This is a genomic window from Nocardioides pollutisoli (assembly GCF_040045055.1).
GTDB classification, from domain to species: Bacteria; Actinomycetota; Actinomycetes; order Propionibacteriales; family Nocardioidaceae; genus Nocardioides; species Nocardioides tweenelious.
The window spans coordinates 3217376-3330956 of sequence record NZ_JBDZDU010000001.1; the positions used below are offsets into that span (position 1 = coordinate 3217376).

The 113581-nt window shown below is 71.0% G+C and carries 109 protein-coding genes and 2 pseudogenes (2 of these 111 cut by a window edge); 76 read left to right on the plus strand and 35 right to left on the minus strand.

From position 1 onward, the window contains the following. Positions 1-328, plus strand: the 3' portion of a protein-coding gene (locus ABLE68_RS15815; RefSeq protein ID WP_348872602.1) for an MFS transporter. The gene continues 905 nt to the left of window position 1, outside the view; the window shows 328 of its 1233 coding nt (coding positions 906-1233); the start codon falls outside the window, past its left edge; the stop codon is at positions 326-328. 1 nt (position 329) lies between these two features. On the opposite strand, the gene ABLE68_RS15820 is transcribed toward ABLE68_RS15815, so the two are convergent. Beyond that, positions 330-1766 (minus strand): MFS transporter, encoded by a 1437-nt coding sequence (locus tag ABLE68_RS15820; protein ID WP_348872603.1) that lies wholly within the window; start codon positions 1764-1766, stop codon positions 330-332. 85 nt (positions 1767-1851) lie between these two features. Between ABLE68_RS15820 and ABLE68_RS15825 the strand changes: the two genes are divergently transcribed. The 15 genes from ABLE68_RS15825 (at position 1852) to ABLE68_RS15895 (ending at position 17157) form a co-directional block, all read left to right on the plus strand. After that, positions 1852-2604 (plus strand): TetR/AcrR family transcriptional regulator, encoded by a 753-nt coding sequence (locus ABLE68_RS15825; RefSeq protein WP_348872604.1) that lies wholly within the window; start codon positions 1852-1854, stop codon positions 2602-2604. 142 nt (positions 2605-2746) lie between these two features. Then, complete coding sequence (smc, locus tag ABLE68_RS15830; protein WP_348872605.1) at positions 2747-6295, plus strand: chromosome segregation protein SMC; 3549 nt, start codon at positions 2747-2749, stop codon at positions 6293-6295. Then, positions 6295-6732, plus strand: coding sequence for an acyl-CoA thioesterase (locus ABLE68_RS15835; protein WP_348872606.1), 438 nt, complete (start codon positions 6295-6297; stop codon positions 6730-6732). The genes smc and ABLE68_RS15835 overlap by 1 nt, the downstream gene beginning before the upstream one ends. 76 nt (positions 6733-6808) lie before the next feature. Next, on the plus strand, positions 6809-6997 hold the full coding sequence (locus ABLE68_RS15840; RefSeq protein ID WP_348872607.1) for a hypothetical protein: 189 nt from the start codon (positions 6809-6811) through the stop codon (positions 6995-6997). Between the two features lie 37 nt (positions 6998-7034). Next, positions 7035-8153 carry a signal recognition particle-docking protein FtsY gene (ftsY, locus tag ABLE68_RS15845; RefSeq protein WP_348872608.1) on the plus strand — a complete coding sequence of 373 codons (1119 nt, stop codon included), beginning with the start codon at positions 7035-7037 and terminating at the stop codon, positions 8151-8153. Between the two features lie 205 nt (positions 8154-8358). Continuing rightward, positions 8359-9678 (plus strand): ammonium transporter, encoded by a 1320-nt coding sequence (locus tag ABLE68_RS15850; protein ID WP_348872609.1) that lies wholly within the window; start codon positions 8359-8361, stop codon positions 9676-9678. Continuing rightward, the gene (locus ABLE68_RS15855; protein WP_348872610.1) at positions 9675-10013 is read left to right on the plus strand and encodes a P-II family nitrogen regulator; all 339 of its coding nucleotides are present in this window, start codon (positions 9675-9677) and stop codon (positions 10011-10013) included. The genes ABLE68_RS15850 and ABLE68_RS15855 overlap by 4 nt, the downstream gene beginning before the upstream one ends. A 128-nt stretch (positions 10014-10141) precedes the next feature. Beyond that, positions 10142-10480 carry a P-II family nitrogen regulator gene (locus ABLE68_RS15860; protein ID WP_348872611.1) on the plus strand — a complete coding sequence of 113 codons (339 nt, stop codon included), beginning with the start codon at positions 10142-10144 and terminating at the stop codon, positions 10478-10480. Further along, positions 10477-12705, plus strand: a complete 2229-nt coding sequence (locus ABLE68_RS15865) for a [protein-PII] uridylyltransferase (RefSeq protein WP_348873295.1) — start codon at positions 10477-10479, stop codon at positions 12703-12705. Before ABLE68_RS15860 ends, ABLE68_RS15865 begins: the two co-directional genes overlap by 4 nt. A gap of 63 nt (positions 12706-12768) precedes the next feature. After that, positions 12769-14337, plus strand: a complete 1569-nt coding sequence (gene ffh, locus ABLE68_RS15870; protein ID WP_348872612.1) for a signal recognition particle protein — start codon at positions 12769-12771, stop codon at positions 14335-14337. Positions 14338-14463: 126 nt separating this feature from the next. Then, positions 14464-14832, plus strand: a complete 369-nt coding sequence (locus ABLE68_RS15875) for an NYN domain-containing protein (RefSeq protein ID WP_348872613.1) — start codon at positions 14464-14466, stop codon at positions 14830-14832. A gap of 106 nt (positions 14833-14938) precedes the next feature. After that, on the plus strand, positions 14939-15271 hold the full coding sequence (locus tag ABLE68_RS15880) for a PadR family transcriptional regulator (RefSeq protein WP_348872615.1): 333 nt from the start codon (positions 14939-14941) through the stop codon (positions 15269-15271). A gap of 2 nt (positions 15272-15273) precedes the next feature. After that, positions 15274-15618 carry a DUF1048 domain-containing protein gene (locus tag ABLE68_RS15885; RefSeq protein ID WP_348872617.1) on the plus strand — a complete coding sequence of 115 codons (345 nt, stop codon included), beginning with the start codon at positions 15274-15276 and terminating at the stop codon, positions 15616-15618. Beyond that, positions 15615-16370, plus strand: coding sequence for an ABC transporter ATP-binding protein (locus tag ABLE68_RS15890; protein WP_348872619.1), 756 nt, complete (start codon positions 15615-15617; stop codon positions 16368-16370). The genes ABLE68_RS15885 and ABLE68_RS15890 overlap by 4 nt, the downstream gene beginning before the upstream one ends. 22 nt (positions 16371-16392) lie before the next feature. Next, complete coding sequence (locus ABLE68_RS15895; protein WP_348872620.1) at positions 16393-17157, plus strand: ABC transporter permease; 765 nt, start codon at positions 16393-16395, stop codon at positions 17155-17157. Between the two features lies 1 nt (position 17158). On the opposite strand, the gene ABLE68_RS15900 is transcribed toward ABLE68_RS15895, so the two are convergent. Further along, positions 17159-18322, minus strand: coding sequence for an ROK family transcriptional regulator (locus tag ABLE68_RS15900; RefSeq protein WP_348872621.1), 1164 nt, complete (start codon positions 18320-18322; stop codon positions 17159-17161). A 142-nt stretch (positions 18323-18464) separates the two neighbouring features. On the opposite strand from ABLE68_RS15900, the gene ABLE68_RS15905 reads away from it, so the two are divergent. Together ABLE68_RS15905 and ABLE68_RS15910 are read left to right on the plus strand one after the other, a co-directional pair. Continuing rightward, positions 18465-20465: a glycoside hydrolase family 3 protein gene (locus ABLE68_RS15905; RefSeq protein WP_348872622.1), complete on the plus strand. Its 2001-nt coding sequence runs from the start codon at positions 18465-18467 to the stop codon at positions 20463-20465. An 11-nt stretch (positions 20466-20476) separates the two neighbouring features. Beyond that, positions 20477-21547, plus strand: a complete 1071-nt coding sequence (locus ABLE68_RS15910) for an amidohydrolase family protein (protein ID WP_348872624.1) — start codon at positions 20477-20479, stop codon at positions 21545-21547. On the opposite strand, the gene ABLE68_RS15915 is transcribed toward ABLE68_RS15910, so the two are convergent. Both ABLE68_RS15915 and ABLE68_RS15920 read right to left on the minus strand, forming a co-directional pair. Further along, positions 21544-22437, minus strand: coding sequence for a response regulator (locus tag ABLE68_RS15915; protein ID WP_348872625.1), 894 nt, complete (start codon positions 22435-22437; stop codon positions 21544-21546). The two genes, ABLE68_RS15910 and ABLE68_RS15915, sit on opposite strands and share 4 nt — an antisense overlap. A gap of 1 nt (position 22438) precedes the next feature. After that, positions 22439-23014, minus strand: a complete 576-nt coding sequence (locus ABLE68_RS15920) for a hypothetical protein (RefSeq protein WP_348872626.1) — start codon at positions 23012-23014, stop codon at positions 22439-22441. Positions 23015-23198: 184 nt separating this feature from the next. Between ABLE68_RS15920 and rpsP the strand changes: the two genes are divergently transcribed. The 8 genes and pseudogenes from rpsP (at position 23199) to ABLE68_RS15960 (ending at position 28051) form a co-directional block, all read left to right on the plus strand. Continuing rightward, positions 23199-23738 (plus strand): 30S ribosomal protein S16, encoded by a 540-nt coding sequence (rpsP, locus tag ABLE68_RS15925; RefSeq protein WP_348872627.1) that lies wholly within the window; start codon positions 23199-23201, stop codon positions 23736-23738. Between the two features lie 5 nt (positions 23739-23743). Continuing rightward, on the plus strand, positions 23744-23986 hold the full coding sequence (locus ABLE68_RS15930; RefSeq protein ID WP_348872628.1) for an RNA-binding protein: 243 nt from the start codon (positions 23744-23746) through the stop codon (positions 23984-23986). 172 nt (positions 23987-24158) lie between these two features. Beyond that, positions 24159-24707, plus strand: coding sequence for a ribosome maturation factor RimM (rimM, locus tag ABLE68_RS15935; protein WP_348872629.1), 549 nt, complete (start codon positions 24159-24161; stop codon positions 24705-24707). A 3-nt stretch (positions 24708-24710) separates the two neighbouring features. After that, positions 24711-25382, plus strand: a pseudogene (gene trmD / locus ABLE68_RS15940) (tRNA (guanosine(37)-N1)-methyltransferase TrmD); the annotation flags it as partial. A 120-nt stretch (positions 25383-25502) separates the two neighbouring features. Beyond that, positions 25503-25865: a GNAT family N-acetyltransferase gene (locus ABLE68_RS15945; protein ID WP_348873296.1), complete on the plus strand. Its 363-nt coding sequence runs from the start codon at positions 25503-25505 to the stop codon at positions 25863-25865. 190 nt (positions 25866-26055) lie between these two features. Further along, a complete protein-coding gene (gene rplS, locus ABLE68_RS15950) occupies positions 26056-26406 on the plus strand; it encodes a 50S ribosomal protein L19 (protein ID WP_348872630.1) in 351 nt (116 codons plus the stop codon). A 145-nt stretch (positions 26407-26551) separates the two neighbouring features. Then, entirely contained in the window at positions 26552-27313 is a 762-nt protein-coding gene (gene lepB / locus ABLE68_RS15955; RefSeq protein ID WP_348872632.1) for a signal peptidase I, read from the plus strand. 9 nt (positions 27314-27322) lie between these two features. Then, entirely contained in the window at positions 27323-28051 is a 729-nt protein-coding gene (locus ABLE68_RS15960; protein WP_348872634.1) for a ribonuclease HII, read from the plus strand. Here ABLE68_RS15960 and ABLE68_RS15965 read toward each other — a convergent pair. Next, positions 27983-28717, minus strand: a complete 735-nt coding sequence (locus ABLE68_RS15965; RefSeq protein WP_348872635.1) for a YqjF family protein — start codon at positions 28715-28717, stop codon at positions 27983-27985. The two genes, ABLE68_RS15960 and ABLE68_RS15965, sit on opposite strands and share 69 nt — an antisense overlap. Further along, positions 28714-29943, minus strand: coding sequence for an NAD(P)/FAD-dependent oxidoreductase (locus ABLE68_RS15970; RefSeq protein WP_348872636.1), 1230 nt, complete (start codon positions 29941-29943; stop codon positions 28714-28716). The genes ABLE68_RS15965 and ABLE68_RS15970 overlap by 4 nt, the downstream gene beginning before the upstream one ends. Before the next feature lie 98 nt (positions 29944-30041). Between ABLE68_RS15970 and ABLE68_RS15975 the strand changes: the two genes are divergently transcribed. The 5 genes from ABLE68_RS15975 (at position 30042) to ABLE68_RS15995 (ending at position 34504) form a co-directional block, all read left to right on the plus strand. After that, entirely contained in the window at positions 30042-30350 is a 309-nt protein-coding gene (locus ABLE68_RS15975; protein ID WP_224121397.1) for a DUF2469 domain-containing protein, read from the plus strand. A gap of 111 nt (positions 30351-30461) precedes the next feature. Beyond that, positions 30462-30836 (plus strand): YraN family protein, encoded by a 375-nt coding sequence (locus ABLE68_RS15980; RefSeq protein WP_348872637.1) that lies wholly within the window; start codon positions 30462-30464, stop codon positions 30834-30836. Next, a complete protein-coding gene (locus ABLE68_RS15985) occupies positions 30836-32422 on the plus strand; it encodes a YifB family Mg chelatase-like AAA ATPase (RefSeq protein ID WP_348872639.1) in 1587 nt (528 codons plus the stop codon). Before ABLE68_RS15980 ends, ABLE68_RS15985 begins: the two co-directional genes overlap by 1 nt. Next, positions 32422-33525: a DNA-processing protein DprA gene (gene dprA, locus ABLE68_RS15990; protein WP_348872640.1), complete on the plus strand. Its 1104-nt coding sequence runs from the start codon at positions 32422-32424 to the stop codon at positions 33523-33525. Before ABLE68_RS15985 ends, dprA begins: the two co-directional genes overlap by 1 nt. Positions 33526-33604: 79 nt before the next feature. After that, a complete protein-coding gene (locus ABLE68_RS15995) occupies positions 33605-34504 on the plus strand; it encodes a tyrosine recombinase XerC (RefSeq protein WP_348873297.1) in 900 nt (299 codons plus the stop codon). On the opposite strand, the gene ABLE68_RS16000 is transcribed toward ABLE68_RS15995, so the two are convergent. After that, entirely contained in the window at positions 34452-35045 is a 594-nt protein-coding gene (locus ABLE68_RS16000; RefSeq protein ID WP_348872641.1) for a M23 family metallopeptidase, read from the minus strand. The two genes, ABLE68_RS15995 and ABLE68_RS16000, sit on opposite strands and share 53 nt — an antisense overlap. Before the next feature lie 385 nt (positions 35046-35430). Here ABLE68_RS16000 and rpsB point away from each other — a divergent pair, with 385 nt between their 5' ends. From rpsB to rlmN, 7 genes are all read left to right on the plus strand, one after another. Further along, a complete protein-coding gene (gene rpsB / locus ABLE68_RS16005) occupies positions 35431-36405 on the plus strand; it encodes a 30S ribosomal protein S2 (RefSeq protein WP_348872643.1) in 975 nt (324 codons plus the stop codon). Between the two features lie 37 nt (positions 36406-36442). Continuing rightward, positions 36443-37255 carry a translation elongation factor Ts gene (tsf, locus tag ABLE68_RS16010; protein WP_348872645.1) on the plus strand — a complete coding sequence of 271 codons (813 nt, stop codon included), beginning with the start codon at positions 36443-36445 and terminating at the stop codon, positions 37253-37255. Positions 37256-37369: 114 nt separating this feature from the next. Further along, complete coding sequence (gene pyrH / locus ABLE68_RS16015; protein WP_348872646.1) at positions 37370-38083, plus strand: UMP kinase; 714 nt, start codon at positions 37370-37372, stop codon at positions 38081-38083. A 50-nt stretch (positions 38084-38133) separates the two neighbouring features. Then, the gene (frr, locus tag ABLE68_RS16020; protein ID WP_348873298.1) at positions 38134-38688 is read left to right on the plus strand and encodes a ribosome recycling factor; all 555 of its coding nucleotides are present in this window, start codon (positions 38134-38136) and stop codon (positions 38686-38688) included. A gap of 15 nt (positions 38689-38703) precedes the next feature. Beyond that, the gene (locus tag ABLE68_RS16025; protein WP_348872647.1) at positions 38704-39573 is read left to right on the plus strand and encodes a phosphatidate cytidylyltransferase; all 870 of its coding nucleotides are present in this window, start codon (positions 38704-38706) and stop codon (positions 39571-39573) included. A gap of 64 nt (positions 39574-39637) precedes the next feature. Further along, positions 39638-39997: a hypothetical protein gene (locus ABLE68_RS16030; RefSeq protein WP_348872648.1), complete on the plus strand. Its 360-nt coding sequence runs from the start codon at positions 39638-39640 to the stop codon at positions 39995-39997. A 52-nt stretch (positions 39998-40049) separates the two neighbouring features. Next, positions 40050-41177 carry a dual-specificity RNA methyltransferase RlmN gene (gene rlmN, locus ABLE68_RS16035; protein WP_348872649.1) on the plus strand — a complete coding sequence of 376 codons (1128 nt, stop codon included), beginning with the start codon at positions 40050-40052 and terminating at the stop codon, positions 41175-41177. A gap of 25 nt (positions 41178-41202) precedes the next feature. On the opposite strand, the gene ABLE68_RS16040 is transcribed toward rlmN, so the two are convergent. The 7 genes from ABLE68_RS16040 to ABLE68_RS16070 all read right to left on the minus strand — a co-directional run bounded on the left by ABLE68_RS16040 (position 41203) and on the right by ABLE68_RS16070 (position 51046). Next, positions 41203-42822: a metallophosphoesterase gene (locus tag ABLE68_RS16040; RefSeq protein ID WP_348872651.1), complete on the minus strand. Its 1620-nt coding sequence runs from the start codon at positions 42820-42822 to the stop codon at positions 41203-41205. Positions 42823-42849: 27 nt separating this feature from the next. Then, entirely contained in the window at positions 42850-43785 is a 936-nt protein-coding gene (locus ABLE68_RS16045) for an LOG family protein (RefSeq protein ID WP_348872653.1), read from the minus strand. Positions 43786-43795: 10 nt separating this feature from the next. Next, positions 43796-44653, minus strand: coding sequence for a serine protein kinase RIO (locus ABLE68_RS16050; protein WP_348872654.1), 858 nt, complete (start codon positions 44651-44653; stop codon positions 43796-43798). Positions 44654-44957: 304 nt separating this feature from the next. Beyond that, positions 44958-46202: a YeeE/YedE family protein gene (locus tag ABLE68_RS16055; protein WP_348872655.1), complete on the minus strand. Its 1245-nt coding sequence runs from the start codon at positions 46200-46202 to the stop codon at positions 44958-44960. Positions 46203-46216: 14 nt separating this feature from the next. Then, the gene (locus ABLE68_RS16060) at positions 46217-47455 is read right to left on the minus strand and encodes a hypothetical protein (RefSeq protein ID WP_348872656.1); all 1239 of its coding nucleotides are present in this window, start codon (positions 47453-47455) and stop codon (positions 46217-46219) included. A 151-nt stretch (positions 47456-47606) separates the two neighbouring features. Continuing rightward, on the minus strand, positions 47607-49589 hold the full coding sequence (locus ABLE68_RS16065) for a hypothetical protein (protein WP_348872657.1): 1983 nt from the start codon (positions 49587-49589) through the stop codon (positions 47607-47609). A gap of 113 nt (positions 49590-49702) precedes the next feature. Next, a complete protein-coding gene (locus tag ABLE68_RS16070; protein WP_348872658.1) occupies positions 49703-51046 on the minus strand; it encodes a rhodanese-like domain-containing protein in 1344 nt (447 codons plus the stop codon). Positions 51047-51107: 61 nt separating this feature from the next. Between ABLE68_RS16070 and ABLE68_RS16075 the strand changes: the two genes are divergently transcribed. Then, complete coding sequence (locus ABLE68_RS16075) at positions 51108-52577, plus strand: M1 family metallopeptidase (RefSeq protein WP_348872660.1); 1470 nt, start codon at positions 51108-51110, stop codon at positions 52575-52577. Here ABLE68_RS16075 and ddaH read toward each other — a convergent pair. Genes ddaH through ABLE68_RS16090 form a run of 3 tightly spaced genes read right to left on the minus strand, consistent with a single transcriptional unit; the run spans position 52557 to position 55196 of the window. Then, positions 52557-53321, minus strand: a complete 765-nt coding sequence (gene ddaH / locus ABLE68_RS16080; RefSeq protein WP_348872661.1) for a dimethylargininase — start codon at positions 53319-53321, stop codon at positions 52557-52559. The two genes, ABLE68_RS16075 and ddaH, sit on opposite strands and share 21 nt — an antisense overlap. Positions 53322-53325: 4 nt before the next feature. Next, positions 53326-54726, minus strand: a complete 1401-nt coding sequence (locus ABLE68_RS16085; protein WP_348872662.1) for an NAD(P)/FAD-dependent oxidoreductase — start codon at positions 54724-54726, stop codon at positions 53326-53328. Continuing rightward, on the minus strand, positions 54711-55196 hold the full coding sequence (locus tag ABLE68_RS16090; RefSeq protein ID WP_348872664.1) for an Lrp/AsnC family transcriptional regulator: 486 nt from the start codon (positions 55194-55196) through the stop codon (positions 54711-54713). The genes ABLE68_RS16085 and ABLE68_RS16090 overlap by 16 nt, the downstream gene beginning before the upstream one ends. A gap of 164 nt (positions 55197-55360) precedes the next feature. Between ABLE68_RS16090 and ABLE68_RS16095 the strand changes: the two genes are divergently transcribed. Genes ABLE68_RS16095 through ABLE68_RS16110 form a run of 4 tightly spaced genes read left to right on the plus strand, consistent with a single transcriptional unit; the run spans position 55361 to position 59421 of the window. After that, the gene (locus ABLE68_RS16095) at positions 55361-56557 is read left to right on the plus strand and encodes a polyamine ABC transporter substrate-binding protein (RefSeq protein WP_348872665.1); all 1197 of its coding nucleotides are present in this window, start codon (positions 55361-55363) and stop codon (positions 56555-56557) included. Next, the gene (locus ABLE68_RS16100) at positions 56541-57716 is read left to right on the plus strand and encodes an ABC transporter ATP-binding protein (RefSeq protein WP_348872667.1); all 1176 of its coding nucleotides are present in this window, start codon (positions 56541-56543) and stop codon (positions 57714-57716) included. Before ABLE68_RS16095 ends, ABLE68_RS16100 begins: the two co-directional genes overlap by 17 nt. After that, positions 57713-58573 carry an ABC transporter permease gene (locus tag ABLE68_RS16105; RefSeq protein ID WP_348872668.1) on the plus strand — a complete coding sequence of 287 codons (861 nt, stop codon included), beginning with the start codon at positions 57713-57715 and terminating at the stop codon, positions 58571-58573. Before ABLE68_RS16100 ends, ABLE68_RS16105 begins: the two co-directional genes overlap by 4 nt. Continuing rightward, positions 58570-59421, plus strand: coding sequence for an ABC transporter permease (locus tag ABLE68_RS16110; protein WP_348872670.1), 852 nt, complete (start codon positions 58570-58572; stop codon positions 59419-59421). Before ABLE68_RS16105 ends, ABLE68_RS16110 begins: the two co-directional genes overlap by 4 nt. Before the next feature lie 18 nt (positions 59422-59439). On the opposite strand, the gene ABLE68_RS16115 is transcribed toward ABLE68_RS16110, so the two are convergent. Then, entirely contained in the window at positions 59440-60423 is a 984-nt protein-coding gene (locus tag ABLE68_RS16115; protein ID WP_348872671.1) for a hypothetical protein, read from the minus strand. Between the two features lie 117 nt (positions 60424-60540). After that, complete coding sequence (locus ABLE68_RS16120; protein WP_348872672.1) at positions 60541-61929, minus strand: aspartate aminotransferase family protein; 1389 nt, start codon at positions 61927-61929, stop codon at positions 60541-60543. 92 nt (positions 61930-62021) lie between these two features. On the opposite strand from ABLE68_RS16120, the gene speB reads away from it, so the two are divergent. The 7 genes from speB to ABLE68_RS16155 all read left to right on the plus strand — a co-directional run bounded on the left by speB (position 62022) and on the right by ABLE68_RS16155 (position 72755). Beyond that, positions 62022-63023: an agmatinase gene (gene speB / locus ABLE68_RS16125; RefSeq protein WP_348872673.1), complete on the plus strand. Its 1002-nt coding sequence runs from the start codon at positions 62022-62024 to the stop codon at positions 63021-63023. After that, entirely contained in the window at positions 63020-64585 is a 1566-nt protein-coding gene (locus ABLE68_RS16130; protein WP_348872675.1) for an amidohydrolase, read from the plus strand. Before speB ends, ABLE68_RS16130 begins: the two co-directional genes overlap by 4 nt. A gap of 71 nt (positions 64586-64656) precedes the next feature. Then, complete coding sequence (locus tag ABLE68_RS16135) at positions 64657-66090, plus strand: gamma-aminobutyraldehyde dehydrogenase (RefSeq protein WP_348872677.1); 1434 nt, start codon at positions 64657-64659, stop codon at positions 66088-66090. 127 nt (positions 66091-66217) lie between these two features. Beyond that, on the plus strand, positions 66218-67429 hold the full coding sequence (locus ABLE68_RS16140) for a saccharopine dehydrogenase family protein (protein ID WP_348872678.1): 1212 nt from the start codon (positions 66218-66220) through the stop codon (positions 67427-67429). Between the two features lie 9 nt (positions 67430-67438). After that, a complete protein-coding gene (locus tag ABLE68_RS16145) occupies positions 67439-67882 on the plus strand; it encodes a MarR family winged helix-turn-helix transcriptional regulator (protein ID WP_348872680.1) in 444 nt (147 codons plus the stop codon). Continuing rightward, positions 67879-69180, plus strand: coding sequence for an FUSC family protein (locus ABLE68_RS16150; RefSeq protein WP_348872682.1), 1302 nt, complete (start codon positions 67879-67881; stop codon positions 69178-69180). Before ABLE68_RS16145 ends, ABLE68_RS16150 begins: the two co-directional genes overlap by 4 nt. Before the next feature lie 71 nt (positions 69181-69251). Further along, complete coding sequence (locus tag ABLE68_RS16155) at positions 69252-72755, plus strand: ATP-binding cassette domain-containing protein (protein ID WP_348872684.1); 3504 nt, start codon at positions 69252-69254, stop codon at positions 72753-72755. Here the strand turns inward: ABLE68_RS16155 and ABLE68_RS16160 are convergent. Genes ABLE68_RS16160 through ABLE68_RS16170 form a run of 3 tightly spaced genes read right to left on the minus strand, consistent with a single transcriptional unit; the run spans position 72752 to position 75552 of the window. Next, positions 72752-74038, minus strand: a complete 1287-nt coding sequence (locus tag ABLE68_RS16160; RefSeq protein WP_348872686.1) for a polysaccharide deacetylase family protein — start codon at positions 74036-74038, stop codon at positions 72752-72754. The genes ABLE68_RS16155 and ABLE68_RS16160 overlap by 4 nt on opposite strands. Positions 74039-74077: 39 nt before the next feature. Continuing rightward, positions 74078-74770 carry a cache domain-containing protein gene (locus tag ABLE68_RS16165; protein WP_348872688.1) on the minus strand — a complete coding sequence of 231 codons (693 nt, stop codon included), beginning with the start codon at positions 74768-74770 and terminating at the stop codon, positions 74078-74080. After that, positions 74767-75552, minus strand: a complete 786-nt coding sequence (locus tag ABLE68_RS16170; protein WP_348872690.1) for a FadR/GntR family transcriptional regulator — start codon at positions 75550-75552, stop codon at positions 74767-74769. The genes ABLE68_RS16165 and ABLE68_RS16170 overlap by 4 nt, the downstream gene beginning before the upstream one ends. Positions 75553-75669: 117 nt before the next feature. Between ABLE68_RS16170 and ABLE68_RS16175 the strand changes: the two genes are divergently transcribed. The 4 genes from ABLE68_RS16175 to ABLE68_RS16190 are packed head-to-tail and all read left to right on the plus strand — an operon-like array spanning position 75670 to position 79640. Continuing rightward, on the plus strand, positions 75670-76743 hold the full coding sequence (locus tag ABLE68_RS16175) for an ABC transporter ATP-binding protein (protein ID WP_348872692.1): 1074 nt from the start codon (positions 75670-75672) through the stop codon (positions 76741-76743). Beyond that, positions 76740-77963 (plus strand): ABC transporter substrate-binding protein, encoded by a 1224-nt coding sequence (locus ABLE68_RS16180; RefSeq protein ID WP_348872694.1) that lies wholly within the window; start codon positions 76740-76742, stop codon positions 77961-77963. The genes ABLE68_RS16175 and ABLE68_RS16180 overlap by 4 nt, the downstream gene beginning before the upstream one ends. Before the next feature lie 4 nt (positions 77964-77967). Then, the gene (locus ABLE68_RS16185; protein WP_348872695.1) at positions 77968-78816 is read left to right on the plus strand and encodes an ABC transporter permease; all 849 of its coding nucleotides are present in this window, start codon (positions 77968-77970) and stop codon (positions 78814-78816) included. Further along, complete coding sequence (locus tag ABLE68_RS16190; protein ID WP_348872697.1) at positions 78816-79640, plus strand: ABC transporter permease; 825 nt, start codon at positions 78816-78818, stop codon at positions 79638-79640. The genes ABLE68_RS16185 and ABLE68_RS16190 overlap by 1 nt, the downstream gene beginning before the upstream one ends. Here ABLE68_RS16190 and ABLE68_RS16195 read toward each other — a convergent pair whose 3' ends face one another. Continuing rightward, positions 79641-80174, minus strand: coding sequence for a hypothetical protein (locus tag ABLE68_RS16195; RefSeq protein WP_348872699.1), 534 nt, complete (start codon positions 80172-80174; stop codon positions 79641-79643). Positions 80175-80253: 79 nt separating this feature from the next. Here ABLE68_RS16195 and ABLE68_RS16200 point away from each other — a divergent pair, with 79 nt between their 5' ends. Both ABLE68_RS16200 and ABLE68_RS22330 read left to right on the plus strand, forming a co-directional pair. Next, positions 80254-80718 carry a group II truncated hemoglobin gene (locus ABLE68_RS16200; protein WP_348872701.1) on the plus strand — a complete coding sequence of 155 codons (465 nt, stop codon included), beginning with the start codon at positions 80254-80256 and terminating at the stop codon, positions 80716-80718. 39 nt (positions 80719-80757) lie between these two features. Continuing rightward, positions 80758-81075 (plus strand): annotated as a pseudogene (locus ABLE68_RS22330) (pyridoxamine 5'-phosphate oxidase family protein); the annotation flags it as partial. Between the two features lie 92 nt (positions 81076-81167). On the opposite strand, the gene ABLE68_RS16205 reads toward ABLE68_RS22330, so the two are convergent. The 3 genes from ABLE68_RS16205 to ABLE68_RS16215 all read right to left on the minus strand — a co-directional run bounded on the left by ABLE68_RS16205 (position 81168) and on the right by ABLE68_RS16215 (position 84286). After that, the gene (locus ABLE68_RS16205) at positions 81168-81950 is read right to left on the minus strand and encodes an alpha/beta fold hydrolase (protein WP_348872703.1); all 783 of its coding nucleotides are present in this window, start codon (positions 81948-81950) and stop codon (positions 81168-81170) included. Between the two features lie 99 nt (positions 81951-82049). Continuing rightward, positions 82050-82499, minus strand: coding sequence for a nuclear transport factor 2 family protein (locus ABLE68_RS16210; RefSeq protein ID WP_348872705.1), 450 nt, complete (start codon positions 82497-82499; stop codon positions 82050-82052). After that, positions 82496-84286: an N-acyl-D-amino-acid deacylase family protein gene (locus ABLE68_RS16215; protein WP_348872707.1), complete on the minus strand. Its 1791-nt coding sequence runs from the start codon at positions 84284-84286 to the stop codon at positions 82496-82498. Before ABLE68_RS16215 ends, ABLE68_RS16210 begins: the two co-directional genes overlap by 4 nt. A 92-nt stretch (positions 84287-84378) precedes the next feature. Between ABLE68_RS16215 and ABLE68_RS16220 the strand changes: the two genes are divergently transcribed. Next, positions 84379-85299, plus strand: a complete 921-nt coding sequence (locus tag ABLE68_RS16220) for an NAD-dependent epimerase/dehydratase family protein (RefSeq protein ID WP_348872709.1) — start codon at positions 84379-84381, stop codon at positions 85297-85299. On the opposite strand, the gene ABLE68_RS16225 is transcribed toward ABLE68_RS16220, so the two are convergent. Beyond that, on the minus strand, positions 85287-86186 hold the full coding sequence (locus ABLE68_RS16225) for an SDR family oxidoreductase (RefSeq protein ID WP_348872711.1): 900 nt from the start codon (positions 86184-86186) through the stop codon (positions 85287-85289). The two genes, ABLE68_RS16220 and ABLE68_RS16225, sit on opposite strands and share 13 nt — an antisense overlap. An 86-nt stretch (positions 86187-86272) precedes the next feature. Here ABLE68_RS16225 and ABLE68_RS16230 point away from each other — a divergent pair, with 86 nt between their 5' ends. Then, positions 86273-86839 carry a TetR/AcrR family transcriptional regulator gene (locus tag ABLE68_RS16230; protein WP_348872713.1) on the plus strand — a complete coding sequence of 189 codons (567 nt, stop codon included), beginning with the start codon at positions 86273-86275 and terminating at the stop codon, positions 86837-86839. Positions 86840-86842: 3 nt separating this feature from the next. On the opposite strand, the gene ABLE68_RS16235 is transcribed toward ABLE68_RS16230, so the two are convergent. Continuing rightward, positions 86843-88750 (minus strand): multicopper oxidase domain-containing protein, encoded by a 1908-nt coding sequence (locus ABLE68_RS16235; RefSeq protein ID WP_348872715.1) that lies wholly within the window; start codon positions 88748-88750, stop codon positions 86843-86845. Positions 88751-88804: 54 nt separating this feature from the next. Continuing rightward, entirely contained in the window at positions 88805-90148 is a 1344-nt protein-coding gene (gene gabT / locus ABLE68_RS16240) for a 4-aminobutyrate--2-oxoglutarate transaminase (protein ID WP_348872717.1), read from the minus strand. A gap of 111 nt (positions 90149-90259) precedes the next feature. On the opposite strand from gabT, the gene ABLE68_RS16245 reads away from it, so the two are divergent. From ABLE68_RS16245 to ABLE68_RS16275, 7 genes are all read left to right on the plus strand, one after another. Beyond that, the gene (locus ABLE68_RS16245) at positions 90260-91381 is read left to right on the plus strand and encodes a 1-deoxy-D-xylulose-5-phosphate reductoisomerase (protein ID WP_348872719.1); all 1122 of its coding nucleotides are present in this window, start codon (positions 90260-90262) and stop codon (positions 91379-91381) included. Between the two features lie 4 nt (positions 91382-91385). Then, positions 91386-92747, plus strand: a complete 1362-nt coding sequence (locus tag ABLE68_RS16250) for a M50 family metallopeptidase (protein ID WP_348872721.1) — start codon at positions 91386-91388, stop codon at positions 92745-92747. Positions 92748-92757: 10 nt separating this feature from the next. Beyond that, positions 92758-93909: a flavodoxin-dependent (E)-4-hydroxy-3-methylbut-2-enyl-diphosphate synthase gene (ispG, locus tag ABLE68_RS16255; RefSeq protein WP_348872723.1), complete on the plus strand. Its 1152-nt coding sequence runs from the start codon at positions 92758-92760 to the stop codon at positions 93907-93909. 63 nt (positions 93910-93972) lie between these two features. Further along, complete coding sequence (locus ABLE68_RS16260) at positions 93973-95235, plus strand: alkaline phosphatase family protein (protein ID WP_348872725.1); 1263 nt, start codon at positions 93973-93975, stop codon at positions 95233-95235. Then, on the plus strand, positions 95232-96347 hold the full coding sequence (locus ABLE68_RS16265) for an alkaline phosphatase family protein (protein WP_348872727.1): 1116 nt from the start codon (positions 95232-95234) through the stop codon (positions 96345-96347). The genes ABLE68_RS16260 and ABLE68_RS16265 overlap by 4 nt, the downstream gene beginning before the upstream one ends. 34 nt (positions 96348-96381) lie before the next feature. Further along, a complete protein-coding gene (locus tag ABLE68_RS16270; protein ID WP_348872729.1) occupies positions 96382-97227 on the plus strand; it encodes a GNAT family N-acetyltransferase in 846 nt (281 codons plus the stop codon). A gap of 74 nt (positions 97228-97301) precedes the next feature. After that, positions 97302-97664, plus strand: a complete 363-nt coding sequence (locus ABLE68_RS16275; RefSeq protein ID WP_348872731.1) for a DoxX family protein — start codon at positions 97302-97304, stop codon at positions 97662-97664. A gap of 6 nt (positions 97665-97670) precedes the next feature. Here the strand turns inward: ABLE68_RS16275 and ABLE68_RS16280 are convergent, their stop codons facing one another. Then, the gene (locus tag ABLE68_RS16280) at positions 97671-98636 is read right to left on the minus strand and encodes a hypothetical protein (RefSeq protein WP_348872733.1); all 966 of its coding nucleotides are present in this window, start codon (positions 98634-98636) and stop codon (positions 97671-97673) included. A gap of 60 nt (positions 98637-98696) precedes the next feature. Here ABLE68_RS16280 and ABLE68_RS16285 point away from each other — a divergent pair, with 60 nt between their 5' ends. Next, entirely contained in the window at positions 98697-100466 is a 1770-nt protein-coding gene (locus tag ABLE68_RS16285) for a proline--tRNA ligase (protein ID WP_348872734.1), read from the plus strand. Further along, positions 100459-101169: an HAD family hydrolase gene (locus ABLE68_RS16290; protein ID WP_348872736.1), complete on the plus strand. Its 711-nt coding sequence runs from the start codon at positions 100459-100461 to the stop codon at positions 101167-101169. The genes ABLE68_RS16285 and ABLE68_RS16290 overlap by 8 nt, the downstream gene beginning before the upstream one ends. A 150-nt stretch (positions 101170-101319) precedes the next feature. On the opposite strand, the gene ABLE68_RS16295 is transcribed toward ABLE68_RS16290, so the two are convergent. Then, positions 101320-101754 (minus strand): ferritin-like domain-containing protein, encoded by a 435-nt coding sequence (locus ABLE68_RS16295; RefSeq protein ID WP_348872738.1) that lies wholly within the window; start codon positions 101752-101754, stop codon positions 101320-101322. Further along, positions 101751-102164 carry a hypothetical protein gene (locus tag ABLE68_RS16300; protein ID WP_348872740.1) on the minus strand — a complete coding sequence of 138 codons (414 nt, stop codon included), beginning with the start codon at positions 102162-102164 and terminating at the stop codon, positions 101751-101753. The genes ABLE68_RS16295 and ABLE68_RS16300 overlap by 4 nt, the downstream gene beginning before the upstream one ends. A gap of 75 nt (positions 102165-102239) precedes the next feature. On the opposite strand from ABLE68_RS16300, the gene rimP reads away from it, so the two are divergent. The 9 genes from rimP (at position 102240) to ABLE68_RS16345 (ending at position 111236) form a co-directional block, all read left to right on the plus strand. Then, positions 102240-102740, plus strand: a complete 501-nt coding sequence (rimP, locus tag ABLE68_RS16305; protein ID WP_348872742.1) for a ribosome maturation factor RimP — start codon at positions 102240-102242, stop codon at positions 102738-102740. Next, the gene (nusA, locus tag ABLE68_RS16310; protein WP_348872744.1) at positions 102740-103720 is read left to right on the plus strand and encodes a transcription termination factor NusA; all 981 of its coding nucleotides are present in this window, start codon (positions 102740-102742) and stop codon (positions 103718-103720) included. Before rimP ends, nusA begins: the two co-directional genes overlap by 1 nt. Then, complete coding sequence (locus ABLE68_RS16315; RefSeq protein ID WP_348872745.1) at positions 103720-104478, plus strand: acyl-CoA thioester hydrolase/BAAT C-terminal domain-containing protein; 759 nt, start codon at positions 103720-103722, stop codon at positions 104476-104478. The genes nusA and ABLE68_RS16315 overlap by 1 nt, the downstream gene beginning before the upstream one ends. Positions 104479-104599: 121 nt before the next feature. Then, entirely contained in the window at positions 104600-104890 is a 291-nt protein-coding gene (locus tag ABLE68_RS16320) for a YlxR family protein (protein ID WP_348872747.1), read from the plus strand. 101 nt (positions 104891-104991) lie between these two features. After that, entirely contained in the window at positions 104992-107844 is a 2853-nt protein-coding gene (gene infB, locus ABLE68_RS16325; RefSeq protein ID WP_348872749.1) for a translation initiation factor IF-2, read from the plus strand. Positions 107845-107944: 100 nt separating this feature from the next. Then, entirely contained in the window at positions 107945-108427 is a 483-nt protein-coding gene (gene rbfA, locus ABLE68_RS16330) for a 30S ribosome-binding factor RbfA (RefSeq protein ID WP_348872751.1), read from the plus strand. After that, positions 108424-109308 carry a tRNA pseudouridine(55) synthase TruB gene (truB, locus tag ABLE68_RS16335; RefSeq protein WP_348872752.1) on the plus strand — a complete coding sequence of 295 codons (885 nt, stop codon included), beginning with the start codon at positions 108424-108426 and terminating at the stop codon, positions 109306-109308. Before rbfA ends, truB begins: the two co-directional genes overlap by 4 nt. Before the next feature lie 21 nt (positions 109309-109329). Continuing rightward, positions 109330-110268, plus strand: coding sequence for a bifunctional riboflavin kinase/FAD synthetase (locus tag ABLE68_RS16340; protein WP_348872754.1), 939 nt, complete (start codon positions 109330-109332; stop codon positions 110266-110268). Continuing rightward, positions 110265-111236: a hypothetical protein gene (locus ABLE68_RS16345; RefSeq protein ID WP_348872755.1), complete on the plus strand. Its 972-nt coding sequence runs from the start codon at positions 110265-110267 to the stop codon at positions 111234-111236. The genes ABLE68_RS16340 and ABLE68_RS16345 overlap by 4 nt, the downstream gene beginning before the upstream one ends. Here ABLE68_RS16345 and ABLE68_RS16350 read toward each other — a convergent pair. The 3 genes in view from ABLE68_RS16350 to ABLE68_RS16360 are tightly spaced (at most 6 nt apart) and all read right to left on the minus strand, a layout consistent with a single transcriptional unit that may run on beyond the window. Next, positions 111203-111673 (minus strand): helix-turn-helix transcriptional regulator, encoded by a 471-nt coding sequence (locus ABLE68_RS16350; protein WP_348872756.1) that lies wholly within the window; start codon positions 111671-111673, stop codon positions 111203-111205. The genes ABLE68_RS16345 and ABLE68_RS16350 overlap by 34 nt on opposite strands. Continuing rightward, positions 111670-113055 (minus strand): M20/M25/M40 family metallo-hydrolase, encoded by a 1386-nt coding sequence (locus ABLE68_RS16355; RefSeq protein WP_348872757.1) that lies wholly within the window; start codon positions 113053-113055, stop codon positions 111670-111672. The genes ABLE68_RS16350 and ABLE68_RS16355 overlap by 4 nt, the downstream gene beginning before the upstream one ends. A 6-nt stretch (positions 113056-113061) precedes the next feature. After that, a protein-coding gene (locus ABLE68_RS16360) for a hypothetical protein (protein ID WP_348872758.1) crosses the window boundary here: on the minus strand, positions 113062-113581 show its final stretch. The gene runs 731 nt beyond the window's last position; the window shows 520 of its 1251 coding nt (coding positions 732-1251); the start codon falls outside the window, past its right edge; its stop codon occupies positions 113062-113064.

Here is a 113581-nt window from a genome sequence, read left to right on the forward strand (position 1 = left end):
CACGCACCTGGCGCTGGCGCTGACCACCACGCCCTGGGTCGCGCTGTGCATCTTCTTCGTCTTCGGCGCCCACGCCCTGATCTGGGGCACGACCTCGATCACGGTCCGCCAGCGTGCGGTCCCGACCGAGCTGCAGGGCCGGGTCGGCAGCGTCAACCTGGTCGGCATGTACGGCGGACTGGTGATCGGCGCGGGCCTCGGGGGCGTGCTCGCCCAGCACTGGGGCGTCACCGCACCGTTCTGGTTCGCCTTCGTCGGCTCCGCGGTCTTCGTGGTGCTGATCTGGGGTCAGCTGACCCACATCGCCCACGCCGACGAAGCGGCCTGAGTCAGCCGAGCACGTCCTCGCGGGCCTTCTTCGGCAGCAGGAACGCGACGCCGAAGGCGACGGCGCTGAGCGCGACCGAGACCCAGAGGACCGCCCGGGTCGCGACGTTCCAGCCGTCGTCGGGGATCCACTGGAAGAAGAGCGTGCCGATCACGGCGACGCCGAGCGCGCCGGCGAACTGCTGCACGGCGTTGAGCACGCCGGACCCGGTGCCGACCTCGCGGTCGTCGAGGTCGGACAGGATGATGTCGAAGAGCGGGGCGAAGATGACGCCCGAGCCGAGGCCGATCACCAGGAACATCGGGGCCAGGTCCCACCCGGACAGCACGCCGTCGGCCGCGCCGACCGTCCACGCCAGCCAGGCCGTGCCGGCTGCGCCGACCGCGAGCCCGCCGTGCAGGACGTGGCGGCCGAGCTTCGGACCGAGCAGGGCGCCGGAGAGCCCGGCGCCGATCGCCATGCCGAGCGCCCACGGCGTCATCGCGAGACCGGTGTGCAGCGGCTCGAAGCCCTGGCCGAGCTGGAGGAAGAGGTTGACGACGAGCATCACGCCGTTCATCGAGACGAAGAAGACGCCGATGAACAGCACGCCGGCGACGTACCCGCGGTGCTTGAAGAGCGACGGCTCGATCACCGGGTGGGTGCTGCGGCGCTCGTTCCAGACGAAGAGCGCGAACACCACGGCCGCAGCGGCCATCATCGCGAAGCACCACCGCGGCCAGTCGTGCTCGCGACCCTGGACGAGGGGGTAGATCAGCAGCGCCGAGGCCGCCGTGAGCAGGAGCGCGCCCCACGGGTCGAGGCGGGCCTCGGGGTCGCGCGGGACGTCGGGGAGGTAGCGCCAGGCGAGCACGGCGCCGACGAGACCGACGGGCACGTTGATCAGGAAGATCATCCGCCAGCCGGTGCCGAACAGGTCGGCGTCGAGCAGCACGCCGGCCAGGATCGGGCCGAGCACGGCGGACAGCCCCATGATCGGGCCGAACGGGATGAACGCCTTCTGCAGGTCGTCGGGGACGAACGACTGCTTCACCATCGCCAGGCCCTGGGGGATCATCGCCGCGCCGAACAGGCCCTGGACGACCCGGGCGGCGATGAGGAAGCCGGCGCTCGGCGCGAGACCGCAGAGCAACGACGCGAGCGTGAAGCCGACCATGCCGATGATGAACATCCGCCGCCGCCCGACCAGGTCGCCGAGCCGGGCGGAGACGATCAGGCCGATCGCGAAGGACATCGTGTACGCCGCGAGCACCCACTGCAGCGTGCTCGCGCTGGCCCCGAGGTCCTCGCGGATCGACGGGCCGGCCAGGTTGGCGATGGTGGCGTCGAGCAGGTCCATCACGTCGGCGACGATGACGACCGCCATCACCATCCAGCGGAAGCGGTAGCCGCGCTCGCCGTACAACGCGGGAGGGGAGGTGGTGGTCGCTGTGCTCATCGGAGGTCCTCGGGACGAACGGTGTTCGATATGACGAACACTGTTCTAACGACGAACACTGTTCGTGTCAAGTACAGTGGGCGGCATGGTCGACGGCAAGCGCGAGAAGTCCTGGCAGGCCGGACCCCTCCGGATCCGGGTGACGCTGCCCGACGACGCGCCCGCGCCCAAGGAGCGGCTGACCGTCGAGCGGATCGTCGACGCGGCCATGGACCTGATGGCCCGGGAGGGGTACGACGCCGTGTCGATGCGGTCGCTGGCCCGCGCGCTCGACACCGGGCCGGCGTCGCTCTACGCCCACGTCGCCAACAAGGAGCAGCTCGACCAGCTGGTCCTCGATCGGATCAGCGCCGAGCTGGTCGTGCCGGCCCCGGACGTCGAGCACTGGGACGAGCAGCTCCGGCAGGTGATGCGCGACATGCTCGAGCTCTACCGACGCCACCCGGGCTCGGCCCGGGCGGCCGTGGGCATGATCCCCGCCGGGACCGGCGCTCTGCGCACGGTCGAGGGGTTGCTGGCGATCTGTGACGCCGGCGGGATCGCGCCGCAGGCGAGCGCCTGGTTCTGCGACCTCGCGGCGGCGTATGTCACCGCGATCGCGGTCGAGGAGACGATCTGGATCCAGCGCCAGAACACCACGCCGTCGGGGGAGCAGCCCGACCACGAGGCGCTCGACGTCCAGCTGCGCACGCTGATGGAGTCGCTGCCCGCCGCCGAGTTCCCGCTGGTCACGAGCCTGGCCGGCGTGATGACGGCCGGCGACGGGGACGATCGGTTCGAGTTCGGCATCTCGGTCCTCGTCGCCGGGCTGGCCGCGGTGTCCGACAACTACCGGTGACGCGGCCCTGATGCCACCAACCGGGGGTGCGGCCGGGTATCGTGAGCGGCGCTGAGCTTCCCCCTAGGCCGGCTGTGCACGTGCCACGTCATAGCCTTCGTCCTCAGTCCTGAGTTGACGTACCTACCGCTGGGAGCCCGCGTTGTACCTGAAGAGCCTGACCCTCAAGGGGTTCAAGTCCTTCGCCTCCTCGACCACGCTCCAGCTCGAGCCCGGGATCACGTGCATCGTGGGTCCCAACGGTTCGGGCAAGTCGAACGTCGTCGACGCGCTCGCCTGGGTCATGGGCGAGCAGGGCGCCAAGTCGCTGCGCGGCGGCAAGATGGAGGACGTCATCTTCGCCGGCACCTCCGGCCGGCCCCCGCTGGGCCGCGCCGAGGTGGTCCTCACCATCGACAACGCCGACGGCGCGCTGCCGATCGAGTACGCCGAGGTCACGATCAGCCGCACGATGTTCCGCAGCGGCGGGTCGGAGTACGCCATCAACGGCAGCTCCTGCCGGTTGCTCGACGTCCAGGAGCTGCTCAGCGACTCCGGCATCGGCCGCGAGATGCACGTCATCGTCGGCCAGGGACAGCTCGACACGATCCTGCACGCGACCCCCGAGGACCGCCGCGGCTTCATCGAGGAGGCGGCCGGCGTCCTCAAGCACCGCAAGCGCAAGGAGAAGGCGCTCCGCAAGCTCGACTCCACCGAGGGCAACCTGACCCGGCTCAACGACCTGCTGACCGAGATCCGCCGTCAGCTCAAGCCGCTCGGCCGTCAGGCCGAGGTGGCCCGTCAGGCCCAGAGCGTCCAGGCCGACGTGCGCGACGCCCGGGCCCGGCTGCTCGCCGACGACCTCGTCACCGCCCGGACCGCCTTCGAGCAGGAGATGGCCGACGAGTCGATCCTGGTCGCGCGCCGCGAGCAGGTGGAGGCCGACGTCGCGATCGCCCGCGAGCAGGAGGCCGCCCTCGAGGCCGCGCTCCGCGAGGACCTGCCGGCCCTGGCCGCGGCGCAGGAGACCTGGTTCGCGCTGTCCGGCCTGCGCGAGCGGCTGCGCGGCACCCAGACCCTGGCCGCCGAGCGGGTGCGCAACGCCGCCGGCACCGCCGAGGTCGAGGAGCAGACGGGTCGCGACCCCGAGCAGCTCGAGGCCGAGGCCGCCGAGGTGGGCGAGCAGGAGCAGCGGATCGCTGCCGAGGTCGACACGCACCGGGTGGCCCTCGAGCAGGCGGTCACCGCCCGTCGTACGGCCGAAGATGCGGCCGCCGAGGAGGAGCGCCGCGTCGTCGGGCTCCAGCGCGCTGCGGCCGACCGTCGCGAGGGACTGGCCCGGTTGCACGGCCAGGTCAACGCGCTCAAGTCCCGCGCCGCTGCCGCCGACGAGGAGGTCGGCCGGCTCGGCCTGGCCCGCGAGGAGGCCGTGGCCCGCGCCGAGCGCGCCCAGCGCGACTTCACCTCGCTCGAGACGAAGGTCGCTGGCCTGGACGCCGGCGAGGAGGGCCTCGACGCCGAGCACGAGGCCGCCGTCAGCGCCCTCGACGACATCGAGGAGCGGCTGGCCAAGGCGCGCGACGAGGCCCTGCAGGCCGACCGCGACCGGGGTGCGCTCGCCGCACGCAAGGACGCCCTCGAGATGGGCCTCAACCGCAAGGACGGCGCGGGCGCGCTGCTCGCCGCCACCGACTCGGTCTCCGGTCTGCTCGGCTCGGTCGCCGCGCTGCTCTCGGTGCGCAGCGGCTTCGAGACCGCCGTCGCCAACGCCCTCGGGTCGGCTGCCGACGCGGTCGCCGTGGTCGACGCCGACGCCGCGGTCCGCGCGATCAGCCACCTCAAGGACGACGACCTCGGCCGGGCCGGGATGCTGCTCGGTGGGGGACCGGACTCCGTCCGCGACTGGCCCGGGCTGCCCGCGTCGGCGACGTACGCCGTCGACGTCATCGACTGCCCCGACACGCTGCGCCCGGCGCTGGCCCGGCTGCTGACCAAGGTGGCCGTGGTCGACGACCTCGACGCCGCCCGCGCCCTGGTCGCAGAGCTGCCCGACCTCACCGCCGTGACCCGCGACGGCGACGTTCTCGGTGCCCACTTCGCGGCCGGCGGCTCGTCGAGCCAGCCGAGCCTGATCGAGGTCCAGGCCGCCGTCGACGAGGCCACCGAGCAGCTCGCCGAGGCGGTCGCGGCCGCCGAACGGCTGGGCTTCGACATGTCCCGCCTCGAGAGCGAGCGCCTCGAGGCCCAGAAGCGTGCCGACGTCGCGCTGGCCAAGCTGCACGAGTCCGACGCGACCCTGGCCGCCGTGGCCGAGGAGCTCGGTCAGTACGGCTCCCAGGCTCGCGCCGCTCGCGGCGAGGCCGACCGGCTGACGGCCGCGATCGAGAAGGCCAAGGAGTCGCAGGTCCAGGCCATGGCCGGCCTCGCCGAGCTGGAGGCCCGGCTCGCCAGCGCCGAGGACGCCACCGACGAGGAGCCCGACACCTCGGTGCGCGAGCAGCTCGTCGAGGCCGCCCGCACCGCCCGCCAGGGCGAGATGGACGCCCGGCTCGCACTGCGCACCTCCGAGGAGCGCGCCCGCGCCCTCCACGGACGTGCCGACGCCCTGATCCGCGCCGCGGCCAAGGAGCGCGAGGCCCGCGCCCGGGCCGCCGAGCGCCGCGAGCGACTGATCCGCGAGGGCCGGGCCGCCGAGGCCGTCGGCGTCGCGGTCGGCTACGTGCTCGCCCGCCTCGAGGTCTCGATCCACCGCGCGACCGAGGCCCGTGCGGCCGTCGAGCAGGCGCGCAGCGGGCGTGAGCAGTCGCTGCTCGCCGTACGCACCACCCTGCGGGAGCTCGGCAAGGAGCACGACGACCTGGTCAACTCGGTCCACCGCGACGAGATGGCCCGCACCCAGCAGCGGATGCGCATCGACCAGCTCGAGGAGCGCGCGCTCGAGGAGCTCGGTCTCGACGCCGAGGGGCTCGTCTCCGACTACGGCCCCGAGCAGCTCGTCCCCGCGACCGCCGAGAACGAGGACGGCACGCTGCCCGAGCCGGTGCCGTATGTGCGCGAGGAGCAGCAGAAGCGGCTCCGCACGGCCGAGCGCTCGCTCGCGATGCTCGGCCGGGTCAACCCGCTCGCCCTCGAGGAGTTCTCGGCGATGGAGGAGCGGCACAAGTTCCTCAGCGAGCAGCTCGAGGACCTCCGCAAGACCCGTAAGGACCTGCTCGACATCGTCCGCGAGGTCGACTCGCGCGTGGAGCAGGTGTTCACCGAGGCCTACGCCGACGTGAGCAAGGCCTTCGACGCGACCTTCGCCCGGCTCTTCCCCGGTGGTGAGGGCCGCCTGGTGCTGACCCAGCCCGACGACATGCTCAACACCGGCATCGAGGTCGAGGCCCGCCCGGCCGGCAAGAAGGTCAAGCGGCTCTCGCTGCTGTCGGGTGGTGAGCGGTCGCTGGTGGCGGTCTGCTTCCTGGTCGCGCTCTTCAAGGCCCGTCCCTCGCCGTTCTACATCCTCGACGAGGTCGAGGCCGCCCTCGACGACACCAACCTGGGCCGCCTGCTGGAGATCTACGAGGAGCTCCGGGAGAACTCCCAGCTCCTCGTGATCACCCACCAGAAGCGGACGATGGAGGTCGGCGACGCTCTGTACGGCGTGACCATGCGCGGCGACGGCGTCTCCGCGGTGATCAGCCAGCGGCTGCGCGAGTCGGAGTCCGCGTAGTGGCCGACCGCCCCACGCGCGACGACTACGTCGCGTGGCGGACCGTCACCACCCGGTGGCGCGACGACGACGCCTACGGGCACCTCAACAACGCGACGTACTACGAGCTCTTCGACACGGCCGTCAACGCCCACCTGTACGAGGCGACCGGCGTCGACGTGCGTGCGCTGCCGCAGATCGGTGTGGTCGCCGAGACGTCCTGCCGCTACTTCCGCGAGCTCGGCTTCCCGGCACCGATCGAGACCGGTCTCGTGGTCGACAAGGTCGGCACGTCGTCGATCGTCTACCGGATCGGGCTCTTCCAGGGCGACGACCCGACGGCCGCGGCGGAGGGGCGCTTCGTCCACGTCTACGTCGACAACACCGACGCAGCGCGACCGGTCACCCCGATGCCGGACGTGATCCGCGCCGCGGTCACCCCGCTCCTGCGCGTCTGAAGCGGTCCGTCACGGGGTATGTGACACGGTGACAGCAGGCTCCGCACCTGCAGAGCCGATCCTCGGGAGGTAGTCCGTGCTCTTCGTCGTCATCTCCATGCTGGTGGTCCTGGTGATCGCCGGCCTGGTCGTCGTCTACGTCGCCTATCCGCACCGCGGGGAGGAGATCCCCGCCGCGCCCTGGCTCGGCGAGGCCATGAGCCGTGCGGCCGACGCAGCGCCCGTGGTCCAGGAGGAGACGTACGCCGCAGAGCGCAAGCACTGATACGAGGGTGACGACCCCCCTCTGGTTGGATTGAGCCATGGGTGACTGGCTCTATCTGATCATCGCGATCCTCGTGGTCGCGGCGGGACTGCTCGGCGGACTCCTCGTCCAGCGCGGCCGCGGCCGCGCCGTACCGCCGACCGACTTCACGCCTCCTCTCGAGGCACCGGTCGAGGCCCCGACCGACGAGGCGCCACCGGCTGCTGAACCGGTCGAGGCCCCGGCTCCGACGCTCGAGAAGCCCGAGGGCACCGCCTCCCGTCTTGTCCGGCTCCGCCAGCGGCTCGCCGGATCACAGGGTGGGCTCGGCCGCGGCCTGCTCGCCCTGCTGTCGCGCGACCGGCTCGACGAGGACACCTGGGAGTCGATCGAGGACACCCTGCTCACGGCCGACGTCGGCGTCGCGCCGACCCAGGAGCTGGTCGAGAAGCTGCGCACCCGCCTGCGCGTCGAAGGCAGCGGAGATGTCCGTACCGTGCTCCGCGAGGAGCTGCTCGCACTGGTCGACCCCGACATGGACCGCCGCCTCCAGGTGAGCGGCGCCGACGGGAACCCCGGCATCGTCCTCGTGGTCGGCGTCAACGGCTCCGGCAAGACGACCACCGTCGGCAAGATCTCGCGGATCCTGGTCGCCGAGGACCGCAAGGTCGTGCTCGGCGCGGCCGACACGTTCCGCGCCGCCGCCGTCGAGCAGCTGGCCACCTGGGCCGAGCGGGTCGGTGTCGACGTGGTCCGCGGCGCCGAGGGCACCGACCCGGCCAGCGTCGCCTTCGAGGCGGTCAAGGAGGGTGTCGACACGAGTGCCGACACCGTCATCATCGACACCGCCGGCCGGCTCCAGAACAAGCAGGGCCTGATGGACGAGCTCGGCAAGGTCAAGCGCGTCATCGAGAAGCAGGCCCCGGTCACCGAGGTGCTGCTCGTCCTGGACGCGACGACCGGTCAGAACGGCCTGATCCAGGCCCGTGTCTTCAGCGAGGTCGTCAACGTCACCGGCATCGTGCTGACCAAGCTCGACGGCTCCGCCAAGGGCGGCATCGTGGTGCAGGTCCAGCGCGAGCTCGGCGTACCCGTCAAGCTGGTCGGGCTCGGCGAGGGTGCCGACGACCTCGCTCCGTTCGACGCGGGCGCCTTCGTCGACGCGCTGCTGGGCTGACCTGCTCGAGCACGCTGTAACACCGAGGTAACAAATCCTCGGATCTCGTTTCCTAACCGCAACACGCGACAACGCAGGTCGAAACCTCCGGCTCGGAAAGTGTCTGCCAATGGGGCGGACCCCCGGAGCAGACAGTGCGGTCGCTGCCGAACCCGCCCTCCCGAGATTGATCCCTGGAGGTTCTGTGGACGGCTATTACGCCTTCATGCTGGTGGCGACAGCCCTCGTCCTGATGATGACCGTTCCGGCGCTGGCGCTGTTCTACGGCGGTATGACGCGCGCCAAGTCGGTCCTGAACATGATGATGATGTCGTACGTCGCGTTCGCCGTCGCGGCGATCGTCTTCGTGCTGTGGGGCTGGTCCGAGGGTTGGGGCGGCGACGGCGCCGGCAACGCCAACGGCAAGCTGATCGCCAACCCGTTCGACATGTTCGGGCTCGACGGCGTCTCGCACATCAACTTCATCTACGTCGTCTTCCAGCTCACGTTCGCCGCCATCACGGTCGCGCTCATCTCGGGAGCCATCGCCGACCGTGTGAAGCTCTCGTCCTGGATCGTGTTCGTCCCGATCTGGCTGACCGCGTGCTACTTCCCGATCGCCCACAACGTGTGGGGCGGCGGCTGGCTGGCCGGCCAGCTGGCCAAGGGCTCGACGTTCGCGCAGGACTACGCAGGTGGGACGGTCGTCCACATCAACGCCGGTGTCGCCGGCCTGGTGCTCTGCCTCGTGATCGGCAAGCGCGTCGGCTTCATGAAGGAGCCGATGAAGCCGCACAACCTGACGCTCACCATGATCGGTGCCGGCCTCCTGTGGTTCGGCTGGTACGGCTTCAACGTCGGCTCGATCGTCTTCACCTCCGACTCGCTGGCCGACCCGGCCAAGTTCTCCGAGCAGTTCCAGGGTGAGACCGGTGTGACGTTCCTGAACACCACGATCGCGACCTGCGCCGCCATGCTCGCCTGGCTGGTCATCGAGCGGATCCTGCACGGCAAGGCCACCTCGCTCGGTGCCGCGTCGGGCATCGTGGCCGGTCTCGTCGCCATCACGCCCGCCTGTGGCGCGGTCGACCTGACCGGTGCCATCGTGGTCGGTGCGGTCGCCGGTGGCGCCTGTGCCGCGGCCGTCGGCCTCAAGTTCAAGTTCGGCATGGACGATTCGCTCGACGTCGTCGGCGTCCACCTCGTCGGTGGTCTCGTCGGCACGCTGCTGATCGGTCTCGTCTCCACCTCGTCGGCGCCCGGTGGCATCGACGGTCTGTTCTACGGCGGCGGGTTCGCGTCGCTCGGGGACCAGGCCCTCGCGGCCCTCTTCACGATCGTGTGGACCGGTGTCCTCACCACCGTCATCGCCCTCGCGATCAAGTACACGATCGGGTGGCGCGTCAGCACCGAGGCCGAGGTCGAGGGCATCGACAGCGACCAGCACGGTGAGTCGGCGTACGACCTGAGCACCAGCATCAGCGGCGGCCTGCCGTCGTCCGGTGTGCTCGCCAGCTCGACCGTGACGGAAGGAGTCAACGCATGAAGCTCGTGACGGCGGTCATCAAGCCGCACAAGTGGGAGGACGTCCGCGAGGCTCTCGAGACCTTCGGCGTGACCGGCATGACGGTCAGCGAGGTCAGCGGCTACGGCCGCCAGAAGGGCCACACGGAGGTCTACCGCGGCGCGGAGTACGACATCGCCCTGGTCCCGAAGATCCGGATCGAGATCGTGGTCGGCGACGACGACGCCGAGGACGTGGTCGGCATCGTGGTGAAGACCGCGCAGACCGGCCGGATCGGCGACGGCAAGGTCTGGGTCAGCCCGGTCGACACCGTCGTGCGGGTCCGCACGGGTGACCGCGACGCGGCCGCCCTCTGACCGGTTCCACCACCCAGCACCATCCACCGGCCCGGCTCTCCCCAGCGGGGAGCCGGGCCGTGTGCTGCCCATCGGGCATGATCTGATCCGTCCCGCCCCGCCAACGGCCGATCGTCGAGGAGATCCACATGAAGCTCGTGACCGCGGTGATCAAGCCGCACAAGTGGGAAGACACCCGCGCCGCCCTCGAGGCCGCCGGTGTCAACGGCATGACCGTGAGCGAGGTCAGCGGCTACGGGCGGCAGAAGGGCCACACCGAGGTCTACCGGGGCGCGGAGTACGACGTCACGCTGGTGCCGAAGATCCGGATCGAGGTCCTCGTCGCCGACGAGGACGCCGCCGCGATCGTCGAGGTGATCTCCTCGACCTCCCGCACCGGCAAGATCGGTGACGGCAAGGTCTGGGTCGCCCCGGTCGACTCGGTCGTGCGGGTCCGCACCGGCGACACCGACGAGGCAGCCCTCTGAGCGCGTCCGACCGAGCACGACGCACCGCCGAGGCGGACGCGCTCTGCGCCCAGGCCTACCGCGACAGCGGCGGCCCGGAGGAGGGCGCGGCGCTGGTGGCGGTGGGCGGCTACGGCCGCTCGGAGATGGCGCCGTCGTCGGACCTCGACGTCGTGCTCGTCTCCGAGGAGGGCGTCGACGTCCGCAAGGTCGCCGAGCAGGTCTGGTACCCGCTCTGGGACTCCGGCACCAAGCTCGACCACTCCGTGCGGACCTTCCCCGAGATGCTCGCGGCGGCCGACAACGACCTCAAGGTCGCGCTCGGACTGCTCGACGTCCGCCACCTCGCGGGTGATCCGAACCTGACCCTGCGGCTGCGCACCACGATGCTCGCGCACTGGCGCAAGAGCTCGCGCGACCGGCTGCCTGCCCTGCACAGGATGGTCACCGGCCGCCACGAGCTCGTGGGCGAGCTGGCCCACCTCTCGGTGCCCGACATCAAGGAGGCCGAGGGCGGGATCCGGGACGCGACCGTCCTCAAGGCCCTGGTCGCGACCTGGCTGGTCGACGTCCCGCACGTCGAGCTGGAGCGCAGCCGGCTGGCGCTGCTCGACGTCCGCGACGTGCTCCAGGAGACCGCCGGGCGCGCCACCGACCGGATCGCCCCGGAGATGTGGAGCGACCTCGCCCATGGCCTGGGCCTCGCCGACGCGCGTGCCGGGCAGGCCCACGTGCGCGAGCTGGGCCGCCGGATCACGCACCTGTCGCACCTGACCTGGCGCCGGGTCGAGGACGTGCTGGCCCGCCCGGCGTCGTACGCGAAGGCCCGCCGGCCCGACCTCACCCCGATCGCGCCGGGCGTCGCGCTGGCGGCGGGCGAGGTCGTGCTCGACCGCGGTGCTCGCCCGGCCGAGGATCCGATGCTGCTGCTGCGGGCCGCTGCCGAGGCCGCCGAGCGCGACATCGTGCTCTCCCCGGCCACGGCGGCCCGCCTCGCGCGTGAAGGCGTGCCGATCGAGGCCCCGTGGCCGTCCGAGGCGCGGCGGCTGCTGGTGCGCCTGCTCGCATCCGGGCGCGGCCTGCTCGGTGTGTGGGAGACCCTCGAGGAGACCGGTGCCCTGCTGCGAGCGCTGCCCGAGTGGGAGCGGATCCGGCTGCTGCCGCACGCGTCGGCGATCCACCGCTTCACGGTCGACCGGCACGTCGTCGAGACCTGCATCGAGGCGTCCGCGCTGATCCGGCACGTGGGGCGGCCCGACGTGCTGATGGTCGCCGCGCTGCTGCACGACATCGGCAAGGGCAGCCTGACCGAGCACAGCGTCGCGGGGGAGCCGATCGCCCGCTCGATCGCCGAGCGGATGGGCTTCGAGGCGGAGTCGGTCGACCTGATCGCCCGGCTCGTCCGCTGGCACCTCCTGCTCTCGGAGACGGCGACCACCCGCGACCCCGACGACCCCGCGACCGTCGAGCTGATCACGAGCAAGGTCGAGACCACCGAGACGCTCGACCTGCTGCTGGCGCTGACCGAGGCCGACGCCAAGGCCGCGTCACCGAAGGCGTGGTCGTCCTGGCGGTCCGGGCTGATCCGCGACCTGGCCCGCCGGGCGCGGACGGTCCTCGACTCCGGGGTCGCGCTCTCGCCGATCGTCACCGACGACATCGAGATCCCTCGGGACGTGCGCAGCGGCTCGGCCTCGATCACCGTCGAGAAGGCTGTCGACGGCACCCGGGTCACCGTGATCGCCCCCGACCGCGTCGGCCTGCTCGCCGACTTCGCGGCGATGTTCGCCCTCCAGCGGATCCCGGTGCGGGCCGCGCGGGCGTGGGCCCAGGAGCAGTACGGCGTCTCCGTGTGGGAGGTCGGCGAGGAGGACCTCGACCCTGCGGTGCTGCGGCAGCGCTACGAAGCCGTGGTCGGCGGACGCGTGGAGGCGGCGCGCAAGCTGCGCCAGGCCAGCAGCGTTGTCGAGCTCGACCCGGCGGTCGTCGTACGCCCCGAGGCGTCCGACCTGGCCACGGTGCTCGAGGTGCGGGCCGCCGACCGGCCCGGGGTCGTGTTCGTCGTGTGCTCGACCCTCGCGGACATGGACATCGCGGTGCGTTCGGCACACGTCGACACCCTCGGCCCGCAGGCGGTCGACGTGTTCTACCTGCAGGAGGCGTCGGCCGGTGCGCTGAGCGACACGCGCGCGGCGGAGGCCGCGCACGCCGTACGCGCGGCCCTCACCAGCGTCGGCGACGGCTGATCGCGCAGCGGCGGTTAGGCTGGGGTTCTGCAACTGGCCGTTCCACCAGGTAGGACCACCGACTTGTTCGCCACACTCTCCGACCGGCTCGCCGACACCTTCAAGAACCTCCGGGGGAAGGGGCGGCTCTCCGAGGCCGACATCGACGCCACCGCGCGCGAGATCCGGATCGCGCTGCTCGAGGCCGACGTCGCGCTGCCCGTCGTCAAGGAGTTCGTCGGCGCGGTCAAGGAGCGGGCGCGCGGCGAGGAGGTCAGCGGTGCGCTGAACCCCGCCCAGCAGGTCGTCAAGATCGTCAACGAGGAGCTCGTCAACATCCTCGGTGGCGAGACCCGTCGCCTGCGCTACGCCAAGACCGGCCCGACCGTCATCATGCTCGCCGGCCTCCAGGGCGCCGGCAAGACGACCTTGGCCGCCAAGCTCGCGCTGTGGCTCAAGGAGCAGGGCAAGAGTCCGCTGCTCGTGGCCGCGGACCTCCAGCGTCCCAACGCCGTCAACCAGCTCCAGGTCAACGGCGAGCGCGTCGGCGTCAAGGTCTTCGCGCCCGAGCCCGGCAACGGCGTCGGCGACCCGGTGCGGGTGGCCCGCGACGCGGTCGAGGAGGCCAAGCGGACCCTGCACGACGTGGTCATCGTCGACACGGCGGGTCGCCTCGGCGTCGACGCCGAGCTGATGAAGCAGGCCGCCGACATCCGCGACGCCGTGCAGCCAGACGAGGTGCTCTTCGTCGTCGACGCGATGATCGGCCAGGACGCCGTGATCACGGCCCAGGCCTTCCTCGACGGGGTCGGGTACGACGGCGTCGTCCTCACCAAGCTCGACGGTGACGCCCGTGGTGGCGCCGCGCTCTCGATCGCCTCGCTCACCGGCAAGCCGGTCATGTTCGCCTCCAACGGCGAGAAGATGACCGACTTCGACCTCTTCCACCCCGACCGCATGGCCTCGCGCATCCTCGACATGGGTGACGTGATGACCCTGATCGAGCAGGCCGAGAAGGCCTTCGACAGCGAGCAGGCCGCGAAGGCCGCGGCCAAGCTGACCGGTCAGGGCGGCGAGTTCACCCTCGACGACTTCCTCGAGCAGATGCAGCAGGTCCGCAAGCTCGGCTCGATGTCGAAGATCATGGGGATGCTGCCCGGGATGGGCCAGTTCCGCGACCAGCTCGAGAACTTCGACGAGCGCGAGATCGACCGGATCCAGGCCGTTATCCAGTCGATGACCCCGGCCGAGCGGGCCAACCCGAAGATGATCGACGGCTCGCGCCGGGCGCGCATCGCCAAGGGCTCCGGACGCCAGGTCTCCGACGTCAACCAGCTCGTCGACCGGTTCTTCGAGGCCCGGAAGATGATGATGCAGATGGCCCGCGGTGGCGGCATGCCCGGGATGCCCGGCATCCCCGGCATGGGCGGTGGCCGCGGTGGCAAGCAGAAGGCGCAGCCCAAGAAGGGCAAGGGCGCGAAGCGGTCCGGCAACCCCGCCAAGGCGGCCCAGCAGGCCGCAGCCGAGAAGGAGAAGGCTGCCGCGGCGCCGAGCAACCCCTTCGGCAACCCGAACGCCGACGGCCCGATCGACTACGAGAAGGCCGCCGCCGCGCTGGACCTGCCGAAGGACTTCTCCAAGTACCTGAAATGAGACGCCCAGACGTGCACGAGCGAAGCGAGTGCACGGCGTGGGGGCGGCCAGATTGAGCAAGCGACGCGACTGAGGAACGAAGTCGCGCGAGCGCGTCGAAATCCGGTGAGACGAAAGGCGACGTCGATGGCAACAGTGCTTGTCATCGACGGCGCCAACGTCGTCGGCAGTCGCCCCGACGGCTGGTGGAAGGACCGCGCCGGTGCGGCCCGTCGGCTGCACGAGCAGCTGATGACGGCCGACGTGCCTCAGCAGGTGGTGGTCCTCGTCCTCGAGGGAGCGGCCAAGGGCGGGGTGCGCGCCGGCAAGGACGCCCACGTCCGCACCGTGCACGCTCCGAAGGCCGGCGACGACACGATCGTCGCCGAGACGAAGGCCGCCTCCGAGCGCGGCGACCGGGTCAGCGTGGTCACCGCCGACCGGATCCTGATGGGCCGCGTCGAGAGGTACGGCGCGATGGTGATGACCCCGTCGTGGCTGCTCGACCACCTCTGACCTGACGCCCTGGAGCGTCGCGATCTACCCCCTTGCGCGACCACTACTCAGTGCTACTATCTACCAGTAGTCAATGTCACTGAGTAGTTGGAAGGAGGTGGTGACGATGGGCACCAAGCAGGTGACCGAGATGCTCAAGGGGACCCTTGAGGGCATCGTGCTCGCGATCCTCGCGGGCCGGCCGGCGTACGGCTACGAGATCACCGCCTGGCTGCGCGACCAGGGCTTCACCGACATCGCCGAGGGCACCGTCTACGCGCTGCTGGTCAGGATCGAGCAGCGCGGCCTCGTCGACGTGGAGAAGGTCCCGTCCGAGAAGGGCCCGCCGCGCAAGGTCTACTCCCTCAACGCGCAGGGACAGGACCACCTCAACGAGTTCTGGAGGACCTGGAGCTTCCTGTCAGAACGTCTCGAACAGCTCCGCGAAGGAGGCAGCTAGCCATGGCGACGTGGATCGACCAGAAGAAGCGCTACCGGGAGTACCAGGCCCGCAAGGAGCAGCTCCCGACGAGCTACCGCACCGCGATCGACGCGCTGGAGCGCTACCTGAACTACTTCGGCGCGATCTCGAAGGGCGACGTGCTGGTCTCGATGCTCGAGGACCTCGCCGACCTCTTCGAGCAGGGCGCGGCCGACGGGACGCCGATCCGGGCGATCGTCGGGGACGACCCCGTGGAGTTCGCCGAGACGTTCCTGGAGAACTACGCGCAGGGCCAGTGGATCAACAAGGAGCGGGTCCGGCTGACCGAGGCCATCGCGGACGCCGAGAAGGCAGAGCAGTCATGAGCACCGACACCGCCATCCGCGTGCAGGGCATCGAGAGGTCGTACGGCGACCTGCACGTGCTCCGCGGAGTCGACCTCGAGGTCGCGCGGGGCAGCATCTTCGCCCTCCTCGGCTCCAACGGCGCGGGCAAGACGACCCTGGTGAAGATCCTGTCCACGCTCCTCAAGCCCGACGCGGGCTCCGCCAGCGTCCATGGCTTCGACGTGCTGACCCACCCGGCCGACGTGCGCGAGTCGATCAGCCTCACCGGGCAGTTCGCGGCCGTCGACGAGACCCTCACCGGTCGCGAGAACCTCGTGCTGGTGGCTCGCCTGCGACACCTGAAGCACGCGCGCCGGATCGCCGACGACCTGCTGACCCGCTTCCAGCTCGCCGACTCGGGGGAGCGGCGCGTGGCGACCTACTCCGGCGGCATGCGTCGCCGCCTCGACATCGCGATGAGCCTGATCGGCGACCCGCCGGTCATCTTCCTGGACGAGCCGACCACCGGTCTCGACCCGCAGTCGCGCGCCGAGGTGTGGAGCTGCGTCCGCGAGCTCGCCGGCAACGGCACGACGGTGCTGCTCACCACGCAGTACCTCGACGAGGCCGAGCAGCTCGCCGACCGGATCGCGATCCTCCACGAGGGTCGGATCATCGCCGACGGCACGCTCGCCGAGCTGAGGCGGCTGCTGCCGCCGGCCACCGTCGAGTACGTCGAGAAGCAGCCGACCCTCGAGGACGTGTTTCTCGCGGTCGTCGGCGCCCACTGACCACACCACCGAGGGAGCACCCATGAGCGCCACCCACTTCGTCGACGACACCACCGTGCTGGTGGGTCGCTCGATGCGTCACATCACCCGCAGCCTGGACACGATCCTGTCGGTCACGATCATGCCGATCGCGATGATGCTGCTGTTCGTCTACGTCTTCGGTGGCGCGATCGACACCGGCACGGCGTCGTACGTCGACTACCTGCTGCCCGGGATCCTGGTCCTGACCGTCGTCATGGGCGTCTCCTACACGGCGTTCCGGCTCTTCACCGACCTGAAGAGCGGCATCTTGGAGAGGTTCCAGTCGATGCCGATCGCACGGTCCAGCGTGCTCTGGGCGCACGTGCTGACCTCGCTGGTCTCCAACGCGATCTCGGTCGCCGTGGTCGTGGTGGTCGCGCTCGCCATCGGCTTCCGCTCCTCGGCCGGCGTGGTCGCCTGGGCCGGCGTCGCCGCGGTGCTGGTCCTCTTCACGCTGGCCGTGACCTGGATCGCCGTCATCGCCGGGCTGTCCGCGAAGTCGGTCGACGGCGTCGGCGCCTTCTCGTACCCGCTGATCTTCCTGCCCTACATCAGCTCGGCCTTCGTGCCCACCGACTCGATGCCCGGCCCGGTCCGCGCGTTCGCCGAGCACCAGCCGGTGACGCCGATCATCAACACCATCCGCGACCTCTTCGCGCAGCAGCCGGTCGGCGGCGAGCTGTGGGTCGCCGTCGCGTGGTGCGTGGGCATCGCCGCCGTCGCGCACGCCGCCGCCATGGCGACCTACCGCCGCAAGACGGCCTGACTCAGGTGGCGATGCGGGCGATCGCCAGCGAGATCGCACCGACCACCTCGGCGCGGTCACCGAGCTCGCCGGAGACGACCCGGAGTGCTGCGGCCGTGTCCGGCTGGGCGTAGCGGTCGACGGAGTCTCGGATCGCCTGGGTGAGCGAGGCCGAGGCCCCGAGGGAGCCACCGACGACGAGCACCCCGGGGTTGAGGTTGTTGCAGAGGTCTGCCAGGGCTCGCCCGACCGCCCGGCCGGCGTCGCTGAGGACCCGGCGGACGCCGGCATCACCCTCGGCCTCCAGCTCGAGGATCCGCTCGACGGAGAGGTCCTCGTCGTACGCCGGCTGCAGCAGGGCGAGCAGCCGAGGAGCCGCGACCAGCGTCTCGAGGCAACCGCGGTTACCGCAGCGGCAGACCTGGCCGTCCTCGCCGACCTGGACGTGGCCGAGCTCGCCGGCGATCCCGGTCGTGCCGCGGTGCAACCGACCTCCGAGCACGATGCCGGCGCCCAGCCCGCTGGCGACCTTCACGTAGACCAGGTCGAGTGCTCCACGGGCGGCGCCGTGGTGGAGCTCGGCGAGCGCGCCCAGGTTGGCGTCGTTGTCCGCGAAGACCGGGACCTCGAGGCGCCGGTGCAGCTCGTCGCCGGGGGAGAGGTCGCGCCAGCCCGGGAGGATGCCGGCGCGGACCCGGGCGGAGCGTCGGTCCAGGGGAGCGGGCACGCAGACTCCGACGGCGTGCAACGCGTCGGCACGCAGTCCGGCCGCCCGGACCCCTCGCCGCACCAGGTCGGCCGCCCGCTCGATGGCGTCCGCGCCGTCCTCGTCGACGTCGACGACGACGGTCTCCTCGGTGAGCACCGTCCCGGCGCGGTCGGCGACCGCGACCCGCACGTGGCGGTGGCCGATGTCGACCCCGGCCACACCTCCGGTCGGCGTGGTCAGCCTGACCAGCAGCGGCGGACGCCCGCTGCCGCCCTTGTGGGGGCGGCCACGATCGGCGGTCTCGACGACCTGACCGGCTGCGATCAGCTCGCCGACCAGGCTGGAGACCGTCGTGCGGGACAGACCGGTGCCGCGGGCGAGGTCGGCCCGGCTGGTCGGGCCGTCGGCCGCGAGCAGACCGGTGATGGCGCGGCGGTTCGCGTCGCGGAGCCGCTCGAGAGAGCTGGAGCTCGCCATGAAGAGACCGTACGGCGGTCCGGGGATTAGTGCGAGAGTCGTACAAACAAAGAGTCTCTCAGCGGTCTTTGCTCATTGACCCGGACGAATCGGGTTCTTAGCGTGACGGGCATCACACCCCTTGATCTCGGCAAGGAGAGTCATGTCCAGCGACCCCTCAACTCCCCCACGGCGGCGCCGCGCCGCCCTCGCGCTCCTCGCAGCAGGAGCACTCACGGCGGCCCTGGTCCAGGTCGTCGCCGGCCCGTCGTCCCCGGCGGCAGGAGACGACACCCCGCCCTACCGAGACCCGTCGCTGCCGACCGCGCAGCGCGCGGCGGACCTTCTCGGACGGATGTCGTTGGCCGAGAAGATCGGTCAGATGACCCAGGCCGAGCGGATCGACGTCGACGCCGATCCCTCCCTCATCACCACCAACCTGCTCGGCAGCGTGCTGTCCGGCGGCGGCTCGGTGCCCGACCCGAACACGCCGACGGCGTGGGCGGACATGGTGGACCGCTACCAGCAGGCTGCGCTCGACACCCCGCTCGGCATCCCGCTTCTGTACGGCGTCGACTCCGTCCACGGCCACGGCAACCTCCAGGGCGCGACGATCTTCCCGCACAACATCGGCCTCGGCGCGACCCGTGACCCCAAGCTCGTCGAGCGGATCGGTCACATCACCGCGGAAGAGACCCGTGCGTCCGGCCCGCAGTGGGCCTTCGCGCCGTGCGTCTGCGTCGCCCGCGACGACCGCTGGGGCCGTACCTACGAGAGCTTCGGTGAGAAGCCGTCGCTGGTGACCTCGATGGAGACCGTGATCGACGGGCTCCAGGGCAAGCCGGGACAGCTCGATGACGCGGACCGGGTGCTCGCCACGGCCAAGCACTTCGCCGGCGACGGCCTCACGTCGTACGACGCCGCCGCGGCCGGCACCGGCGCCTACCCGATCGATCAAGGCATCGACAAGGTCTCGCGCAGGGACTTCGACAAGCTCGCGCTCGCGCCGTACAAGCCGGCGATCAAGCAGCACCACGTCGGCTCCGTCATGCCGTCCTTCTCCAGCGTCGACTGGACGGAGGACGGACTCGGCAACCCGGTGAAGATGCACGCCAACCAGGAGCTGATCACCGGCTGGCTCAAGGACCAGCAGCACTTCCAGGGCTTCGTGATCTCCGACTGGAGGGCGATCCGGCAGCTGCCCGGCGACTACCGTGACCAGGTGGAGGCCTCGGTGAACGCCGGCGTCGACATGTTCATGGAGCCGATCCAGGCGCCGAACAACCCGACCGGCTGGGACGAGTTCATCCCGACCCTGACCTCGCTGGTCGACGACGGAGACGTCTCGATGGACCGCATCGACGACGCGGTGTCTCGGATCCTGACCGCCAAGTTCGACCTCGGGCTCTTCGAGCACCCGATGACCGACCGCACCAACCTCGACCAGATCGGCAGCGCGGCGCACCACGCCGTGGCCAGGCAGGCCGCGGCCGAGAGCCAGGTCCTGCTCCGCAACCACCAGCACACGCTCCCGATCAAGAAGAACGCCGACGTGTACGTCGCCGGCAGCAACGCCGACAACATCGGCAACCAGGCCGGGGGTTGGACGCTCACCTGGCAGGGTGGGTCGACCAACGTGATCCCGGGGACCACCATCCTCGACGGGATCGAGAAGTCGGCCCGCGGCCACGTCACCTACAGCGAGGACGCGTCCGCGCGGATCAAGCGCGGTTCCGTCGGAGTCGTCGTGGTCGGTGAGACGCCGTACGCCGAGGGCTTCGGTGACGTCGGAGGCCCGCAGTGGGCCTACGACCCCGGCGACAACGGCGTGCCGCGCCCCAAGCAGACGATGGAGCTGAGCACGGCCGACAGCCAGGCGATCCGCACGGTCTGTGCCCGGACCACGTCCTGCACGGTCCTCGTGGTCTCCGGTCGGCCCATGATCATCCCGCCGGCGCTGCTCAACCAGACAGATGCGCTCGTCGCCTCGTGGTTGCCGGGCAGCGAGGGTGCCGGCGTCGCCGACGTGCTCTTCGGCAGGCGCCCGTTCACCGGCAAGCTCCCGGTCTCCTGGCCGCGCTCCGTGGCGCAGGAGCCGATCAACATCGGCGACAAGCACTACAACCCGCTGTACCGGTACGGCTTCGGGCTGCACGCCCGGTAGCGTCCGGAGGCATGCGTGCGCTGAGGTTCTCCGGTCCGGTCCTGCCTGACGGGGAGCCGCGCACGCTCTACGTCGTCGACGGACACGTCACCCTCGACCCCGTTCCCGGGGCCGAGGGTGGCGTGGACGGGTGGATCGTCCCGGGACTGGTCGACGCCCACTGCCACCTCGGGCTCGACGACGACGGCGCGATCTCGGACGAGGCGACCGAGCAGCAGGCGATCGAGGACCGTGACGCCGGTGCGTTGCTGATCCGCGACTGCGGCTCGGCGGCCGACACCGCGTGGATCCACGAGCGCGAGGACCTGCCCCGGTTGATCCGGGCCGGTCGCCACATCGCCCGCACCAAGCGCTACATCCGCAACTACGCCCACGAGGTCGAGCCCGAGGAGCTGGCGGCGTACGTCGCCCAGGAGGCGCAGCGCGGAGACGGCTGGGTCAAGCTGGTCGGCGACTGGATCTCCCGTGACGACGGCGACCTGCGGCCGTCGTTCCCGCCGGAGGCGTTCGCCGAGGCGATCAAGGTCGCGCACGCGCACGGCGCGCGGGTGACCGCCCACTGCTTCGGCCACGAGGTGCTCGCCGGGCTGATCGACGCCGGCATCGACTGCATCGAGCACGGCACCGGCCTCCAGCTCGAGCAGGTCGAGAAGATGGCAGACCGGAGCGTCGCCCTGGTGCCGACCGTGATGCAGCTCGACAAGTTCCCGGGCTACGCCGCCGCCGGTCGCGAGAAGTTCCCGGCGTACACCTCGACGATGACCGATCTCTACGTCCGGCGCCGCGACACGATCATGGCGGCCTACGAGTCCGGGGTGTCCTTGTACGCCGGCTCCGACGGCGGCGGGATCAGCCGGCACGGCAACCTCGCCGGCGAGGTGATCGCGATGGTGTCGCTCGGCATCCCCGCCGACTACGCCCTCGGCGCCGCCTCGTGGCGGGCTCGTGAGTGGCTCGGCTGGAACGCCGGCCTCGACGAGGGCGCGCCGGCCGACTTCGTCGTCTACGACTCCAACCCGCTCGACGACCTCTCCGTGCTGCTGCGGCCGGCGTGCGTCGTGCTCCGGGGTCGGGTCGTCTAGGACTCGACCAGCGCCGGCTGCACCAGGCGATAGCGGTCGCGGGGGAGCGCCTCGATCCACCGGGCCTCGGGCTCGTCGTCGCGGAGGCCGAGCCGCAGGCCGGTCATCAGCGAGTCGATCCACCGCTCGTCCTGGCGGTGGGTGGTGGTCGCGGTCTGCTCGGTCTGCCCCCGCAGTCGTAGGGCGAGCTGACGCGCGGTGAGGGTGCGGCTGCCGATGTACATCAGGATCTCGAGCAGGTCGATGTGCTCCTGGGGCAGGTCGGCGAGCCGGTCGTCGACCACGACGATGCCGCGGGACGGGTTGATCCGCAGCCCGCGGAACTCGATCCAGCCGCCGACGAAGCGCATGCCGATCTCGAGCATGCCGTCGCGGCCCTCCTGGCCGGCGTCTGCGTCGTCCTGCTCGGCAGGGGGCTCGAAGGACTCGCCGGCGGCGATCCGGCGCAGGTGCTCGGAGCGGACCAGGTCCGCGTCGGCCGGGGCCCACGCGAGCTCGATCGCGCTGTCCGCGAGGGGGCGGCGGGCGGCGGCCGCGAGGCGCGCGCGCAGCTCGAGCGGGCGGATCGGCTTCGGGACGTAGTCGTCCGCGCCGGCGTCGAAGCCCGCGAGGATGTCGCGCTCCTCGGAGCGGGTGCTGATGATGACGATGTAGGCGTCGCTGAACTCCCGGATCCGGCGGGTCGCCTCGAGCCCGTCCATCTTGGGCATGCCGATGTCGATGGTCGCGAGCACGGGCTTGTGCTCCTGGGCGAGCGCGATCCCCTCGACGCCGTTGACCGCGTGCATGACCGCGAACCCGACCTGCGACAGCACGACCTCGAGCAGGTCGGCGATGTCCGGATCGTCCTCGATGACGAGAGCGACAGGTCGATCGATGAGCTCCTCCACGCTAACTCTTTCGGCGGGGAGGACGCGTTGCGTAGAAAATTCCGGTGACGATCAGGACCGCGACGCCCGTGAGGCCCAGCAGGCCCGGGACGAGCATCGAGAGGAGGATGCCGCCGGCGAGGCCGCCGAAGCTGGGCGACGGGCCGATCTCGACGTACGACGTGGCCGTGCCGTCACCCACGCAGGTCACCTCCAGGTGACCCGAGCCCGGGTCGAACCGGTAGGCGCCCACCCAGTCACCGCTGGTGCCGTTGTTGCGCCGGAACTCGCCGCTCACGTGGCGCAGCGGGACCTGGTCGCCGGTCGCGTGGTCGACGACCGTGCAGTCGGTCGGGAACAGCGACTCCGGCGCCTCGACCCAGATCATCCGGTCGCGGTCGGTGTCGACGGTGACCTGGTGGGCCTGACCGTCGGCCGCGACCCGCGCGTCGGTGTGGAAGAAGCTGGAGAACGTCCAGAGGAAGAGCCCGATGGCCGCGGCGATCGCGAGCACGATCAGCCCGACCCCGACGACGAACCACCACCCGCTGGGGCGCGGCTTCGGGGCGGGTACCGACGCGGGAAAGGGCTGGCTCATAGGCCGACTCTGCCCGATTTTCGCGTCGGCCACCGGGTCTGGCAGACTTGGCCGCTGAGTCCTGCGCGCCCGAACCCTCTAACTCGGACGTCGCAGTGCCCATCGAAGGTCCCGACCCGGTGCTTTCCCCACCTGGTGGCGGTGCCTTCACCCACACACATATTCCTGAGGAGACACCACAAACGTGGCCGTCAAGATCCGTTTGAAGCGCCTGGGCAAGGTCCGGGTTCCGCAGTACCGCATCGTCGTCGTCGACTCGCGCAAGAAGCGCGACGGTCGAGTGATCGAGGAGATCGGCAAGTACCACCCCAAGGAGGACCCGTCGTACATCGACGTCGTCTCCGAGCGGGCGCAGTACTGGCTGGGCGTCGGCGCGCAGCCGAGCGAGGCCGTCGCGAAGATCCTCACGATCACCGGCGACTGGCAGAAGTTCAAGGGCATGACCGGCACCGAGGGCACCCTCAAGGTCAAGGAGCCCAAGCGCGACAAGCTCGAGATCTTCAACGAGGCCCTCAAGGACGCCGCGAACGAGCCCAAGGGCGACGCGGTGACCAAGAAGGCGGCGTCGAAGAAGAAGGCTGAGCCGAAGGCCGAGGAGAAGGTCGACGAGGCGCCCGCCGCCGAGACCCCCGCCGAGGAGACCCCGGCCGAGGCGCCCGCCGCCGAGGAGACCCCGGCTGAGGCGCCTGCCGCCGAGGCCGACGCCGAGAAGACCGAGGCCTGAGCACGATGCTCGCCGATGCTCTCGAGCACCTGGTGCGCGGTGTCGTCGACAACCCTGACGACGTGAGCGTGCGTGACAAGCAGCTGCGTCAGGGGTCGATCCTCGAGGTCCGGGTCCACCCCGACGACCTCGGCAAGGTCATCGGCCGGGGCGGTCGCACCGCCACGGCCTTCCGCACCGTCATCTCCGCCCTGGCGGGACGGGGCGGGGCCCGGGTCGACTTCGTCGACGTCGACCGTCGTCGTTGATCCGAGACGCGTCAGCGGATCGGATGATGGTGGTCGAGCGAGCGGCACGACTGAGCTTGCGAAGTCGTGACCCGCGTGTCGAGACCCAGTCGCTCGCCGATTGAGAACCGCTTGAATGGGTGTCGCCCCCTCGGGGGGCGGCACCTGTTCTGCATTTGAGAGAGAGAAAAGCGTGGAGACCATCGACGTCGTCGTGGGCCGGATCGGCAAGGCCCACGGCCTGCGCGGTGACGTGACGATCAACGTCCGCACCGACGAGCCCGAGCGGCGTTTCGCTCCCGGGTCGGTGCTGGGCGTGGAGGCTCCTCCGGGATCGGCCTCGACGCTGCGGACCGTCACGGTGGCGAGCACCCGGTGGCACTCGTCGGTGCTGCTGGCCCGCTTCGAGGAGATCCCGGACCGCACGGCGGCCGAGGCGGCGCGCGGGATCACGCTGTTCGCGACGGTCCCCGTCGACGCGTCGCCCGACGACCCCGACGAGTTCTACGACCACCAGCTGGTCGGGCTGGCGGCGTACGACGTCTCCGGCGCCGAGCTCGGCACCGTGACCGGGCTCGTCCACGGCGGCGCCCAGGACCTGCTCGCCGTCCGCACGCCCGACGGCCGCGACACCCTCGTGCCGTTCGTGAAGGCGCTCGTCCCCGAGGTCGACGTCGCCGGCGGCCGGGTCGTCATCGCCGACCGCCCCGGCCTCGTGACACCGCTGCCCGAGGACGACTGAGCCGTGCGCATCGACGTCCTCACGATCTTCCCCGACTACCTCGCCCCGCTGGAGCTCTCGCTCGCGGGCAAGGCGCGCGACAAGGGGCTGATCGACGTGCGGGTCCACGACCTGCGCGACTGGGCGCACGACCGGCACCGCACGGTCGACGACACGCCGTACGGCGGCGGCGCCGGCATGGTGATGAAGCCCGAGCCGTGGGGCGAGGCGTTCGACGCGCTCCTCGAGGACGGCCCGGCGACCGTGGTCTTCACGACGCCCTCGGGTCAGCCGTTCACCCAGGCGGTGGCGCGCGAGCTGGCCACCCGGGAGCGGATCGTCTTCGCGTGCGGACGCTACGAGGGCATCGACCAGCGGGTGCTCGACGAGGTGTCGACCCGGGCCGAGGTCCGCGAGATCTCGCTCGGCGACTACGTGCTCAACGGGGGAGAGGTGGCCGCGCTCGCGATCACCGAGGCCGTCGTCCGCCTGGTCCCGGGCTTCATGGGCAACGCCGAGTCGCTGCTCGAGGAGTCGCACGAGGACGGGCTCCTCGAGTACCCCGTCTTCACCAAGCCCGCGACGTGGCGTGGCCACGACGTGCCGCCGGTGCTGCTGTCCGGTGACCACGGGGCCATCGCCGCGTGGCGTCGCGACCAGGCCGTACGCCGGACCGCCGAGCGGCGTCCCGACCTGGTCCCGGCCGCGGCACTGCTCGACGACGTCGAGATCCGTCCGGCCCAGCCCGCGGATGCCGGCGAGCTCTACGTGCTCCAGCTGGCCTGCTGGGTGCAGGAGCAGCACGACAACCCCGGGGTGCGCATCCCCGCCCTGCACGAGACCCTCGACGACGTGCGCGACTGGCTGAGCCGCGACACGGTCCTGGTGGCGCGCTCGGAAGGACGCCTGGTCGGGGCGGTGCGCGGCTCGCTCGACGGCGAGACCTGGGGGATCGGGCGGCTGATGGTGGCTCCCGACAGCGCCGGCCGTGGGCTCGGCCGGACGCTGCTGGAGCGGGTCGAGGCGCTCGCGCCCGCCGCGGCCACGACGTACGCCCTCTTCACAGGAGCCGGGAGCGTCCGCAACCAGCGGATCTACAAGAAGGCGGGCTACCGGCTGCACCCGGGCGAGCCCTTCCCGGGCGCCGTACGCCTCACGAAGCGGATTCGCCGCTCCTGAAGCCGCTGTGGCAGACTTCCTCCTTGGTCCAACCGGCCAAACAAGGATCGCCTGGGAGAACTCTCCTGCAGGGGTCCGCACCAGTTCCTGCCACAGGGGGGACATGGCGCCGCCGGCCACACGTGGTTGGACCTGACAACTGAAGCATTTCCCGTACCGCGGCTGACCTGTGGCATTCGCGAGGAGAAAAATGACCAACCTCATTGCCGAGCTCGGCAACGCCAGCAAGCGCACCGACATCCCCGCCTTCCGCGCGGGTGACACCGTCAAGGTCCACGTCAAGGTCGTCGAGGGCAACCGCTCCCGCGTCCAGGTGTTCCAGGGCGTCGTGATCCGGATCCACGGTGCCGGCATCGGCCGCACCTTCACGGTCCGCAAGGTCTCCTTCGGCATCGGCGTCGAGCGCACCTTCCCGCTGAACTCCCCGATCTTCGAGCAGATCGAGATCGTGACCCGCGGTGACGTCCGCCGCGCCAAGCTCTACTACCTGCGCAACCTGCGGGGCAAGAAGGCCAAGATCAAGGAGCGCCGCGAGGCCTGAGAGTTTTCTCAGGCATCGAAAGTACGCTCTGCGCGTGACTTCAGAAGACCGCGACCCATCTCCCGTCGACACACCTGACGATGATGGGTCGCGGTCTTCGCTTTCCACCGACGACACCGATGAGAACGGCGAGCCCGGCGACGCGATGAGCACCACCGCAGAGTCCGCCACCGCGGGGCCGCCCGCCGATGGCAGGAAGACCAAGAAGAAGAAGCACCTGCCGGTCTGGCAGGAGACGATCCTGCTGCTCGGGATCGCGCTCGTCCTCGCGATCGTGATCAAGGCGCTGTTCGTCCAGGCCTTCTACATCCCGTCGGAGTCGATGGAGCCGGGCCTGGTCAAGAACGACCGGATCCTCGTCGAGAAGCCGTCGTACTGGTTCGGCGACGGTCCCCAGCGCGGCGACGTCGTGGTCTTCAAGGACCCGGGCGGCTGGCTTAACGAGGAGGAGTCGGCCGGCCCCACCAGCGGTGTCGGCAAGATCCTCTCGAAGATCGGCCTCTACCCGACCGGCGGCCATCTCGTGAAGCGCGTCATCGGCGTCGCCGGCGACACGATCAAGTGCTGCGACGACAAGGGCCGGATCTCGGTCAACGGCCAGCCGCTCAACGAGAAGGAGTACGCCCGTCTCGGCGGCGCGGACTGCTACGGGCCGATGGTCGGCAACTGCAACTGGTCGGTCGGACCGGTGCCCGACGGGCACATCTTCGTGATGGGCGACAACCGCAACAACTCGGCGGACTCGACCGTCCACATGTGCCTGAAGACCGACACCGACTGCACCAAGAACCCCTACATCCCGACCGACGACGTCGTCGGCAAGGTGTTCGTGCTGCTCTGGCCCAGCGACCGGTTCAACTTCCTGCACCGTCCCGACACGTTCGCGGACGTCCCCGACGCCTCGTAGGGTCGTGGCGTGAGCGCGCTGCCCCGGGGGTCCACCGTCCGCAAGGACGCTGGGTTGTACGGCTACGAGCGCGCCCTGCGCCGCCACGGCATCGAGCCGATCGCGGGTGTCGACGAGGCCGGCCGGGGAGCGTGTGCCGGCCCGCTCGTCGCGGGCGCGGCGATCCTGCCCGCCGGCAAGGCCGGCATCATCCCGGGTCTCGCCGACTCCAAGCTGCTGACCGAGAAGGCGCGGGAGCGCTGCTACGACCAGGTCGTGAAGCGGGCGCTGTCGTGGTCGGTCGTCGTGGTCTCCCACGAGGAGTGCGACCGGCTCGGCATGCACGTCGCCAACGTCGAGGCGCTGCGGCGGGCGGTCGCGCTGCTGGACCTGCCGGCGTCGTACGTGCTGACGGACGGGTTCCCGGTCGACGGGCTGGGCGTGCCCGGGCTGGCGGTCTGGAAGGGTGACCGGGTGGCGGCCTGCATCGCCGCTGCGTCCGTGCTGGCGAAGGTCACGCGCGACCGGATCATGGTCGAGATGGACGCCGACTGGCCGGCGTACGACTTCAAGACCCACAAGGGCTACATCACCGACGTGCACACGGCGGCGCTGACCGAGCACGGTCCGTCGCCGGTCCACCGGATGCGGTTCGTCAACGTCCGGCGCGCTGCGGGCCTCGAGCCGCTGTCAGATCCGCTGGGGCAGCCCGAAGGTGGTCCGCACGCCGCTCGAGAAGAGCACCGACTCGGGCGGTGAGTCGGTCAGGCCGGGGAGCCCGGCCGCGGCCACGAGGCTGTCCTCGACGACGACGGCGCGGGCGGACCGCAGCGGCCACGGGCCGTGCGTGTTCGGCACCCAGAGGGTGCGGCCCGCCACGGTCGTGTGCAGTCCGAAGCGGGCGGTGAGGAAGAGCGCGAGCGGGTCGGGCTCGGCGATCAGGTCGCCGACCTCGATGTCGATCCGGCCACCGGCACCGTCGCGGCTGCGCCGCCGCGAGCGGTAGGAGATCGTCCTCCCCTCAGGAGCAGGGCCGAGATCCGTGGGCTCCACGGACAGCCGGGCCCACTGGTAGGGCACCCCGAAGCCGAGCCGGGCCGCCGCCACGACGGGCAGGCGGTCGGCCTCCAGGGATCGGAAGACCACCCCGTGCCGTCCCGCGTCGTCGACGGAGTAGACGCGCACGTTGGTCTCGTAGAAGGTGCCGAGCCGGGGCACCGGACCGCGCTTGCCGAGGCCAGCGTCGACCATCCGGAAGGGGATCAGCCCGACCCAGCTGCTGCCGTCGTGGACGTCGGGGTGCACGCCGCGGGGCAGCAGCGGCGCCACGACGTCGGGGTCGACGCGCCAGTGCAGGAACGAGATGTCGCGCCACCACTGGCTCATCACCTGGCGGGTGGGCAGCGGCGGGCCCTGCGGGTTCACGGGGTGTGGCCGAACGAGCTCGCGACGGCCCGCGCCGTACGTTCTCCGGAGACCAGGGCGCCCTGGATGGAGCCGGTGTCGCGGTGGTCGCCGGCGACGTAGAGCCCGCCGCCGAGGTCGACCGGCCGGCGTACGGCCAGGGGTGGCGGCTGGGCGGGCAACGCCCCCGGGACGTCGTGGACCGTCACCAGCTCCCAGGACGTGGTGTCGACGGCCCACAGCTCAGCGAGATGGCGCCGTACGTCGGGCTCGGTGCCGTCGCTCGGCAGCAGGGTCGTCGCCTGGACCAGGTGCCGCCCGGCCGGGGCGTACGACGGTGCGACGGCCGAGACGTCTGCGGTGTTGAGCACCGGGCCCGCCTGGCGCCCGCGGCCCTCGACGTGCAGGAAGGTCGGGTGGCCGAGGCGGTCCTCGGTCGCGAACCACCAGGTCCGCAGACCCTTCATGGCCGGTGTCGCGACCGACGTCAACGCCCCGGCGCTGACGGGGTCCGTGGCGACGACGACCGCCCGGGCGTGGAAGGACCCACCGTCGGTCGCGACCACGCCGGCACCGACCTCCGTGACCCGGGTGTCGAGCCGGACGTCGAGCCCGTCGGCGAGCTGGTCCGGCAGCTCCTGCATCCCGAGCGCCGGCACGCCCGGCGTCGCGCGCACGAAGCTGCGCAGCACCAGGCGCGCGAAGGTCGCCGACGACGAGCCGTCGTCCTCGGCGAGGACGCCGGCGAGGAAGGGGTCCAGCACCTCGTGGCGCAGTCGACCGGTGACCCCGGCTCTCCCGAGCGCCTCCGCCCGACTCTCGTCGGGACCGCTCAGCAGTCGCGGCACCGAGCGCAGGGCCGGCACCAGCCAGGCGCCGAGCCGGGCTAGCTCGCCGGGTCGCGCATAGCCGCTGCGCAGGGTGGCCCCGAGCAGGCCGGGGTGCCTCAAGGGGTCGGCGACGACCGCCGTACCCCGGTCGCGCACGACCACGACGCCGCGGCCGAAGGTCTTGAGGTCGAGCGCAGCGACGTCGACGTGCCGGCCCACCGCCGGGTAGGCCGGGTTGAGCAGCTGGAAGCCGCGGTCGCACCGGAAGCCGTCCACGAGATCGGTGCGGACCCGCCCACCGGGACGGTCGGCCGCCTCGATGACGACGACGGCGATCCCGCGCTGGCGCAGGCTGCGCGCGCACTGCAGACCGGCCAGTCCCGCACCCACGACGACCACGTCCGTCTCGTCCGCCACGCCCCCACCATGACAGTGAGTGCCAATGCCGGGTTCATCGGCGTGCCGCGGGGCGTCGAGCCTGTGGAGGTCGAGCCTGCAGGGATAGAGTCGGCGCCGTGAGCGCCGAGGACCTCGAGAAGTACGAGACCGAGATGGAGCTGACGCTCTATCGCGAGTACCGCGACGTGGTCGGCATCTTCAAGTACGTCGTCGAGACGGACCGGCGCTTCTACCTCTGCAACCAGGTGGACGTGAAGGCGCGCACCGAGGCCGGGGACGTCTTCTTCGAGGTCTCGATGAGCGATGCCTGGGTGTGGGACATGTACCGCCCGGCCCGCTTCGCCAAGAACGTCAAGGTGCTGACCTTCAAGGACGTCAACGTCGAGGAGCTCAGCCCCTCGGAGATCGACCTCCCCAAGTCCTGATCCCGGGCTGATCGGCCCACCTGGCGTCCACAGGACACCCCTCGACGGGGCTCTCCACAGCCGCTCCGTCCTGCGCTCCTGATCGTCCTCGCGTCCGGCGAGGGTGGGCGCATGACGAGTTCGACAGCGGCAGCGATCAAGCAGGCGCTCGGGGCGTACGGCGAGACCCTGGCCGCCCGGCACCTGGTCGAGCAGGGGATGGTCCTGCTCGAGCGCAACTGGCGGTGCGAGGCCGGTGAGATCGACCTCGTCCTCCGCGACGGCGACGTCCTGGTCGTCTGCGAGGTCAAGACCCGCAGCAGCCTGCGCTACGGCACGCCCCACGAGGCGGTCACCGACATCAAGGTCGCCCGCCTGCGTCGCCTCGCCACCCGGTGGCTCGAGGAGCGCGGGGTCGCCGTACGCGACATCCGCATCGACATGGTCGGCATCGTCCGGCCGCGCCGGGGGGCCTCGATCCTCGACCACGTCAGGGGGATCGGCTGATGCCCTTCGCCACCGCCCACACCGTCTCGCTGCACGGCGCCGTCGGCCACCTGATCGACGTGCAGACCGACGTCTCGCCCGGGCAGGTCGGCGTGACCATGGTCGGCCGCGCCGACACCACGATCAACGAGGCCCGCGACCGCTGCCGGATGGCGATCATCAACAGCGGTCTCGACTGGCCGGCGACCCGGCGGATCACGATCCTGCTGTCGCCCGCAGACCTGCTGAAGAGCGGCACCCACTTCGACCTCGCCGTGGCGGTCTCCGTGCTGGCCGCGGCGGGCAGCGTGCCCGCGTCGTCCCTCGCCCAGACCGTGTTCATCGGTGAGCTGACCCTCGACGGCAACCTGCGCGCGTCGGCCGGGGTGCTGCCGATGGTGATGGCCGCGGCGGAGCGAGGGGTCCGCGCGGTCTTCGTGCCGGAGCCGCAGGCCGGCGAGGCGTCGATGGTGCCCGACATGAGCGTGGTCGGGGTCCGCTCGCTGAGCCAGGTGGTGGCCGTGCTCCGCCAGGAGGAGATCCCCGAGGCACCGCCCGTCGCCCCGATGTCGGGCGCCCGGCTGCTCGCGTGGCGCGGCCAGGAGCGGCTCGACGAGCTCGACCTCGCCGATCTCCTCGGCATCGCCGACGCCCGCTTCGCCGTCGAGGTCGCCGCCGCGGGCGGTCACCACCTGCTGCTGTCCGGCCCGAAGGGGTGCGGCAAGACCAGCCTCGTGGAGCGGATCCAGGGGATCCTGCCCGACCTCACCCGGGACGAGTCGCTCGAGGTGAGCGCCATCCGCTCCCTCGCCGGGACGCTCGACCCGGGGGAGGGCTTCCCGACCAGGCCGCCCTTCTCGGCGCCCCACCACGACGCCAGCAAGGCCAGCCTGATCGGTGGAGGCTTCGGGGTGGTGCGCCCGGGCGAGGTCAGCAAGGCGCACACGGGTGTGCTCTTCCTCGACGAGTTCCCGCTCTTCCGAGCCGACGTCATCGAGGCGCTCCGGCAGCCGCTCGAGAACGGCGACGTCACGATCGCGAGGCGCGACGAATCGGTGACTCTGCCGGCCCGGGGCATGGTCGTGCTGGCGGCCAATCCGTGCCCCTGCGGCGACTACTCGGGCGACGTCACGAACAACCGGTGCACGTGCCGGGAGACGCAGCGGCGCGACTACCGCAACAAGGTGACCGGGCCGGTGACCGACCGGGTCGACATCGTGCGCAACCTCCGGCCCCTGCGCACCCACGACCTCGTCACCGATCTCGAACCTGCCGAGTCGTCCGCGGTGGTCCGCCGACGGGTCGAGGCCGCCCGAGACCGCCAGGCCGAGCGCTACGCGGAGGAGAGCTGGCGCCTCAACGGGCACGCGCCCGGCCCGGTCCTGCGGGAGCGCTGGCCCCTCACCAAGGCGGGGCAGCAGGCCGTCGACAAGCGGGTCTACGACGGCAAGCTCAGTCGGCGGGGTGCGACCCGCGTCCACCGGCTCGCCTGGACGGTCGCCGACCTGCGCGGGCTCGAACACCCCGGGCTCGACGAGGTCGACACCGCGCTCCGGCTGCGCACCGGCGACCCGCTGCTCGTCAGCATGATCGAGCGCGCGTCGTGATGGCCGACCGGCTCGCGCGGGTCGCGCTGGCGAAGGTCGCGGAGCCCGGCAACCCGCGCCTGCTCGACCTGGTGACCGACCTCGGCGCCGAGGTCGTCCACGCGCGGCTCCTCCAGCACGATGAGCTCGGGCAGCGGCTGGCCGAGATCGAGCCGGAGCGCGAGCTGGACGCGGCCGCCCGCCAGGGCGTCCGGTTCGTCGTGCCCGGCGACGAGGAGTGGCCGTCCGGTCTCGACGACCTGCGATCCGCCGACCCGGTCCAGGAGCGCGGGGGAGTGCCGATCGGGCTGTGGGTCCGCGGACCGCTGCGGCTGTCCCGGCTCGAGGGGTCGCTCGCGGTGGTCGGGTCACGCTCGTCGACGACGGACGGCGCCGACCTGGCCGCGGACCTCGCCGCCACCGTCGGCCGGGCCGGACGGGCCATCGTGTCGGGGGCGGCGTACGGCATCGACCACGCCGCCCATCGCGGCGCGATCACCGTCGGTGCCCCCACGGTCGCGGTGCTCGCGTGCGGCGCCGACCGGGTCTACCCGGCGAAGCACCAGCAGCTGATCGACCACCTCGCCGCGCAAGGAGCCGTCGTCTCGGAGACGGTGCCGGGCGGCGCCCCGATGCGCGTGCGGTTCCTGTCCCGCAACCGGCTCATCGCGGCGCTGTCCGTCGGGACGGTCGTGGTCGAGGCGGCGCTGCGCAGCGGCGCGCTCAACACGGCCAACTGGGCGACCCGGCTCAACCGCCAGCTGATGGGCGTGCCCGGTCCGGTCACCAGCGCCCAGTCGGCCGGCGTGCACCAGGTGATCCGCAGCGGAGCTGCGACGCTCGTGACGTCGGGGGAGGAGGTGCTCGAGCTGCTGGGCGCGGTGGGCGAGCACGTCCTCGACCAGCCTCGCGGCAAGGACCGGCCGCGCGACGCCCTGAGCCACGTCCAACGACGGGTGCTCGACGCCGTGCCGGTCTCCCGCAGCGCCACCTCGCGGTCGATCGCTCGCGTCGTCGGCCTGGCCGTCGACGAGGTCCACACGACGCTCCAGGCGCTCGAGCGCAGCGGCATGGTCGAGTGCGACGAGGACGGATGGCGCCTCGCCGCACTCGCTCACGACTGATCGGCACCGAAGTTCCTAGACTCGAACGGTGAGCGAGAGCGAGGTCGACACCAGCGCTGACGACGCGCTGCCCGAGCCGATGGCTCGGGTGCTCGGCGACTACGAGCGGCACCTCGCCGTCGAGCGCGACCTGACGCCGCACACCGTCCGGGCGTACGTCGCCGATGTCGGCGGGCTGCTCGACCACGCGGCTCGGCTCGGGCACACCGACGTCACGGACCTCGACCTGCGCACGCTGCGGAGCTGGTTGGCCAAGCAGCAGACGATGGGTCGCTCGCGCACCACGATCGCCCGCCGGGCCACGGCCGCCCGGGTCTTCACCGCCTGGCTCGTCCGCACCGGTCGTGCGCCGACCGACGCCGGGGCGAGTCTCGGGTCGCCGAAGGCGCACAAGTCGCTGCCGCCGGTGCTGCGCGCCGACGAGGCGAGCGACCTGATCCGCGCCGCGACCGAGCACGCCGACGACGGCAGCGCCACCGGCCTCCGCGACATCGCCATGCTCGAGCTGCTCTACGCGACCGGCATCCGGGTCGGCGAGCTGGTCGGCCTCGATGTCGACGACGTCGACCGGGAGCGCAACGTCGTACGCGTCTTCGGCAAGGGTCGCAAGGAGCGGATGGTGCCCTTCGGGCGGCCCGCGGCCCGCGCGCTGGACTTCTGGGTCCGGCACGGCCGGCCCGCCCTGGCGATCGAGGGGTCGGGCGCGGCGCTCTTCCTCGGGACCCGCGGCAAGCGGATCGACCAGCGCGCCGTGCGCACGATGGTGCACCGCCGGGTCGCCGAGGTGCCGGGCGCACCCGACATCGGCCCGCACGGGCTGCGGCACACGGCGGCGACCCACCTGCTGGAGGGCGGCGCCGACCTGCGCTCGGTGCAGGAGCTGCTCGGCCACGCGTCGCTGGCGACGACGCAGCTCTACACGCACGTCACCACAGACCGGCTGCGCCGGGCCTACCAACAGGCGCATCCCAGAGCGTGATCTGAGGCCGCCACCGCTCGTACGGCGTGGTGGTGACCGGCGCAGGATCGTCGCGCCAGAGCGGTAGCAGCCGCACCGGTCCGGCGCCGACCAGACGGAGCGGGTCGAGGTAGGTCTCGCCCTCGACCCAGCCCCAGTGGAGGCACGCGCGCGGGAAGCAGTGCGACCCGGCCAGCTCGAGCACACCGATGCGGTCGCCGGCGGCCACCTGGTCGCCGACCTCGGCGGTCGCGGCCACCGGCTCGTACGTCGTCCGGGTCGCTCCGTGGTCGACGACGACCACGCCGCGACCCGCTAGCACGCCGGCCCAGCTCACCCGTCCGGGCAGGCTCGAGCGCACCGGCTGGCCGACCGTGCCGAGGAGGTCCACGCCGCGGTGACCGGCGCCCCACGGGTCGTCGGGCGGGTCGAAGCCCTGCACGACCTCGGGCTCCGGAACGAGAGGCCAGACACCGACGGGATCGGTGTCCGCAGCCAGCGCCGCCGACGGCCAGCAGAGCGCGATCAGGACGGCGAGCAGGAGCGTCAGTCGGGTGGTCATGCCGTGACCCTGCCGAGGCGCGGCCACGGGCGCGACCGCGCTGCGCGAGCCTGGGGAGAACGGCGCGGGAAGCACGCCTGTGGAGGCGGGCCGGCCGATTCGCCCGGACCGCCCGATGCGACTACTCTGGTCGGAGCAATCCTTGCGGATTGACTTCGCACGCCTGCAGACCGCGACGGGCCTCCTCTCCGGAGACCCGGCCACCCGTGGGCGCCGGCCTCGAGGTCTGCCTGGGAAACCGGGCGGTGAGGTCGCGCGCAGGCGTCAGGGCCACCGGCACCCGCCGGGGGCAGCAACTCAACACAACAGGAGCTCGTCCCGGTTCGTCCTGCTTCAAGGATGGACGCCAACGGTGACGCGCTCCGCACCCAAGGAGACACATTTCATGGCAGTCGTGACCATGCGCCAGCTTCTCGAGAGCGGCGTCCACTTCGGGCACCAGACCCGTCGCTGGAACCCCAAGATGAAGCGCTTCATCATGACCGAGCGCAACGGCATCTACATCATCGACCTGCAGCAGTCGCTCGCCTACATCGACCGCTCCTACGCCTTCATCAAGGAGACGGTCGCCAAGGGCGGCACGATCATGTTCGTCGGCACCAAGAAGCAGGCCCAGGAGGCGATCGCCGAGCAGGCGACCCGCGTCGGGATGCCCTACGTCAACCAGCGTTGGCTCGGCGGCATGCTCACCAACTTCCAGACGGTGCACCAGCGGATCAACCGCCTCAAGGAGCTCGACGAGATCGACTTCGACGACGTCGCCGGCAGCAGCCGCACCAAGAAGGAGCTGCTGCAGATGCGCCGCGAGCGCGACAAGCTGAACAAGTCGCTCGGCGGTATCCGCGAGATGACGCGTACGCCGTCCGCCGTGTGGATCGTCGACACCAACAAGGAGCACCTCGCCGTCGAGGAGGCGCGCAAGCTGCGCATCCCGATCGTCGGCATCCTGGACTCCAACTGCGACCCCGACCTGGTCGACTTCCCGATCCCGGGCAACGACGACGCGATCCGCGCCGTCGGCCTGCTGACCCGCGTGGTCGCCGACGCCGTCGCCGAGGGCCTCATCGCCCGCTCCGGTGCGAAGGCGTCCGAGGGCACCGAGGCCGTGGGCGCCGAGGAGCCGCTGGCCGAGTGGGAGCGCGAGCTGCTCGGCGGCGACGCCGAGAAGGCCGCCGTCGAGGCGACCGGTGGCGACGCTGCCGCCGAGGAGACCCCGGCCGCTGAGGCGACCGGTGCTGCGAGCGAGGCCGCTGAGGCGACCGAGGCCGCTGCTGAGGTCACCGAGGTTGCTGCCGAGGAGACCCCGGCCGCTGCCGAGGAGACCCCGGCTGCCGCCGAGGCGACCGACGCTCCCGCCTGAGCTCCCCACCCGCACCGAAACTTCGAGGAAGAGACACATGGCTAACTTCTCCGCTGCCGACGTCAAGAAGCTCCGTGAGCTGACCGGCGCCGGCATGATGGACTGCAAGAAGGCGCTCGACGAGTCCGACGGCGACTTCGACAAGGCCGTCGAGCTGCTGCGCGTCAAGGGTGCCGCCAAGGCAGCCAACCGCGCCGCCGAGCGCGAGGCCTCCGCGGGCCTCGTCGCGCACGCCCCCGGCGTGCTCGTCGAGCTCAAGTGCGAGACCGACTTCGTCGCCAAGGGCGAGGACTTCGTCTCCGCCGCTCAGAAGATCGCGGACGCCGCGTCGGAGGCCAAGCCGGCCGACGTCGAGGCCCTGCGCTCGGTCTCGATCGGTGACCAGACGGTCGGCGAGGTCGTCGACGGCCTCGCGGTCTCGATCGGCGAGAAGATCGAGCTGGGCCAGTACGCCCAGTTCGACGGCTCGGTCGTGGCCTACATGCACAAGCGTGCGGCCGACCTGCCGCCCGCCGTCGGTGTCCTCGTCGAGTACACCGGCGACGCCGACGCGGCCCGCGCCGCGGCGATGCAGGTCGCTGCGATGCGTCCGCAGTACCTCACCCGGGAGGAGGTCCCGGCCGACGTCGTCGCTCACGAGCGCGACATCGCCGAGAAGACCTCCCGCGAGGAGGGCAAGCCCGAGCAGGCGATCGCCAAGATCACCGAGGGCCGGCTCAACGGCTTCTTCAAGGACGTCGTCCTGCTGGAGCAGCCGTCGGTCACCGAGAACAAGAAGACCGTGAAGGCTGTCCTCGACGAGGCCGGCACCACCCTCACGCGCTTCGTGCGCTTCGAGGTCGGCGCCTGATCGGCTAGGTTCTAGCCAGACCACACGAGGAGGCCGGTCCATGACAGTCACGCTGATCATCGGACCGGCCTTCTCGCACGTCCAGACCGTGCACGACGTACGAAGGAGCCGCCCGTGACGGGTTACAAGCGAGTCCTGCTCAAGCTCTCCGGAGAGGTCTTCGGAGGCGGCAAGGTGGGGGTGGACCCCGATGTCGTGCAGAAGGTGGCGCACGAGATCGCGGCCGTCGTCGAGGCGGGCGTCCAGATCGCGGTCGTGACCGGTGGCGGCAACTTCTTCCGCGGTGCAGAGCTCCAGCAGCGCGGCATGGACCGGGTCCGTGCCGACTACATGGGCATGCTCGGCATCGTCATGAACTGCCTGGCGCTCCAGGACTTCCTCGAGAAGATGGGCGTCGAGACCCGGGTCCAGACCGCGATCACCATGGGCCAGGTCGCCGAGCCCTACATCCCGCGCCGGGCGATCCGCCACATGGAGAAGGGCCGCGTCGTGATCTTCGGCGCCGGCATGGGCATGCCCTTCTTCTCCACCGACACGGTCGCCGTGCAGCGTGCGCTCGAGAGCAAGTGCGACGTCGTCCTGGTCGCCAAGAGCGGCGTCGACGGCGTCTACAGCGCCGACCCCAAGCTCGACCCGACCGCCACGAAGTACGACGAGCTGACCTACGGCGAGGCGATCGCCCAGGGCCTGCGGATCATGGACCAGACCGCCTTCGCCCTGTGTGGCGAGAACAAGCTCCCCATGGTGGTCTTCGGGATGGAGCCCGAGGGCAACATCCTGCGCGTCGTCCAGGGTGAGAAGATTGGCACGCTCGTCAGCGCCGGCTGACCCAAGCACTCGACATCAGCAGCACCACCTGCACTGAAGGAGCACCCGTGATCAACGACATCCTCAACGAGGCCGACGGCAAGATGGACAAGTCGGTCGGGGCCACGCGCGAGGAGTTCTCGGCGATCCGGGCCGGCCGCGCGCAGCCGAGCATGTTCAGCAAGATCACCGTCGACTACTACGGCACGCCGACGCCGCTCCAGCAGCTGGCGTCGTTCACCGCCCCCGAGGCGCGGATCATCCTGATCCAGCCCTACGACATCGGCGCGATGGGCAACATCGAGCGCGCGATCCGCGACTCCGACCTCGGCGTGAACCCGTCCAACGACGGCAAGACGCTCCGGTGCGTGTTCCCCGAGCTGACCGAGGAGCGCCGCAAGGAGTACATCAAGGTCGCTCGGACCAAGGCCGAGGACGGCAAGATCGCCGTCCGCAACCTGCGCCGTACGGCCAAGCAGGGCCTCGAGAAGCTCGAGAAGGACGGCGAGGTCGGCAAGGACGACGTCACCGGCGCCGAGAAGCGTCTCGACGGCATCACCAAGAAGCACACTGACGCCATCGACGAGATGCTCAAGAACAAGGAGTCCGAGCTGCTCGAGGTCTGAGCAGACAGAGACCCCATGAGCGAAACCATCCTGCCGGCGAAGGACCACGGCCGCGCCGGCCGCGACCTCCCGGCTGCCATCACGTCGGCTCTCGTGCTGGTCGCGGCCATCCTCCTGTCGCTGTTGTTCTGGAAGACAGCGTTCATGATCATCGTCGCGATCGCGGTGGTGGTCGCGATCTGGGAGCTCCACAAGGGCTTCCTCGCCAAGGCCATCGACCTGCCCGAGCAGCCGCTGATGCTCGGCGGCGTCGTGATGGTCGTGGTGGCCTACTTCTGGGGCGCTCCCGCCCTGGTGACCGCGACGGCGGTGGCTGCGCTCGCGACCATGCTGTGGCTGCTCCAGCGCGGCATCGACGGCTACGTCCAGAACGCGACGGCCTCGGTCTTCAGCCTGATCTACGTGCCGTTCCTCGGCTCGTTCGTCGCGCTCCTGCTCGCCGAGGGCGGGGGAGTCAACGCCCACGGCATCCACGACGCCGGCGTGCAGGGCATCATCACGTTCATCGCGATCACCGTCGCCTCCGACACGGGCGGCTACATCGCGGGCGTGCTCTTCGGCAAGCACCCGATGGCGCCGGTCATCTCCCCGAAGAAGTCGTGGGAGGGCTTCGCCGGCTCCACGATCGCCTGCCTCGCTGCGGGGTGGGCCCTGGTCGTCTACTTCCTCGACGGCGACTGGTGGGTCGGGCTGCTGCTCGGCGTGATCGCCGTGGTGATGGCGACGCTCGGCGACCTGTGCGAGTCCGTCATCAAGCGGGACCTGGGCATCAAGGACATGAGCCAGGTCATCCCCGGCCACGGTGGCCTGATGGACCGGCTCGACTCGCTGCTCGCGACCGTGGCGCCGATCTGGCTGGTCCTGCACTACCTCGTCTTCACCTGACAGACCGTGCGCTCCTCGGCATGCCGGGCGCGATCGCGCCCCAGATCGACGTAGAGTCGTGGAGATGTCGACCGACCAGGAGCACGCCAGCGACGCGGCGCCGACCACCGAGCGGCAGCCGGACTGGTGGCACCGCGACCACCCGACGTTCACGTCCCTGACCGGCTTCTTCACGGGCCTGGCGTTCGTGATCCTCGTGCCGAGCCTGTTCATCGCACTGCTCAACCTGATCTTCGACGACGACACCGCCGAGGGCCTGTTCCCCTTGGTGCTCGTCGGGCTCGCCGTCCCGCTGGTCCTGGTGATCATCGGCAAGACCCGGCGGTTCGGCCTCTACATGCTGGTCGGCATGGTCGTCACGGCGCTCGTGGTGGGCGGGGTGGCCGGTCTCGTGCTCTGGTACATGGTCACCTACCAGAGCTGACCCGGGCCGCAAATCGCCTCCGCACCCGCCCGAGTGGGAGGATCGAGGTCTCATGTCCGAAGAACGCACCTCTCTGCCCCTCGTGTTCGACGAGCCGCGCGGCCGCAAGAAGCCGCCGCCCCACCTCGCCGACCTCACTCCCGACGAGCGCAAGGCGCGCCTGGAAGAGCTCGGCCTGCCGGGCTTCCGGGCCAAGCAGCTCTCGACGCACTACTTCTCGCGGCTGGTGGACGACCCCGCCGAGATGACCGACCTGCCGGCCAGCCAGCGCGACGAGCTGGTCGCCGGGCTGCTGCCGACGCTGATGACCCCGCTGCGCGCGATGGAGGCCGACCGCGGCACCACGCGCAAGACGCTGTGGAAGCTCTTCGACAACGCCCTCGTCGAGTCGGTGCTGATGCGCTACCCCGACCGTGCCACCGTGTGCGTCTCCAGCCAGGCCGGGTGCGGCATGGCGTGTCCCTTCTGCGCCACCGGCCAGGGGGGTCTGCAGCGCAACATGTCGACCGCCGAGATCGTCGAGCAGGTCGTGGCCGCCGCGCGCTCGCTCGCGCGCGACGAGGTGCCGGGCGGCCCGGGGCGGGTCTCCAACGTGGTCTTCATGGGCATGGGCGAGCCGATGGCCAACTACAAGGCCGTCATGGGCACCGTCCGCAGGCTGACCGACCCGACCCCTGACGGCCTGGGTATGAGTGCCCGGGGCATCACGGTCTCGACCGTCGGCCTCGTCCCGCGGATGCTCCAGCTCGCCGAGGAGGGCATCCCGGTGACCCTCGCCCTGAGCCTGCACGCCCCCGACGACGAGCTGCGCAACGAGCTGGTCCCGATCAACACCCGCTACTCGGTCGACGAGACCGTCGACGCCGCCTGGAACTACGCCAAGGTCACCAAGCGCCGGGTCTCTATCGAGTACGCCATGATGCGCGGCATCAACGACCAGGCCTGGCGTGCCGACCTGCTCGGCGACGTGCTCCAGGCACGCGGCGACTGGGGCTGGGTGCACGTCAACCTGATCCCGCTGAACCCGACGCCGGGCTCCAAGTGGACCGCGTCCGACCCGGCCGACGAGCGGGAGTTCGTACGCCGGCTCGAGGCCAAGGGCATCCCGACCACGGTCCGCGACACCCGCGGCCGTGAGATCGACGGTGCATGCGGCCAGCTGGCCGCCACCGAGGCGTAGCAGCCGGGGCCGAGCCCCGGCTTCCTCAGGCGAGGAAGCTCGGGGCCTTCACGATGAGCTCGACGTTGCGGGCGTTGACGTCGCCCCGGCGGTCGTGGCTCTGCTCCTGCCAGTCGTTGGCAGCGAGCTCGCGGCCGAGGGCTGCCAGCTGCATCGGGTCGGTGAGGTCGCCGCTGAACTCCAGCGGGGCGCCGTGGTCGAGCATCGTCGCGAAGATCGACAGCGTGCCGTCGCCGTTGTCGACGATCTCGACGATCCGCGACTGCTGCGGCCAGTCGATGTGGGAGGCGGTGTTGACCTCCCAGAAGCCGCGGCCGGTGGGCTTGCCGTTCTTGGTCGCCGGGTGCGGCCAGATGTGGTTGGTGTGCGTGTGCCCGTTGACCCAGAGGATGACGTTCTGGTGCTTGATGAGCTCCTTGCGCACCGTCTGGCCGAAGACGCGGTCCTTGATGCCCTGCGACGGGGCGTCCTTCTTGCGCATCGTGCTGATCGTGTGGTGGCTCGCGAGCACGACGAGCTTCTTGTCGGTCGTGGCCTTCTTCAGCTGTGCCTGCAGCCAGGCGAACTGCGCCTTGTCGAGCGACCCGTGCTGCAGACCGTTGGGGTTGGTCGTGTCGAGGACGATGAAGCGCACCGCGCCACCCTGGTCGTCGTCGAACGTGTAGTAGGCCGTGCCCTTCGCCTTGTTCTGGGCGGTGAAGCCGTGACCGGCCGGCTCCTTGGTGGTGGTGAAGTGCTCGTCCACCCACTCCTTGTGGCTGATCATCTTGCGGTTCGGGTCGGCCGTCACCGTGTGGCCGGCCTTCTTGGTGCCGGTGGCGATGGCGTTGAACGACGGGGACTTCGGGAAGTTGCCCTGCACGAGCGGGTCGTGGTTGCCCATCGCGGTGTACCACTTCATGGCCAGCCCGGTGGCCTGGAAGGGCTGGCGCGCGGCGTCCAGCAGGCCGGGGACGGCCGGGAAGGTGGCGTACTTGCTGTCCGCGGCGGCCGCGATCTCGGGGTGCCAGAAGTTGGGGTACGTCGACTTGTCCGGGTCCCAGTCGACGTTCATGACGCCCTCGTACTTGGTGAGGTCGCCGGAGTCGGGCCGGATCTCACCGCCGTCGAGGATGTCGATGTTCCAGCGGATCTCGTTGTACTGACCGTTGTCGGAGTTGTCGCCGGTCTGCACGGCGTGGGCCAGCGGGAGGCCGGTCACCGGACCGGCCGCGACGGCGTTGATCTCGCGGACCATCGACTCGGCGATGTGGGCGGTGAGCATCTCCTGCGGCCGGTACGCCGAGCTGCTGATGTTCGGGTCCTGCGACTCGAAGCGCATCGGGGACTGGTGGTCGCAGATGTGCACGTCGCTGAGCTGGACGAACGCGAGCAGCCCCTGACGGGTCGCCTCGCGTCCCGCGAGGGCCTTGGTGCCCAGGCCGGGCCGCACGAGGTGCGGCTCGCCGGGTCCGGTGACGATCGGGCGCCAGCCCGACTCGTTCGCGTCCCCGCGCAGCAGCACGGTGTCGAACGACGTGGCCGCGAGCGCGCGGCTGCCGGTGACGGCTGCCTCGGCGATGCCGGGGCTCAGGATTCCGCGGAAGGCGAGGGCGCCGCCTACGACCGCGCCGGTCTTGAAGAGGTCACGACGAGAGATCTGCACCGCGTCAATCTACGTGTCGACGGCTGTTCACGTCCCCGAAACAAGCAGGTTCGCGGCCTCGTCCACCGAGTCGACGAGATGCACGTGCGGCTCCATCGCCGTACCACGGGCGAGCGAGCGCAGCAGCGGCCAGCCGGGGAGCTCCTCGGTCCAGTACGTCCTCCCGACCAGGACCATCGGCGCGAGCGCCGACTCGTCGGCGTAGTAGTTCTCGCAGGCGTCCTGGAAGACCTCCTGCACGGTGCCGGCGAGGCCCGGGAGGAAGACGATGCCCGCGTCGCAGACCTGGAGCAGCGTGGCCTCGCGGGTGGAGTTGCGGAAGTACTTCGCGATCGCGCTCGCGAAGACGTTGGGCGGCTCGTGGCCGTAGTGCCAGGTCGGGATGCCCAGGCTGTCGCGGAGGGTGTCGCGGTCGCCGGGGAAGCGGTCGAGCACCTCGAACGCGCGCTGGGCCCAGGCGCCGGTGTCGGAGTGGTACGACGGCACACCGGCCAGCAGCTGCAGCGCCGCGCCGAGGTCCTCGGGGTGACCGGCGAGCCGCCCGCCCAGGTTGGCCGCCTCCATCGCACCCGGCCCGCCGCCGGTCGCGACCACGTGGTCGCGACCGAGCAGGGCGCCGAGCCGGGCGGCGTCGGTGTAGCCGCTGCTGCCGCGCTCCAGGCGGTGACCACCCATCACGCCGACGAGCCGGCGACCCTCCACCCACGACTCGAGCGCCAGGTCGACGGAGTGGTCGTGCAGCGCGCGGGCCAGCGTCGCGGCTCGAGTGCGGGGTTGCAGCGACCACGCGTAGGCGCAGGCGTCGAGCGAGTCGGCGTACGCGCCGTGGCCGTAGAGCTCGGCAGCGGTGTAGAGCGCGGTGCGCGCGATGTCGACCGGGACGTCCGGCTCGTCGGCCATCCACAGCTCCAGCTGGGTGACGGCCTCGACCGGCTCACCCCGGACGACTCCCGGTCTGTTCACGCCGCCGAGCCTAGAACGCGTGCGCGATCAGCTCGCCGAAGAGCTCGCCGGGATCCACCTCCAGCCCCCGCGCCGTGAACCAGGTGCAGACGTTGGTGCAGTCGCGCAGCAGGAAGTCCATGCCGGTCGGGTTGCCGACCAGGTCGACGATCTGCGGCAGGTCGATGATCACCAGCCGGTCACCCGCGGCGAGGATGTTGTACGGCGACAGGTCGCCGTGCACGATCCCGTGCTGCACCAGGACCGCCATCGCGTCGCGCAGCTGGTCGAAGTACGACGCGAGCAGCTCCGGCTCCGGTCGGGTCTGCGCCAGCCGCGGGGCGGTCTCGCCGTCCGGCCCGGTGATCCACTCCATCAGGATCTCCGTGCCGTCGATCTGCACGGGGTAGGGGACCGGGAGACCGAGCTCCCAGCAGCGCTTGAGGGCGTTCCACTCGGAGATCGCCCACTCGCTGGCGGCGACGACCTTGCCCCACGTGCTCTTGCGCTTGAGCGCGCGCTCGTCGCGGGACCGCTTCATGCTGCGGCCCTCGGTGTAGGACGCGGCGCGGTGGAAGTTGCGGTGGTCCGTGCCGCGGTAGCGCTTGGCGACCATCACGACGGACTCGCCGAGGAGGTCGGAGTCGGGGACGGCGCGCTCCAGCAGGAACGCGTCGGCCTCCTTGCCGGTCTTGAGGATGCCGAGGTCGGTGTCGACGGCCGCCTGGGAGGTCACCACCCAGTCGGGGCGGGGCTCCGGGCCGCGGCTGAGCGGCTCGACGCTCAGCCAGGTCGACCAGCGCTGGCCGTCGGCGAGGTCGTCGTACGCCTCGAAGTCGAAGACGAAGGCGGGGTCGAGGTCAGGTTCGAGAGAGGGTTCGTGCTGCATCGGTGCGGGTGCTCCAGGGGTGAGAAGAGATGTGGTCTGCGGGCAGGCCAGCGACAGTCATGGACATGTCACGCTCCTCTCGATCGGGCACCCGGCACGCGCCGGACGACTGGGGCAAGTGTGGGAGCCCCGGCGTTTGGCCGCAACGGATTAAATGACGAGGACCCGTCCCGGGGGTGCGCCGGGGCGGGTCCTCGCGTCTGGCGGGTCTCGATACGCCGGTCGCGAGCTCGTGCCTCGCTCGCGCGGCTACTCGACCAGGCTGCAGGATCTCGGCCCTCGCAAGCTCGGGCCGAGGCAGCGCTTAGCAGACCGAGTCGGTCGGCTTCGGGTTGGTGAGACCGAGCAGCGGTCGGAAGAGCAGCCCGACGAAGGTGCCGACGAGCGCCATCACGCCCCACAGCCAGCCGTGCAGGCTGAACGAGGCGATGCCGCCGAAGTAGGCACCGATGTTGCAGCCGAAGGCGATCCGGGCGCCGTAGCCCATCAGCACACCGCCGACGACCGCGCCCACGCCGAGCCGGAGCGGGACCTTGCGGTGCAGGATGAACGCGCCGGCGGCCGCCGACGCGATGAGCGCGCCGATGATGATGCCGAAGTCCATCACCGACGTCTTCTCGACGAAGATGCCGGCGTCGTACTTCGCGAGGTTGGCCGGGTCCTGCCAGAAGCCCCACGACTGCACGTCCACCCCGATCGCGTCGAGGATCTTCGAGCCCCAGAGCGCGAACGCGAAGGTCACTCCCCACGCGCCGCCCGAGACCCACAGGGTCGCGGCGTTGAGGCCGGCGAGCAGCAGCGCGCCGACCCAGAGCGGCCAGGAGCCACGCACGATGCGCGCCGGTCCCTCGGCGACCGGAGCCGGCTCGATGGCCGGGACCTCGCGGTTGCGGGCGAGGAGGTACGTCGCGCCGACGACCAGGCCCATCAGGACCAGCGACGCGGCCCAGGCGCCGGCGTACCCGCCGAACCACTGGGTCAGCGAGACGGGCTCGTGACTGGGCAGGCTCATCCACCACGGGAACTGGTAGGCGCCGAGGGTCGCGCCACCGATGAACCCGCCGAGCGTCAGCAGGATGGCGGTCTGCCCGCTGCCGATCGCGAAGAGGGTGCCGGACGCGCACGAGCCGCCCAGCTGCATCCCGACGCCGAACATGAACGAGCCGACGAACAGGCCGAAGCCGATCGGCGCGACCGTCGGCAGCGTCGGCACGTCCTTGAAGCCGAGTCCGTTGGCCAGGATCGGCGCGAAGAGCGTGCAGGCGACCGCCAGCATCAGCATGTGGGCGCGCAGGGCCTTGCCCTGCCTTGCGGCGACCAGCTGTCGCCACGCGGACGTGAAGCCGAACCTGCTGTGGAAGAGCACGAACCCGAGGGCGAGCCCCAGGCCGAACAGGATCGCCGGGACCTGGCCGGAGGCACTGTAGATGTAGCCGCCGAGGACGAGGCCGGCCAGCACGCCGATGACGACGACGCGGGCTTGTGGAGGCGGCTCGGTGGCCGCGACGGGCGCGACCCGGTGCTGGGAGGTGCGATCGGTGATGGACATGTCGTTCTCCTTCTTCAGCTCGCCGAGAGCGAGCCGACGGGTGTGACCGTGCCGCCGGGGAACCAGGCAACGGAGGTCTCGTGGTTCTCGTGCCCGCGCATCGCGGGCATGTAGGCCGCGCGGGACGCGGCGTAGAGGGACAGCGGGTCGGGAGCGCCACCGCGGGCGGCACGCCAGGCCTCGTACGCCGAACCGGTCGGCAGCTGTCCGGGCAGGTAGCGCGCGAGGGTCTGGCTGAACTCCTGGGCCGCCTCGTCGCGGATGTCGAAGTCCAGTGCGAGCATCGCGCCGGCCGTCGAGTCGACCACCCCGGGTGTCAGCAGCCAGGGCGCCAGCCAGGTCCCGTCGGACCGGATCGGCTGTTCGTGCAGCGGCTTCGAGCTCACCGCTGCGAGGTCGCGGGCCGCCGTGCCCCAACCGCCCAGCACGACCAGTGCGTTGCGGTCGCCGGGCGGGTCGGCCGGGGAGACGACGGCGACGCCGGCGTCGGACGCGAGGCCTCGGACCAGGTCGTACGCCGCGAGGCTGCGCGCCGAGTCGTCGTGCTGGATGGCGAGCTCCTCGATCCCGCGGTCGATCAGGGTGCCGACCATCGCGCGCAGCCCGTCGGCGTCTCCGGAGTGGAGTGCCGACGACGGGCAGCTGGTCGGTGCCGATCCGCCGGCGAGCACGGCCGCGGTGGCGGTCGTGAGGCACTCCGGTCCGTCGGGCCCGACCCACGGTCCGCTGTCGACCTGCTCGGTGCCCGTGTCGACGGCGAACGGCAGCCGGTGGGTCTTCCCGTGCGTCACCAGCACCGTCCCGGACCCCTCGGGGAGGTCGACCACCGCCCACAGCCCGTCGGTGCCCGGCCGGGGCTCCGCGCGGACCAGGTCGTCCTCGTCGGTCCCGACCAGGACGGGCGGGCCGCCCTTGCCGTGGACGTGCGAGCTGTCGACGCGGACCAGGTTGGGCCCGGGCCGAGCCGGAGCGACGGTGATCGTGAAGGTCACCTTGCCGTGGGGCAGACGCTGCACGCTGGGCACGCCCGGCGTACGGACCCCGCCCAGGACCTGCTGACCACCCGTGCGCGCCGACCACTCCCGCACCAGCGCGTTGCCGCTCCGGTGCTGGCCGCCGTCACCGTGCGACGAGGCGAAGACCGCCCCGCCGACGAGGGCGGCACCGACGACGCTGGCGGTGCCGACCCCGATCAGTGCCCTCAGGGTGCGTCGGTCGGATCCGTCGCCTGCTACGCGCCGCCCACCACGCACGCTGGCTGCGTTGTCGTCAGTCGTCGGGACGCCGTCCCGCCTCCCTCCTCCGCCTTGCCAGCGCACGCGCTGGACGACGCTCGCGACGGCGCGGACCCGACCTCCCCACCCAGGGCGGGACCGCGCTGCTCGGTCCCGCCCTGGACGTTTTTCACTTGATGTCGTCATCTGCGGTGACGAACAACATGGAGTGCGGCTTGGCCGGACCCCAGTCGCCGTGCGGCCACGACGTCCGGTCGAAGTCGAGGCAGGCGTCGCCGGTGTACTCGTCGACGAACTTGTCGTCCAGCGACAGGGTCTCGTCGTCGTTGACGTCGGCGATGCAGACCCGGTGGTCGCCGTTGAGACCGGTGCGAGCGACGAAGTAGTTGGAGTACGCCAACCGCTTCACGTCCGTCGTCTCGTGGTAGTAGCCGTCGCTGCCCACCGCGAGGTGGTCGAACGTGCCCCAGTGGGGTCCGCCCGGCGCCGGCAGGGTGTCGACGATCGTCGGGCAGTCGGCCTCGCGGCCGCCCTCCTCGATCTCCGCGGTGGCGTCGATGACGCACTGCGGAGTGGTGCCCGAGGCGAGCAGCTTCTGGATGTCCAGCTTGAGGATGTACGGCGGTGAGCCCTTGTCCGTCGCCGTGGCCGAGCGGCCCACGATCGCGACGTAGAGGTACTTGTCGTCGAGGCTGGTCTGCGTCCACCCGGCGTTCGAGCCACCGCCGTAGTAGTTGCTCTCCGGGTCGGTGTACTTGTTGGACGTCGTCAGATCGAAGACCTCGTGCCACTGCGGCTTCTCCGCCGTGATGTCGGGGGCGTAGTAGATCGCACCGCCCTGCATCGTGCTGGCGAAGGCGCCCTTGTGCCCGGGCAGGTTGGTGACCGTGGTCTCCATCGCCGCCCGCGGCTCCTCCTGGTGCGGCACCTTGCCGGCTCGCGGACCGTCGGGCAGGAACGACACCGACTTGAGCGTCGGGTGGTCGCGGTCGGAGATGTCCCAGGTGCGGACCGTCGGCCGGCGGAGGTACGACGAGGGCGCGGCCACCGGGTTGAGGATGATGTTGCGCGGCTCGTTGTAGTCGCTGGTGACCAGGGTGTCGAGGTCCTCGCGAGCCTGGATGCCGTGCGGGTTGGCGCAGGTGGCCGCGGCCAGCTGCGGGATGTTGTCGCAGCGCTGCTCGGTCTCCGCGGTCTCCGGGGTCGCCGGGGCCTCGTAGACGGTCTTGCCCTCGGAGTCGAGCCGGACGACCTCACCCGGCGAGCCGGCGAAGCCGTTGCCGATCCGGGTGGTGCCGTCGGAGTAGGTGCACGGGCCGGGCACGTCCGGGCCACCCATGTAGGTGCCGTACGCGCTGCCGTCCTTGGTCACCCAGTAGGCGTCCGGCACCGAGCCGCAGAGCGTGTCGGTCGGCAGGTTGACGTGCTTGAGGGTCAGGGCGGGCAGCTTGCTGGTGTCGAGGACGTAGGTCACGTCGGTGAAGAGGCCGCCGGCGAAGATGTTGTTGCCCTTGTGCCAGATGTACTGCATGTGGTGCGGCTCGTTCTCGACGAGCGGGCCGACGGTCGCGGTGTTGACGACCTTGCCGTACGTCGGCGACCCCTCGGTCGCGTCGACGACCGCGAAGAAGTCGGGACCGATCTGGTCGCCCTTGCCGAGCAGGTCGGGGGTGACCACGTCGGGCAGGCTGGTGAGCTGCTTGCCGCTGCGGTCGAGGATGTTGTTGTCGCCCGCCCACACCACGAGGTACTCGCGGCGCAGGCCGTCGTCGGGGACGGTGCCGCCGCTGTCGCCACCGCCGAGCGGGGTGCCCGGGATGACGCTGCCGAGGCCGAGGCCCTGCAGGACGGTGGTGGGGATGAGGTCGGAGCGCAGGTGGTTGGTGAGCCAGTAGGTCTCGCCGTCGCCGCCGAGGACCTTCGAGGTCTGGCCGACGATGTCGCTGTTGAAGAGGCCGTTCAGCATCGCGTTGAGCGCGGCGATGGCGGAGCCGGCCACGTCGACCGGCTGGCCGGGGTCGTCCTGGGCCTCGCCGGTGAGAGCAGGCGCGGCGGGAGCAGTGAGTCCCAGGATGAGGAGTGCGGCGCTGACCGCACCGAGGATCCGGAACCTTCGCGGCCTCCGGGCAGGGGAGAGTGCTTGCTTGTCCAAGGTGATTCCTCCGAGATCGGGGCCCCATGTAGCCCTTTACCAAACAATCACGATGAACTTAGTAGACATTCAGGATGGTGGTCTAGACCCGGTCTCAGCATGCGGCCCCGAGGTCAGGCAGCCACGCCCCCGGGGCGCACGGCGAGGTCCGCGATCTGCTCCCACGCGTCGTCGACGTGGACGACGTCGCGGCCCATCCGGTGGAGCACGCTGGCGGCGATCCCGGCCCGGTAGCCCGACTTGCAGTGCACCCAGAGCTCGCCTGCGGGCAGCTCGTGGCCACGGCGGTCGACGTCGTGCACCGGCAGGTTGACGGCGCCGGGCAGGTGGCCCTCGTCGTACTCGTCGCGCTGGCGTACGTCGACCACGACCCGCGAGCCGGTGTGCGCCCGGAAGTCGGCCCAGCCGGTGCGGCGGTAGGTCGCGGTCAGGTCGGCCGCGGGCTCGAGGACGTGGGTGCTGGGGCCGTCGATCCCGATGCCGGCCAGGTCGTGGAGCGCGGAGTCGAGGTCCGACGGCTCGTCGCAGAGCAGCACCAGGTCGTCGTGCCACGGCACCAGCCAGCCGACGTACGTCGCGAACTGGTCGGAGTACTCCACGCTGACCGTCCCCGGCAGGTGCGCCCGCGCGAACGCGTCGCGGCGGCGCAGGTCGACGACCCAGTGACCGGCGAGGATCGCGTCGGTGACCTGCTCGGCCGTGACCTGGCGTGGCGGACGCGGCAGGGCGCGGCCGGCCCCGGCGCGGTTGAGCGGCGCCATGTGGCCGTAGTAGGCCGGGATCGGCCCGAAGCCCTCGACCAGCTCCGTGACGAACGCGTCGCGCTCGACGCGCAGCGCGGGGTTGGTGAGGAGCTGGCCGCCGATGGTCGCGTCGCCCTCGTCGGTCGCCGTCGTGCTCGCGCAGAAGCTCCCGAACCCGTGGGTCGGGTGGAGCCGAGTGCGCGGGTCGAGCGCACCGAGGGTGCGGGCGCTCGACCACTGGGCCTCGGCGAGGTCGTAGGTCAGGCGCTGGTCGACCAGGTCGGTGCGGCCGACGGTGCCGTGCAGCAGGCTGCCGCCGCTGAAGAGGGCGCCCGCCTCGCGGCGGTCCCGGTCGACTGCGAGGAAGGCCTGGTGGTGGCGGGTGTGGCCGGGGGTGGCCAGGACGCTGACGTCGAGCCGGCCCACGGGGACGACGTCGCCGTCGCGCACGCCGACCCGCTCGAAGTCGACCGGCTCGTCGGCGGAGAGGAGGTAGTCGGCGCCGTGCCGCCGGGCCAGGCCGAGCGCCCCCGAGACGTAGTCGTTGTGGATGTGGGTGTCGGCGACCGCGGTGATCGCGACCCCGGCCTCCTCGGCGGCCCGCTCGATCGGCGTCAGGTCCCGGGGCGGGTCGACCACGAGCGCGTGGTGGCCGTCGTGGACCAGATGGGTGCGGTTGCCGAGCTGCGGGACCTCCACGGTGACGACCTGCATGGACCCTCCTGTTTAAGTAGAGTGAATTACTACAAATTAACAGATCGCGTAGGTTTCTCGGGTGCTCCGTCAACGCGTCCTCGCTCTCGGTCTGACCTCCCTGCTCGCCGTCGCCCTCCTCGGCCCCGGCCAGTCCGCCCTCGGTCAGGCGCACCGGCCGCACGGCGCCGCCGGCATCGGCGACTCCTACTTCCCGCTCGACGGCAACGGCGGCATCGACGTGCTGCGCTACGACGTCCACGACCGCTACGACCTGGCGTCCGGCCGGCTCTCGGGCTGGACCGACGTACGCCTGCGGGGGACCGCCTCGCTGTCGGGCTTCGACCTCGACTTCCTGCTCCCCGTGAGCCGGGTGACGGTCGACGGCAAGAAGGCGTCGTTCAACCAGAAGCGCTACCACGAGCTCTCCATCCAGCACCGGCTCGACCAGGGCGAGACCGTCGTCGTGCGGGTGAAGTACGCCGGCACGCCGGGCGACTACCGCTACGCCGGCGAGAGCAACTGGCTCGCCGACCAGAACGAGGTCGTCGCGATGAACCAGCCGCACATGGCGCCGTGGTGGTTCCCGGCCAACGACCACCCGCTCGACAAGGCCATGGTCGACGTCCACATCACCGTGCCGAAGGGCCTCGACGTCATCTCCAACGGCGTCGAGCGCGGTCGCACCGTGCACGGTGCGACGGCCACGACGCACTGGTCCGCCGACGAGCCGATGGTGCCGTACCTCGCGTTCTTCGCGGCAGGACGGTTCAAGATCGCGAAGGGTGTCGACCACGGCCGGCCCTGGTTGGTCGCGGTGTCGGAGTCCAAGAAGCTGAACCGGTCCGCGCAGGACACCAGCATGCGGCTGATGAAGATGACGCCGGAGCTCGTGGACTGGGAGGAGTCAGCACTCGGCCTCGACTACCCGTTCTCGGTGACCGGCGGGCTGACCACCAGCCTCAACGTCGGGTTCGCGCTCGAGAACCAGACGCGTCCGACGTACCCCTACATGGGTGGCGGCGAGGAAGCCGTCCTGACGGTCGTGCACGAGCTCGCGCACCAGTGGTTCGGCGACTCCGTCGCGGTGCACCATTGGAAGGACATCTGGCTCAACGAGGGCTTCGCGACCTTCATGGAGAACTACTACACGGAGACCCACGACGGTCCGTCTGCGAACGCCGAGCTGCGCGACTACTACGACCGCACGCCCGCGGGCAACGACTTCTGGAAGCACGAGGTCGCCGACCCGTGCGCCGACGGCGTCGAGTGCGTCAACAGCATCTTCGCGACGTTCGTCTACCAGCGCGGGGAGCTGGCGCTGCAGGCGCTGCGCAACGTGGTCGGCGACGCCGCCTTCTTCGACATCCTGCGCACCTGGGCCACCGACCACGCCGGCGGCAACGGCGCCACCGAGCAGTTCGAGGCGCTCGCCGAGGAGATCAGCGGGCAGGACCTCGACGCGTTCTTCTCGGCGTGGCTGCACTCGACGGCCAAGCCGGCCGACACGGAGGCCAACGGTCTCGGCGCTCTATCCCCGGAGCCGAACTGACAGGCAGGTCACGCAGCCCTCGAGCTTCTCGAACTCGGTGATGTCGACGGCGACCACGCGCAGCCCGCGCTCCTCGTAGAGAGCCCGGGTGAGCGGCGCGCTGGCCGCCATCAGCACGGTGTCGGCGTCGAGGACCACGACGTGCGACCCCGGCTCCTCCGGCACGGGCAGGAACGCTTCCCAGACCTCGGGGTCGTCGACCAACGGCGCGAAGCCGACGACGGTGCCGTCCGGCAGGGCGGTCACCGCGGACTTCAGGTGCAGCACGAGCGAGGTGGGTACGCCGACGACGCGGGCGCCGAGCGGCGCGAGGTGCGCCGCGAGCTGCTCGAGGCCGGACGCGTTGGTGCGACCGCCGAGGCCGACCCAGACCTCGGTGCCGTGCTTGAGGACGTCGCCGCCGTCGAGGGTGCCGGGCGCCTCGATGTGGACGATCCGGTAGCCGAGCCCGGCCAGCGCCGCCTCGGTCCCGTTGGTCTCCGGCTTGCGCTCGTCGGCACCGGGCCGCGAGATGACCGCGAGGTCCCGGTAGACGACCACGGTGTCCTCGACGAAGACGGCGTCAGGACAGTCGTCGGCCGGCTCGACCTCGATCGTCTCCCAGCCCTCGGCCTGCAGCGCCTCGACGTACGCCGCCCACTGGCGCTCCGCGAGCGCCTCGTCGACCGTGACTCGGTCGATGTGGGTGAGCAGGCCGTCGGCGAGGCGGGGGCCGGGTCGGCGGACGAGGGCGCGCTTGGTCATGGCCTCATCCCAGCAGAGGACTGACGGCCTTAGCGACCACGCTCTGCATCCTGGTCACGGATTCCTCCGCGTCGGCGATCGTCATGGCGCGCAGGCCGACGTTGACGCCGAGCCAGCGCAGCGGCTCGGGCTCCCAGGCGGGGGAGCGGTGGCCGACCCACGGCAACCGGGTCAGCTCGGTGTCGCGGCCCAGGACCAGGTCGCGCAGCGTGCGGCCGGCCAGGTTCGTCGTGCTCACCCCGTCGCCGACGTAGCCGCCGGCCCAGCCGAGCCCCGTCGCCGGGTCGAGCCCGACCGAGGCGCACCAGTCGCGCGGGATGCCGAGGGCGCCGCCCCAGGCATGGGTGACGCGGGTGCCCTGCAGCGGCGGGAACATCTCGACCAGGGTCGCGTAGAGGCGCGCGAAGACCTTCTCGTCGCGGTCGTACTCCGGCTTGATCCGCGAGCCGAAGTGGTACGGCGCACCGCGGCCGCCGAACACCAGCCGGTCGTCGGCGGTGCGCTGGCCGTAGATGATCAGGTGGCGGTGGTCGCTGAAGGTCTCGCGGCGGGCCAGTCCGATCTCGTCCCAGACCGCCGCGGGCAGCGGCTCGGTGGCGATGATCAGCGAGTAGACCGGGATCGTCGTACGCGCCTCGCCCTGGAGCGTGGAGGTGTAGCCCTCGGTGGCGCGGAGCACGGTCCGTGCCCGGACCGAGCCGCGCTCGGTGACCGCGCGGCCCGGCTCGATCGACCGCACCCGGGTGCGCTCGTGGATCGTGACCCCGCGCCGCTCGACGGCGTCGGCCAGCCCGCGCACCAGGCGCGCGGGATGGATCGCCGCACAGTCGGGGGTGTACGTCGCGCCGCGGGTGCGGGTGGCACGCAGCACGGCATCGGCCTCGGACCTGTCGAGCAGCCGGAGGTCGTCGTCGCCGCGACCCCACGCGCGCGCGTCGTCGACCTCGGCCCGGGCTCGCTTCCACTGCGCCCTGCTGCGGGCCAGGACGATGGTGCCGCCCTTCGCGGCCTGGGCGTCGATGCCCTCGGCGGCGGCCACCCGGACCACCTCGTCGACGGTCTCGCGCATCGCCCGGTGCTGGGCGATCGCGCCGTCGCGGTCGGACAGGTCGGCGAGGCTGGAGTGCGAGGCCGGGAAGAGCGCCGAGCACCACCCGCCGTTGCGGCCGGAGGCGCCGTAGCCTGCCGTCTCGGCCTCGAGCACCACGATCCCCAGCTCGGGGTCGGCCTCGGCGAGGTAGTACGCCGCCCAGAGCCCGGTGAGGCCGGCGCCGACGATCGCGACGTCCGCCTCGGTGTCGCCGTCCAGCGCGGGCCGCGGTGTCCAGTCCGTCTCGACGGAGTCGTGCCAGAGGGACAGCCGCTCCCAGTGCGGGTCGGCCGACGACTTCAGTGCACGCCCCACGAGTAGGTCTGCTTGCGCAGCTCGAGGTACATGAAGGTCTCGGTCGTGGCCACGGTCGGGATCGTCCGGATCCGGCCGGAGATCAGCTCGAGCAGGTGCTCGTCGCTCTCGCAGACGACCTCGACGAGCAGGTCGTAGGAGCCGGCGGTGATGACGACGTAGTCGACCTCGTCGAGCTCGGCGAGCGCGTCGGCGACCGGCTCGAGCGGACCCGAGACGCGGATGCCGACCATGGCCTGGCGGGCGAAGCCGAGCTCGAGCGGGTCGGTCACGGCCACCACCTGCATGACCCCGGACTCGATCAGCCGCTGGACCCGCTGGCGTACGGCGGCCTCGGACAGGCCGACCACCTTGCCGATGGCGGCGTACGAGCGACGTCCGTCCTGCTGCAGCTGCTCGATGATCGCCTTGGAGACGTCGTCGAGCGTGAACGCGGGACGATCCGGCTTCCGGGTCCGCGGCGAGGTCATGAGCCGCATGTTTCCTCACGCGCGGTCCTGGGTCAAAGGTTTCTCGGGGCGGTTTGCAAGCGATTTCGTTGCGAGGATGTTTCATCTCAACCGGATCGCTTGTCGACCCGCCCTCCGCATGGCACGATCCGAGGCGTTGGCGGTTGCGGCGAGAGGGAGTCCGGATGGCGGCGGGGCCCGAGTGGGGTGGACGAGGCGGACTGTCCCGTCGGGGGCTGCTCAAGGGCGCGGGAGCGGTCGGCTTCGCCGGCGTCAGCCTGGCCGCGCTCAAGCTGCCGTTCTTCGGGGTCGACCCCGCGATCGTCGATCCGGCCGACTGCGTCGCCACCGACGTGTCGGCGAGCGACATGCGGCTGATCATCTCCAACTGGCCGGCGTACATCGACCCCAAGAAGAAGGACGGGTCGACGCTCAACGTCTTCCAGGAGCGCACTGGCATCACGGTCGACTACACCGACGACGTCAACGACAACAACGAGTTCTACGCGAAGGTCAAGAACCAGCTCGGCTCCTGCCAGCCGATCGACCGCGACATGATCGTGCTGACCGACTGGATGGCCGCGAGGATGATCTCGCTCGGCTGGATCCAGCCGCTCGACAAGTCGAAGGTCCCCAACCTCCACGCCAACCTGATCGAGCCGTTGCGCAAGCGGCAGTGGGACCCGGACCTGACCTACCACGCCCCGTGGCAGAGCGGCCTGACCGGCATCGCCTACAACGCCGCCAAGACCGGTGAGGTGAAGAGCTTCGAGGACCTGATCACCCGGCCCGAGCTCAACGGCAAGATCACCCTGCTCAGCGAGATGCGCGACACGATGGGCTTCATGCTCAAGGTCGTCGGCGCCGACCCGAGCGACTTCTCAGACGACGACTGGGCCAACGCGATCGACAAGCTCCGCGAGGTCGTCTCGGCCGGGCAGGTCCGCGCGTTCACGGGCAACGAGTACATCCAGGACCTCGCGGCCGGCAACATCGTCGCCTGCGAGGCCTGGTCCGGCGATGTCATCCAGGCCCAGTTCGACAACCCCGACATCAAGTTCGTCACGCCGGAGGAGGGGCTGTCGCTCTGGAGCGACAACATGATGGTCCCGAACCTCGCGACCCACCAGGCCAACGCCGAGAAGTGGATCGACTACTACTACGAGCCCGAGGTCGCCGCGAAGCTCGCCGCCTGGGTCAACTACATCTGCCCCGTCAAGGGTGCCCAGGAAGCGATGGAGAAGGTCGACCCGTCGCTGGTCGACAACAAGCTGATCTTCCCCGACGACGAGACCTTGTCGGTCACCTTCGACTTCATGCCGCTGACCGAGAAGCAGATCACCGCCTACCAAGGAGAGTTCGACGATGTCACAGGTGGCTGACCAGGCGCCGTCCACGCCCGACAGCGCGGACTCCGAGTCGTACGACGGACTCCGGCTCCGCAACGTCACGAAGTCGTTCGGCGCCTTCACCGCGGTCAACGACCTCGACCTCGACGTGCCCCGCGGCTCGTTCATCGCGCTGCTCGGCCCGTCCGGGTGCGGCAAGACCACGACGCTGCGCATGGTCGCCGGCCTCGAGACCCCGACCGCCGGCTCGATCAAGCTCGCCGACCAGGACATCACCTACGCGAAGCCCTACCAGCGCCCGGTCAACACGGTCTTCCAGAGCTACGCGCTCTTCCCGCACCTCGACATCTTCGAGAACGTCGCCTTCGGGCTCCGGCGCCGCAAGTCGAAGGAGGTCGACACCGCCGTCCGCGAGATGCTCGAGCTCGTCGAGCTGACCTCGCAGGCGCGCAAGAAGCCGGCCCAGCTCTCCGGCGGCCAGCAGCAGCGGGTCGCGCTGGCGCGGGCGCTGATCAACAAGCCCGAGGTGCTGCTCCTCGACGAGCCGCTCGGTGCCCTCGACCTCAAGCTGCGCCGGTCGATGCAGCTGGAGATCAAGCGGATCCAGATCGACGTCGGCCTCACCTTCGTGCACGTCACCCACGACCAGGAGGAGGCCATGACGATGGCCGACACGGTCGCGGTGATGAACGCGGGCGTGATCGAGCAGATGGGCGCACCGTCCGACCTCTACGAGAACCCGAAGTCGACGTTCGTCGCCAACTTCCTCGGGCAGTCCAACCTGATCGAGGGCACGATCACCCACCGCGCCGCCGACCTGGTCACCGTCGACATGCACGGCATCGCGGTGTCGATCCCGACCGACCGCTGCCACGCCGACGGCGACAAGGGCTGGGTCGGCATCCGTCCGGAGAAGGTCCTCATCGGGGAGCCCGGCGAGGCGCTCGACGCGCCCGGCAACACGATCCCCGGCGGCGTGGTCGTCGACGCCAGCTTCGTCGGTGTCAGCACGCAGTACCTCGTCCGGATGCCGTGGGGACAGGAGCTGTCGGTCTTCGAGCAGAACACCGGCCGGCGCCGGATGTTCCGCAACGGCGAGTCCGTCGAGCTCTCCTGGCGGCCTGAGTACGCCTTCCTCCTCGACTTCAGCCAGGACGCCTCGGCCGGTGCGCAGAAGGCCGACGACGAATGAGCGAGACCGTCCGCAAGCACGGGAGGACCGGCTACATCCTGCTGATCCCCGGCGTCTTGTGGCTTGCCGTCTTCTTCGTCATCCCGCTCTACTCCCTGGTCGCGACCAGCCTCTTCGACCCCAGCGGGTCGGACTCGACCGGCTACGAGATGACCTACCACTGGGCGAACTACTCGAACGCCCTGAGCGACTACTGGCAGCCGCTGGTGCGCTCCCTCGCGTACGGCGCGCTGGCGACGTTCTTCTGCCTGATCCTCGGCTACGTGCTGGCCTACGCCATCGCGTTCAAGGCCGGCCGGTGGAAGAACCTGATGCTGGTCCTGGTGATCGCGCCGTTCTTCACGAGCTTCCTGATCCGTACGCTGTCGTGGAAGCTGCTGCTCGCCGACGACGGGTTCATCGTCAACAGCCTGCAGTGGCTGCACATCCTCGGCGCCGACGGCCGGCTGCTGGCGACGCCGGTCGCGGTCATCGCGGGCCTGACGTACAACTTCCTGCCGTTCATGGTGCTGCCGCTCTACGCGAGCATCGACAAGATCGACCAGCGCCTGATCGAGGCGTCCAGTGACCTCTACGCCAACCCGTTCGTCGGCTTCTTCAAGGTCACCTGGCCGCTGTCGCTGCCGGGCGTCGTGTCCGGCACGCTGCTCACCTTCATCCCCGCGGTCGGCGACTACATCAACGCCGAGCTGCTCGGCAGCCCCAACCAGCGGATGATCGGTAGCGTCATCCAGAGCCTCTTCACCAACGCCAACGACTACCCGGCGGCGGCTGCGCTCTCGGTGACGCTGATGGCGCTGATCGTGGTGATGGTCCTGTTCTACGTCCGCCGCGCGGGGACGGAGGACCTGCTGTGAGCACCACGACCCACCCGAAGATGAAGACCTACAAGGCCGGCAGTGCCTTCGGTCGCTGGTTCCGTTCTCACATCGTGCTGATCCTCGGGCTGCTGGTGCTGCTCTACACGTTCATCCCGATCTTCGTGGTCGTGCTGATGAGCTTCAACGATCCGGCCAGCCGGCTGATCTACCGCTTCGACGGCTTCACGCTGCACAACTGGCTCAACCCCTGCGAGGCCGAGGGGATGTGCGGCGCGCTGAAGACGAGCATCGAGATCGGCTTCTGCGCCACCCTGGGCTCGACCATCCTCGGCACCCTGATCGCCTTCGCGCTGGTGCGGCACGAGTTCGCGGGCCGGTCGGCCATGAACCTGCTGATCTTCCTGCCGATGGCGTCGCCCGAGATCGTGATGGGATCCTCGCTGCTCGCACTCTTCGTGGCCGCGGGGTTCGGTGGCCAGCTGGGCTTCTGGACGATCCTGATCGCCCACATCATGTTCTGCATCTCGTTCGTGGTCGTCACGGTGCGAGCGCGACTGGCCGGCCTCGACGACAACCTCGAGCAAGCGGCGATGGATCTCTACGCCACGCCACAACAGACGTTCTGGCGGGTGACCTTCCCGCTGGTCTTCCCGGGCATCCTGGGTGCGGCGCTGCTCAGCTTCTCGCTGTCCTTCGACGACTTCATCGTCACCAACCTCAACGCCGGCAACACCACGACGTTCCCCATGTACGTCTGGGGTGTCGCGCAGCGCGGCGTCCCCATGCAGGTCAACGTGGTCGGCACCGTGATGTTCCTGATCTCGGTCCTGATCGTCGTCGGTGGCGAGGTCAACAGCCGCCGCCGTGCCGCCAAGCTGGTCTGACGCCGACCCGGCGCAGTGTCATCTGACACTGCGCCGAGTCGGCGACATGTCAGCTGACACTGCGCCGGGTCGGCGGGCTAACGCAGCCGCGTATCCGTCGCGCAGGATCCGTTCGGCGTCCTGCTGCTGACCGAACACCTGGGACCGGCGCAGCGCCACGATCACCCAGCCCTGGCGACGGAGCCAGTCACGCCGCTCGTCGTCATGGATCTGCCGGTCCGGGCCGTGCCATTCCTCGCCGTCGTACTCGGCAGCGAAGCGCAGGTCCTCGAGTCCCAGGTCCAGGTAGTAGTGGACCCGTCCCTCGATCTCGATGGGGATCTGGGTGCGTGGTGGGGGAAGGCCAGCGTCGTACCACCGCAAGCGCAGCGCGGACTCGCCGAAGGACGCGGCGCCGGCGTCGGCGAGCGGCGCGAGCACTCGGAGCAAGACGACGCCACGGCGTCGGTTGAAGCGCGGCACCTGCGTCAGCAGCCGCTGGTGGGTGAACTGCCCGAGGTGGAGCATCGTGTCCATCCCGTGCAACCGCAGGTCGCGGGTCTTCTGGAGACGTCCGAGGTCGACGGCTGTCCGCAGCGGGGTGGTGACCGGTATGCCGTTGACCGTCGTGAGGTCACCCGCGCGGATCTCGCGCTCACCGCTGTCGGCAAGTGCGTTGCGGAGCCGGCCCGAGGCGCTCGGTCGGAAGCACGAGATGGCTGGTATCGACAGGTGCTCGTTGGGTGCGAGAGCCCGATCGCCGGCATGGAGCCAGGCCGCGGTTCGATCGCAGACGAAGCAGTCGTCAGGCAGGACGAGAGCGAGCATCCGGCAGCGCAACTCAAGAGAGTCAGGCGTGTCCGCCTCGACGTACACGCTTTCGAGCGGCCGACGGAGGGCTCCGCCGAAGGTCAGCTTGCTCAGCGCCTCGCGGCTCAGGCCGACCTCGCTGGCCATCCCGGTGGTGAACGGCTCACGCGCTGGTAGCTGCGCGAGTCGCTCGCGCCAGGGGACAGGATTCATGCTGCTGCACTGCCCGGAGCGCCGACCCCGCCACCCTCCGATCGGCGGACCTGTGGATACCTGCCTGATTCCACGCCGAGTCGGCGCAGTGTCAGCCTGACACTGCGCCGGGTCGGGTCAGAGGAGCGTGGCGGCCTTGTCGAGCACGGTGCGGAGGATCTGCTCCATCTCGTCGAAGTGCGTCTGGTCGCAGATCAGCGGGGGAGAGAGCTGGATGACCGGGTCGCCGCGGTCGTCGGCGCGGCAGTAGAGGCCTTCGTCGTACAGCGCCTTGGAGAGGAAGCCCCGGAGCAGCTTCTCCGACTCCTCCTCGTTGAAGGTCGCCTTGGTGTCCTTGTCCTTGACGAGCTCGATCCCGTAGAAGTAGCCGTCGCCGCGGACATCGCCGACGATCGGCAGGTCGAGCAGACGCTCGAGGGTCGAGCGGAAGGCACCCTCGTTGTCGCGGACGTGCTCGAGGATGTGCTCCTCCTCGAAGACGTCGAAGTTCGCCATCGCGACCGCGGTGGAGACCGGGTGGCCGCCGAAGGTGAAGCCGTGGGCGAAGGACTCGTGGCCGTGCAGGAACGGCTCCATCAGCCGGTCGGACGCGATCATCGCGCCGAGCGGTGCGTAGCCGGAGGTGATGCCCTTGGCCGAGGTGATGATGTCCGGCTGGTAGCCGTAGCGCTCCGCGCCGAACATGTAGCCCAGCCGGCCGTAGGCGCAGATGACCTCGTCGGAGACCAGCAGGACGTCGTACTCGTCGCAGATCTCGCGGACCCGCTCGAAGTAGCCGGGCGGGGGCGGGAAGCAGCCGCCGGCGTTCTGCACGGGCTCGAGGAAGACGGCGGCGACGGTGTCGGGGCCCTCGTTCTCGATCTGGACGGCGATCTGGTCGGCCGCCCAGCGGCCGAAGGCCTCCGGGTCGGAGCCGTCGAGCAGGCCGCCCGTGGTCTCGGAGGCCCGGTAGATGTTGGTGTTGGGGACCCGGAAGGTCGAGGGGACCAGCGGCTCGAACTGCTGCTTGAGTGGCGGCAGGCCGGTGATCGACAGGGCGCCCTGGGTGGTGCCGTGGTAGGCGATGCTCCGGCTGAGAACCTTGTGCTTCATCGGCTTGCCGGTGAGCTTGAAGAAGTTCTTCGCGAGCTTCCACGCGGACTCGACGGCCTCGCCGCCACCGGTGGTGAAGAAGACCCGGTTGAGGTCGCCCGGCGCGTAGTTGGCGATGCGCTCCGCCAGCAGGATCGCGTTGGGGTGGGCGTAGGACCACAGCGGGTGGAAGGCCAGCTCCTTGGCCTGCGCGGCGGCGGCGTCCGCCAGCTCGGTGCGGCCGTGGCCCAGCTGCGAGACGAAGAGCCCGCCCAGACCGTCGAGGTAGCGCTTGCCCTGGGCGTCGTAGATGTAGGCGCCCTCACCGCGCACGATGATCGGCACGTCCGAGGTGTCGTACGTCGAGTGCCGCGTGAAGTGCATCCAGAGGTGGTCCTTGGCGGCACGCTGAAGGTGGTCGTAGTCGAGCTCCATACCTCCATGGTGCGCGGTCCGCATGACGAGAAGCAAGTGAATCCGTCGCTCAAGCGTGTGATTTCTCCGGAATCCGTTGTAGAAATGGGTTCATGACTCGGTACGGCGCACAGTTCGGTCCGGACATCACGTTCCTCGGCGTCGACCCGGTCGACCTCGACGACGCGGCCGCCCTCGCGGCCGCGGACGTGGTGATCGTCGGAGCGCCCTTCGACGGCGGCACGTCGCACCGGCCGGGGACCCGCTTCGGCCCGCAGGCGATCCGGCAGACCGACTACCTCCCGCACGACGGCTCGAGGCCGCACCTCGCGCTCCGGGTCGACGCGCTGCAGGACATCACGGTCGTCGACGCCGGCGACGTCGAGATGCCGCCCGGCGAGATCGAGCGGGCGCTCGGCGCGCTCGAGCAGGCGGTCTACCAGGTCGCCAGCGCGGGCGCCATACCTCTCGTCCTCGGCGGCGACCACTCCATCGCGCTGCCCGACGCGACGGGCGTCGCCCGGCACCTCGGCTACGGCAAGGTGTCGATGATCCACTTCGACGCGCACGCCGACACCGGCGACATCGAGTTCGGCTCGCTCTACGGCCACGGCCAGCCGATGCGCCGGCTGATCGAGTCGGGAGCCCTGCGCGGCGACCGCTTCCTGCAGATGGGGCTGCGCGGCTACTGGCCCGGTCCCGAGACGCTGGGCTGGATGGCCGAGCAGAACATGCGGTCCTACGAGATGACTGAGATCGGCAAGCGCGGCCTGGAGGAGTGCCTCGACGAGGCCTTCGAGATCGCGCTCGACGAGTGCGACGCGGTCTTCCTCTCCGTCGACATCGACGTCTGCGACCCCGGGCACGCGCCCGGCACCGGCACGCCCGAGCCCGGTGGGCTGTCGTCGCGCCAGCTCCTCGACGCCGTACGCCGCATCTGCCGCGAGCTGCCGGTCGCGGGCATCGACGTGGTGGAGGTGTCACCGCCCTACGACCACGCGGAGATCACGGCGTTCCTGGCCAACCGGGTCTGCCTCGAGGCGCTCTCCGGCCTGGCCGCCCGCAAGGTCGGCATCACGCACGACCCGGCCGGTCCGTTGCTGGAGGGCAGGTGATTCTGCGCGCTGCGGCCGCTTTCGACGGCCACCGCCACCTCGGCCCGACCGAGGTCGAGGTCGAGGACGGCCGGATCACGGCGGTCCGCCCGGCGAGCGGTCCCGCTGACGTCGCCTTCGTCGCGCCCGGCTTCACCGACGCGCACGTGCACCCGATCCAGGGCGGGCTCGAGCGGCTGCGCTGCGACCTGAGCGAGCACTCGACCCGCGACGACTACCTCGCCGCCGTCAAGGCGTACGCCGACAGCCGCCCCGACGTGGAGTGGATCCTCGGCGGGGGCTGGGGGATGCCGGCCTTCCCGGGCGGTACGCCGACCGCGGCCGACCTCGACACGGTGACGGGCAGTCGCCCGGCGTACCTGCCCAACCGCGACCACCACAGCGTGTGGGTCAACAGCCGGGCCCTGGAGCTGGCCGGGATCGACGAGCACACCCCCGACCCCGACGACGGCCGGATCGAGCGCGACGCCGACGGTCGCCCGAGCGGCACCCTCCACGAGGGCGCGACGGCCCTGGTGGCGCCGTACCTCCCGCACACGACGGCCGAGGACTACTACGCGGCGTTGATGGCGGGCCAGGCCTACCTGCACTCGGTCGGTGTCACCTCGTGGCAGGACGCGATCGTCGGCGCCTACTCCGGCATGGACGACCCGGCCTCGACGTACACGACCGCGGACGCCAACGGCGACCTGCGTTCGTACGTCGTCGGCGCGCTGTGGTGGGAGCGCAAGCTCGGCATCGAGCAGGTCGGTGAGCTCGTGGCCCGTCGGGCCGCGATGGCGGGCGGTCGGTTCCGGGCGACCAGCGTCAAGATCATGCAGGACGGCGTCGCCGAGAACGGCACGGCCGCGATGCTCGCGCCCTACCTCGACAAGTGCGGCCACGCGACCACCAACAGCGGTCACTCGTTCGTCGAGGCCGGCGTGCTGCGCGAGGCCGTGCGAGCGCTCGACGCCGAGGGCTTCCAGGTGCACGTGCACGCGATCGGCGACCGCGGCGCCCGCGAGGCGCTCGACGCCTTCGAGGGCACCGACCCCGCCCGGCGGCACCACATCGCCCACCTGCAGCTGGTGCACCCCGACGACGTACGCCGCTTCGCCGGGCTCGGCGTTGCCGCCAACATGCAGATGCTCTGGGCCTGCGAGGACGACCAGATGGCCGAGCTGACGATCCCGTTCCTCGGGGAGGAGCGGAGTCGCTGGCAGTACCCCTTCGGCGACCTCGAGCGCACCGGAGCCCGGCTGGTCGCCGGCAGCGACTGGCCCGTCAGCACGCCCGACCCGCTCCAGGCGATGCAGGTCGCGGTGACCCGGGTCGACCCCGACAGCGGTCGCGCGGCGTTCCTGCCGGAGCAGGCGCTGACCCTGGAGACCGCGTTCGCGGCGTACACCTCCGGCTCGGCGTGGATCAACCACCGTGACGACGCGGGCGTGCTGCAGCCCGGCACGGTCGCCGACCTGGTCGCGCTCGACCGCGACCCGTTCGCCGGGCCGGCCGAGGAGATCGGCGAGGCACGGGTGACGACGACCTGGATCGACGGAATCCCTGTCTTCTCCGCCTGATTCGACGGATTCCGTGCCCATCGGCGGTCAACCCCTACAGATTTCGTTGTCGGATCACTAGGGTTTGCCGCATGGCCGATCAGACCTTCAAGAACGTGATCAACGGCGAGCTCGTCGAGAGCGTGTCGGGGGAGACCTACGACGTCATCGACCCGACCACCGGTGAGGTGTACGCCCAGGCTCCGCGCTCGGGCGACGAGGACATCGACCGGGCGTACGCCGCAGCCGACGCGGCCTTCGAGGGGTGGGGCTACGCGACGCCGCAGGACCGCTCCAACGCGCTGCTGAAGATCGCCCAGGCGATCGAGGACCGCGTCGACGAGATCAACGCGGTCGAGTGCAAGGACACCGGCAAGCCGCTCGGGCTGACCATGTCCGAGGAGATGCCCTACGCGTCGGACCACTTCAAGTTCTTCGCCGGCGCGGCCCGGATGCTCGAGGGCAAGGCCGCGGGGGAGTACATGGCCGACCACACCTCGTGGGTACGCCGGGAGCCGGTCGGTGTGGTCGGTCAGGTGACGCCCTGGAACTATCCGCTGTTGATGATGATCTGGAAGATCGCCCCGGCCCTCGCTGCCGGCAACACGATCGTCCTCAAGCCCAGCGACACCACGCCCGCGAGCTCGACGCTGCTCGCCGAGCTCTGCCAGGAGTTCCTGCCGCCCGGCGTGCTCAACGTCGTCTGCGGCGACCGCGACACCGGCCGTGCGCTGGTCGCGCACAAGACCCCGCAGATGGTCGCGATCACCGGCTCCGTGCGGGCCGGCATGCAGGTCGCGGAGGCCGCCTCGCACGACCTCAAGCGGGTGCACCTCGAGCTCGGTGGCAAGGCGCCGTGCATCGTCTTCGACGACGCCGACATCGCCAAGGCCGCCGAGGGGATCGCCGGCGCCGGCCTCTTCAACGCCGGCCAGGACTGCACCGCGGCCACCCGGGTGCTCGTGCAGGCGGGCATCCACGACGAGTTCGTCGCGGCGCTGGCCGAGGCCGCCCAGGGCATGCCGACCGGCATGCCGGACGACGAGGCGACGTACTTCGGTCCGCTCAACAACGCGAACCAGCTCGCCCACGTCTCCGGCATGGTCGACCGACTGCCGGACCACGCGAGCATCGCGACCGGCGGCGCCCGCAAGTTCGACAAGGGCTACTTCTACGAGCCCACCGTGCTCTCGGGCCTGCAGCAGACCGACGAGCAGATCCAGACCGAGATCTTCGGCCCGGTGATGACCGTGCAGGAGTTCACCGACGAGGCGCAGGCGCTGACCTGGGCCAACGACGTCGAGTACGCGCTGTCCTCCAGCGTCTGGACCAAGGACCACGCCCGCGCCATGCGGATGTCGCGTCGGCTCGACTTCGGTGCGGTCTGGATCAACACGCACATCCCCTTCGTATCCGAGATGCCGCACGGCGGTTTCAAGCACTCGGGCTACGGCAAGGACCTGTCCGGCTACGGGTTCGAGGACTACACCCGTATCAAGCACGTCATGTCCTTCATCGGATCGTGACTGCTGAGATGTGTATCTGGACTCGTCGCTGCGCTCCTCGCACGCCCCGCTCCTCGGCACGACGGTCGAGCGCCCATGACGTCGCACGTAGAAGTCGTTGCATCACCGTGAACGGGAAGGTTTCGGAGTGAAGATCCTGCTGATCGGCACCGGGGGCGTGGGTGGCGCGTTCGCGGCCATCGCCGCCCGCCGCGACTTCTTCGAGGCGATCGTGGTCGCCGACTACAACCTGGCGAGCGCGGAGCGCGCGGCCGCGACCGACGAGAGGTACGTCGCGGCGCAGATCGACGCGTCCTCGGCGGAGGCGGTCGAGGCGCTGTGCCGCGAGCACGGCATCACCCACGTGATGAACGCGGTCGACCCCGTCTTCAACATGTCGATCTTCCACGGGGCGTACGCCGCCGGCGCGGACTACCTCGACATGGCGATGTCGCTGTCGAAGCCGCACCCGGAGTCGCCGCACGAGCAGACCGGCGTGAAGCTCGGCGACGAGCAGTTCGCGGTCGAGCAGGACTGGAAGGACGCGGGCCGGCTGGCGCTGGTCGGGATCGGCGTCGAGCCGGGCCTGTCCGACGTGTTCGCGCGCTACGCCGCCGACCACCTCTTCAGCGAGATCGACGAGCTCGGCACCCGTGACGGCGCCAACCTGGTCGTGACCGACGACGACGGCAACGAGATCTTCGCTCCGTCGTTCTCGATGTGGACCACGATCGAGGAGTGCCTCAACCCGCCCGTCATCTGGGAGAAGGACCGCGGCTGGTTCACGACCGCGCCGTTCTCCGAGCCGGAGGTCTTCGACTTCCCCGAGGGCATCGGTCCGGTCGAGTGCGTCAACGTCGAGCACGAGGAGGTGCTCCTCATGCCGCGCTGGGTCGACTGCAAGCGGGCGACCTTCAAGTACGGCCTGGGCGACGAGTTCATCAACATCCTCAAGGTGCTGCACACGCTCGGCCTCGACTCGACCGAGAAGGTCCGCGTCAAGGGCGTCGAGGTGAGTCCGCGCGACGTGGTCGCGGCCGTGCTGCCGGACCCCGCGACGGTCGGCCCCCGGATGAAGGGCAAGACCTGCGCCGGCCTGTGGGTGACCGGGAAGGGCAAGGACGGCGAGCCACGCTCGACGTACCTCTACCACGTGGTCGACAACGAGTGGACGATGCGCGAGTACGGCCACCAGTGCGTGGTCTGGCAGACCGCGATCAACCCGGTGGTCGCCCTCGAGCTGCTGTCCCGCGGCACCTGGTCGGGCGCGGGTGTGCTCGGTCCCGAGGCCTTCGACGCGGTGCCCTTCCTCGACATGCTCACCGAGTACGGCAGCCCGTGGGGGATGAAGGAGCTGTAAAGTACGCACATGCCTACTACTTCGGCCGCCGTCCTGCGGCGGTCCGTGACAGCCCTGGCGACGCGAGCGCGCGCCGAGCGCGGTGGTGACCTCAGCCTCGGCCTCGTGGCGGTGCTCGGGCGGGTGCTGGTCGAGGGCTCGTTGACACCGGGCGAGATCGGGGCGCAGCTGGCGATGACACCCCAGTCGCTGACCCGGCCGCTCGCGAGCCTGGAGAGCAAGGGCCTGGTGCGTCGTACGCCGGACCCGACCGACGGCCGAGGGTCGCTGATCGCTGCCACGGACGCCGGTCGACGGGCGATGCGCGCGGAGATGGCGCCGCGCGACCGGTGGTTGGCCGAGGCCGTCACCGCCGTCTGCACCGACGAGGAGCAGGAGCTCCTGGCCCGGGCGGCCGACGTGATGCTGCGCGTCGCGGCGTACGGCGACCGCGTCGTTCCCGTCGAGCCGTGAGCCAGGCGGTCCGCAGCGCGGCGGTCACCATGGCCGCCGTCCTGGGTGCTCTCGCCACCACGGTGCTCCTCGGCGACCTCATCGACGTGCCGGTGCAGGCGAGCGTGCTCGCGGTCGTGCTCAGCCTGATGCTGGGACAGGCCGCCGAGCGCGGGGTCCACGTCGGGCTGGAGACCGCCGCGGAGATGGTCGTCGTCTCGGCCGCGGCGGCCGGGGTGGCGTGGCTGCTGGTCCACGTGCGGACGCTCGGGCAGGTCCTGCTGGTCATCGGCCTGAGCGTCGGCATCGCCGCCCGGCGCTACGACGGGCCGGTACGGCGCGCCGCCCGGATCGTCGCCCTGCCCTTCCTGGCCCTGCTCGTCACCCCGGTCCCGGCGGCGGCCCGGACCTCGGGCACGGTCGAGCTGGTCGTCTGGTCGGCCGTGGCCGCGGTGGTCGCCGTCGCCTGGACCGCTGCCGTCGGGCGGCTGCGCCTGCCGCCGGTCGTGGTGGACCGCCCGTCGCGCCGCTCGAGCCGCCGTCTCGACGTACCCACCCGGATGGCCCTGCAGATGCTCGTCGGCCTGACCGTCGCCCTCGTCGTCGGTCGGGCGCTCTTCGACGATCGCTGGGCGTGGTGCGTGCTGTCCGCCTTCCTCGTCGCGTCGGGCAACCGCGGCCGCGGCGACGTCGCCCACAAGGCGGGGCTGCGGGTCGTCGGCGCCCTGGTCGGCACCGTCGTCGCGACGCTCGCCGCTCTCCACGTCCCGCCCGGTCAGCGCTCGACGCTGGTCGTGCTCTTCGTGGTGATGGCGCTGGCGCTCGTCCTGCGGCACTGGAGCTATGCCTACTGGGCGGCCGGGATGACCGCGATGCTGTCCCTGCTGCACGCCTACTACGGCAGCTTCGGCCAGACCGGTGCCGAGCAGCTGCGCGAGCGCCTGGTCGGCGTCGCGCTCGGCTCGGCGATCGGGCTGGCCGCGGCCTGGTGGGTGCTGCCGGTCCGCACGCGCGACGTCTTCCGGGCCCGCGTCGCCGACTGCCTGCGGGCGATCAACGAGCAGGACGGCAGCCTGCCGGACGCGCTCGCCGCCCTCGACCAGCTCGTCCCCACGCTCCGGGCCGGTGCTCGCACGCACCCCGGTGCCCGGCGGCAGCTCGCGGCGGTCGGCGCGCTGCACGACTTGGAGGAGCCGTCGAGCGGCGCCGTACGCCGTGACGTGGGCCGGATCCGTCGCTCCCTGGTGGGCCGCGACGACCCCGACCCCGACGAGCTGTTGCCGGAGCTGCGGCCGGTCTACGTCGCGCTGCGGTCCTGACCCTCCGCCGGCTCGGCGTGGACCCTAAACCAGGCGACGACCGTCGGCGCGACCACGTAGCGTCGTCCCCGATGTCCACGACTCTCGGCCGCGACCGGACAGCCGCTCCGGTGCGCCTCGACCCGCCCACCCCTGCGCGCACCGTCGACTGGCGACGGCTCCGCGGGCCGGTCGCGGCCTGGGCGCTCGTGGCCTGCGCGATCGCCGCCGTCGGCACCTCCCTCGGCACCCTCATCGCCGGTCACCTGGCCGAGTCCGCCACGGCCGCGCTGGTCTGGCTGCTGGCGCTGTGCGTCGTCGGGGCGGCCACGCTCGACACGGCCGCCCGCACGCTCTGGGCCGGGGTGATCGACCGCGCCGAGGGCCAGCTGCGCGCCGACCTCCTCGACGCCGCGATGCACCAGCCGCTGGAGGCGCTGACCGAGCAGGCCGTCGGCGAGGTGCTCGACCGGATCGACGACGACACCCACGAGGTCGGCACCCTCCTGCGCCAGAGTGCGTGGCAGGCGATCCGCACCGTGCTCGCCTCCGGGCCGCTGTGGATCGTCGCGGGCGTGACCTGGTGGCCGGCGTTCGTGCTCTTCCCGCTCGCCGGGGTGGCCGCGTTCCTCGCCGTACGCCCCCTGCTGCCGGAGGTCTCGGCCCGCAAGGTGGTCGAGGAGGCCGCCTGGACCGACCACGCCGCCGCGCTCGAGGAGGGCATCGCCGGTCGCGACGACCTGCGCGCCAGCGGGGGACAGGCCCACGTGCTGCGCCGGTGCACCGAGCTCGCAGCCCGCGTGCACCACCTCTTCTCGGTCGTGCTCGACCTCGAGGCGCGTATCGCCCGCCGCACCGGCACCCTGCTCCACGCCGTGCTGGCCGCCACCGCGCTCGTGGGTGTCGTGCTCGTCGTCGGCGACCACCTCGACACGTCCGCGCTCGTCACGCTCTTCCTCGTCACGACCATGTTCGTCGGCCAGGTCGACCAGCTCGCGCGCCACCTGCCCGACCTGCAGGCCGGCTTCGGTGCGGTGCTCCGCCTGCGCGACCTGCTCGGCGCCGAGCGCGAGCCCGTGGGCGGCGACGAGCTGCCCGAGGGACCGCTGCAGGTCGAGTTCCGCGACCTCCACTTCGCGTACGCCGAGGGGCGGTTCGCCCTGCAGCACGTCGACCTCCACGTGCCGGCCGGCACCACCTGCGCCCTGGTCGGTCGCACCGGCTCGGGCAAGTCGACGTTGGCCTCGCTGCTCTCGCGCGCGGTCCGGCCCGAGCCCGGCACGGTGCTGCTGGGCGGCGTCGACGTGCTCGACCTCGACGTCCAACTTCTGCGCGGCGCGGTCGGTGTCGTCACCCAGCGCACCGAGATCCTGGCCGGCACGCTGGCGGACAACGTCACGCTCTTCGAGCCCGTCCCGCGCGCCGCCGTCGAGGCCGCGATCGTGGAGCTCGGGTTGGAGGACTGGGTCGCCGGCCTGTCCGCCGGGCTCGACACCCTGCTCGGGCCGGGCGGCACGACCCTGTCGGCCGGCGAGGAGCAGCTGGTCGCCTTCGCACGGCTGCTGGTCCGCGACGTGCGCGTCGTGGTCCTCGACGAGGCCACCGCCCGGATGGACCCGGTCACCGAGGCCCATGTCGTCCGGGCCGCCGACCGTCTGCTCTCCGGCCGCACCGGCCTGCTCGTGGCCCACCGGCTCTCGACGACCGAGCGCGCCGAGCAGGTCGCGGTCCTCGACGGCGGCCGCGTCGTCCAGCGTGGTCTGCGCTCGCACCTCGCCGTCGAGCCCGGGCCGTTCCGTGCGCTGCTCGAAGCGTCCGCCGAGGAGCAGGACCCCGAGACCCTCGCCGACACCACCCGGGTCGGCACCGCCCGCCGTACGGGCGAGCCCCCTGCCCGTCCCGAGGTCGCGCCGGTCCCCGGGCTGGCCCGGGCCACCCTCTCCGCGCTCTGCGTCGAGCCCCAGTGGGGGTTCGTGAGCCTCGTGCTCTTCCTGGCCTCCGCCGTCACCGGAGCCTTCGGTGCGGTGACCGGCTGGATCTGGGGCCACCTGGTCGTCACGCTCCAGCGCGGCGACAGCCCGACGGCGCTGACGGCGGCGCTGGTGGTGTCGCTGCTGGTCTCGCCGTTCCTGCTGTCGTCCGCCTTCCGGCGCTACCCGCGCTGGTGGATCGCCGTGATGCTGCGCGTCCGGACGTCGGTGCTGGCCGGCCAGACGAAGCAGCACCGCCTCCAGCGCACGCCGCCCGGAGAGGTTGTCGCGCGCACCATGGACGCCGACCGGCTGGCGAGGTACGCCGACCGCTGGGTCGACTTCATCAACGGCCTCGCCATCGCCGCGCTGACCGCGATCCTCGCCCAGAGCCTCCTCGCCGGTGGCGTCCTGCTGGCCGTGATGGTGTCGTCCGCGCTCGCGTCCTCGCTCGGCCGCAAGGTCGCCGGGCGTTCGGCGGCAGCGTCCGCAGCGGCCCGCGCGCGCTTCGGTCGCACGCTGGTCTCTGCGCTCGACTCGGTCCGCACCGTCAAGCTCGCCGCCTCGACCCCGAGCGTGCACGCCCACCTGCGCGAGGTCGACGGCGGCCGCGTCGACGCCGCGGTGCGCGAGCACCGCGTGCAGGCGATGCTCGACGGCGTCCCGATCGTGATGGTCCAGTGCGGCGTGGTCGCCGCCTGGGCGCTGCTGGTCGCCGACGTGTGGGGGCTGGCGACCGCCCTGCTGGTCGCCGGCGCGGTCATCGGCTTCGACTGGTTCGGCCGGGTCGCCGGCTCGGTCATCACCGAGGCGCCCGGCACCCGCATCTGGATGCAGACCACCAGCCGGCTCGCAGGTGGGGGCGACCTGATGCACCTGCCCGAGGGTGTCGACCTGGTCGCCGGTGCCGCGCCGGCTCCGGTCCCCGGTCCACGCGACCCCCTGCGCACCCTCGAGCTGCGCGGCGTGAGCGCGATCCACGACGACGGCACCATCGGGGTCAGCGACGTCGACCTGACCATCGGCGCGCAGGAGCTGGTGCTCCTGCTCGGCCAGGTCGGGTCCGGCAAGTCCAGCCTGCTGTCCGCGCTCGCCGGCCTGGTGACCAGCACGGGCGAGATCCGCTGGAACGACGAGCGGGTCACCGACACCGAGACCTACCTCCGGCCGGGCCGGGTCGCCCACGTCGCGCAGGTGCCCCGGGTCCTGTCCGGCACGTTCACCGACAACGTCCGGCTCGACCACGCCGACCGCCAGGTGCTGCCCGCGCTCGAGTCCGCGCGGCTGATGCCCGACGTCGAGGAAGCCGGCGGTCCCGACTCGCTGGTCGGCCATCGCGGGGTCCGGCTCTCGGGCGGTCAGGTCCAGCGCCTGGCGCTGGCCCGCGGTCTGGCGTGTGACGCCGAGCTGCTGCTGGCGGACGACGTGTCGTCCGCCCTCGACGCCGCCACCGAGATCGAGCTCTGGTCGGCGCTGCGCGAGCGGGGCGCGACCGTCGTCGGTGCGACGTCGAAGCGGGCCGCGCTGGTCCAGGCCGACCGGGTCGTGGTGCTGGTCGAGGGTCGGGTCGCCGCGGTCGGGCCGTGGGCCGACCTGGCTCCGACCTGGCGGCACCTGGCTGGTTAGAAGAGCGAGCCGACCACCGGTCGCGGCCAGTCGACGCGGCCGAAGAGGTCGTGCATCGCCTCGGCGTACGTCTGCTTCGGCGGTCGGACGGTCAGGGTCGCGGTCGCGCCGTCGGCCCGCAGGGCGACGTGGCGCACCCGGTCACGGGGGCTCCCCACCGGCACGGTCACGGACCCGACCGCCCGGGTCGCGTGGGCGGGCACCACGACCTGGATCCGCCCTGCGCCGGTGTGCACGACCACGGGCATCGGGCGGTCGCGCTGACGGTCGAGGCGCACGTCGAACGATGCCGACACCGGCAGCAGCGGCGACGCGGTGACGGTCGCGTCGCGGAGGCCGACCACCGGTCGCGGGTCGTCGTCGACCACGTGGACGACGGTGTGGTCGTAGACCGTGACGTCCTCGACCTTCTCGTCGGTCCGGTCCTGCGGTGCGCGGAACCAGAGATGCGTGACCCGTTCCCCGGCCGGGATCCGGACCGTCCCCGCAGCCGTGTGCACCGTGGTCCGCCGGGTGGTCGGCTGGTCGAGCCGCACCGTCAGCCGGACCCGCTCACCCTCGTGGATCCGAGAGCGGTCCGGGTGCACGGTGACGGTCGGCGTCGGCGGTGTCGGGTCGCCCTGCGCGTCGAGCTCCGCGAAGCAGTAGCCGCGCGAGCGCAGGGTGGCGATCTCGCCCGGCAGCGCCCTGAGGGTCGCGGGTGAGTTGGTGACGCCGTCGTGCTGGAGCACGACGTTGGTGCGGTGCGGGTGGACGGCGCCGAGCACGCCCCGGTCGATCTGCCGCGGCGACAGCCCGGTCCAGTCGCGCGAGTCGATGGTCCACAGCACGGTCGTGTAGCCGAGGCCGTCGAGCACCCGGCGGACGCGGTCGTCGACGGCGCCGTACGGCGGCCGGACGAAGTCGGTCGGGTGGAGACCGGCGTCCACCATTGCCCGGTGCGTCGACCGGATCGCGTGCTTGATCTGGGCGTTCGTCTGGGTGGTCAGGTCAGTGTGGAGCCAGGTGTGGTTGCCGATCGCGAAGCCGGACCGCTCGACCAGCCGCGCGGTGTCTGGTGCGCTCGCGACCCGGCTGCCGACCATGAAGAACGTCGCCGGCACGTCGAGCCGCTTCAACAACCGGACCAACCGGGGCGTGACCGTGGCCGAGGGACCGTCGTCGAACGTCAGCGCGACCAGACCCCGCGAGCAGGGGACGACGTGGCCGCCCGGTGCGGCACCCGTCGGCGCCGGAACCAGGAGCCCGACGGCAGCGACCAGCGCCACGAGCAGGATGCGCACCCTCACGAGGCTATGACGCGCCCCCGGGGCGTCCGGTTGTCAGGCGCCCCCGAGCACCCGGAACGGCAGCCCGGGCAGCGGCTGCACCGTGGCGTACGACGCGGGGTCGATCTTCTGGCCCGAGCGCAGCAGCGGGTCGGCGGCGACCACGCACCGGTCGTGGCCGTTGATGAGGACGACGTCGCCTCCGCCGCGCAGCGGCTCGCGCATCAGCTGCTCGAAGGTCTCGAGCGGCGTGTCCGCCCCGGCCACGCCAGCCATCTGGCCGTCGACCAGCACCGGCACCGTGGCGGTGAGGACGTACTCGTCGGTGCAGACGTAGTCGACGTACGGCCCGGTGACGTGCCGCTCGCCGGTCGCCAGCGGGGTCTGGAACCACTCGTGCCGGGTGTAGTCGAAGACGTGGTGGCCGATCGGCACCCCCCGCTCGGCGAGGAGGGTCTGCTCCTCGCCCTGCCACCAGGCGAGGAAGAGGTCGCGGTCGGCGAGCCACCCCGGTGTCGCGACGAAGCCGGCACCGACCACGGGGTGGGCGGCGAGCGTGGTGGTGGCCAGGGGGTGGACGATCTCGCTGAGCGTCGTGGCGTTCATCGGGTGCTGCGTCCCGAAGGCCTCGCCGACCCGCTCGCCGATGCTCTCCAGCGACGCGAAGAGGGCGCCGAAGTACGCCGTGACGGCGATCGCGCAGCGCGCCAGCGAGTCGCTGAGCGTGCTGGTCTGGGTCGGGCTCATGAGGCGCTCCTCGGGATCCGGTGGCGGTCGTGGACCTCGGCCTGGGTTCGAGCAACCAGGTCCAGTGTCTCCTGCAGGTGGCGTCGCGCGCAGCGTCGTGCGGATTCTGCGTCACCGGCCTCGATGGCGTCGATGAGCTCCTGGTGCCCGGCGATCGTCCGGGCCCGGACGTCCGGGTCGCTGAGCGGGATGCGGGCGACCATCCCGAAGTCGGCCTCGAGGCGGACGACGTCGCGGGTGATCCGGGCCGACTGGGTGAGCGCGGCGATCGACAGCCACAGCTCGGCGTCCGCGTGCCGCCACGCCCCGACGCTCTGCGCCTCGACGGGCAGGTCCTCGGCCGGCAGCAGGCTGCGCAGCGACTCGGCCTCCGCCGCGTCGGCGCGCTCGGCCGCCACCTCGGCGCAGCCGGCGAGCACCAGCACGTACTGCGTCGCGCGGTCCTGCAGCTCCGCGCGCGACATCGAGCCGAGTCGCTCGGCGAGCGCGGCCTCGTCGGCGGCCGCGCCGGCCGCCACGACGGTGCCGCCGCCCCGACCCCGGCTGGTGGTGACCAGGCCCTGGGCGCGCAGCCCGGTCAGCGCCTCGCGCACGGTCACGACCGCGACCCCGAGCATCCCGGCGAGCTCCGGCTCGCTCGGCAGCCGTTCGCCCTCGACGAGCACGCCGGACCGGATCGCCTCGGTCAGCCGCTGCTCCACCTGACCCGCGCGACCCACCTCGCTGAGCGGCGCGAAGATCGCGCTGCGAGCACGGCTGCCGTGCCGGCGTACCTCGCTCATCGCGCGCTCCCTGCCTGTGGCCGTTCGCAACAAAGTTGTTACCGCTGGAGGTCTGTTCATCTAATGTCTGGTTCCATATCTTATGTGCCAGCGGCACCCACGGAACAGAGGAGTTCGATGACGGCCACGGCCATCTCCCTGCGCGGCCTGAGCAAGCACTTCGACCAGGTCCGTGCGGTGGACGAGCTGGACCTGGACATCGCCGACGGTGAGTTCTTCTCGATGCTCGGGCCGTCGGGCTCGGGCAAGACCACCGTGCTGCGCCTGATCGCCGGCTTCGAGGAGCCGACCGCCGGCACCATCGTGCTCGGCGACGAGGACGTCACGACCAGGCCGGCGTTCGCGCGCGACGTCAACACGGTCTTCCAGGACTACGCGATCTTCCCGCACATGAGCGTGCGCGAGAACGTCGAGTACGGCCTCCGGGTCAAGAAGGTCGGCAAGGCCGAGCGCCGCACGCGCGCCGAGGAGGCCCTCGCGACCGTCCGGCTCGAGGGGTACGCCGAGCGCCGGCCGCACCAGCTCTCCGGCGGCCAGCGCCAGCGGGTCGCGCTGGCCCGCGCGCTCGTCAACCGGCCCAAGGTGCTCCTCCTCGACGAGCCGCTCGGCGCCCTCGACCTCAAGCTGCGCCGGGAGATGCAGATCGAGCTCAAGGCGATCCAGCGCGAGGTCGGCATCACGTTCGTCTTCGTCACCCACGACCAGGAGGAGGCGCTCACGATGAGCGACCGGGTCGCGGTGTTCAACGAGGGCCGCATCGAGCAGCTGGCGACCCCGGTCGAGCTCTACGAGCGGCCGGTCAGCCCGTTCGTCGCCGGCTTCGTGGGGTCCTCCAACATGTTCCAGGGCCAGACGGCCCGCGACCTGATCGGTGAGGACGGCACGTTCGTCATCCGTCCCGAGAAGATGCTGCTCGCGGCGGAGGCCAGCAGCGACTCCGGTGTCTGCTCGGCGCCCGGCGTCGTCACCGAGGTCGTCTACCTCGGCTCGACCACGGTGTCCGTCGTCGACCTCGACGCCGGCGTGACCGTGACCGTCGCCCACCAGAACGCCGACACCTCCATCGACGCCGCTCTCGAGCGGCGCGACCAGCGCGTCGTCGTGACCTGGCGTCGTGCCCACCTGGTTTCCCTGCACCACAACCCACCGCGCTCTCCCGACCCGGTGGCGTCCCCTGAGGAGGCATCATGAAGAAGACCCACACCCGACGACTGCTCGCTGTCGCGAGCATCGCCGCGCTGGCCCTCGCCAGCGGCTGTGGCACGAGCTCGGGCGACAACGAGAGCAGCGGCGGCTCGACGCCCGGCTCGCAGGGCTTCACGGCTCCCGACATCCCGATGCAGGACTCGATCGGTGACATGGAGGGTCAGGTCAACATCCTCGCGTGGCCCGGCTACGCCGAGGACGGCTCGACGGACAAGTCGGTCGACTGGGTGACGCCGTTCGAGCAGCAGACCGGCTGCAAGGCCAACGTGAAGTACTTCGGCACCTCCGACGAGGCCGTCCAGCTCATGAAGACCGGCGAGTACGACGTCGTCTCCGCCTCGGGCGACGCGACCCTGCGGCTCATCGCAGCCGGCGACGTCGCGCCGGTCAACACCGACCTGCTGAAGAACTACCCGGACATCGCTCCCTTCCTCAAGGACCAGGCGTTCAACTCCGTCGACGGCCAGATGTACGGCGTCCCGCACGGCTGGGGCGCCAACCTGCTGATGTACAACACCGCCGACGTCAGCCCGGCACCCACCAGCTGGAGCGCGGTCTTCGACGACGCCTCGACGTACGCCGGCAAGGTCACGGCCTACGACTCGCCGATCTACATCGCCGACGCGGCGCTCTACCTGATGAACACCCAGCCCGACCTGGGCATCAAGGACCCGTACGCCCTCGACCAGGACCAGCTCGCGGCCGCGGTCGACCTGCTGAAGAAGCAGAAGGAGAACGTGTCGGAGTACTGGTCCGACTACCTCAAGGAGGTGCAGGCCTTCAAGACCGGCGACTCGGTCATCGGCACCACCTGGCAGGTGATCGCCTCGGTCGCCCAGGGTGAGGGCGCCAAGGTCGACGCGATCCTCCCGGACGAGGGCTCCACCGGCTGGTCGGACACGTGGATGATCAGCTCGGAGGCGAAGAACCCCAACTGTGGCTACGCCTGGATGGACTACATCACCAGCCCGCCGGCGCAGGCAGCCGTCGCGGAGTACTTCGGTGAGGCGCCGGCCAACACCAAGGCGTGCACGCTGACCTCGGACAAGAGCTTCTGCGACACCTACCACGCCGAGGACGCCGACTACGCCGCGAAGATCCACTACTGGACCACCCCGATCTCGCAGTGCCTCGACGGTCGCACGGACGTGAAGTGCACCGACTACGGCGACTGGACGACGGCGTGGACCGAGATCAAGGGCTGACCCTTTGTCACTGATCGACCGTCGCCCGGGCCTCCGGGTGGGCCTGCTCCTGACGCCACCGATGCTGTGGCTGGGAGTGGCCTACCTGGGGGCGCTGGGCGCCCTCCTCATCACCTCGCTCTGGACCCAGAACGACTTCACCGGGACCATCGAGCGCGCCTGGACGCTCGACAACTTCCGGCAGCTCTTCACGGTCGACGTCTATCGCACGATCACGCTGCGCACGATCTGGGTCGCGGCGCTGGTGACCGTGATCGACGCGATCATCGCCTTCCCGATCGCGCTCTACATGGCCAAGGTCGCATCACCGCGCGTGCAGCGGCTGATGGTGATCGCGGTGCTGATGCCCCTCTGGGCGTCGTACCTCGTCAAGGCCTACGCCTGGCGCGGCATGCTCTCGGCGGACGGCCCGATCGCGTGGATCGCCGCGCCGTTCGGGCTGCACACACCGGGCTACGGGCTGCCGGCGGTGATCATCACGCTGTCCTACCTGTGGCTGCCCTACATGATCCTGCCGGTGTACGCCGGGCTCGAGCGCGTCCCCGACTCGCTCTTCGAGGCGTCGGCCGACCTGGGCGGTGGGTCGTGGACCACGATCCGCCGGATCGTGCTGCCGCTGGCGTTCCCCGCACTGGTCGCGGGCTCGATCTTCACCTTCTCGCTGTCGCTCGGTGACTACATCGCGGTCAAGATCGTCGGTGGCACCAGCCAGCTGCTCGGCAACGTCGTCTACGACAACCAGGGCGCGGCGAACAACCTGCCGTTCGCCGCCGCGGTCGCCACCGTGCCGATCGTGATCATGGTCGTCTACCTCGCGCTGGCCCGTCGTACGGGCGCACTGGAGAACGTCTGATGGCCCAGTCGAAGACCCTCTCGCGCGGCCTGCGCGGCTCGCTGGGTGTGTTCACCGGCATCGTGCTGGTGTTCATCTACGTGCCGCTCGCGCTGGTGCTGCTCAACTCGTTCAACACCGACAACACCTTCGGCTGGCCCCCGGCCGGCCTGACGCTGCACTGGTGGGACGTCGCGTGGCAGAGCCAGGGCGCGCGCGATGCGCTTTGGACCAGCGTCCGCGTCGCCATCGCGGCGACGGTCGTCGCGCTGCTGCTCGGCACCCTGGCGGCGATGGCGCTGCGGCGTACCCGCTTCTTCGGGCGCAACGTCGTGTCGCTGCTGATCATCCTGCCGATCGCGCTGCCCGGCATCGTCACGGGTCTGGCCTTCCAGAACGAGTTCAAGACGATCCTCGGGATCGGGCTGAGCCTGTGGACCGTGATCATCGCGCACGCGACCTTCTGCATCGTCACGGTCTTCAACAACGTGCAGGCCCGCTTCCAGCGGCTCGGCACCAACTTCGAGCAGGCCTCGATGGACCTCGGTGCAGCGCGCTTCACGACCTTCCGGCTGGTGACCTTCCCGATGCTGCGCTCGGCGCTGCTCGCCGGCGCGCTGCTGTCCTTCGGGCTGTCCTTCGACGAGATCGTCGTGACCACCTTCACCGCGAGCTCGCAGGACGAGACGCTGCCGCTCTGGATCCTCAACAACCTGTTCCGCCCCAACCAGGCGCCGATCGTCAACGTCGTCGCCGCGGTGCTGGTCGTCTTCTCCGCGATCCCGATCTACTTCGCGCAGCGGTTGTCCGGCTCCTCGTCGGAGGGGCTCACCGGCGCGCGCTGATCAGCTGCACTCGCCGGTGCTGGAGGCCGTGACGAGCACGGCCCTCAGGCCCTTCTGGTCGGCCAACGGACCGGCAACCATATAGGCGTCGTCGCCCTGGTAGCGGTAGTCGACGAAGCGGGTCCCGCCGCCGTGAGGCGTCCACCGGTAGCGGAGCTCTCCGTAGGCGCGCTCGCCTCGTCCGCGCCCGTGGGCCGCGAGGACGTGCAGGCCCGGCGTACCCCGGAGTGCTGCGAGCTTGCTCCGCAGCTGCGGTCGCAGGGCTCCCTCTCCGCGGTAGCCCATGGTGAGCACGTCGGGACGTGAGCCCGCGTTGAAGCGGGCCTGGCCCTCGGGGGTCAGCACGAACGACCAGCCGCGCGGCGCCATGATGCTCATGTCTGCGCCCTGCGACGTCCAGGTGGTGGTGCGGTACTTCAAGCTGGTGCCGAGGGCCGACGTCTCGCCCTGATGACCCGCCGCGAGGGCGGGTGCGGCGGTGGCGAGGCTGATCAGCAGGGCGGCAACGGCGGGGAGTGCGTGTCGACGGTTCATGGCGGTCCTTCAGGGCGGGTGGGTGCTCGCCAGGTGTGACGTCGCCCGCCACTCGTTGGTTGCGTGGCAGCATCGGGTCATGGCGGATGAACCGACGCTCTACGACTGGGCCGGGGGAGCGGCGGCACTGCGCCGCCTGATCGACTGCTTCTACGACCGGGTCGAGCGCGACGAGCTGCTGAGCCCGTTCTTCCCGGGCGGTGTCTCGGAGGAGCACCGCGCGCACGTCGCCGACTGGTGGTCCGAGGTCTTCGGTGGCCCGGACGTCTACACCCGCGAGCACGGTGGCTACGAGACCATGCTCGCCCACCACCGCGGGCTCGGGATCACGGCCGAGCAGCGGCACCGCTTCGCCTCGACCATGAGCCTCGCTGCCGACGACGCCGGCCTGCCCGACGACCCGGAGTTCCGCGCTGCGCTGGTCGGCTACGTCGAGTGGGGCACGCGGCTCGCCCTCCAGAACTCGCAGCCGGATGCCGCTGTCGTCGAGCACGCGCCGGTCCCGCGCTGGGGCTGGGGTGTCGCTCCGCCGTACCAGCCCTGAGTCCGATGAATCCCCGACGCCTGGCGGGTCATCGGGGACATGGACACCAAGAACCTGGCCGACCTCTACGACCTGCCCACCCTGCAGTGGGGCGCGAGCGCGTCGCGCCTCGAGCGTGGCTTCTCGCAGGCTCCGGGTGAGGGCGGCCCGGACCGTCACTCCACCTGGCTGACCACGCCGAACGCCGACGGCAGCCCGCACGTGACCGGCATCGGCGCGGTGTGGGCGGACGGCGCCTTCTGGTTCGAGACCGGCGCGAGCTCCCGCAAGGGCCGCAACCTCGCCCACGAGCCTCGCTGCGCGCTCAGCCTCGCCACCCACGAGTTCGACCTCGTGGTCGAGGGCACGGCGTCGATCGTGACCGACCCCGACGTCGTGTCAGCGCGCGCGGCCCAGGGGGCGTCCGGCGGGTGGCCGTGCCCCTTGTCGGACGGGCAGCGCGATCGACCTCAGCTGGTGCTGTCGAGGATCAGTCGGGTCGCCTCATGCGGTGCGTCCCATTGTGGAAAGTGGCCACACCGCTCGAACCAGTGCAGCACCGCGTCCGGAAACAGTTCCGTGGCACGTGCGGCCTGCCTCGGCACGGTCACCAGGTCACGACGACCCCAACCGATCGTGACCCGGCCGGGCACAGTGCCGGCAGGCGCACCCTGCTGCTTCGGCCCCTTGGTCAGGGCGTCCAAGGCCGCGCCAGTCGACGGGGACTCAGCCAGCCCGCGCACATCTGGCAGCACGGTCTCGCGCGAGAGCGCCCAGGGCCGCGCAGACAACTGCGCCAACAGCAGCGTCCTTCCCGCGGGATTGCCCAGCAGTGCTGGCAGCGTGCCTCGCAGCGCCCGGACCAGAGCGATCGATGGCCGAAGCGTGGCCCCGAAGACGGCGACCTCGCGGTCGGTCCAGAAACCACCCGGGTCCAACGCCACGGTGTCGCCGCCGACGCCTCGCCGTGCGAGCTCAAGCACCATTCGGCCGCCCATCGACTGACCGACCGTCGACACCCCGTCCAGACCCTGTTCGCGGATGAATTCTGCGACGGAGTCGGTCAGGGTGGCGATCGAGACCTCGCCGGTCAGAGGAGGTGACTCGCCGAAACCCGGCAGGTCGACGGCGATGACCTCACGGCTCTCGGCCAGCTCGTCGATGATCGGGGACCAGGATCGCCATCCAGCGCCCAGACCGTGCACGAGCAGCAACGGCCTGCCGCTTCCGCGGCGCGCATGGTTCAACGTCATTTCTTGAACGCTAGCCCACGCGGAAATCTGTGCATCGCCACCGCAAGCCGATCCGGGACGACACACTCATCCGCCGACAGGCGGCGGAATGCCAGTGGTTCAGACCTCGCCGGTGGCGTCGTACAACCAGCTCGTGTCAGCAGAGGCGAGCCCCTCGACCCACGACGCCGGCGCGTTGTTCATGATCGCGCCGTAGTCCCAGTAGTCCTTCCAGAGACAGACCTTGCCGTCGCGGACCTTGTGGACCGTGGCGAAGGGGAGCGTGAAGACCTCGCCGGTCTTGAACGTCCAGGTCTCGGAGTGCTCGTACATCACGTCGTCACCGTCGGCGACCAGCACGCCGTCGTGGTTCTCGTAGCCGGCCAGCTCGCCCCAGCCGACCAGGAGCCGCTTGGCGATGTCGGCCGGGCCGCGCGCCGAGAAGGCCGGGCCGATCGGCATGTCCATGTAGAGGCAGTCGTCGGTGACCCAGTCGGCGATGCCGTCGTAGTCGCGCAGCGACAGGGTCTGCCAGAGGCCGAGGACGGCCTCCTTCGGGGACCGGGTCACGAAGCGACGTCCACCCGCGTAGGAGCCGGTACGGCGACCGAGGGCTGGTCCGCGCGCAGGAACTGGCCGGTGCGCTCCTGACCGAGCAGCGGGGTCGGCTCGCCCTCGGTGACGACCCGGCGGCCGGCGATGAAGACGGCCGGGACCGCGGCGTCGTTGCGGTTGACCATCCGCGAGAGTCCGCCGTACTGCTCGACCGGGCTCTCGTGATAGCTCTCGACCGAGTCGTCGAGCTTGGCCGGGTCGATGACGACGATGTCGGCGCGGTCGCCGACGCGGAGGGTGCCGGCGTCGATGCGGTACCACTCGCCGAGCTCGCCGGTGAGCCGGTGCACGGCGTGCTCGGTGGTCATGAACGGCTTGCCGGCCTGCTCGGCGTCGTGCACGTGCTTGAGCAGCCGCAGCCCGAAGTTGTAGAAGGCCATGTTGCGCAGGTGGGCACCGGCGTCGGAGAAGCCGATCTGGACGCCGGAGTCGGCGGCCAGCTTCTGGAGCACGGCGGGCCGGTGGTTGCTGATCGTCGTCCGCCAGCGGATGTCGGTGCCGTGCTCGAGGACCAGGTCGAGGAACGCGTCGACGGGGTGCTTGCCGCCGCGCTCGTCGCCGACCTGGCCGAAGGACTTGCCGATCACCGAGGCGTCCGGGCACTCGACGATCTCGGCGTCGTAGAAGTCGCGGTGCCAGACACGCGGGCCGTACTTGCTCTCGTAGTCCTTGCGGAACTTCTCGCGGTACGCCGGGTCACGCATCAGCTCGTCGCGGGCGAGCTTCTCCTGCAGGTGCAGGGCCATCGCACCGGAGCCGAACTCCTCGAAGATCACCAGGTCGATGCCGTCGGCGTAGACCTCGAACGGCACCGGCAGGTGCTGCCACTTGAAGTCGGCGCCGAGCTTGTTGACGATCTTGGCGATCGGGCGCATCAGGTGGATGACGAACGGGATCGCCTTGATGTCGGCGGCCGACAGCAGGCTGGTGCGCAGCGCCGGGCGGCCGAACCACCCGATCGATCCGAGGGCCTGGATGCCGATCGTGTGCGGGTGGCTGGCGTCGGGACCGGCCTGCAGCGCGCGACGCCGACGACGCAGGATGTTGCGCAGCCCGCGCATCTCCTTGCCCTTGGCGTACGTCGAGGGGAGGGTGCGCGACCGGCACAGGTCGCCGTCGATCTTGTCGAAGAGCAGTTGCTGGGCGGACATGCCGACGAACCCGGCGTCGAGCGCCTCGTCGAGCATCCGCTCCATCCGCTTCTGCTCGGCGCGGGTCGGCCGGATCTCCTTGCGGGTCGCGCGGTCGAGCCCCATGGTCGCGGTGCGCATGTCGGAGTGGCCGATGAACGCCGCCAGGTTGGGGCCGAGGGGCAGCGACTCGAGGGCGTCGACGTACTCACTGGCGCTCGACCAGGTCTTCGCCGCGTCGACCTCGCTGATGACGTACTTCCGCGGGATCGCCTCGACCCGACCGAACAGGTCACCGGCGTCGACCCCGCCCACGTGGATCGTCGAGAGCGAGCACGAGCCGAGCAGGAGGGTGGTCACGCCGTGGCGCACGGACTCCGGCAGGCCGGGTCCGTTGAGGACCTCGATGTCGTAGTGGGTGTGGATGTCGACCAGGCCCGGGATCACCCACTGGCCGGCGGCGTCGACGACCTCGGGGCAGCCGGTCTCGTCGAGCGCGTCGGGCGAGATCGTGACGACCCGCCCGTCGCGTACGCCGAGGTTGCGGATGGCGGAGGCCGCCCCCGTGCCGTCGAACCAGCGGCCGTTCTTGATGATCGCGTCAAACGTCATGAGGGCATGGAACCGGTTCTAGTTGACACGCGTCAAGGATTTCGGGTGATCGGCGTCACTCGACGCTTGATCCGCCCTGACACCGTGAGGAGATGAGCTCTCACGCATCGTCGTCGCCGGTCGTGGTCGTGACCGGGGCCAACGGCCTGGTCGGCAGCCGGGTCTGCGCAACCCTCGTCGAGCGCGGGGCGACGGTGCGGGCCGTCGTACGCCGCTCCGGTGCCGCTCCCGACCTGCCCGGGGTGGAGGAGTGGGTCGGTGACTTCGCCGACCCGGAGCTCGCCGCCACCGTGGTCGCGGGCGCGGACGCCCTGGTGACGACCGTCCACCCGCTGGGTGGCGACGGGGAGAGCCAGCGGCGGGTCGGGTACGACGGCACCCTGGTCGTCGCGAAGGCGGCGGTCGCCGCCGGGGTCGGCCGCCTGGTCCACGTGTCGACGGCCGGCGTCTACGACCGTCGGCCCGGTGTCGGGGACGTCGACGAGCATGCGGACCTGGTCGCCGACGACGCCGGCGACTACCCCGTGATCAAGCGCGACCTCGACCTCGCGCTGGCCGAGCTCAGTGGTCCCACCACGGTCCTGCTGCGCCCGCCGGCGATCCTCGGCGCCGGAGAGACGTCGGTGTGGAACACCGTGCGACCGGCGGAGGTGCGGGACGACGAGACCGCACGGCGTGCCGTCCCGGGGCAGACCTTCGCCTGGGTGCACGTCGACGACCTCGCGACCTTGGCGGCGGACGTGGCAGCCGGGCTGGTGCCGACGTCGGAGGACCCCGAGGTGGGGCCGGTCGCCGGTGGGTGCACAGCGGTCAACGTGGCGAGCGGCCCGGCGACGCAGCGCGACTACCTCGGCACCGTGGCCGCGGCCCTGGGGGTCGAGCCGGTGTGGGGGGACCAGCCGGCGTGGACCGGGCAGATCCTCGCCGACCGCGCCCGGCGCTGGGGATGGCGGCCGGCGGTCGACCTCGACCGGGCCCTGGCCGAGGTCGCCGCGGGTCTTCAGTCGAAGTAGTGCTTCGCCATGTCCTCCAGCAGACCGATCCCGGAGGGCTCCCAGCCGAACCGCTCGCGGGTGATCGCGCTCGACGCCGGCACGTCCGCCGACAGGAAGCCGCCGAGGAAGCCGAAGTGCTCCATCGCGGCCTCCGGGGCGACTGACTCGACCGGGACGCCGAGCCGCTCGCCGATCAGCTCGGCGACCTGACGCAGCGGCACGCCCTCCTCGCCGACCGCGTGCAGGGAGGTCCCGGCGGGCACCTCCTCGATCGCCAGCCGGAAGAGCCGGGCGGCATCGAGCCGGTGGACGGCCGGCCAGCGCTGCGAGCCGTCGCCGACGTACGCCGAGACGCGCTTGTCGCGGGCGATGGCGATGGTCGTGGGGATGAAGCCGTTGTCTCCCGCGTCGTGCACGGTCGGGGTCAGACGGACGACCGAGGAGCGCACGCCCCGCTCGGCGAGCGCGAGGGTCAGGGTCGCGTTGGCCGCGCGGCCCCCCGCGTGCTCGGACTCGCCGGCCGGGGTCTCCTCGGTGGCGAGCCGGCCGGGGGAGAGCAGGGCGGTGCCCGACGCGATCGTCAGCGCCTTGTCGGTGCCGGCGAGCACCTCGCCGAACGCCTCGATGGCGGCCCGGTCGGAGGCGGTGGCGCCCTCGAAGTCGCCGGTGAAGGCGATGTCGTGGCGGAAGGCGAGGTGGACGACCGCGTCGGCAGCGGCCGCCCCGGCCCGCAGGACGTCGAGGTCGTCGACCGACCCGCGCTGCACCTCGGCGCCGAGGGCGGTGATGGTGGCGGCCGCGTCGTCGGAGCGGGCCAGGCCGACGACCTGGTGGCCGGCGGAGAGGAGCTCGGGGACGACGGCGGAGCCGATGAAGCCGGACGCACCGGTGACGAAGACACGCATGGGAGACCTCCAGGAGAGTTGATGTCAGGAACTGTCATCACCGTAGCACGGTCATGTCAGAGACTGTCATCACGTAGGATCGCCGCATGGGTCGATGGGAGCCGGACGCGCGTGGACGCCTGGAGATGGCGGCGCTCGAGCTCTATGCCGAGCACGGCTACGACCAGACGACCGTCGCGGCCATCGCCGAGCGGGCCGGCCTGACCGAGCGGACCTTCTTCCGGCACTTCTCCGACAAGCGCGAGGTGCTCTTCAGCCGCGGGACGGTCCTCGAGGACCTGCTCACCGCCTCGGTCGCCGACGCGCCGGCCGACGCGACGGCGTACGACGTCGTCGCGGCTGCGCTCGAGGCGACCGCCACCCTCCTGGAAGGGCGCCGGGAGATCGCGCCCCGGCGCCAGGCCGTCATCGACGCGCACCCCGAGCTGCGCGAGCGCGAGCTCGGGAAGATGACGTCCTGGGCCGCTGCGCTCACGGCGGCGCTGGGCGAGCGCGGCGTCGAGCCGCGGCTGGCCGGCCTGGTCGCCCAGACCGGCATCGCGGTCTTCCGCGTCTCCTTCGAGACGTGGGCGCGCGGCGGCGCGACCGACGACCTCGCCGAGATCCTGCGCGACTCCTTCGCCGAGCTCCGGAGCGCGACCGCCGGCGGGTGACCCCTAGCGAGTGACGAGGAACGTCGCCATCATCCCGTGGTCCTCGTGGTCGAGCATGTGGCAGTGGATCATGAACCGGCCGGTGTCGTCGGTGAACCTCGCCGCCACCACGACGCGCTCGCCCGGGTCGACCTTCCAGGTGTCCTCGAGCCCGCGCTCCCACGGCGGTGGGCGCTTGCCGTTGCGGCTCACCGTGCGCCACTGCTCCTGGTGGATGTGCACGTAGTGGGTCATGTCGCTGGTGTTGCGCAGCACCCACGTCTCCCGGCTGCCGAGCCTCACCCGGTGGTCGATCCGGTCCGCGGAGTAGGCCTTGCCGTTGATCGCCCAGAAGGTCCCGGACTTCTTGTTGCCCTCCAGTGAGAACGTCCAGGTCTTCGAGACCTTCTTCGGGGCGCGGACCAGGGTCGGCGTCGGCAGGTCCTGCGGCACGCGGCTGTCGTCGTGCGCGTTACGCCGTACCTGGAACTGCATGAGCGGGCCGACCGACGTGCCGGTGCCCGTGCCGCGGTCGGTGCGCTTGATGGTCCGCAGCACCACCTTCTTGCCCACCTCGCCGTGGAAGTCGACGATGACGTCGGCGCGCTGCGACGGCCCGAGCAGGATGTGCTTGCGCGTCACCGGGTGGGGGAGCAGTCCGTCACCCGTGCCGATCTGCACGAACGACCGGCCGTCGGACAGCGCGAGGTTGTACGCCGAGAAGGCCGAGCTGTTCAGCACCCGCAGCCGGTAGCGCACGGCCGCCGTCCGCAGGTAGGGCCGGAGCCGACCGTTGACCAGGATGTCGGTGCCGACGGTGGCGTCGTTGGGCGGCGCGTGCATGCCGGTGAACGCCATCCCACCGTCGCTCCCGCCGTGGTCCATGCCGCCCATGTCCATGCCGCCCATGTCCATGCCCGGCATCGTCGGTTCCATCACCGGCTTGAGCTGGTTGTGCTTCGTGAAGCTGCGGTCCGAGACCATCAGCGGGATGTCCCGTCGCCCGTGCGGCAGCCCGATCCGGTCCTGCTCGGGATCGTCGACGATGAACATGCCCTGGAGGCCCATCCAGTTGTTGCGGCTCGTGTGGTCCATCCGGTGGTCGTGGTACCAGAAGAACGACCCGGGCTCCGGCTTGCCGCCCGCGCTGAGGTCGTAGCGGTAGGTGCGGGACTGTCCGCGCCGCACCAGGAAGCTCGACGGCTGCCCGTCGTAGCGCGCCGCGTGGTGGTCGCCGTGCAGGTGCATGGACATTGACCCCGCCTTGCGGGGCAGGTCGTTGACGACCGTGACGCGGGTGGGGTCGCCCGCCGTACGCCGGATGGTCGGCCCGGGCCAGGTGCCGCCGTACGTCCACGCCTTCGTGCGCGGCCCGGCCGGCAGCATCCGCACGGCCGCCTTGCGCATGTCGAGCGTGACGTGGTCGCGGCGGATCGTCCGCGGCACGACGAGCGGCTGGTCGAAGGTCGGCTTGGTCCCGTGCTCGCCGTCGTCGTCACCGGTGATCGTCAGGGTGCCGCGCATGTTGGGGTGCGGGCGGCAGTAGAACGCGTAGTCACCGGCGGCGATGCCGGCCACCGTGAGCGTGCGGGTCTCGCCCGGCGGGATGGTGACGTCGAAGAGGGGCGTGCCGTCGGCGTGGTGGGCCGTCGACGTCAGGGTATGGAGCGCCGAGTGGTCGTTGACGATCGTGAGCGTGCCGTCCTGCGACATGGTCGCCTGGCTCGGCACGAACGCCGCGAGGAAGCCGCGACTCGTGATGTGGATGGTCGCGTCCGTCGGTGGGGTCGGCTCGACGGTGGGCTCGGCGCCCGCAGCGCTGGCGAGGTGGTCGCCGCGCAGCGGCGACACCCCGAGCGTGACCGCAGCGGCGACCACGACGATGACGGCGACCAGCACGCCCGCGGCGGTCCGTAGGTGGAGACGGCTCACCCCGGCATCCTGCACCCGCGAGCCGGGTGCTCGCGGGCAGAACGCCCGATCTCGTCACATCGTGGCGGTGAGCGCCTCCGCGACCACGTCGAAGGCCTCGTCGAGCAGCTCGTCGCTGATCGAGAGCGGCGGCAGGAAGCGGAAGACGTTGCCCCAGGTGCCGCAGGTCAGCACGACCACGCCGTTCTTGTGGCAGTACGCCGCGACCGCGGCCGTGCGTGCCGCGTCGGGCTCGGTGGTGCCGGGCTTGCAGAGCTCGATCGCCATCATCGCGCCCCGACCGCGGACGTCCGCGATCACGTCGTGCACTGCGCGCAGCTCGCTGAGGCGGCGCTCCATGATCGCGCCGATCTCACGGGCCCGCTCGGTGAGCCGACCGCCCTCCATCTCCTCGATGGCGCCGAGCGCCGCGGCGCAGGCGATCGGGTTGCCGCCGTAGGTGCCGCCGAGGCCGCCGACGTGGACCGAGTCCATCAGGTCGGCGCGTCCGGTGACGGCGGCCAGCGGCAGGCCGCCGGCGATGCCCTTCGCGGCGGTGACCAGGTCGGGCACGACGCCCTCGTGGTCGGAGGCGAACCAGTCACCGGTGCGGCAGAAGCCGGACTGGATCTCGTCGGCGACGAAGACGATGCCGTTGTCCTTCGCCCACGCGGCGAGCGCCGGGAGGAAGCCCGGAGCCGGGACGACGAAGCCGCCCTCGCCGAGGATCGGCTCGATCACGATGCAGGCGAGGTTCTGGGCGCCGACCTGCTTGTCGAGCACGTCGATCGCGCGGGCCGCCGCCTGCCCGCCGGTGAGGCCGTCGCGGAGCGGGTAGGACATGGGCGCGCGGTAGATCTCGCCGGCGAACGGGCCGAAGCCGTTCTTGTACGGCATGTTCTTCGCGGTCATCGCCATCGTCAGGTTGGTGCGCCCGTGGTAGGCGTGGTCGAAGACGGCCACCGCGTCACGCCCGGTCGCCACGCGGGCGATCTTCACGGCGTTCTCGACGGCCTCGGCGCCGGAGTTGAAGAGGGCGGTCTTCTTGGCGTGGTCGCCGGGCGTCAGCTGGGCGAGCTTCTCGCAGACGTCGACGTAGCCGTCGTACGGCGTGACCATGAAGCAGGTGTGGGTGAAGGCGTCGACCTGGGCGTGCACGTTGCGCGCCACGGCCGGGGCCGCGTTGCCGACCGTGGTGACCGCGATGCCGGAGCCGAGGTCGATCAGCGAGTTGCCGTCGACGTCGACGAGCACGCCACCGCCGGCGGCGACGACGAAGACCGGGAGCGTCGTACCGACGCCGTCCGCGACGAAGGCCTTCTTGCGGTCCAGCCGCTCCAGCGAGGCGGGTCCGGGGATCTCGGTGACGAGGCGGCGCTCCTGGGGGAGCGAGGGGCCTCCGGCAACAGAATCGGTCATGGACGTCAGCCTAATCCGACGGGTTCCGTAGAAGCGAGGCCGGGATGCGGCCGAAATCGGCAGGGGAACGACGGATTCAGTCATGCGACCCGGATGCGGGACACTGGATCCGTGACCGGCCCCGTCAGAGACATCGTCATCCTGGGCAGCACCGGCTCGATCGGCACCCAGGCGCTCGAGATCGTCCGGGCCAACCCGGACCGGTTCCGCGTCGTCGGGCTGACCGCCGGCGGCAGCAACCGCGAGCTGTTCGACGCCCAGGTGGCCGAGTTCGCCCCGGCGTTCCACGGACTGGGCGAGGAGGCCTCGACCGACGCCGCCGGACAGCAGTGCGACGTGGTGCTCAACGGCATCACCGGCGCCGTCGGCCTGCGCCCGACCCTGGCCGCGCTCGATGCCGGCAACACGCTCGCGCTGGCCAACAAGGAGTCGCTGATCATGGGCGGCTCGCTCGTGCTCGACCGGGCCAAGCCGGGCCAGATCGTGCCGGTCGACTCCGAGCACAGCGCCCTCGCGCAGTGCCTGCGGGGCGGCGCCCCCGCAGAGGTACGACGCCTCGTGCTGACCGCGAGCGGCGGGCCCTTCCGCGGCCGCACCCGCGACCAGCTCGAGGACGTCACGGTCGAGGAGGCTCTCGACCACCCGACCTGGGCGATGGGCCCGGTCGTCACCATCAACTCGGCGACCCTGGTCAACAAGGGCCTCGAGGTGATCGAGGCCCACCTCCTCTTCGGGATCCCCTTCGACCGGATCGAGGTCGTCGTCCACCCGACGAGCGTCGTGCACTCGATGGTCGAGTTCGTCGACGGCTCGACGCTCGTGCAGGCCAGTCCGCCCACCATGCTGATCCCGATCGCCCTCGGCCTGGCCTGGCCCGACCGGGTGCCCGACGCGGCGCCGTCGGTCGACTGGACGAAGCCGGAGACGTGGGAGTTCTTCCCGCTCGACGACGACGCCTTCCCGGCGGTCGCGCTGGCGCGGTCGGCAGGGGAGCGCGGTGGCACCGCGCCGGCGGTCTACAACGCCGCCAACGAGGTGTGCGTCGACGCCTTCCGTCGAGGACTCATCAAGTTCACAGCCATCGTGCCCACGGTTCAGGCGGTTCTCAGCACCCACGACGTACCCTCGACGGAGCAGGCGATGACCGTCGACGACGTCCTCGCGGCTGACTCCTGGGCACGCGAGACGGCCCGCACCTACGTGACTACCGCAACCACTACGAGGACCGAGTAACCCCTTGGAACCTGTTTTCTACCTGCTGGGTGTGGTGCTCTTCGTGGGCGCCATCTTGGCGTCGATCGGGCTGCACGAGCTCGGCCACATGATCCCCGCCAAGAAGTTCGGCGGGAAGGTCACGCAGTACTTCATCGGCTTCGGCCCCACGGTGTGGAGCACGCAGAAGGGCGAGACCGAGTACGGCGTCAAGGCGATCCCGCTCGGCGGCTACGTCAAGATCGTCGGGATGCTGCCGCCGGGTGCGGTCGACCTCGCCGACGAGGTGACGTACGACGAGGCCGGCCACCAGGTCGTCAAGGTCCGCAAGTCCAACACCGGCATGTTCACCCAGCTCATCTCGGACGCACGCGCGGCCGAGTGGGAGACGATCACGCCCGAGGACTCCGACCGGCTCTTCTACAAGATGACGTGGTGGAAGAAGGTCATCGTGATGGCCGGCGGGCCGACGGTGAACATCCTCATCGCGTTCTTCATCTTCTGGGGCATCTTCGGCCTCTACGGCACCCGCACCCTGGAGCCCGACGCCGGCGCGCCCGTGATCGACCAGGTCTCGATGTGCGTGCTGCCGTACGCCGAGGAGGGGCGCGCCTGCAAGGCGACCGACCCCAGGAGCCCCGCAGCCGAGGCCGGCCTGAAGCCCGGTGACGTCGTCACGACCTTCAACGGCACCCCGGTCACCAGCTGGGACCAGCTGCGCACCCTCATCCGTGACAACTCGGACGGCACCGCGACCATCGGCTACGAGCGCGACGGCCAGCAGCTGACCGGCACCACCAGCACCACCGTTGAGGCGCGGCCGACGTCTCAGACCGACGAGACCCTGCGCCAGGTCGGCTTCCTCGGCGTCACGCCGACCAGCCACACCGTGATCACCACGGGCGGCCCGGTCTACACCGTCCAGCAGATGGGCCACATGGCCGTCGCGACCGTCCAGGCGCTCGGCACCCTGCCGGTCAAGGTCTGGGGCGTCGCCGAGGCGATCGTCGGCGTCAAGGACCGCGCGGCCGACAGCCCCGTCAGCATCGTCGGCGGCGGCCGGATGGCCGGCGAGGCCGTCTCCGAGAAGGGCTTCCCGTTCGCCGAGAAGGCGGTCTTCCTGCTCAGCCTGATCGCCGGCTTCAACTTCTTCATCGGCATGTTCAACTTCATCCCGCTGCTGCCGCTCGACGGCGGCCACATCGCGGGCGCCCTGTGGGAGGCACTGCGGCGGGCCTTCGCGCGACTGCGCGGCCGACCCGATCCGGGCTACGTCGACGTCGCGCGCCTGCTGCCCATCGCCTACTGCGTGGCCGCCGCGCTCCTGGTCATGGGCGTCGTCCTGATCGTCGGGGACCTCGTCGTCCCCATCCACCTCGAGTCCTAGGATCCATCTCATGACCGCCATCAGCCTCGGCATGCCCGAAGCGCCCCCGCCGGTGCTCGCACCGCGCCGCAAGACCCGTCAGATCAAGGTCGGCAAGGTGGGCGTCGGCAGCGAGTCGCCGGTCTCCGTGCAGTCCATGACGACGACGCTGACCTCCGACGTCAACGCCACGCTCCAGCAGATCGCCGAGCTCACCGCGACCGGTTGCGACATCGTCCGGATCGCCTGCCCCAGCCAGGACGACGCCGACGCGCTCGCCGAGATCGCGACCCACTCGCAGATCCCGGTGATCGCCGACATCCACTTCCAGCCGAAGTACGTCTTCGCGGCGATCGATGCCGGTTGCGCCGCCGTACGCGTCAACCCGGGCAACATCCGCCAGTTCGACGACCAGGTCAAGGAGATCGCCCGGGCCGCCAAGGACCGCGGCACCTCGATCCGGATCGGCGTCAACGCCGGCTCGCTCGACAAGCGGCTGCTGGAGAAGTACGGCAAGGCCACGCCCGAGGCGCTGGTGGAGTCCGCGGTCTGGGAGGCGAGCCTCTTCGAGGAGCACGACTTCCACGACTTCAAGATCTCGGTCAAGCACAACGACCCCGTCGTCATGGTGCGCGCCTACGAGCTGCTGGCCGAGGCCGGCGACTGGCCGCTGCACCTCGGCGTGACCGAGGCCGGGCCGGCGTTCCAGGGCACCATCAAGTCCGCCACCGCCTTCGGAGCGCTGCTGAGCCAGGGCATCGGTGACACGATCCGCGTCTCCTTGTCGGCCCCGCCGGTCGAGGAGGTCAAGGTCGGCATCCAGATCCTCCAGTCGCTCAACCTGCGCCCGCGCAAGCTCGAGATCGTGTCCTGCCCGTCGTGCGGGCGGGCCCAGGTCGACGTCTACACGCTGGCCGAGCAGGTGACCGCCGGCCTGGAGGGCATGGAGGTGCCGCTGCGGGTCGCGGTCATGGGCTGCGTCGTCAACGGCCCGGGTGAGGCCCGCGAGGCCGACCTCGGCGTCGCGTCCGGCAACGGCAAGGGCCAGATCTTCGTCAAGGGCGAGGTCATCAAGACCGTGCCCGAGTCGCAGATCGTCGAGACGCTCATCGAAGAGGCGATGCGGATCGCCGAGGGCATGGAGGCCGTCGACGGCGCAGCCGCGTCCGTCACCGTCTCCTGAACGGCAGGAGAACTCCTCGTCGGACCAGGTGACGGGAGGCGCCGCGAGGCGCAGACTGCGTCCGTGACGATCTCCCGCAGACAGCTGCTCGGTGCCACCTCGGTCGCCGGGCTCGCCGCCGCCACCGGGGCGGCCCGGTTGTTGCCCGCCTCGGCTGCGCCGGTCCTGCCGGCTCCCGCGGACTCCGGCATCGAGCACGTCGTGCTCGTGATGATGGAGAACCGCTCCTTCGACCACTACCTCGGCTGGCTGCCCGGAGCGGACGGCAAGCAGGCCGGGCTGAGCTACGTCGACCGGCGCGGCGTACGCCACGAGACCCATCGCCTGCTGGCGCCGGACGGCTGCGGGTTCGAGGACCCTGACCACTCCTACGAGGGCGGGCGGATCCAGCTCAACAACGGCAAGCTCGACGGCTTCCTGCGCTCGGGCAACAACGACCTGCTCGCGATCGGCTACTACACCGACGAGGACCTGGACTTCTACTCCGGCGCCGCCCGCGACTGGACCGTCTTCGACCGCTACTTCTCGGCGGTGATGGCGGAGACCTACCCCAACCGCTTCTACCAGCACGCCGCGCAGACAGACCGGCTCCACAACAGCACGGACCTGTGCACGCTGCCGACGATCTGGGACCGGCTGGCGGCCAAGGGCGTCAGCGGCTCCTACTACTACAGCGACATCCCCTTCATCGCCCTCTGGGGCACCAAGCACATCGGCATCGCGAAGCACTACGCGCAGTTCCTGCTCGACGCGGCCGCCGGCACGCTGCCCGCGGTGTCGTTCGTCGACCCGCGGTTCCTCAACGAGGAGAGCGGCCTCTCCAACGACGACCACCCGCTCGCCGACATCCGGGCCGGTCAGATGTTCCTCAACGAGGTCTACGACGCGGTGCGCAACGGCCCGGGCTGGGAGAAGACGGTCCTGGTCATCAACTACGACGAGTGGGGTGGCTTCTACGACCACGTCCGGCCGCGCCGTGCACCCGACGTCTCGAAGAAGACGGCGCTGCGCGGGTTCCGCACCCCGGCGCTGATGATCTCGCCGCTGGCCCGACGCGGACACATCTCGCACAACGTCTACGACCACACCTCGGTGCTCAAGATGATCGAGTGGCGCTGGGGCCTCAAGGCGCTGACGCCTCGGGACAAGGCGGCCCGCAACATGGCGGAGGTGCTCGACTTCGAGAGCGGCCCGGACCTGTCGTCCCCGACGTACGACGTCCCCGACGTCACGCCGACGGCCTGCGAGCCCGACGAGGTGAAGTCCGCCGACTGGACCGAGCTGAAGCGGCTCTCGCGCAGCCTCGGGATCGAGATGCCGCGATGATCGTCCGCCCGCTCTGCGTCCTCGCCCTCCTGATCGGTGGGTTGGCCCTGTCGCCCGCGAGCGCCCGGCTCGCGCCCGCACCGGCCGACCCGGCGGCGTACGTCCCGCCGATCCGCCACGTCTTCGTGATCAACATCGAGAACAAGGGCTACGACGAGACCTGGGGCGACGACTCGGCCGCGCCGTACCTCGCGAAGACGCTGCGCAAGCAGGGCGTGCTGCTCGACGACTACTACGGCACCGCCCACAACTCGCAGCCCAACTACGTCGCCCAGATCTCCGGGCAGGGGCCGAACCCGCAGATGCAGGCCGACTGCCAGCTCTTCTCGAAGTTCGCCCGCACCACCACGCAGGCGCCCGACCAGGCGGTCGGCACAGGATGTGTCTTCCCGGCCGACGTGCCGACGCTGCCGCGTCAGCTGACCGATGCCGGGCTCACGTGGAAGGGCTACATGCAGGACATGGTCCGGCCGTGCCAGCACCCCGACCTCGGCGCCCCGGACCCGACGCAGCACGCCACGGCCAAGGACAACTACGCGGCGCGGCACAACCCCTTCATCTACTTCCGCTCGATCATCGACCACCGCGGCTACTGCAAGCGGCACGTCGTCCCGCTCGGGCAGCTGCGCCACGACCTGAAGCACGTCGGGACCACGCCCCACCTCAGCTACATCACGCCCGACCTGTGCAACGACGGCCACGACGCACCGTGTGCGAACGGCGCGGCCGGCGGGCTCAAGGCGGTCAACACGTGGATGAAGGAGTGGGTGCCGCGGATCCTGCGGTCGCCGGCGTTCAAGAAGGACGGCGTCCTGGTGATCACGGCCGACGAGTCGGACGGGCCGCAGGAGGACGCGACGGCGTGCTGCGGACCGGCCATGTCGGCGAACTCGCCGCTGCCGGGCATCGTCGGACCGGGTGGCGGCAAGATCGGTGCGCTGCTGATCTCGCGGTTCATCACGCCGGGCTCGTGGAGCACCTCGCCGTACAACCACTACTCGCTGCTCGGCTCGATGGAGGAGATCTTCGGCGTCCGCAAGCTCGGCTACGCCCGCGACCCGGGTGTCGAGACCTTCGGGCTGGACGTCTACAACTCCGGGTGGCAGAACTAGCCGCGACTCCCTGACCGGGACGTAGGCTGCCCTCGTGCTCTCGACCCGCCATGGCGTCCGTCCCCTCGGGAACGCGGACCTGGACGCGTTCTTGGCACTCGCGCGCCGCGACCCGGTGGTCAACGTCTTCGCCGACTACCGGGCGGCGACCACCAACCTCGAGCCGCGGTGGCTCGGCGGCGAGATGTGGGGCCGGTTCGAGGACGGGGACCTGGCCGCCGCCTGCCACGTCGGGGCCAACCTGGTGCCAGTCGGCGCCACGCCCGACGACGCGGCCGTCTTCGCCGAGCGGGCGCTGGCTCGCGGGCGGACGGTCTCGACGATCGTCGGTCCGCAGGAGGCGGTCCGGGTCTTCTGGAACGCCGTCGCCGGGAGCTGGGGCCGCCCGCGCGAGAGCCGCTGGGAGCAGCCGCACCTCGAGATCGCCTCGGCGCCGCTCGTCGCCGCCGACCCGTTCGTCCGGCGCACCACGCGCAGCGACCTGAACCTCGTCTACCCAGCCTGTGTGGCGATGTACACCGAGGAGGTCGGCATCTCGCCGGAGTACGGCGGGGGAGCGGACCTCTACCGCGCGCGGGTCACCCAGCTGATCAACCGGGGCTGGTCGTTCGCCCGCTTCGACCAGGGCCGGGTGGTGTTCAAGGCGGAGGTCGCCTGCGCCACGCCGTACGCCGCCCAGATCCAGGGTGTCTACGTCCCGCCCGACCGCCGCGGCGAGGGCCTCGCCACCGCCGGCATGGCCGCGGTCGTCAACCTGGTCCGGCGCGAGATCGCGCCGGTCGTGTCCCTCTACGTCAACGACTGGAACACCTCCGCGCGGGCGGCGTACGCGAAGGTCGGTTTCCGCGAGACGGCCCGCTTCGCCACGGTGATGTTCTGAGCGCCCCAGCCTGAGCCTGCTCGCGACCGGCGTATCGAAATCCATCTGTCGTGCGGATCGTCTAGCGTCTGCCCATGGCCCTCCCTCGCAGCGTGAAGTTCCTCGCCCTCGGCTTCGCGGCCAGCGGCACCGTCCACCTGGTCAAGCCGGAGGTCTACCTCCCGCTGATGCCGTCGTGGGTGCCCGCGCACCGCGAGGTCATCCTCGGCAGCGGGGTCGCCGAGCTCGCCTGCGCGGCCGGCCTCGCCGTCCCCGCCACCCGCAAGGCCGCCGGCTGGGCCAGCGTCCTGCTGCTCCTCGGCGTCTATCCGGGCAACATCAAGATGGCCACGGACTCGCTGAAGACCAAGAACACCGGCTTCAAGGTCGTCTCGTTCGCCCGCCTGCCCATGCAGCTGCCGATGATCCGCGCCGCGCTGCGCGCCGCCCGCGGCTGACGGACCTCAGTACGCCGGCGTCGACCGCAGGCGCGTCGCCCGGTCGCAGGTCGCCCGGTCGCAGCGGATCGTCGCCCACTGCTTCTTGCCGTAGGTGTCGAGCAGCAGCGAGGTGTCCGACTCCCAGCGGAGCTGTCCGAACCACCCCTTCACGTCGTACGACGCCAGCTTCTTGCCGCCGTCGGTCCTGCTCACGGTGACCCGTCCGGGCCCGATCCCGTCGGAGAGGATGTAGACGGTCGCGACCCGGCTGCCGTCCGGCGAGAACTCGTCGACCCGCTCGTCGCAGGAGCGCCAGAGGGTCGAGGGGTGGGCGCCGAGGTCCGTGACGACCGAGCAGCCGTCGTCGTAGGGATCGCCGGTGTACGACGCCACCCGGTCGGCGGCGATGTCGGCGGCATAGCCCGCCCGCTTGCTGATCCGCTTCGTCTCGTCGGTCGTGTAGTCCCACCACAGGGTCCGGTCGGGGCCCCAGCTGCCGATGACGGCGCGACCGGTGTCGGCAGCCAGCACGGTCGCCGACCCGCGGAAGGTGTGCTTGCGGACCAGGTCGCCGGTGCGGGCGTCGATGGCCTTGACGGTCGTGTGCTTCCGCGACGCCCAGGGTGCGCTCAGCAGCTCGTCGCCGTCGGCGCTCAGGAGCACGTTCGAGGCGTCGCGCCCGGTGACGACCGTGGTGGTGTGTCCCGAAGGGCTCATCCGGAGGACCTTCGCGTGCGAGCCGTCCGTGTCGCTGACGGCGACGACGTACGCCGTTCCCGACGTGCCGAGCAGGCTCACGTTCGGCCAGTCCAGCCGGACCCGTACGTCGCCGTCTCGGAGCGTCGAGCCCACGACCCGCGGCCCGGTCGCGTCGGCGCCGCGCTCGATCGACGCCGGTCTCAGGGAGATGGTCGGTGCGGCAGCCGAGGCAGGGGCGGCGACCAGCGCGGCGATGGCCAGGGCGGTCATGGTGACGAGGGAGCGCTTCATACCCAGCAGACGCGATAACCGGGGAGAAGGTTGCCGTCGTCGGCCAGTAGCCTTGCGCGCATGATCATGCGGATGTCGACCCTGTTCGTGCGGACCCTGCGAGAGGATCCCGCGGACGCCGAGGTGCCGAGCCACCGCCTGCTCGTGCGCGCGGGCTACATCCGGCGCGCTGCGCCCGGCATCTACACCTGGCTGCCGCTGGGCCTCAAGGTGCTCCGCAAGATCGAGGGCATCATCCGCGAGGAGATGGACTCCATCGGCGCCCAGGAGCTCAGCTTCCCCGCGCTGCTGCCGCGCGAGCCCTACGAGGCGACCGGCCGGTGGACGGAGTACGGCCCCAACATCTTCCGGCTGCAGGACCGCAAGGGCAACGACTACCTCCTCGGTCCCACCCACGAGGAGATGTTCACCCTCGTGGTGAAGGACCTCTACAGCTCCTACAAGGACCTGCCCCTCTCGATCTACCAGATCCAGACGAAGTACCGCGACGAGGCACGCCCCCGTGCGGGGCTGCTGCGCGGTCGTGAGTTCGTCATGAAGGACTCCTACTCCTTCGACATCGACGACGCCGGCCTGGAGTCGAGCTACCAGAAGCACCGCGACGCCTACATCCGGATCTTCGACCGGCTCGGGTTCGAGTACGTCATCGTCTCGGCGATGTCGGGTGCGATGGGCGGGTCGATGTCCGAGGAGTTCCTGGCGGCCGCCGAGAACGGCGAGGACACCTACGTCCGCTGCAGCAGCTGCGACTACTCCGCCAACGTCGAGGCCGTCCGCGTGCCCACACCCGCGCCGGTGGCGTACGACGACGTGCCCGCCGCGCACGCGGAGCAGACGCCCGACACCCCGACCATCCAGACGCTGGTCGACCACCTCAACGCGGCCTTCCCTCGCGACGACCGAGCGTGGGAAGCCGCCGACACGCTGAAGAACGTCATCGTCGTGCTGCGCCACCCCGACGGGGTGCGCGAGCCCCTCGCGATCGGCGTGCCCGGCGACCGCGAGGTCGACCTCAAGCGGCTCGACGCCCAGGTCTACCCGGCCGAGATCGAGGCGTTCGACGAGAAGGACTTCGCCGCCCACCCCATGCTCGCCAAGGGCTACATCGGCCCCGGCGTGCTGGGGGAGAAGAACGCCTCCGGCATCCGCTACCTCACCGATCCGCGCGTGGTCGAGGGCACCCGCTGGGTCACCGGTGCGGACGTCGACGGAAGCCACGTCATCGACCTGGTCGCCGGCCGCGACTTCACGGCGGACGGCACCATCGAGGCCGCCGAGGTCCGTGAGGGCGATCCCTGCCCCAACGGCGACGGCACGCTCCACACGGCACGCGGCATCGAGATGGGCCACATCTTCGCGCTGGGCAGGAAGTTCGCCGACGCGCTCGACCTCAAGGTGCTCGACGAGAACGGCAAGCTCGTCACGGTCACCATGGGCTCCTACGGCATCGGTGCGTCGCGCGCGGTCGCGGCGATCGCCGAGGGCACCCACGACGAGGTCGGGCTGGCCTGGCCCCGCGAGGTCGCTCCGGCGGACGTCCACCTGGTCGCCGCGGGCAAGGACGAGCACGTGCTCGCGACCGCCGAGCGGATCGCGCACGAGCTCGGGTCGCAGGGCATCGACGTGCTCTTCGACGACCGCCGCGGCAAGATCAGCCCCGGCGTGAAGCTCAAGGACGCCGAGCTGCTCGGCGTACCCACGATCGTCGTGGTCGGCAAGGACCTCGCCGTCGACGGCACGATCGAGATCAAGGACCGGGCATCGGGCGCCAGCGAGCAGGTCGCGGCCGACCACCTGGTCGACCACGTCGTGAGGCTCGTGCGTGCCTGAGGGCGGCATCGACGCCGTCATCTTCGACTGGGGCGGCACCCTCACCCGGTGGCACGACATCGACTTCCACGCGGAGTCGCTCGCGCTCGCCCAGGCGGTCGTCAACGCCGACCACGACGTCGAGGTCTCGCGCGCCCGGCTGCACCAGGCCGGTGACACGGTCTGGGGACGGTCCCGCGACCACCAGCAGAGCGCGACCGTCGCGGACCTGTTCGTCGAGGCCGGTCTCGAGCACGACCCCGAGCTGCTCACGGGCTACTACGAGTTCTGGGAGCCGCACACCCTGACCGACCCCGAGGTCGCACCGCTCTGGGAGTGGCTCCGCAGCGAGGGGATCAAGGTGGGCGTCCTCTCCAACACCATCTGGCCCCGCGCCTGGCACGAGGGCTTCTTCCGCCGCGACGGCGTCGACCACCTCATCGACGGCGACGTCTACACGAGCGAGATCCCGTGGACGAAGCCGTCACCCCACGCGTTCCAGGCCGCGATGGCGGCGGTGGGCGCGAGCGACCCCGGCCGGTGCGTCTACGTCGGCGACCGGCTCTTCGACGACGTGTGGGGTGCGCACAACGCCGGACTCCGCGCGATCCACATCCCGCTCAGCAGCATCCCGACCAACCAGGTCGGCCACACCGAGGGGGAGCCGGACGCCGTCGCGCACCGGTTGTCGGAGATCCCGGGCATCGTCCGTACCTGGCTCTGACCTCGCCTTTTGCACCTTTCTGCAATGCAGAAACGTGAGGATTCGTTCGTATCGCACACGCGCTGGCCGTGTTGCATGCTTTTGCAAGAGCAGAAACCGCCAGTCCCCCCACATCCCGGCGGCATCTGCTCAGCGGCCTCAGTCCAGGCCTCAGCGGTCCGCGTACTCACCTACTCCGGGGAACGTCTCGGGAGTTCCCCGGAGGGTGAGTACGCGGACCGCTGTTTCATTGAGAGCCTGGATCGCCCAGTGACGCAGGTCGGCCGTCGTCTCGGCCACCAGCCAGGAGTACGTCGCCGCGCACGACTCCTCGACCGCCCGCGCGGCACGGGTGATCTGGTCGACGGTCACGATCGGCCCGGCCACCTCGTAGGCCGCCTCGGCCGCGACCGGGTCAGCGCCTGCGTCGCGCAGGTCCCCGGCGAGCTGGTCGCGCCGGGCGCGATGGGCGTCGTACGCCGAGGAGATCGCGTCGTAGGTCGCCCGCTCCGCCGACCTGGAAGTGCGACCGCCGAGCACGCCGTACACGTAGACGGCCGCGTGCTCCGCGGCGAGCGTCGTCTGGAGAGCATCGGTCTCGCTCACAGTGTCACCAGCCGTTGCGACACCGCGGCCGACATCGACGCCAGGAGCCGGGCCAGCTCGCCGCTCTGCGCGGCCATCGACGCGTTGGCGAGGCCGGCCTGCAGCACCTTCTCGCGCTCGCGCAGCGAGACCCGCGGCACCCGAGCGTCGGCGCCGTGGCGCGCCGAGCCGTCCAGGGCTCGCAGGTGGGCGCGGTGGAGCTGGACGAGGTCGGCGTTCCCGGCGCGGGTCGCCGCCCGGAGGGCCACCGAGAGCTGGGCGACGACACCGTCGACGAGAGCGACGTCGGGGTCCGGGCTCGGCGTCGCGGCGGGGTCCTTGTCGTCGTTGTCACACCCCGTCAGCAGCGCCACGCCCGCGACGCCGAGGGCGAGCGCGGCGCGGCGGGGAAGGAGCGGACCGACGGGCACGGCGCCGACCCTATCGACTGGCTCCCGAGCCGCTATCGTGGACGACCAACAACAGCACAAGGAGGTCGCCCGCCCGTGAGCAGCGCCAACCAGGACACCACCCGGGACCGGATCGAGGCTGAGCTCGTCGACCCCCTGCGTGCCCTGGGCCTCGATGTCGAGGCCGTCGAGATCACCCCCGCCGGCAAGCGCCGGATCCTCCGCGTCGCCGTCGACAAGGACGGCGGAGTGACCCTGGACGAGGTCGCCGAGGCGACCCGCGAGGTCAACCGGGTGCTCGACGAGTCCGACGTGATGGGCGAGCAGCCCTACACGCTCGAGGTCACGTCACGGGGAGTCGACCGACCGCTGACGCTGCCGCGCCACTGGCGCCGCAACGCGACCCGACTGGTCAAGGTGACGTTCGCCGACGGCTCGTCGGCGACCGGGCGGATCGGCGACTCGACCGACGAGCAGGTCACGTTGGAGATCGACGGTGCCGACCGCCAGGTCGCGTACGCCGAGGTGAAGAAGGCGCTCGTGCAGGTGGAGTTCAACCGCACTGCCGCTGCGACAGAGAACGACGAGGAGGCCTGATGGACATCGACATGAGCATCTTGCGCATGCTCGAGCGGGAGAAAGAGATCTCGTTCGAAGTGCTCGTGGAGGCCATCGAGCAGGCCCTGCTCACGGCGTACACGAAGTCGCCCGGCGCGCACGAGTCGGCGCGCGTGGTGCTGGACCGCAAGTCCGGCCACGTGACCGTGCTGGCCGACGAGCTCGACGACGACGGCAACAAGGTCGGCGAGTTCGAGGACACGCCCGACGGCTTCGGCCGGATCGCCGCGACGACCGCGAAGCAGATCATGCTGCAGCGGCTGCGCGACGCGGAGGACGACATCCGCTTCGGCGAGTTCTCCGGCAAGGAGGGCGACATCATCTCGGGGATCATCCAGCAGGGTCGCAACCCCGACGACGTGCTGGTCGACCTCGGCAAGCTCGAGGCGCTGCTGCCCGTCGGCGAGCGCGTCCCGGGCGAGGTCTACGCCCACGGCACCCGCATCAAGTGCCTGGTGGTGTCGGTGCGCAAGGGCATGCGTGGTCCGCAGATCACGCTGTCGCGCTCCCACCCCAACCTGGTCAAGAAGCTCTTCGCCCTCGAGGTGCCCGAGATCGCCGACGGCACCGTCGAGATCGCGGCGATCGCCCGGGAGGCCGGCCACCGCACCAAGCTCGCGGTCACGACGAGCGCCCCCGGCGTCAACGCCAAGGGTGCCTGCATCGGCCCGATGGGCCAGCGGGTCCGGTCGGTGATGTCCGAGCTGCACGGCGAGAAGATCGACATCGTCGACTGGTCCGAGGACCCGGCCGAGCTCGTCGCGCACGCACTCTCGCCGGCTCGGGTCACCTCGGTCGAGATCATCGACCTGGAGGCCCGCTCGGCTCGCGTGGTCGTCCCCGACTTCCAGCTGTCGCTGGCGATCGGCAAGGAGGGCCAGAACGCCCGCCTGGCCGCGCGTCTGACCGGCTGGCGGATCGACATCCGCTCGGACGAGGCACCGGCCACCGACGACTGATGTTCCTCGTAGGTGACGGCCCCACCGGCGTCCTCGTCCTGGCCGGCTCCAGCGGCCGGGTCGAGGAGGACCGCTGCCGGGTCCTCGCCGCGGCCGGCGCCACCGCGGCGTCGTACCGCTGGTTCGGGGAGGCCGTCGACCTGGTGGCGCTCGAGTCCTTCGACGACCCGCTCGCCACGCTCCACGAGCGGTGCGAGCGGTTGGTCGTCATGGGGACCTCCCGCGGCGCGGAGGCGGCACTGCTGCTCGGTGCGATGCACCCCGAGATCGACGCGGTCGTCGCGATCTCCCCGAGCGACGTGGTGTGGGCGTCGCTGAGCCCCGAGCGCCCGCAGCGCTCGTCGTGGACGCGCGGGGGAGAGCCACTGCCGTTCGTGCCGTACGACGACTCGTGGGAGCCGGAGACCGACCCGCCGGAGTTCATCGGCCAGTACGAGCAGGCCCTGGAGAAGTACGCCGACCGGGTGCCTGCCTCGCGGATCCCGGTCGAGCGGATCGCCGGCGAGGTGCTGCTGACGGCCGGTGGCGACGACCGGGTCTGGCCTGCCGTGGACTTCGCCGACCAGGTCGCGGCCCGCCGCGAGGCCGCCGGTCTGGCCACGACGGTGCTCGTGCTCGACCACGCCGGACACCGGCTGGTCCTGCCCGGGGAGCCGCCCGCTCCACCGCCTCGCTTCGCCCACGGCGGGACGTTCGAGGCCGACTCGGAGCTCGGTCTCGCGCTGTGGCCGCACCTGCTGCGGCTGCTCGGCGCGTGAGCGACCTGCGCCGGTTCGAATCGCTGGCCCGATAGCGGTAAGGTTGTCAGCAGTGGCGCGTGAACACTTTTCCTCAGCATGCCCCGAACCCTCAGCCCCTACCGGCCCGGTTCGGACCTGCGTGGGATGCCGGACGCGGGCCGCGAAGAGCGAGCTGTTGCGGGTGACCGTCGGCTCGGATGCGTTCGGCCAGCCGGCCGCCGTACCCGATCCGCAGGGCACCGCAGCCGGCCGCGGGGCGCACCTGCATCCCACGACCGAGTGTTTCGAACTCGCCGTGCGCCGGAAGGCTCTCGGCCGTGCCCTTCGGGTCGCGGCGGGTCTCTCCAGCGCACCGGTGAGGGACTACCTCGACTCGCGCACACCCATGACCGACCAATCGACCGACAGAGACTGGAGCAGCAGCTCATGAGCACTCGATGAGTACTTTCCGATGAGTTTGCACAACCACTAACGGTCTGAATCACCCCCCAGCACAGAACTGGACCCGGGTCTCAGGCCAGAAGGAGAAGCGTGGCTAAGACCCGAGTTCACGAACTCGCCAAAGAGTTCGGTGTCGAGAGCAAGTTCGTTCTCGAGAAGTTCAAGGAGATGGGGGAGTTCGTCAAGTCGGCGAGCTCGACCGTCGAGCTGCCTGCGGAGATGCGTTTCCGCAAGGAGTACGGCGACAAGCTGAAGGCGGAGGCGCCCGCCGCCGCACCTGAGGCGCCCGCCAAGCCGGCCCCCAAGGCGCCGGCCAAGAAGGCTGCCCCGGCTCCCGCCGCGGCCGAGCCCGAGGCCGCCCCCGAGGCGCCCGCGGCTGCTGAGCCCGCCGCCGCCCCGGTGGCCGAGCCCGTGGCCGAGACGGCCGCCCCCGAGGCCCCCGCCGCACCGCGGCCGGGTCCGAAGAAGGCTGCTGCCGCCGAGCCGGAGGCCCCCGCGGCCACCGAGCCGCCGGCCGAGCCCGAGGCGCCTGCCGCCTCGGCCACCCCCAAGGCTCCCGCTCCCCGTCCGGTCGGCAAGCCTGGTGGCACCCGTCCGGGCAACAACCCGTTCGCCTCCAGCCAGGGCATGGGCCGCAAGCCCGCGCCCTCCCCGGCTCGCGAGGGCACTCCGCCCGCCGCCGGTGCCGGTGCTGGTGACAACCGTCCGCCGCGCCCCCCGGGTGCTCGCGACGGTGGCGCGCCCGGCCGTCCCGGCATGCCGCGCCCCAACCCGGCGATGATGCCCAAGTCTCCCGCCGCCTTCGGTGGTGGCCCCGGTGGCCGTGGCCCCGGTGGTCCCGGCGGCGCCCGCGGTGGCCCCGGCGGCGCCCGTGGTGGCCCCGGCGGTGCTCCGGGTCGCGGTGGCGCTCCGGGCCGTGGTGCCCCGGCTGGTGCCGGTGCCCCGGGTCGTCCCGGTGGCTTCGGCCCGAGCGGTGGCGGTCGCCCCGGTGGCGGTCGTCCCGGCCAGCGTGGCCAGACCCAGGGTGCGTTCGGTCGCGCCGGCGGTCCGTCGCGGCGTGGACGGAAGTCGAAGCGCGCCCGTCGGATGGAGTTCGAGGCCATGGAGGCCCCGACCATCGGCGGCATCCGCGTCCGCAAGGGCAACGGCGAGACCGTCAAGCTGCCGCGTGGCGCGTCACTGACCGACTTCGCCGAGCGCATCAACGTCGACGTCTCGTCGCTCGTGCAGATGCTGTTCAGCCTCGGCGAGATGGTGACCGCGACCGAGTCCGTCAACGACGAGACGTTCGAGCTGCTCGGGGAGGAGCTCAACTACGTCGTGCTCGTCATCTCCCCGGAGGACGAGGACCGCGAGCTGCTCGAGTCGTTCGACCTCGAGTTCGGTGAGGACGAGGGTGACGAGGCCGACCTGGCCATCCGTCCGCCGGTCGTCACCGTCATGGGTCACGTCGACCACGGAAAGACCAAGCTCCTCGACGCGCTGCGCAACGCCAACGTCGTCGACAAGGAGGCCGGTGGCATCACCCAGCACATCGGTGCCTACCAGGTCACGGCCGAGGTCGACGGCAACGATCGTCGGATCACCTTCATCGACACCCCGGGTCACGAGGCGTTCACCGCCATGCGTGCTCGTGGTGCGCAGGCGACCGACATCGCGATCCTCGTGGTCGCCGCTGACGACGGCGTGATGCCGCAGACGGTCGAGGCGCTCAACCACGCCCGGGCCGCTGGCGTCCCGATCGTGGTCGCGGTCAACAAGATCGACAAGCCGGACGCCGACCCGACCAAGGTCCGCGGCCAGCTGACCGAGTACGGCCTGGTGCCCGAGGAGTACGGCGGCGACTCGATGTTCGTCGACGTCTCCGCGAAGTCCGAGCTCAACCTCGACAAGCTGCTCGAGGCGGTCATCCTGACGGCTGACGCGTCCCTGGACCTCCGGGCCAACCCGGACCAGGACGCCCAGGGCCTCGTCGTCGAGGCGCACCTGGACCGCGGTCGCGGTCCGGTCGCCACGGTGCTGGTCCAGCGCGGCACGCTGCGCGTCGGCGACTCGATCGTCGCGGGAGCCGGCTACGGCCGCGTCCGCGCGATGCTCGACGAGCACGGCGACAACATCGAGGAAGCCGACCCGTCGCGTCCCGCGATGGTGCTCGGTCTCACCGCGGTGCCCGGTGCCGGTCAGACGTTCATCGTGGTCGAGGACGACCGCACGGCGCGCCAGATCGCTGAGAAGCGTGAGGCCCGTGAGCGTGCGGCCATGCAGGCCAAGCGCCGCGTCCGCCGTACCCTCGAGGACTTCATGGCCTCCATGGAGAAGGGCGAGAGCCAGGAGCTCAACCTCATCCTCAAGGGCGACGTGTCCGGTTCGGTCGAGGCCCTCGAGGACGCCCTGTCCGCGATCGACGTCGGCGACGAGGTCAGCCTCCGGGTCATCGACCGCGGCGTCGGTGCGATCACCGAGACCAACGTCGACCTCGCGGCAGCCTCCGACGCCATCATCATCGGCTTCAACGTCCGGCCCCAGGGCAAGGCGGCGCAGATGGCCGACAAGGAAGGTGTCGAGATCCGCTACTACTCGGTCATCTACCAGGCGATCGAGGAGATCGAGGCGGCCCTCAAGGGCATGCTCAAGCCGGAGTACGAGGAGTCGGTGCTCGGCCAGGCGGAGATTCGTGCGATCTTCCGCTCGTCCAAGCTCGGCAACATCGCCGGCTGCATGGTCACCGCTGGCCTGATCCGCCGCAACGCCAAGGTCCGGGTGATCCGCGACGGCAACGTCGTCGCCGACAACCTCGACCTGGCGTCGCTCAAGCGCGAGAAGGACGACGCGTCCGAGGTCCGTGAGGGCTTCGAGTGTGGTCTGGTGCTGCGGAACTTCCAGGACATCAAGGAGGGCGACATCATCGAGGCCTTCGAGATGAAGGAAATCCCGCGCGGCTGATCCCCTGCCGAGTCGGCGCAGTGTCAGCTGACACTGCGCCGACTCGGCGTTTCCACCGACTGACACTGCGCCGACTCGGCGTAAAGGAGTAAGAAGGAACATGGCCAGCCCACGCGTCCGCAAGATCGCGGACCGGATCCAGGTGATCGTCGCGGAGATGCTGGAACGTCGGATCAAGGACCCGAGGCTCGGGTTCGTGACGATCACCGACGTCCGACTCACCGGTGACTCCCAGCAGGCGACGATCTTCTACACCGTGCTCGACGCGACCGGTGACGACGAGGCCGCCCTCGCCAGCACCGCCGCCGCGCTGGAGTCGGCCAAGGGCCTGCTCCGCTCGGAGGTCGCCAAGCAGCTCGGCATGCGCACCGCGCCGACCCTGACCTTCATCGCCGACGCGTTGCCCGAGAGCGCCCGCCACCTCGACGAGGTGCTGGCCCGGGCCAAGGCGCTCGACGACGAGGTCGCGGCCCGCCGCGTCGAGCAGTACGCCGGCGAGCAGGACCCGTACAAGAAGCCGCGCGAGGTCACCGACGAGGACGACCTCGACGAGGACGACGACCTCGACGACGACGACGCGTGACGGCTGAGCCCGGTCCGGTGTCCGGCCTGGTCGTCGTCGACAAGCCCGGGGGCATGACGTCGCACGACGTGGTGTCCCGGGTGCGCCGGCTCGCCGGCACCCGCAAGGTCGGCCACGCCGGCACGCTCGACCCCATGGCGACCGGCGTGCTGGTGCTCGGCATCAACCGGGCGACCCGTCTGCTCGGCCACCTGATGCTGACCGAGAAGGGCTACGACGCGACGATCCGGCTCGGCGTCGCGACCACGACCGACGACGCCGAGGGCGAGGTCACCGCGACCGTCGCCGCCGACGGCCTCGACGAGGCAACGGTCCGGGCCGCCGCCGCCGAGCTCGTCGGCGACATCCTTCAGGTGCCGACCGCGGTCTCCGCGATCAAGGTCGACGGCAAGCGCGCCTACCAGCGCGTGCGTGACGGCGAGGAGGTCGAGCTCAAGGCCCGCCCGGTGACCGTCCACGAGCTCACGGTCCACGAGGTGCGGGGGGTCTCGACGAGCTCGACCACCGAGCTGGACATCTCCGTGCGCTGCTCGAGCGGCACCTACATCCGGGCGATCGCCCGCGACCTCGGCGCCCGGCTCGGCGTCGGTGGTCACCTGACCGCGCTGCGGCGTACGGCCGTCGGTCCCTACGACCTCGCGTCCGCCCACACCCTGGACGAGCTGGCGGAGGAGTTCACGCCGATGCCGATCGCCGAGGCCGCCCGCGCCGCCTTCGCCGCGGTCGAGCTCGACAACGCGCAGGCCGCCGACGTCCGCGTCGGACGGGCCCTCGCGATCGACCTCGAGGGCCTCACCGCGGTGTTCGCCCCCGACGGCGAGTTCCTCGCGCTCTACGAGCCACGGGGCGACGCGGCCAAGGCCGTCGCCGTCTTCGTATGACGCGCCGATAGAGTCCTGCCCGTGCAGATCTGGCGATCCCTGGACGACGTCCCGGCCGACCTGGGGCCGACGGCCGTCGTCATCGGCAACTTCGACGGGGTGCACCTCGGCCACCGCCACGTGGTGGCGCGAGCGCGGGAGATCGCCGACCAGCGCGGTCTCACCGTCGTGGCGGTCACCTTCGACCCGCACCCGATGGCGGTGCTGCGCCCCGAGCACGCCCCGACGACGCTGACCTCCCTCGAGGTGCGCGCGCAGCTGCTCGGCGAGGTCGGTGCCGACGCGATGCTGGCGGTGCCCTTCGACCGCGACGTCGCCGCCTGGACCCCGGAGCAGTTCGTCGAGCGCGTCCTGGTCGACACCCTCCACGCCGGCGCGGTCGTGGTCGGTGCCAACTTCCGCTTCGGCAACCGTGCCGCCGGCGACGTCGGCACCCTGCGTGAGACCGGCGAACGCTTCGGCTTCACCGCCGAGGGCATCCCGCTCGACGGCGGCCCGCAGGTGTGGTCGTCGACGTACGTCCGGATGAGCCTGGCCGCCGGTGACGTCGCCGGCGCGGCCGAGGCGCTGGGCCGCCCGTACGCCGTGCGCGGCGTGGTCGTCCAGGGCGACAGGCGCGGGCGCGAGCTCGGCTACCCGACCGCCAACGTGCCCACCAGCGAGATGGTCGCGGCTCCGCCCGACGGCGTGTACGCCGGCCGGCTGCGCCGGCTCGACACGGGGGAGACCTACCCCGCGGCGATCAGCGTCGGCACCAACCCGACCTTCGCCGGCGAGCGCGAGCGGCGCGTCGAGAGCTACGTGCTCGACCGCGACGACCTCGAGCTCTACGGCGTCGAGGTCGAGGTCAGCTTCGTCGAGCGGCTGCGCGGCATGGTCGCCTTCGAGGGCGTCGAGAAGCTCATCGAGCAGATGAAGGACGACGTCGACCAAGCGCGCACGCTGCTCGAGGCGCGGTGAGCGTCCTCGAGGACACCGATGCGTGGTTCCTCCAGCACGGACTGTCCTACTTCGTCCCCGAGAAGCGGGCCGACGTACGCAACGCGCTCCGGCTCAAGCGCACGGTGCCGCTGGTGCTCGTGGTCGCCCTGGTCGCGGCGGCTGCGGGTGTCCTGCTTGCGTGGTTCCTCGACGAGTTCAGCGCCGGCCCGGCGCTGCTGGTGTCGCTCGGACTGATCGCCGCGACCTGGTACGCCCTCACCGCGCTGCACGCCCGGCAGATCGTGACCTGGGCGCTGGCCCGGACCTTCGGCAGCCTGCGCACGCTGCTGCCGATGACGACGCGTGCGCTCCCGCTGCTGCTGCTCGCGATCACCTTCCTCTTCATCAACACCGAGATGTGGCAGGTCGGCGGCAACCTCTCGGTCGGCACGCTCTGGCTGGTGGTGCTGCTCTTCGCCCTGCTCGCGGTCGGCTTCCTCTTCGTCCGGCTGCCCGAGGAGGTGGACCGCGCCGACGACCACGTCGACGACGCGTTCCTGCTCCGCACCTGTGCGCGGACGCCGCTCGCCGAGGTCTGCCGCGAGCTGGTCGACGACCCGGACGCCGACCCGGCGTCGTACGCCGAGGTGACCGGCTTCGAGCGCTGGAACCTGATCCTGGTGCTGATGATCGTCCAGGTCACCCAGGTCCTGCTGCTGTCGTTGAGCGTGTTCGGGTTCCTGATGCTCTTCGGCTGGCTGATCATGTCCGACCCGGTGATGAGCGCCTGGCAGACCGACCCGGAGTTCACCTCGTCGCGGGCGCTGGTCCAGGTGTCGACCTTCCTCGCGGCGTTCTCCGGTCTCTACCTGACCGTCTCGACGGTGACCGACGAGACCTACCGGGAGCAGTTCTTCGGCAGCGTCATGCGCGAGCTCGAGCGGGCCGTCGGCGTGCGCGCGGTCTACCTCGCCTACCGGGCGTCCGGGGCGACCAGCGGCGAGTAGTCGTGGTCGGCCAGCAGCCGGGCGACCATCTCGGCGCGGCTGGAGACGGCGAGCTTGGCGAAGATCCGCCGCAGGTGGGTCGAGACCGTCCACACGCTGATCTCGAGCGACGTCGCGATCGCCTGGTTCGTGCGACCGTGCGCCACCATCAGGGCGATCTGTCGCTCGCGCGGCGAGAGCGTCACCCGCAGCGGCGGCTCCTGCTCGACGATGACGCAGCGCACCCGGCCCAGCGTCACGTCGAGGAGCACGCCCTCGCGCTCGTCGGTGTCGTAGGTGCCCTGATCGACCAGCTCGGCGACCTGCCCGAGCAGCTCGCCGAGCCGGTCGGGGTCGGATGCCGGCCCGGACGGGGGCGGGTCGAGGTGGTCGTGCTCGCCGAGCCGCGGCCGGACCGCGAGGGTGCGGCGACGCTCGCTTCCTGGTGGCGCGGTCATGTCACTCCCGAGAGTTGCAGTGCACTTTCCGATCCCCATGACGCGGCAGGCCTTTGGACCGTAACAGAGGTCGACGGCCCGGATCGCTGGCCCGATCGGGGGGTTCTGGTGGCCGCAAGCCGGGCCAGCAGGATGGTGTGCACGTCCACCTGGGCGGGCCACTCGCGCAGGTCGAGGTACTCATCGGGGCCGTGGGCGCCGTCGTCCGCCGGACCCAGTCCGAGCAGCACCGGCGCCTGGCCGAAGACGTCGCGGAGCACCTCGGCGGCGCGGATCGAGCCGCCCGATGCCGCGCTCACCGCCGCCCGGCCGTACGCCGCGCGGCAGGCCTCGTCGACGGCGCCGCGGACGCGACCGGGTGGAGCGAGGACCATCCCCGCGCCACCGGGGCCTGCCGCGAGGGTGAGCGTCACGCCCGGCGGCAGTCCGCGGCGGAGCTCGCGCCGCAGGCGTCGTACGACGTGCGCGGGGTCGAGGCCGGGTGGCACCCGGACGTCGGTCCAGGCGTCCGCTCGGGTGGGGACGGCGCCGGCCGCCGCACGGGCGGCCAGACGGTTGACGGTGATCGCGCCGGCCCGGGTCGCGCCGCGCACGGGATCGGCGAGGACCGCTCGCCGGCCGGCCGCGGCACGCATGGCGCCGAGCGTCGGCTCGGTGGGGTGGGGAGGCGGGGGAGTCGGGAGCGTGACGAGCCAGCGCGAGGCGCGGTCGAGGATCGCGGCGAGGACCAGCGACGGGTCCACGACCGCACCGCCGAGGCGGCCGGCGTGCACGGGCCGCCCACCGACGTCGACGGTGAGGTGGACCGGGACGGCCCCGCGCTGGGTCAGCGTGACGGTCGGGCGCCCAGGTCCCGCGGCGCGGGTGTCGACCACGACGACCGCCGAGACCGGCCCGGAGAGCCGGGCCCGCTGCAGGGCCGCAGGCAGGCCGGGACTGCCGACCTCCTCGGCGCCGTCGACGATCGTGATGACGTCACCGGGCGGGCCACCTGCGCGCGCCCAGGCCTCCAGCGCGACCAGGTGCGACATCAGCTGGCCCTTGTCGTCGCTCGCGCCCCGGGCGACCAGCCGGTGCCCACGCCGGGTCGGCCGGAACGGCGGCGAGGTCCACCCGGGACCGGGCGGCTTCACGTCGAGGTGGCCGTAGACGACGGTGGTCGCGCCACCCTGGCCAGGGGTTCGGGCGACCACGACCGGACCGGGCAGGCGGCGTACGTCGGCACCGCTCCGGCTCAGCCGGGACGACACCCACGCCACCGCCCGTCCCACCTCCGGCGACCCGCTCACCGACGGGATCCGGAGCCACGACTCCAGGTCGTCGAGCGCGGCCGGGGCGGCCCGCGCAGCGGCGCGACGGACCGCCCCGAGCCGGTTGTCCATGGCGGCTCAGCGCGGCCGACGCCGCGGCACGCCGCCCCTGCCGCCGCGGTAGGTGCCACGGCCCCCTCGTCGGGGGTAGACCGGCGCCGGCATCCGTCGGGGCTGGGTGATCCCGGTCGGCGGCACCGTCAGCGGGCTCCGCTCGTTGACCGGCACGGCGACGCCGGACTGGCCGAGGGTCTCCCAGGGGAGCACCCGGTCGGAGCCCGTACGCCGGGCCAGGGTCATCGCCTGGGCCGAGGTCAGCCACTCCTCGGCCGGTTCGGCGATGTCCATCAGCATCGTCTCGAACTCGCCCCGACCGGTCTCGAGGATGTGCGGGCCGGACAGCCAGCGCAGCACCTCGCGGCCGGTGACGGCCATCCGCTGGCGCGGCGAGCTCTGCAGCCGCTCGTCGAAGTAGCGGATCAGCACCTCGTCGACGACGTCCCAGGCGTTGTCGGCCCCGAACAGGTCCTTGACGTCCTCCGAGCCGAGGATCCGGAAGCACTCCTCGAGCACCTGCATGACCTCGATGCGCAGGACG

Excerpts from the sequence above, each read along its gene's own strand:
- ABLE68_RS15895 (WP_348872620.1), top strand. The coding sequence starts at position 16,393 with ATGAGCGCCACCCACTTCGTCGACGACACCACCGTGCTGGTGGGTCGC.
- ABLE68_RS15850 (WP_348872609.1), top strand. The coding sequence starts at position 8,359 with ATGCTGGTGGCGACAGCCCTCGTCCTGATGATGACCGTTCCGGCGCTG.
- ABLE68_RS16050 (WP_348872654.1), bottom strand. The coding sequence starts at position 44,653 with ATGCAGCACGAACCCTCTCTCGAACCTGACCTCGACCCCGCCTTCGTC.
- ABLE68_RS16105 (WP_348872668.1), top strand. The coding sequence starts at position 57,713 with ATGAGCGAGACCGTCCGCAAGCACGGGAGGACCGGCTACATCCTGCTG.
- ABLE68_RS16030 (WP_348872648.1), top strand. The coding sequence starts at position 39,638 with ATGTCGACCGACCAGGAGCACGCCAGCGACGCGGCGCCGACCACCGAG.
- lepB (WP_348872632.1), top strand. The coding sequence starts at position 26,552 with ATGAGCACCACCGCAGAGTCCGCCACCGCGGGGCCGCCCGCCGATGGC.
- ABLE68_RS15825 (WP_348872604.1), top strand. The coding sequence starts at position 1,852 with ATGGTCGACGGCAAGCGCGAGAAGTCCTGGCAGGCCGGACCCCTCCGG.
- nusA (WP_348872744.1), top strand. The coding sequence starts at position 102,740 with ATGGACATCGACATGAGCATCTTGCGCATGCTCGAGCGGGAGAAAGAG.
- dprA (WP_348872640.1), top strand. The coding sequence starts at position 32,422 with ATGGCCGACCGGCTCGCGCGGGTCGCGCTGGCGAAGGTCGCGGAGCCC.
- ABLE68_RS16055 (WP_348872655.1), bottom strand. The coding sequence starts at position 46,202 with ATGTCCATCACCGATCGCACCTCCCAGCACCGGGTCGCGCCCGTCGCG.
- ABLE68_RS15890 (WP_348872619.1), top strand. The coding sequence starts at position 15,615 with ATGAGCACCGACACCGCCATCCGCGTGCAGGGCATCGAGAGGTCGTAC.
- ABLE68_RS16175 (WP_348872692.1), top strand. The coding sequence starts at position 75,670 with ATGACGGCCACGGCCATCTCCCTGCGCGGCCTGAGCAAGCACTTCGAC.
- ABLE68_RS15875 (WP_348872613.1), top strand. The coding sequence starts at position 14,464 with ATGGCAACAGTGCTTGTCATCGACGGCGCCAACGTCGTCGGCAGTCGC.
- ABLE68_RS16350 (WP_348872756.1), bottom strand. The coding sequence starts at position 111,673 with ATGACCGCGCCACCAGGAAGCGAGCGTCGCCGCACCCTCGCGGTCCGG.
- ABLE68_RS15880 (WP_348872615.1), top strand. The coding sequence starts at position 14,939 with ATGGGCACCAAGCAGGTGACCGAGATGCTCAAGGGGACCCTTGAGGGC.
- ftsY (WP_348872608.1), top strand. The coding sequence starts at position 7,035 with ATGGGTGACTGGCTCTATCTGATCATCGCGATCCTCGTGGTCGCGGCG.
- ABLE68_RS15995 (WP_348873297.1), top strand. The coding sequence starts at position 33,605 with ATGGCTCGGGTGCTCGGCGACTACGAGCGGCACCTCGCCGTCGAGCGC.
- ABLE68_RS15920 (WP_348872626.1), bottom strand. The coding sequence starts at position 23,014 with ATGAGCCAGCCCTTTCCCGCGTCGGTACCCGCCCCGAAGCCGCGCCCC.
- rbfA (WP_348872751.1), top strand. The coding sequence starts at position 107,945 with ATGGCCAGCCCACGCGTCCGCAAGATCGCGGACCGGATCCAGGTGATC.
- ABLE68_RS16315 (WP_348872745.1), top strand. The coding sequence starts at position 103,720 with ATGTTCCTCGTAGGTGACGGCCCCACCGGCGTCCTCGTCCTGGCCGGC.
- ABLE68_RS15885 (WP_348872617.1), top strand. The coding sequence starts at position 15,274 with ATGGCGACGTGGATCGACCAGAAGAAGCGCTACCGGGAGTACCAGGCC.
- ispG (WP_348872723.1), top strand. The coding sequence starts at position 92,758 with ATGACCGCCATCAGCCTCGGCATGCCCGAAGCGCCCCCGCCGGTGCTC.
- ABLE68_RS15855 (WP_348872610.1), top strand. The coding sequence starts at position 9,675 with ATGAAGCTCGTGACGGCGGTCATCAAGCCGCACAAGTGGGAGGACGTC.
- speB (WP_348872673.1), top strand. The coding sequence starts at position 62,022 with ATGACTCGGTACGGCGCACAGTTCGGTCCGGACATCACGTTCCTCGGC.
- ABLE68_RS16190 (WP_348872697.1), top strand. The coding sequence starts at position 78,816 with ATGGCCCAGTCGAAGACCCTCTCGCGCGGCCTGCGCGGCTCGCTGGGT.
- ABLE68_RS15900 (WP_348872621.1), bottom strand. The coding sequence starts at position 18,322 with ATGGCGAGCTCCAGCTCTCTCGAGCGGCTCCGCGACGCGAACCGCCGC.
- ABLE68_RS15910 (WP_348872624.1), top strand. The coding sequence starts at position 20,477 with ATGCGTGCGCTGAGGTTCTCCGGTCCGGTCCTGCCTGACGGGGAGCCG.
- ABLE68_RS15820 (WP_348872603.1), bottom strand. The coding sequence starts at position 1,766 with ATGAGCACAGCGACCACCACCTCCCCTCCCGCGTTGTACGGCGAGCGC.
- ABLE68_RS16215 (WP_348872707.1), bottom strand. The coding sequence starts at position 84,286 with ATGACGTTTGACGCGATCATCAAGAACGGCCGCTGGTTCGACGGCACG.
- ABLE68_RS16090 (WP_348872664.1), bottom strand. The coding sequence starts at position 55,196 with ATGACCTCGCCGCGGACCCGGAAGCCGGATCGTCCCGCGTTCACGCTC.
- ABLE68_RS16205 (WP_348872703.1), bottom strand. The coding sequence starts at position 81,950 with ATGACGTTGAACCATGCGCGCCGCGGAAGCGGCAGGCCGTTGCTGCTC.
- gabT (WP_348872717.1), bottom strand. The coding sequence starts at position 90,148 with ATGACCGATTCTGTTGCCGGAGGCCCCTCGCTCCCCCAGGAGCGCCGC.
- ABLE68_RS16165 (WP_348872688.1), bottom strand. The coding sequence starts at position 74,770 with ATGAGCCCGACCCAGACCAGCACGCTCAGCGACTCGCTGGCGCGCTGC.
- ABLE68_RS16135 (WP_348872677.1), top strand. The coding sequence starts at position 64,657 with ATGGCCGATCAGACCTTCAAGAACGTGATCAACGGCGAGCTCGTCGAG.
- ABLE68_RS16180 (WP_348872694.1), top strand. The coding sequence starts at position 76,740 with ATGAAGAAGACCCACACCCGACGACTGCTCGCTGTCGCGAGCATCGCC.
- ABLE68_RS16120 (WP_348872672.1), bottom strand. The coding sequence starts at position 61,929 with ATGGAGCTCGACTACGACCACCTTCAGCGTGCCGCCAAGGACCACCTC.
- ABLE68_RS15905 (WP_348872622.1), top strand. The coding sequence starts at position 18,465 with ATGTCCAGCGACCCCTCAACTCCCCCACGGCGGCGCCGCGCCGCCCTC.
- ABLE68_RS16285 (WP_348872734.1), top strand. The coding sequence starts at position 98,697 with ATGATCATGCGGATGTCGACCCTGTTCGTGCGGACCCTGCGAGAGGAT.
- ABLE68_RS16000 (WP_348872641.1), bottom strand. The coding sequence starts at position 35,045 with ATGACCACCCGACTGACGCTCCTGCTCGCCGTCCTGATCGCGCTCTGC.
- ABLE68_RS15930 (WP_348872628.1), top strand. The coding sequence starts at position 23,744 with ATGCTCGCCGATGCTCTCGAGCACCTGGTGCGCGGTGTCGTCGACAAC.
- ABLE68_RS16025 (WP_348872647.1), top strand. The coding sequence starts at position 38,704 with ATGAGCGAAACCATCCTGCCGGCGAAGGACCACGGCCGCGCCGGCCGC.
- rlmN (WP_348872649.1), top strand. The coding sequence starts at position 40,050 with ATGTCCGAAGAACGCACCTCTCTGCCCCTCGTGTTCGACGAGCCGCGC.
- rplS (WP_348872630.1), top strand. The coding sequence starts at position 26,056 with ATGACCAACCTCATTGCCGAGCTCGGCAACGCCAGCAAGCGCACCGAC.
- ABLE68_RS16230 (WP_348872713.1), top strand. The coding sequence starts at position 86,273 with ATGGGTCGATGGGAGCCGGACGCGCGTGGACGCCTGGAGATGGCGGCG.
- tsf (WP_348872645.1), top strand. The coding sequence starts at position 36,443 with ATGGCTAACTTCTCCGCTGCCGACGTCAAGAAGCTCCGTGAGCTGACC.
- ABLE68_RS16220 (WP_348872709.1), top strand. The coding sequence starts at position 84,379 with ATGAGCTCTCACGCATCGTCGTCGCCGGTCGTGGTCGTGACCGGGGCC.
- ABLE68_RS16265 (WP_348872727.1), top strand. The coding sequence starts at position 95,232 with ATGATCGTCCGCCCGCTCTGCGTCCTCGCCCTCCTGATCGGTGGGTTG.
- ABLE68_RS16280 (WP_348872733.1), bottom strand. The coding sequence starts at position 98,636 with ATGAAGCGCTCCCTCGTCACCATGACCGCCCTGGCCATCGCCGCGCTG.
- ddaH (WP_348872661.1), bottom strand. The coding sequence starts at position 53,321 with ATGACCAAGCGCGCCCTCGTCCGCCGACCCGGCCCCCGCCTCGCCGAC.
- ABLE68_RS15860 (WP_348872611.1), top strand. The coding sequence starts at position 10,142 with ATGAAGCTCGTGACCGCGGTGATCAAGCCGCACAAGTGGGAAGACACC.
- ABLE68_RS16100 (WP_348872667.1), top strand. The coding sequence starts at position 56,541 with ATGTCACAGGTGGCTGACCAGGCGCCGTCCACGCCCGACAGCGCGGAC.
- rpsB (WP_348872643.1), top strand. The coding sequence starts at position 35,431 with ATGGCAGTCGTGACCATGCGCCAGCTTCTCGAGAGCGGCGTCCACTTC.
- ABLE68_RS16275 (WP_348872731.1), top strand. The coding sequence starts at position 97,302 with ATGGCCCTCCCTCGCAGCGTGAAGTTCCTCGCCCTCGGCTTCGCGGCC.
- ABLE68_RS16200 (WP_348872701.1), top strand. The coding sequence starts at position 80,254 with ATGGCGGATGAACCGACGCTCTACGACTGGGCCGGGGGAGCGGCGGCA.
- ABLE68_RS16070 (WP_348872658.1), bottom strand. The coding sequence starts at position 51,046 with ATGCAGGTCGTCACCGTGGAGGTCCCGCAGCTCGGCAACCGCACCCAT.
- ABLE68_RS16145 (WP_348872680.1), top strand. The coding sequence starts at position 67,439 with ATGCCTACTACTTCGGCCGCCGTCCTGCGGCGGTCCGTGACAGCCCTG.
- ABLE68_RS15985 (WP_348872639.1), top strand. The coding sequence starts at position 30,836 with ATGCCCTTCGCCACCGCCCACACCGTCTCGCTGCACGGCGCCGTCGGC.
- ABLE68_RS16155 (WP_348872684.1), top strand. The coding sequence starts at position 69,252 with ATGTCCACGACTCTCGGCCGCGACCGGACAGCCGCTCCGGTGCGCCTC.
- ABLE68_RS16170 (WP_348872690.1), bottom strand. The coding sequence starts at position 75,552 with ATGAGCGAGGTACGCCGGCACGGCAGCCGTGCTCGCAGCGCGATCTTC.
- ABLE68_RS15980 (WP_348872637.1), top strand. The coding sequence starts at position 30,462 with ATGACGAGTTCGACAGCGGCAGCGATCAAGCAGGCGCTCGGGGCGTAC.
- ABLE68_RS16355 (WP_348872757.1), bottom strand. The coding sequence starts at position 113,055 with ATGGACAACCGGCTCGGGGCGGTCCGTCGCGCCGCTGCGCGGGCCGCC.
- ABLE68_RS16115 (WP_348872671.1), bottom strand. The coding sequence starts at position 60,423 with ATGAATCCTGTCCCCTGGCGCGAGCGACTCGCGCAGCTACCAGCGCGT.
- ABLE68_RS16195 (WP_348872699.1), bottom strand. The coding sequence starts at position 80,174 with ATGAACCGTCGACACGCACTCCCCGCCGTTGCCGCCCTGCTGATCAGC.
- ABLE68_RS16095 (WP_348872665.1), top strand. The coding sequence starts at position 55,361 with ATGGCGGCGGGGCCCGAGTGGGGTGGACGAGGCGGACTGTCCCGTCGG.
- ABLE68_RS16225 (WP_348872711.1), bottom strand. The coding sequence starts at position 86,186 with ATGCGTGTCTTCGTCACCGGTGCGTCCGGCTTCATCGGCTCCGCCGTC.